Consider the following 115,343-nt stretch of genomic DNA (forward strand, 5'->3'; position numbering starts at 1 on the left):
GTTCCGGCGTGGGATCGAGGCCGCCAACCGTGGTGCGAACCTCGGTGGCAGCCCGAACGTCTCCACCCTGGTGACCGCGCAGTCGACCCTGCAGACCGCGCTGAGCGCGCTGTCCGGCGTCATCCTGAAAGAGGTCTCCAGCCTCCTCGACGACCGCTCGAGCAGCCTGACCTACAAGCGCATCGAGGCGTTCCTGCTCTTCGGCATCGCGATCGTGCTGATCGCCGTGGCCGCCCTGTGGACCCGCGGCCGGGCTCGCCAGGCGCAGACCGGATTCACCGAGCAGCCGGGCGAGGCCAGCCGGGACCTGTCGGTCCAGGTCGGCAACGGCAACCCGTACGGCGGTAGCAACTCGTACGACTCGGTCCCCGGGTACGGCGAGGTCCCGAATTACGGCGGCGGGCGGGAGCGTTCCGGTGCTCTTCGGTAAGTTCCGCATCCTGGGCAAGCTTGCCCTGCTGGTGCTCGTGCCACTGCTGGGTGTTCTCGCCCTGACCGTGCCGATCATCGTGAACCGTGCCCAGGCGGCATCCGAGGCGCAGGACACCTCGGACACCGTCCAGTTGGCCACCCAGGTCAGTTCGGCCATCCTGGAACTCCAGGAGGAACGTCTGCTCTCGGTCGGCTACCTGATGAACCTGGTCGACGAGCCGACCCTGATCGTGCAGAGCGCCGAGGCCGCCGACAAGGTGGCCGGCCTGCTCGACAGCAACATCGCCCTGCCGACCTCGCTGCGCCGGTCGATCATCCTGGCGACCAAGCTGAACAGCACCCGGCAGAACGTGCTGAACGGCCAGATCGCCGCGACGGACATCGTCTCCGACTTCACCAACGTGATCACGCCGCTGATCGACGGCCTGGGCCTGAGCGCCCACGCCGACCTCACCACCGGCGTCGGCCAGCAGGTGTTCGCGCTGGAGCGCTCGATGCGCTCCGACGACCTGATCAGCCAGGCCTCCTGCTACCTCGCCTACAGCGCGGTGCTGAGCCGGTCGAGCAGCAGCGCGACCCGGGCCGCGGCGCCGCTGGTGCTGACCCTGTTCAACCAGACGTTCAGCCAGATCCAGTCGGTCATCACCGAGTCGAAGCCGTACTTCACCGACGCGCAGTACAAGCTCTACCTGAACACCCAGGACGCGTTCCAGTCCCGGGTGGGCGCGACGTTCACCACGCTGCTCGCGTCGAACCCGACCGCGGCACTGCGGAGCCTGAACGTCCGGACGCTGTTCCCGTCCCTGCAGTCCGTCATGGTCCTCGGTGGCTTCGTCGAGAAGCGCGTGGCGAAGGACGTGGACGTCACCGTTACCGACAACCGCTCCAGCGCCATCCAGCAGGCGGTGTACATCGGTGGCGGCGCGCTCGTGCTGCTGATCCTGGTGGTCACGCTGTCGATCTTCATGGCCCGCGCGGTCGCCCGGCCGCTGCGGCGTCTGACCGTCTCCGCGGACCGGATCGCCCGTGCCGCCGAGGCCGAGCTCGAACGAGTGGCCGACGACGAGGCCGAGGCCGCGGTGCGGCCGATCCGACTGGATCCGGTCGACGTCGAGGCCCAGGACGAGATCGGCGACCTGGCCCGGGCGTTCGACCGGGTGCAGACCACCGCCGCCCGGCTGGTGGAACGCCAGGTGCTCGGCCGCCGTAACGTCGCCCAGATGTTCGGCCACGTCGGCCGGCGTACGCAGAACCTGGTCGGCCGTCAGCTCTCCCTGATCGACTCCCTGGAGCGCCGGGAGACCGACAGCGACCGCCTCCGCGAGCTGTACCGACTGGACCACATGTCCAGCCGTCTGCGCCGGAACGCGTCCGCGCTGGTCGTGCTCTCCGGTAGTGCCGGCTCGAACGAGCACATGGCGCCGCTGCCGCTCTCCGACGTCGTCCGGCTCGCCCTCGGTGAGATCGAGGACTACACCCGTGTCGAGGTGGACGTCCCCGAGGAGATCGTCGTCGTGCCGGCCGTCCTGGCCGACCTCACGCTGCTCCTCGCCGAGCTGCTGGAGAACTCGACCACGTTCTCCCCGCCGCACACCAACGTCACGGTCTCCGCGGAGGAGCTGCGCGGCGGCGCCCGCCTGGCGATCATCGACCACGGCCTGGGCCTCGCGCCCGAGCGGCTGGCCGAGGAGAACGCCCGACTGACCCGCCGTGAGCGACTGGACCTGGCCCCCACCGAGGTGCTCGGTCTGTTCGTGGTCGGCCGGCTGGCCCGCCGGCACGGCATCGAGGTCACCCTGACCGACACGCCGGACGGCGGTCTGACCGCCTGGATCGACCTGAGCCCGCAGCACCTGATCACCCGGGTGGAGAGCCTCGCCCCGGCCGGTGCCCCGGTGCCGATGGCCGTTCCGGCGCCGGCCGCCATGCCGGAGATCCCGGCCGGCTACCAGACGGTCGGCCCGCCGATCAGCGGCGCGCTGCGCGGCAACACCGCCGAGGTGGCGATCGCCAGCACGTCGATCCGGACCGTTCCGGGCAGCCAGCAGCCGTTCGACCCGAACGTGCTGAACCGGGCCACCCGGACGCTCGAGTCGGTCCCGTCCTGGAACGCGTTCGGCGGCTCGCTGAACCCGCAGGCCGACGACCCGTACGCCGGTCAGCCGGTCTACGACGCCGAGCCGGTGTACTCGCCGGGCGTGCCCTACCAGGAGCCGGCCGCGCAGTACCAGCAGCCCGCCGGGCAGTACCAGCAGCCGGATCCCGCACACGGTTACAACAGCGGTATCCCGGTCGCCGGGCGTAACCCGTCCGCGATGCCGGAGCTGCCCGCCGCCGGCCGCCCGAACTGGGGCAACGAGCCGGCTCTGCCGGCCGGGCCGGGCTGGAACGCCCCGCAGCCGTCCGAGACCGCCTGGAACGTCCCGCCCCAGGCCGAGGCGAACTGGAACGCCCCGGCGCAGCCCGCGGCCAACTGGAACACCCCGGCGCAGCCGGAGACGAACTGGAACACCCCGGCCCCGGCCGAGGCGAGCTGGAACACCCCGGCCCAGCCGGAGACGAACTGGAACACCCCGGCTCCGGCCGGCCCCAGCTGGAACACGCCGGCCGAGCCGGCCTGGAACACCCCGGCCCCGGCCGTGGAGGCGCCGATGGCTTCGGCCAGCTACTCGGCCCCCGAGCCGGAGCCGATCGCTCCGGAGCCGGTGGCCGCCCCGCAGAACGGCGGCGGCAAGCCGCTGCGCCGCCGGGTACCGGGCAGCCAGCTCCCGGTGGACTCCGGTCCGAAGCAGCACGCCGCGGCGCCGTCGCAGGACGACGCCCTGGCCGCCCGGGCCGCGTTCGACGCGTTCGAGCAGGGGGTCAGCCGGGCGAACGAGACCAGCACCTCGATGCCGGCCCCGGACTACTCGAACGGGCAGTGGGCGATGCCGGCCGCGATGCCGGAGATGCCCGCCCCGCAGTGGAACGTGCCGGCCCCCGTGTCGGCCCAGGCCCCGGCCGCGATGCCCGAGGCCGCCCCGCAGTGGAACATTCCGGCCCAGGCCACCGCGCCGGAAGCCGCACCGCAGTGGAACGAGCCGGCTCGTTCCCCGGCCTGGGACACGCCCGCGCCGGCGGCCGTTCCGGCCGCGCCCCTGTCGTCCGGCAACGGAGGCCTGACCCGCCGCGTGCCAGGGGCCTCACTGCCGAGCGAGCCGCACCAACCGATCCTTCCGCCCGCCCCGACCACGATGGACCCGGAGCAGGCTCGCGCCCTGATGGATCAGTTCGAGTACGGCGTCGCACTCGCTCTGAATGAAACTCAGCCACAACACGAGGGACAACCGCGATGACTTCCCCCTACCCCACCGCGCAAAGTCAGCTAAGTGCCGAAGCCAAAACCTTCAACTGGCTGCTTGACTCCTTCACGTCCGGGACCGCCGGCGTGATCGAGGCCATCGCCGTCTCCTCGGACGGTCTGTTGATGGCCATGTCCGCGATCAAGGACCGGCCGAACGCCGAGCGCCTGGCCGCCGTGGTCTCCGGCCTCACCAGCCTCTCCGGCGGCGCCGCCAGCTGGTACCGGCTGGGCGCCCTGAACCGGGTCATCATCGACATGGCAGACGGGTACCTGCTGGTCACCGCGATCAGCGCCGGCTCGGTGCTCGGCGTCATCGCCGACCGGTCCGCGAACCTGGGCACCCTGGCGTACGAGATGACGCTCTTCGCCACCCGGGCCGGCGGCGCCCTGAGCCCGCGCCTGATCGCCGAGTTGAAGAACGCCGTCCAGCAATGACGTACCCGGACCCCGTCGACGAACCGGTACCTCCGGCGCGCCCCGGAGTCCGGCCCTTCCTGCAATCCGGTCCGAAGCACGCGACCGGTGGCTACACCCCTACCGGGGAACAGTCACCGGTCGAGCAAGGACAGAACAACACTCTGCGCCCGTTCGTCATCACGGCCGGACGCACCGATGGAGGCGACCCCGACATCGGTATGGAGACTCAGGTGACGGTGGTGCACGGTGCGCCGCCGTCCCGGTTCTCGCCGGAAACCAGGGCGATCGTGGCTCTCCTCGAGGAGAGCCCGATCTCGGTGGCCGAGATCTCCGCACGCTTGCGTCTTCACCTGGGCGTCTGCCAAATCCTCGTCGGCGACCTGCGCGCCTCCGGCCAGGTGGACGTCCATGTGATCGACAACGACACCCCTGACCCCGACACCATCATGCGAGTGATCCGTGGACTTCGATCCATCAGCTAACCGCGTTGTCGCGACCGCGCGGATACCGGGCGGACCTGCGCCGAAGAAGGCTCCGGTCCCGGTCAAGATCATCGTGGCCGGCGGCTTCGGGGTGGGCAAGACGACGACCGTCGGTGCCATCTCGGAGATCTCTCCGCTGACCACCGAGGCCGAGATGACCTCGGAGTCGATCGGCATCGACAACGTCGGTCAGGCCACGACGAAGACCACCACGACGATCGCGATGGACTTCGGCGTACTGACCATCGACCAGACGCTGAAGCTCTACATCTTCGGCACGCCGGGCCAGACCCGGTTCGCCTTCATGTGGGACGACCTGGTCAAGGGCGCCCTGGGCGCGCTGGTCGTGGTCGACACCAACCGCATCGACGACTGCTACCCGGCGGTCGACTACTTCGAGCGGGCCGGGCTGCCGTTCGTGGTCGGCGTCAACACGTTCAACGGCAACATGGCCTACAGCCTCGACGAAGTGCGCTGGGCGCTCGCGGTTCGCGAGGACGTTCCGGTCATCTCGTACGACGCCCGCTTCCGCGCCTCTGTTCGGGATGCCCTGCTCGTCGTTCTCGACCAGGCTCTCGACAAGGCGATAAAGATGAAGTCGTAGGGTGTGCGCGGGGTCGTCCGGTTTGCTAAGCATGCCTATGGATACCGGGCGACCGTTGCGAGAAAGAGGACGGTGACGTGCGAGGCGGACTGGACGACGCGCTCGACAAGCTTGCCCGCCGTGACGAGTTGCGGCGGCGCGCCACGACCGGGGAGAACCCTGGCCCGCCTCCGGCGGTGAGTGAGCTGGTCGAGGCCATCGCCGGGGTGCTCACCCGGTACCCGACGCTGGGCATCACCGTCGGGGTCGAGGGGGCCGGCGACCCGGTGCTGCTGCACTTCGGGTTCGCCGACGGCACCGTGCAGGTCCGGGCGGACCACGCGGTGGCGACCCCGCGCCCCGAGGACGAGCCGGCCCGTGCCCACGCGGATTTCGAGATCAACGTCGACGACCCGGAGCCGCCGCCCCGCGGCAGTCACGACGACCAGGATCGGTTCGGGCCGACGGATTATGAGTATGCCGAGCCCCCCACCGCCGAGCGGCCGTTCGTGACCCCGCACGCGCCACCACCGCCACCACCACCGGCCGCCTACGCGCCACCACCGGTGCCGCCGCAGCACCCGCAGCCGCACGCCGAGCCGGCCGCCTTCCAGGAGTCGACGGCCGGGATGCCGCCGCCGCTGGCGAATCCGGTCCCGTTCCAGGCCGAGCGCCCGGAGGAGACCGAGATCGCGGCCCGCCGGCTGGCCGCGATGCTGCGCGACAATCCGAATCTGCTGAACGACTGACCCACCCCGGTCATGGAAGGCGGTCACCTCACGGTGACCGCCTTTTTGGTACGCCCATTGCCCGGTTTCACCAGGTCCGAGACGTCTGAGATGTCTGACATAGGCCATTCGGGCGGTCTGCGCCGTCGCCCGGACCACGACTATTGAGTCACGCTCAGTAGCTCCGTAATGTCCTATTACGTCCAGGAACGGTGACAGGAAACGGGGGCGCTGATGTCCGCATCGGACGGCTGGCTCATCGCGGTCGCGGGCTACGCGATCCTGCTGGCCTGGCCGATCTCCACGGTCATCCTGGTCTGGTTCGCGGTCCACTACCAGGGCACGCACCGCGCCTCGGTGGTCAACAAGGCGCTGGCCAGTGGCGGCGGCAAGCCCGGCTACTTCTGGATCATCGTGCCCGCGCTGAACGAGGAGGCGGTGGTCGCCAACACGGTGAAAGCGGCCCTCGGCCTGCGCGGCCCGGCCGGCACGCTGGCCCGGGTCCTGGTGGTCGACGACGGCTCCGACGACCGTACGCCCGAGGTCCTCGCCGCCATCGACCACCCGCGCCTGCACGTGATGCGGCGCGACCTGCCCGAGGCCCGGCAGGGCAAGGGCGAGGCGCTGAACGCCGCCTACCGGTTCATCGCCCGGCTCACCGCCGACGAGGAGGTTCCCGCCGACCGCGTGGTGCTCGGCATCATCGACGGCGACGGCCAGGGCAGCGAGAACATCCTGAACGAGGTCGGCCGCCTGATGGGCGACAGCCGGGTCGGCGCGGTCCAGGTGCAGGTCCGGATCCGGAACCGCAACCGGCTCCTCGGCGCGGTGCAGGACCTGGAGTTCGGCGCGATCGTCGACGCCAGCCAGAACATGCGCAACGCGCTGGACACCGTCGGCCTCGGCGGCAACGGCCAGTTCAGCCGGCTCTCCACGCTGCTCTCGCTGGGCTCCGCGCCCTGGTCGGACTGCCTGGTCGAGGACATGGAGCTGGGCCTGCGGATGCACCTGCAGGGCGTGTCGATCCGCTACACGTCCCGGTCGTCGGTCACCCAGCAGGCGGTGGTCGACATCAAGCGGCTCACCCGGCAGCGCACCCGCTGGGCACAGGGCAACCTGCAGTGCGCCCGCTACCTCGGCCCGCTCTTCTCGTCCGGCAACATCGCCCGTACGTCATTGGTCGAGATTTTGCATTATCTGGTCTCCCCCTGGGCCAACGCGATCATCGCGGTCCTGCTCTCGCTGAGCGGCACCGCCGGTTTCCTCGGGCTGCTGATCGGCCACCCGGTGCCGTTCCTGCCCACCTGGACCGCGCTCGGCCTCAGCCTCGGCATCTGGCTGGTGGTGACCACCTTCCCGGGCCTGATCTGGGTGCTGGTGCACCGGACCAAGCGCGGCGACGAGTCGCTGACCCGGATGCTGCTCGCCGCGCTGGCCTACCCGGCGTTCCTGCTCCTCGGCCTGACCGCCACCTACCGGGCGCTGGGCCGCCAGCTGACCGGCAAGCAGTCCTGGGCCAAGACCGAGCGCCTCGTCGAGGAACCCCTCGCCCTCCAAGCCGCCTGATCCCGCAGGCGAGCAACACCAGCATCACCTCCCCCTGTAAGTGCAGTGAAGGAAGGCTCCCCCCACCATGTCCCTTCGCGAAGTCCACCTGATCGGCGGCACCCGCCCCGAGGCCGTCAAGCTCGCCCCGGTCGCTCTCGCCTTCCGCGAGGCCGGCCTGCTCACGCCGATCCTGCTGGCCAGCGGCCAGCACCCGACGATGGTCACCCAGGCGCTGACCGCGTTCGACCTCGAGCCGGACATCACGCTCACCGTCGACCGGTCCACCGGCACCCAGGCCGAGCTGCTCACCGCGATGATCCAGCAGCTCGACGAGCTCTGGTCGGTCCGCACCCCGGCCGCCGTGATCGTCCAGGGCGACACCACCACCAGCCTGGCCGGCGCGCTCGCCGCGTTCTGGCGCCGGATCCCGGTCGTGCACCTGGAGGCCGGGCTGCGCTCCGGGGACCTCGAGTCGCCGTTCCCGGAGGAGGGCAACCGCCGGCTGGTCGCCCAGGTCGCCGCGCTGCACCTGGCGCCGACGCCGCTGGCCGCGATGAACCTGCTGGACGAGAAGATCGCCGCCGGCGACGTGCTGATCACCGGCAACACCGTGGTGGACGCGGCCCTCGCGGTGGCGGCCCGGAAGCTGCCGTACGAGAACGCCGCCGTCGCCGCCGCCCGGGCCGAGAGCACCAAGCGCCTGGTCCTGGTCACCGCGCACCGCCGCGAGTCGTGGGGCGAGCCGCTGGACCGGATCCTCGGCGCGGTCCGGACGCTGATCGAGCGGTACCCGGACATCGAGGTGGTGCTGCCCAGCCACCCGAACCCGGCGGTCCGGTCCCAGGTGGACGCCGCGCTGGCCGGGGTGGAGCGGGTCACCGTCACCGACCCGCTGCCGTACCCGGACCTGGCCCGCCTGCTCTCCGAGGCCTACCTGGTGCTGACCGACTCGGGCGGCATCCAGGAGGAGGCGCCGTCGTTCGGCGTGCCGGCCCTGGTGCTGCGCGACGTCACCGAGCGGGTCGAGTCGATCCACGCCGGCTGCGCCAAGCTGGTCGGCTCCGACCCGGAGCTGATCGTCGCCGAGGCGTCCGCCCTGCTGGACAGCCGGGCCCGGCGGGACGCGATGACGGCCGGCGGCAACCCGTACGGCGACGGCCAGGCCGCCCGCCGCACCGCCCAGGCCACCGCGGCGCTCCTCGGGCTCGCCCCCGCGCCCGACGCCATGCCCGTGCAGCAGTCCACCGCCGAAATCGGAGCGAACGCGTGATGAGCAGCTCGAAGGTAACCCGGCGCACCCTGATCGCCGGCGGTGGCGCCGCCGCCGTGGCGGTCGCCGCCGGCATCGGCTTCAACACCGTGCAGGCCGACGCCGCGACCACCACCCCGGCCAACTCCGCCTCCGCGACCAAGACCGGCAAGGGCGGCCCGGGCGCCGGCTCGGCCAAGACCCTGGTCCTCTACGACACCACCGGCGACTACGGCTGGCTCGGCGAGGTCTACGCCACCCAGACCGCGAACCTGAGCTCGCGGTTCGGCGCCTGGACCGCCGCGCCGGTGGCGAAGTACCAGGCCGGCGACATGAGCGCCTACACCGCGGTGATCTATCTGGGCTCGACCTACGACGAGCCGCTGCCGGCCGCGTTCCTCACCGACGTGCTGGCCACCACCAAGCCGGTCACCTGGGTCTACGACAACATCTGGCAGCTGGCCGCGAAGGACGGGTTCGCCGCCAAGTTCGGCTTCGCCAGCGGCACCTTCGACTTCGCCGAGGTGACCGAGGTCGGCTACAAGGGCCGCAAGCTGACCCGGAGCACCGACAACAAGTCCGGGATCATGAACCTGTCGATCAGCGACAGCACCAAGGTCACCACGCTGGCCACCGCGGTCCGCGCGGACGGGACCAGCTTCCCGTGGGCGGTCCGGTCCGGGAACCTGACGTACGTCGGGGAGATCCCGTTCGCCTACGTCACCCACGACGACCGCTACCTGGCCTTCGCCGACCTGCTGTTCGACTCGCTGGGCGGCGGGACCACCGAGCGGCACCGGGCCCTGATCCGGATCGAGGACGTCGGCCCGGATGCCCAGCCGGAGGACCTGCGGGCCGTCGCCGACTACCTGGCCGCGCAGAACGTGCCGTTCAGCGTCGCGGTCTACCCGCGGTTCCGGGACCCGAAGGGCGTCGGCAACGGCAAGGCGCAGGACTACACGCTGCTCAACAAGCCGAAGGTGGTCGCCGCCCTCAAGTACATGCAGGCCAAGGGCGGCACGCTGATCATGCACGGCTACACCCACCAGTACGGCTCGGTGGCGAACCCGTACGACGGGGTCAGCGCGAACGACTTCGAGTTCTACAAGGCGCACGTCGACGCGAGCGACAACGTGATCTACGACGGCCCGGTCGCCGAGGACTCGACCGCGTGGGCCAGCGCCCGGATGCTCGCCTCCGGCGTGGTCTTCACGGCGGCCGGCCTGGGCGCCCCGAAGATCTTCGAGTTCCCGCACTACGCCGCGAGCGCGCCGGACTACGCGGCGGTCAACTCGCTGTTCGGCAAGCGCTACGACCGGGGCCTGTACTTCCCGGGCGTGCTGACCGGCGCCAAGTACGACTACGCGCGCCAGTTCGGGCAGTTCTTCCCGTACCCGGTGCGGGACGTCTACGGCTCGGTGGTCGTCCCGGAGAACGTCGGTAACGTGGAGACCGAGGCGTTCAACAACCACCCGGTCCGGCTGCCCGCCGACATCATCGCGTCGGCCGAGCGCAACCTGGTCGTCCGGGACGGCGTGGCAAGCTGCTTCTACCACGCGTACCTGGGCACCGATCACCTCAAGGACCTGGTGACCGGAGTCAAGGCACTCGGGTACTCGTTCGTCAGCGCCGATGCGGTGCTGAACGGCTGAGCCGGTCGTATCCGACGAGGCCGCCGTCCGGTTTGTCCGGGCGGCGGCCTTCGCCTGTCGGCTCGTCACTGCCAAGGAGACGCATATGGAAGTGGTGGACTTCTGGGTCCGCTCCTGGACCTCGGACGACCTGGTCGCCGCCCGGAAGGTGCTCACCCCGGACGTCGAGGTGGAGTGGAACCTGGACGCCCCGGTCGACGACGAGGAGCTGCTCCAGGTGCTGCACCGGATCGCCGCGTTCGCCGACGGCATCCGGGTCGCCGCGCGGACCGAGGCCCTGGACGGCGCCACCCTGATCTACGACCTCACGGCCCCGTTCGGCACGGCCCGTCTGGTCGAGTTCCTCGGCATCGAGGACAGCCGGATCATCGAGATCCGCCACGTCTACGACGTCGTAGCCATCGACCGATACTTCCCCGACCTCTACAAAAACTAAGAAAAACCACTATTTGGTACGACGTGCGCCGCCGAACCTAGAAGGCCCGGTCGAGCAGGTCGAACAGGGCGGCCCAGTGCCGCTTCTCGCCGGCCTCGTGATACATCGCCGTGTCGCTCATCGTGAAGCCGTGCGGTGCGCCCTCGTACACCTCGGACGTGTACTTCACCCCGCCCGCCTCCAACGCCGCCTCCAGGGCCGCGATGTTGTCCGGCGTCATCGACCCGTCGTTGTCGGCGTGTGCGAGGTAGACCTCGCCGGTGATCGAGCCGACCGCCAGGTGCGCGCTGTTCTCGTCGTCGGTCACCACCCGGCCGGCGTGGAAGCTGCCCAGCACCGCGATCCGGTCCGGCAGCGCGGACATCGCGATCAGCGCGTTCCGCCCGCCCATGCAGTACCCGACGGCCCCGACCGGCCCGGCCGCGACACCCTCCTGCGCGGCGAGGAAGTCCAGGTAGGCGGTGGTGTCGGCGACGACCCGCCCGGCGGTCAGCGTCTGCATCATCGGCATCAGCCGGCCGAACGCCGCGCCGCGCTTGTCCGCGTCGGTCAGCTCGTCCGGCTCGATCAGCGGGCTGGCCTGGCTGCGGTAGAACAGGTTCGGCACCAGCACCGCGTACCCGCGTTCGGCGATCCGGTCGGCCATCTCGCGCAGCCGCGGCCGGACGCCGAAGGCGTCCATGAACAACAGAATCCCGGGGTACGGGCCGGGCCCGTCCGGCTTGACGAAGTACCCGTCGGCCACGCCGTCGGCGGCCGGAATGTCGATCGAAGCCTGATGCATCGTCGCTTCCCTCTTCAACCATCGGTCAAGATCGTGGCGACGGTAGCACCGTCTGGCGGCTTTCCCGCCGGAACGTCGTATTCTGTGGCGCATGGCCACCCGGCTGCGTGCGGATGCCCGCCGAAATCGCGCGGCCCTGCTCTCCGCCGCGCGCGAGGTCTTCGCGGAACAGGGTCTGGACGCCTCGCTGGACGAGATCGCCCGCCGGGCCGGGGTCGGCAACGCCACGCTGTACCGGCGTTTCCCCAGCCGGCGGCACCTGATCGCGGAGGTTTTCGCCAGTCACATGACGGCCGCCGTCCGGCTCGCCGACCAGGCCTGTGAGCATCCGGACCCGTGGGCCGCGTTCGTCGGCTACCTCACCCGGGTCTGCGAGTTGCAGGCCACCGACCGCGGGCTGGCCGAGTTGCTGGTCACCGACGCGTTCGACGACGACGAGCGGCTGTCCGGGCTGCGCGCCGCGGCCCAGCAGCGCGCGGTGGACGTGGTGATCCGGGCGCAGCGGGCCGGCCGGCTGCGCGCCGACTTCACCCGGCACGACCTGTGGCTGGTGATGATGGCGAATGCCGGGGTGAACCGGCACGCCACCGAGCCGAACGCCTGGCGCCGCCAGTTGTCCCTGCTCATCGGCGGCCTGGCGACCCGGTGACGGATCGATCACGGTGCGGCTTTTAAGGATGTTTAAGGCTGTTGCCGGAGAACCTTAAGACGGTCACAGCGAAAGATCAGCTCCGGCACATAGTCCACCGTGATCGGAGCTCGACATGCAACGCAGCCGTCTGCGGCTCGCCATCTACTCATCAGCCGCGTTGCTCGCGGTCGGCGGCGGCATCGGCGCGGCGGTCGCGGCCACCACCGGTTCCGGCACGCTGAGCGCCTCCTTCACCAAGGAGAGCGACTGGGGCACCGGCTACCAGGCGCACTACACGATCGTCAACAACACCGGCGCCGCGGTGAACGGCTGGCAGCTGGTCTTCGGCCTGCCGTCGACGGCCAAGGTCGGCAGCGCCTGGGACGCCGTGGTGAGCGCCAACGGCAACGTCGAGACGGCGAAGAACGCGTCCTACAACGCGACGATCCCGGCCGGCGGCTCGATCTCGTTCGGCTTCGTGGTGGCCGGTAAGGGCGACCCGACCAGCTGCACGATCAACGGCGCGGCCTGCACCACCGGCGGCGCGACCGTGGCCCCGACCGCCACCACGGCGACCGCGACCCCGACCAAGACGGCGACCGTCGCGCCGACCAAGACCGCCACCGTGGCGCCGACCACCGCCGCGCCGACCAAGACCGCGACGGCCACCCCGACCGCGACGTCGACCGGCGGCACGAGCGGCGGCGTGCTGGTCGCCCCGTACGTCGACATGGGTGTGCTCTCCAACGGCGGCACCCTCTCGTCGCTGGCGAGCGGCGGCAACGTCAACTCGTTCAGTCTGGCCTTCGTCACCGCGGCCGGCTGCAAGGCGAGCTGGTTCGGCGCGTTCGACCCGCGGGCCAAGCAGTTCAGCGACCAGATCGGCGCGATCCGCTCGGCGGGCGGCGACGTGAAGGTCTCGTTCGGCGGGGCGACCGGCGTCGAGCTGGCCCAGGCCTGCACCTCGACCAGCGCGCTGCAGGCCGAGTACCAGGCGGTCGTCTCCGCGTACAACCTGAAGTACATCGACCTGGACATCGAGGGCGCGGCCTCGGCCGACACCGCCTCGATCAACCGGCGCTCGACCGCCCTGGCCGGGCTGCAGAAGGCGAACCCGGGCCTGAAGATCTCACTGACCCTGCCGGTGCTGCCGGAGGGCCTGACCGCGGACGGCCTGAACGTGGTCAAGTCGGCCAAGTCGGCCGGCGTCGACCTGGACCTGGTCAACATCATGGCGATGGACTACGGCCGCTCCGCCCAGGACTACGGTGACCTGGCGATCCAGGCGGTCAAGTCGACCAAGGACCAGATCAAGTCGATCTACGGCAACTCGGACGCGGCGGCCTTCAAGATGGTCGGCGTCACCCCGATGATCGGCAAGAACGACGACAGCGGCACGTTCTCCCAGAGCGACGCCAAGGACCTGGTCGCCTTCGCCAACACGAACCACCTCGGGTTCGTCTCCTTCTGGGAGATGCAGCGCGACAAGAACGCCTGCCAGGGCGCCCTGTTCCAGTGCACCAACATCAGCCAGACGGCGTTCGAGTTCTCCAAGATCTTCGCCGGCTTCAAGGGGTAATCCCCCCGCTTACCAGCGCGGCTCCCGGGCAGGGCACCTCCCGGGGGTCGCGCTTTTCCATGCCAAAAACCCGATTTCGACGTACGGCGAAATCGCTGTTGATCTTGATTGCTCAGACGAACCCACGACCGGCGTCGGCCAGCGAGTCCCGGGCGATGTCGAAGAAGTTGACCTCGGGCCGCCGCTCCAGCCACACGTTGATCGACACGCGCAGCACGGCCAGGTAGGTGGCGGCGATCAACTGCGCCCGCACCCCCAGCGGATCGGTGTCACCGAGCCGGAGCGCGACCTCGGCGGCGATCTCCCGCTCCAGCGCGGCGAACGTCTGCACCTGCGCGGCGGCCAGCGACGGGTGCCGGCGGACCATCCGGCTGCGCGCGATCCACTCCGGGTCCAGATCGCCCAGCTGGCGGTAGAAGACCTCGGCAGCGGCGCTCAGCGCCGCCCAGGGCGACAATCCGGCCGGCTGCTCGCGGATGATCCCGGCGAGCTGCCGCATCCGCTGAAGATCGCCGTAGAAGAGCGCCTCGTCCTTGTTGGCGAAGTAGTTCGAGAACGTCCGCCGCGAGACGCCCGCCTCGTCCGCGATCGCCTCGACCGTGATCCGCTCCGGCCCGTGCTCGAACGCCAGCCGCAGCGACGCCTCGTGCAGCGCCTGCCGGGTGGCCGCCTTCTTCCGCTCCCGTAGGCCCGGCGTCTCGCTCATGCCCGGAAGCGTACCGGCGACGAACATCACTTCCCAACGGGAAAGTTTGCCCAGTGCGCAAGCGTTGCCGATAGTTGTACTGAGCAACCATTCCGAACGAAGGGCCGCGACGACATGAGTGCCCCCGAACCGAAGACGATGACTCACCGCGAGATCATGGAGGCCCTCTCCGGCCTGCTCCTCGTGCTGTTCGTCGCGCTGTCCAGCTCCACGATCGTCTCCACCGCGCTGCCGACCATCATCGGGCAGCTGAACGGTTCACAGACCCAGTACACCTGGGTGGTCACCGCCACGCTGCTGACCGCCACCGCCTCCACCCCGCTCTGGGGCAAGCTCGCCGACCTCTACAGCAAGAAACTGCTGGTCCAGGTCGCGATCGTGGTCTACGTGCTCGGCTCGATCATCGCCGGCCTGACCCAGAACACCGAGCAGCTGATCGCCGCCCGCGCGTTCCAGGGCCTCGGCATGGGCGGCGTGCAGGCGCTCGTCCAGGTCGCCATCGCCGCGATGATCCCGCCCCGCGAGCGCGGCCGGTACAACGGCTACCTCGGCGGCGTGATGGGCCTGGCCACCGTCGCCGGCCCGCTGATGGGCGGCCTGATCGTGGACACCTCCTGGCTCGGCTGGCGCTGGTGCTTCTTCATCGGCATCCCGATCGCGATCCTCGCGCTGATCGTGCTCCAGAAGACCCTGCACCTGCCGGTCCTGCGCCGGGAGAACGTGAAGATCGACTACCTGGGTGCGAGCCTGATCGCGGCCGGCGTCAGCGTCATCCTGGTCTGGGTGTCGTTCGTGGACAGCTCGTTCGGCTGGCTCTCCTGGCAGACCTTCGCGATGGTCGGCGCCGGCGTGGTCCTGCTCGCCCTGGCCGCCTTCGTCGAGTCGCGGGCCGCCGAGCCGGTCGTCCCGCTCCCGATCGTCCGGCAGCGCACCACCGCGCTGGCCATCCTCGGCAGCCTCGCGGTCGGCATGGCGATGTTCGGCGGCTCGGTCTTCCTCGGGCAGTACTTCCAGATCGGCCGCGGCTACAGCCCGACCGAGGCCGGCCTGCTCACCATCCCGATGATGTTCGGCCTGGCCGCCGCGTCGACCGTGGCCGGGCGCCTGATCACCCGGACCGGCAACATCAAGCCGTTCGTGGTGGCCGGCACGATCACCCTGGTCGCCGGATTCGCCGGGCTCTCCGTGCTCGACCACGACACCCCGCTCTGGTACGTCGGCATCGCGATGCTCCTGGTCGGCGCGGGCGTCGGCATGTCGATGCAGAACCTGGTCCTGGCCGTGCAGAACACCGTCTCGCTCAAGGACATCGGCGCGGCCAGCTCGACCATCGCGTTCTTCCGCTCGCTCGGCGGCACGATCGGCGTCTCGGTGCTCGGCGCGGTCCTGGCCCGCCGGGTCGCCGACTCGATGACCACCCAGCTGGCCGGGATGGGCGTGCAGTCGTCCGGCGGCGACTCCGGGATCAGCGCGCTCAACCTGGGCAGCCTGCCGCCGGCGATCCAGCACGTGGTGCGGGTGGCCTACGGCGACGCGACCGGGCACATCTTCCTGATCTCGATGTTCATCGCGGTGGTCGGCGTGATCGCGGCCGTCGCGATGAAGCCGAGCAAGCTGCGCAGCACGGTCGACCTGGCCCCGGCGCCGGCCGCCGAGCCGGAGCTGGTCGCGGCCAAGTAGCTGTCCCACCTTTCCGACGCCCGGGCTCCCCGCTTCACGGAGCCCGGGCGTCCCCTTTCCGCCCGCTCGCCGCTCCGCGATCCAGATCACGCCGCCGAATGCGAAACCTTTTGTTGACAGAGAGCTAACCTCGGTTGACGGAGAGCTGATCATCACCACGGATTTCCCGGGTTTTCCTCAGCCCCGGCCCGCGGTTTCCCTCAGCCCGGGCACTCCGTGACCGAATGGTCCGGCTGACCACGGAGAGGAGCACCGGGTTGAACGAGCGCGACATGGACGCCGAGACGCTTTCCGCTGTCCTCCTCACGATCGAGGACCGCCGATCCTGGGATGCCCACGCCGAGCTGGGCCGCCTGATCGAGATCGAGCGGGCCGCGATCGAGCTCGGCGACGAGCTGATCGCCGCGCGCGCCCGCCTCTGCCAGATCAACATGCGGATGCGTACGGGCGATGTGGCCGCCGCCGCCGAGCAGATCTGGCACGTCCACCAGTGGTCCGTCGACCACGACGCCCACCAGCTGATGGCCCGGACCCACCTGGTGTGGTCCGCCATCCACCTGCACCTCGGCGACGCCGAGCAGGGCCTCGAGCACGCGGTCCTCGCGGTCGAGCTGCTCGACGACGACGCGACCGACCACATGAACATCTGGCACCGGACGAAGCTGGCCGACGCCCTCTACTTCGCCGACGACATGGACGCCGCGCGCCAGCGCTACGCCCAGGCCGAGGAGATGGCCGTCAGCCTCGGCTCACCCGCGCTGCTCTGCATGCTCAACAACTATGCGTACGTGGAGTCCTGCACCGGCAACCAGCAACGCGCCGAGGACGTGGCGAACCGGCTCCAGCGCCTCGCCGCCGAGTGGGACCTCCCGCTCGAGCCGGCGTTCCTGGACACCATCGGCTCGATCCAGGCCGCCGGCGGGCACTACGCCGCCGCCGAGGAGAGCATGCGCCTCTGCCTGGAACGCCACGCCGAGGGTCAGTGGGACGACGCCAACGACATGGCGCAGTACCTGGTCACCCTGGCCCAGGCGCAACGCGGCCTCGGGAAGTACCAGCAGGCCCAGGCCAGCCTGGACGAGGCGCTGCGCCAGTGCCTGGAGCGCGACCTCGGCGAGTCCCTGGTCCGCATGCACCAGGAGCAGGCCGAGCTGCACGCCGCCCGCGGTGACTACGCGGCCGCGTTCGCCGCGCACAAGACGTTCTTCGAGGTCTACCACCAGCAGCTGTCGCTGCAGCGGGAGGGCCGGGCCCGCACCCGGCAGGCGATGTTCGAGACCGCGGAGGCCCGGCAGGACGCCGAGCGCTTCCGCGAGCAGGCCCGCCGTGACCCGCTCACCGGGCTGCACAACCGGCGGCACGTGGACGAGCGCCTGCCCGACCTGATCCGGACCGACCCGGCGCTCACCGTCGCGCTCGTCGACCTGGACCACTTCAAGCAGATCAACGACCAGCTCTCGCACGACGTCGGCGACCAGGTCCTGGTCCGGGTCGCCCAGGTGCTGGCCCGCGAGGTCGCCGCGGTCTGCCCGGACGGGTTCGTGGCCCGGATGGGCGGCGAGGAGTTCCTGGTCGTGCTCCCCGGCACCGCCGTGCCCCGGGCCACCGTGTGCCTCGACGGCATCCGCCGCACGATCCGCAACCAGCACTGGTTGCCGGTCACCCGCCACCTGCCCGTCACGGTGAGCATCGGTGTCGCCGGCCTGGCCGACGCCCCCGAGCCCGCCCAGGCACCCCTACTGTCCACTGCGGACAGTCATCTGTACGCTGCCAAGCACGGCGGACGTGACCGCGTGGTGTCAGCGGCGGATCTTCGCGGATTCGCCGGCCACGCGTCGGCTGCCTAGCACCTTCGTACGCTCCGTGACCACCTTCGGATTTCGGGGGTGATATCGGTCAATCGTTGGCGCTAGGCTGAACGAACTGTCGAAGATCGACGGTCGGGGTCGGCGCAAGGAGGCGGTCGTGCACCAAGGCAGTGGCAACTCCGCACAGCACGAGGTCGCGCCACCCGGGGTGAACCCGAACGTCCCGCACTCCGCCCGCATCTACGACTACTGGCTCGGCGGCAAGGACAACTTCGCCGTCGACCGCGCCGTCGGCGAGGCGATGATCCAGGCCATCCCCGGCATGCGCTACATGGCCGGGGAGAATCGGAAGTTCGTCCACCGGGCCGCCCGCGACCTGGTCGAGAAAGAGGGCATCCGCCAGTTCCTGGACGTCGGCACCGGCATCCCGACCTCGCCGAACCTGCACGAGATCGCCCAGCGGATCGCCCCCGAGACCCGGGTGGTCTACGTCGACAACGACCCGATCGTGCTGGTCCACGCGCGCGCCCTGATGCTCAGCCACCCGTCCGGCCGCAGCGAGTACATCAGCGCCGACATCCGTGACCCGCGCTCGATCCTCGACGACGCGATCCTCACCGAGACGCTCGACCTGACCAAGCCGGTCGGCCTCACCCTGATCGCCATCCTGATGCTGCTCGCCGACGAGGACGACCCCTGGTCGAAGGTCGCCGCCCTGCGCGACGCGATGCCGTCCGGCAGTTGCCTGGCCATCACCCACCCGACGGCCGACTTCAACCCGGACGAGGTCCAGCAGGCGGTCAACGCCGCGACCGGCGCCGGGATGACGTTGGTGGCGCGCTCGCGGGAAGCGGTCGCGCGCCTCTTCGGGGACTGGGAGATGCTGGACCCGGGTCTGGTTCCGGTCTCGGCCTGGCGCCCGGACACCGAGGTCGCAGACCCCCAGGCCGCCTATTACTGGTCTGGAGTCGCCCGCAAGCCCTGACCCCACCCTGCCGGCCACCCCGCCTGCCGGCCACCCCGCCTGCCGGCCACCCCGCCTGCCGGCCACCCCGCCTGCCGGCCACCCCGCCTGCCGGCCACCCCGCCTGCCGGCCCTCAGCTCACGCCCGACTCCCCGCCCCGCGCCAGGCCGCCCCGCGACCGGGCCGGACCCCCGACACTTCGCAACTTTGCATGATCTGAGCCCTGCACGCCCCACCTTGCGCCTACAACTCCCGGATCCGCACTCCTGGCAATTCACCTCGCCGGGACCCGTCAGTTTCAGACTCTGCACGACCTCGCATGCCGACCCGGCCCCCATCCGGTCGTCAGCCGAGCCGCAAGCCCAACCTGGTCGCGCCCCTCGTCGACCAGCACAAATCGTGCCCACAGGTTACTTCCACGCATAACACCTGAGGTGCACCCAAGATCGGCCCCGCCCACTGCCCGGGCGGGGCCGATCCCTTTCCCGAAACCCACCAACCACACCACCGTGCGCCAGACCACCACCGCGCGCCCGCCAACGCCGCCCGGCCCGCCAACGCCGCCCGCGCCCTGTCGCCACAGCCCGACCACAACCGCGCGCCCCGCCAACGCCGCCAACGCCGCGCCAACGCCGCCCGGCCAACGCCGCCCGGCCAACGCCGCACGCCCCGCCAACGCCGCCCGCCCGGCCAGCGCCGCGCGGCAGACCACCGCGACCCACGCCGCAGTCCAGGCCCGCGCGTCGCTCGCGGCGCTCGGCTGGTCTTCAGAGTTTGTTTCGGGGCTTCCGAACGACCGTGCGTACCAGCCGGGGGCGGGAGGCGGGGCTGGGCCGGGAGGCGGGGCTGGGCCGGGAGGCGCGACCGGGGCGGGAGGCGCGGCTGGGGCGGGAGGCGCGGCTGGGGCGAGAGGCGCGGCTGGGGCGGGAGCACGGGCCGGGTCGCGTGGGTTCTTTGAAACCGCAACCACCCGCGGACGTCGCCCTGGAGGGCTTTGCGCTTTGGACGCGCCAGCGGCCAGCAAAGACCGGAAGGGTCCCCGCGGGAGCGACGATCAGTTATTGGCCGCAGCCGAGGCAATGAAGAACTTGATCCTCGGGTTTGATCTGAGCCCGGCAGGGACGCTTCGACCACAATGGCCGGCGGAGCAGTCCAGGGACCGCCCGATTTCGGAGGCCGCGCCGCCGGCCGGCTGAGGTACCCGGCGGCGCGGCCTCACCTACTCACACAACACCGCTCGGAGAACCCCACTCCGGCGGCCGAATCGCCCGGTCACCCCCAGGTCGGGGATGGACCGGATGGGTGGCCCAGCACGGGGAACCAGGCCACCCACCCGGCGTCAGACGGGCGTATCTCGCAACACCCGAAGTCGTGGCCGTTTGCAGGCCGGTGGCACCGGGACACGCCCGGCGCGGATCAGAACCTCCCGGACGGTGCCCTCGCGGCCGTCCGGGTCGACCACGATGCCGCGCACGCCGAGCCAGGTCTCGCCCTCGTGCGGGATCGGCTTGTGCCAATCGACCCGGACCACGCGGAGCCGGATCGTGCCGATGCCGTAGCAGTAGTCGGACTCGGCGAACTCGTGCACCGGCCACCGTGGACGGGACGGCCGCAGGCGGTCGTCGCGAACGCGTGGCGCCGAAGCCATCCACCGGGAACGGGCGTGTGGCCCCACGGATCGGTGCCCGTGGCAACCCACGAGATCACTCGCGCGCGTCGGAATCACCCTCCTCTGCCGGTGGCTCGGCAACGGTCACCCCGCCGGGCCTGCTCAACGCGTAACGAACACCGCCGAACCGCTGGCTGACCGCGCTGGCCCGGGTGGACGCGGCGATCACGTCGTCCGTGATCTCCAGGTCCCGGTGGACCGGCGACGGATTGCCCCGGCGCATGCCGATTTCGGCCGCACCGGGGTCACCCGGATCGTGATGTTCCGGGCCGATATTCGGTATCGACATGCTCGTCACCCCTCGCTCGGACGCCCCCGCCAGGGAGCCTTGCGCCGAGGCCGCAGACGTCGCTCCGCGACCGACCCGTTACCCAAAGAGTTCACTCTGTGTGACTCTCCTTGGATGGACTCACGTGCGTTATCATGCTCAGAATCCCGTGACTACGCAAGGCCAGATGCACGTGCATTTGCATCGCCGCCACAAATAGCCATGTGGACACCACATCCCGGGTCGATCGGCGATCCGGGCGAACCAAGGGAGCTTGGAATGACCTACGTGGTCAACGGCATGCCAGCCGGTCAGCTGCAGGGCGTGACCTGGCAGAAGAGCGGCCGCAGCAACCCGAGTGGCAACTGTGTGGAGTGCGCTGTCCTGCCCGGCGGCGACGTCGCCGTGCGCAACTCCCGCGACCCCGAGGGTGCCGCGCTGATCTACACCCGGGCCGAGATCGAGGCGTTCCTCGGTGGCGTCCGGGACGGGGACTTCGACAACCTGCTGGCCTGAAACCAGCTGCGCGGCCGGCTGAGCCGGCGGCGCGAAAACGGGTCCGGCCGACTCGCACCCGGCCGGACCACGACTCAATCCGTAAACACAGCGGGCGGCCTCACGGCCGCCCTTTTTCTGCGCCGATCAGGTCAGATCGGACGCCCGACCTCGTTGAGCAGCTTTCCGAGGATCTCCGGCGTGTGGTTCGGCGGCTCCGCGTCGATACAGACCCGTTCCATGGCCATCGCGTACTGATCCACGTCCTCGCGCTTGTCGAGGTAGATCGCGCTGGTGAGCTGCTCCACGTAGACCACGTCGGGCAGCTCCGGCTCGGGGAACCGCAGGATCGCGAACGGGCCACCGGCCGCCGCGTGCCCGCCCGCGGTGAACGGGATGATCTGCAGCCGCACGCTCGGCAGCTTCGACGCCTCGATCAGCGCCTCGATCTGCGCGCGCATGATGTCGACCCCGCCGATCGGGCGCCGCAGCACCGCCTCGTCGATGACCGCCCACAGTTGGGGGCCACCCGAACGAGTGAGAATCGCCTGCCGCTGGCGGCGCACCTCGACCCGGCGGTTGATCTCCTCGGCGGTCGCGCCGGCGTGCCCGAGCATGATCACGGCGCGCGCGTACTCCGGCGTCTGCAGCAGACCCGGGACGAACTGGATCTCATACGTCCGGATGAGCGTGGCGGCCGCCTCGAGCCCCAGGTACGCCTGGAACCACGACGGGAGCACGTCGTTCAGCTGCTGCCACCAGCCCGGGCTGTTCGCCTGGCGGGCCAGGCTCAGCAGCGACTCGCGCTCCGCGCTGTCGTCCACGCCGTACAAGGTCAACAGGTCCGCGACGTCGCGTTCCTTGAAGCTGACCCGGCCGAGCTCCATCCGGCTGATCTTCGACCCGGAGGCGCGGATCTCGTAGCCCGCCGACTCCCGGGTGATCCCTTTCGACTCACGCAGCTTTCGCAGCTGGGAGCCGAGCAGAATGCGCAGCACGGTTGGGCCGCCGCCCGGCGCCTCCTCCTGCGTACCCGCGCTCACCTGACTCCTCGTCGCCGCGTCGTGACTGCCGGAATGCAGTCGCATGCATCCTAGAGCGGAGATCGTCTACCGCGAAACAGTGTCAAGCCTAGTCCTGCGATGGCTGATGCGCGCTCAGATGCACGTGCAGACGGCCTTGCGGACGCACTTGATGACGAGCATGATAGCTGACAGGAACGTACCGACTGCTAACGCAGCGTGCCGAAAACTTCGGCTGCTCGGCCGTTGCGCGCCGTCGGCGGTCCCTGCAGGCCCCCTGAACGCCGCCTCGAGAGCTTTGGAGGCACCGCGATGTCGAACTGGATGACGTCCACGCCGTTGGTCACCCCGCCGCAGCGGGACCCGGCCGACGTGGCACCGTCCGAGAGCTACCGGCCGGCCGACCCCGTGTGGGTCTACCGGGACGGCTGGCGCGCCGGCGTGATCGAGGCCGCCTCGCCCCGCGCGGTCACGGTGACCTATCACCCCGGCACACATCGCGGCACCGGCGTCGACACCTTCACTGCTCCTTATGTGACCTCACGCGAGGACGACGACCCCATGCTCGACAACCGTGGCCTGCGCCTGGTCCGGCGGAAGCCGCTGGCCTCATGACCGGCGCCGTCACGGTGGCCGCGATCGTCGGCCTGCTGAGCCTCTTCTCCGGCGTCGCGCTGGGGTGGTATCTGCGCCGCACCAACGACTGGTGCCCGACCTGCGGTGAGCAGCTCACCTGCGGCGACTGCAAGATGAGCGTGCACTGGCCGGAGCAGGCCGCCGCGTCACACCGATAAAGACCATTCGGGGGTACGTCGTTGGCCCCGCCCCCGACCGCACGTCCGCCGGCCCGCTGGTTGCTCCCGCACCGTGCGCCTGAGCCCGACGTGCTGCTCGACTCCCGCAAACCGCAGCGCGCCCCGGCCGTGCGTCGTCTCTGGCCGCGCGTCGCCTCCCGCCGCGCGCTACCTCCCGCCGTGCCGTTGCCTCCGGCCGTGCCGTTGCCTCCGGCCGTGCATTGCCCCGGTCATTAGCGTCGGCAAATGCGCGCTTTGGGTCACTATTGAACTTGTTGCGGAAGGCGCGCCGAGCAGGACTCTGATCCGAAACGGCCACCTGCCTTCCTCGTTCAAGTCGCCTGCCGTGGTCAATCTCGGTCACCCCGCCGAGAACGCTTACCGGGACCGAGTGCCCCGGCTGGACGCCACGACCACGCTTCAGTGGGCGTGAGCGGGGCTTACGCCGTACCGAATCAGGGTTTGAAAAAACGGACGGCCCGGCGGTCTGCCGCCGGGCCGTCCGTGGCCTGATGTCCGATTTTTTCCGGTACGTCGTTGCAGCGTGTTAGTTCACGCGTGCGTTGTGTCGATCCCCTCATGCCCGTCTGCCGACAATCGCGGTTGCCCGGCCCCCGGAAGGGGTAGTTTCGAGCCGTCCATCCTCGCAACGGAGGTGACGGGGCGTGCTCGAGCCGCGGGAAAAGCAGGAGTTCGACGGCATGGTGGCCCGGCTGCGGGACACCGACCCAGGCTTCGCTCGCCGGGTCGACCGATTGCGGCTTCGACAACGCCGGCGCTGGCTGATCATGGCGATTCTGCTGTGGACGATTGCCCCGATCTGCCTGATCTACGGCGGCTGGACCGGCGCGCTGGAAGCGGTGCTGGCCGTCGCGTACAGCGCCTGGCTGATGCGCAAGCGCAGCCGCGCCACCGACCAGCCCGCCTGGCCGTCCACCCGCCGCCCGACCGCGGAAGCCTAGGACCAGGTGTCCCCGGTCAAGCGCTCGTAAACCTCGACGTAGCGGGACCGGGTCGCCTCGACCACGTGCTCCGGCAGGTCCGGCCCCGGCTCCGACTTGTCCCAGCCGAACTCGTGGATCGCCCAGTCCCGCAGCACCTGCTTGTCCAGGTAGCGCTGGACATCGCCGGGCGCCCACTCCTCGGTGCGCCAGAAGCGCGACGAGTCCGGCGTGAGCAGCTCGTCGCCGAGCTTCAGCTCGCCGTCCCGCGTGCCCAGCTCGATCTTGGTGTCGGCGATCAGGATCCCCTTCTCCGCGGCGATCTCCGACCCGCGGCGGTAGATCTCCAGCGTGATCCGCCGCAGCTCCTCGGCCTGATCCTTACCCTCCTGCTCGACGACCTCCTCGAAGGTCATCGGCTGGTCGTGCCCGGCCCCGACAGCTTCCTTCGTGCTCGGCGTGAAGATCGCCTCGGGCAGCCGGGACCCCTCGACCAGCCCCGGCGGCAACGACACCCCGGAGACGGCCGCGCCCCGCTGGTAGTCCTTGAGCCCGGAGCCGGCCAGGTAGCCCCGGGCGATGCACTCCACCTTCACCATCTCCAGGCGCTCACACCGGATCGCCCGGCCCGCCCACTCCTCCGGCACGTCGGTGGAGGAGATGACATGGTTCGGCACCACATCACTGAGCTGGTCGAACCACCACAGCGACAGCTGGGTGAGAATCTTCCCTTTGTCCGGGATCGGGGTAGGCAGAATCACGTCAAAGATCGAGATCCGATCCGACGCGACGAGGACAAGATCCCCACGGTCCGCGTAGACGTCCCGAACCTTGCCGGAGTGCAGCAGCTCCACGTGTTCCCCTCAGGTGTGGCAGGTAGGCGTGCGCTTTCACGCTATCGAACCCCTTTCCCCACCAACGGATCGCGCCCAGATTTCCATCGCCCTCGCGTCGATCCGGCAGACTGGCCGGCGTGCCAGACGACCTGACCGCGGGGCTTTACGAAGACATCGTCACGGAATCCTTGCTCACCAAACTCGCCCATCTCGACGACCGCCTAGTCGAACGGCAGGGGATGCGCTCGGCGGAGGCGTCGGACCGATTCGCTCGGCTCCTGGCCCGGCAGATCGAGCGAGCGCTCGACACGGTTCCGGAGCACGAACGGGTCAAGGTCGGGGTCGAGGTGGTCCGGTCGCTCCTCGACGTTTTGCACGAGCATCTACCGCGGGCCGGTTCTACCGCGGAACAGCCGGTGGTGCCGGGCGAGTCGCTTACCGCCGTTGGCGCCTTCGATGTCGCCGGTACCGCGCAGTTTCCACGGCGCCCATTGATTCCCCTGGTCGATACCACCCTGCTGACCAACGCGCCGGGGGAGCCGCGAGTCGGCAATCAGGTGCTGACCGAAATCGAGTCGGCCGACGCGATCGACCTGGTAATGGCGTTCATCCGCCGCAGTGGCTTGCGCCCGCTGATGAGCGCTCTGCGGAAGCACTGCGACCTTGGTAAACCGCTTAGGGTCCTGACCACGACGTACACCGGTTCTACGGAACTGGAAGCGCTCGTCCAACTCGCCGAGTTGGGGGCCGACGTGCGGGTTTCGTACGACCTGACCACCGCTCGGCTACACGCGAAGGCCTGGCTCTTCCACCGCCATTCGGAGTTGAGTACGGCATACGTCGGCTCCTCCAACCTGACCCACTCGGCACAGATCGCCGGCATGGAATGGAACGTTCGGGTATCCGCGGCCCGTAATCCGGACGTGGTGCGCAAGGTTGGCATGGTCTTCGAGGCGTACTGGCAGAGCGGGGACTTCCTGCCCTTTGTCGAGGACCAGTTCCGCGAGGCCCTCAAGATGGGTCGCCAGCGCGGCGAGCGACACCAGACCACGCTGAGCCCAATCGAGATTCGCCTCGAGCCCTTCCAGGAACGCCTGCTGGAGAAGATCGAGGTGTCCCGGCAGGACGGCTGGCATCGCAATCTGTTGGTCTCCGCGACCGGCACCGGAAAGACCGTGATGGCGGCCGTGGACTATGCCCGGCTACGCACTCGGCTCGGGCGTGCCCGGTTGCTTTTCATCGCGCACCGCAGGGAGATCCTGCAGCAGAGCCTGGACACCTTCCGGCACGCAATCCGGGACCCCAGCTTCGGTGACCTCTGGTTGGGTGGCCAGAAACCGGAGGAGTATGAGCACGTCTTCGCGTCGGTCCAAACGCTCGACAGCCACGGTCCGGAGAAATTGGCCGCGGACCACTTCGACATCGTCATCATCGACGAGTTTCACCATGCGGCCGCTCGGTCGTACGAAAAGGTTCTCAACCATCTCAAGCCGACGGAACTGCTCGGCCTGACCGCGACTCCAGAACGCGCCGACGGGCTTCCCATCCTGCACTGGTTCGGTGACCGGATCGCCGCCGAATTGCGGTTGTGGGACGCGATTGAGCAGCACCGACTCGCGCCGTTTGTGTACTACGGCATCTACGACGGCATTGACCTGGGCGAGGTTCCATGGCGTCGCGGGCAGGGCTACGACCTGACCGCACTCACCGAGACGTATGTCGGCAACGACAGTTGGGTGCGGCTCGTCTACGACCAACTCTGGAAGCACGTCGACGACGTCGCCGCCATGCGATGCCTGGGCTTCTGCGTAACCGTCGAACACGCCCGCTACATGGCCGATGAGTTCCGGAAACTGGGGGTGAACGCCGTCGCGGTCTCCGGAACCAGTTCGGATGACGAACGACGTGGCGCGCTTCGCGGCCTGGAGAACGGTGACATCCAGGTCGTCTTCTCGGTCGACCTGTTCAACGAGGGCGTCGACGTCCCAGCCGTGGATACCTTGCTGTTCCTGCGTCCGACCGACAGCGCCACGCTGTTCCTGCAGCAGTTGGGACGTGGGCTGCGCCTCAAAGCGGGCAAGACGGTCTGCACCGTGCTGGACTTCGTCGGCATGCACCGCCGCGAGTTTCGCTTCGATCGGCGCTATCGAGCGCTGCTCGGTGGCAGCCGACGCGATCTGGAAAAGGCGGTCGAAGAAGGATTCCCGTTCCTCCCCGCCGGATGCCACATGGAATTGGACAAAGTCGCGCAGCGAGTGGTCCTGCGCAGCATCCGCGAAGCCGTCCCGACCACCTGGCCGGCTCGGGTCGCCGAACTGCGAGCGCTGGCCAAGGGCCACGACGCCGTCCCGCTGACCACCTTCCTCACCGAGACCGGGCTCGAGGTCGCGGACCTCTACGCCAACAATCGCAGCTGGTCGGACCTGCGAGAGGCGGCCGGCCTGACGGTCGCCGAGCCGGGACCGCACGAGGCCCTGCTCCGCCGGGCGCTGGGGCGGCTGCAGCACATTGACGATCGGCAGCGACTGCTCGCGTACCGCAGGTTCGCCGGCGAGACGCGCCCTGACGCGGAGACTCCGGATGGGACGACTCGGCGGCTGCTTCGCATGCTTGCCGCCTCGGTCGGTGATCAGGTGCTACCCAAGGGGAGTTCACTTCACGACGCGGTCGACCTGATCTGGTCTCACCCGCAAGTTCTGGCCGAGCTCGACGAGCTGATGCTCGCACTGCACGACGCTCCCGACCACGTACAGGCGGAGGCGCTGCCCGGGGTGCCGCTGCAGATTCACGGCCGGTACACCCGGATCGAAATTCTGGCCGCCGTCGGCGAGGGCACGAACGCGAAGACTCCGCCGTGGCGCGAAGGGGTTTACCCCGCCAAACAGGTCGGCGCCGATCTGCTCGCGTTCACGCTGGATAAGACCAGCGGCGACTTCTCGCCGACCACTCGCTATCGGGACTACGCGATCAGCCGGGAGCTGATCCATTGGGAGAGCCAGTCGACGACCACCGCCAACAGCCCCACCGGGCAGCGATATCAGAACCATGTGCGGTTGCGTCAGAGCATTCTGCTGTTCGCGCGGCCGCGGGTCACCGATCGGTCGTTCTGGTTCCTCGGACCGGCCGAGTACGTGATTCACGAGGGCGAACGTCCGATGGCCGTGACCTGGCGGCTCACCACACCGCTCTCGGGGGATCTTTACGCGCAATTCGCCGCGGCGATCGCGTAGGTCAGTGACGCATCGGAAAAGCGGATGGCCCGCCCGCCAGGACGGGCCATCCGGGTCTGCGGGGGTTAGCTGTTCAGGAGTTTGAGCATCTGCTGGACCTGGTCGGCACGGGACTCCTTGACCCGCTCGGCGAACTGTTTGGTTTGGGCGTTGCTGCCCTTGTCCAGTTCCAGCTGGGCCATCTCGACCGCGTTGTGTTGGTGGGCGAGGAAGAGGTTGAGGAAGACGGTCTCGAAGTCGGCCTTCTTGGCGGTCTTCAGGGCGTTGATTTCGGCGTCGGTGGTGCTGGGGAGGCCGCCGTGGTCGGCGTGGACGCTGACTCGTTTGTCGACCGTGGTGGGTTTTTGCCACTCGGTCAGCCAGTTCGTCATCATGGTCAGCTCGTCGGTCTCGGTGAGCTGGACGGCCTTGGCCAGGTCGACCACGTCGGGGCGGGTGGCTCGGGTGGTGGCGATCTCGGCCATCTGCAGGCCCTGCTGCTGGTGGTCGGCGAGCATCTGCAGGAACATCACGTCGCGGTCGTTGAAGGTCGAGCCGGCGGTGATCTCGGCTACGTTCGTGACGGCCGGGGGTGACGAGACCGCGGCCGGCTCCTTGGCCGTGCCGCAGGCCCCGAGCAACAGCACCGGCGCGACCATCACGACGGCGGCCAGGCGGCGGCCCAGCGAGGTGGCACCCGGGCGACGGGCCGGCAAAAACCCGGCGGCCGGCAAAAGCCTGGCGGCCGGCAAAAGCCTGGCGGCCGGCAAAAGCCTGGCGGCCGGCAAAAACCCGGCGCCCGACAAAAGCCTGGCGGCCGGCAGAAACCCGGCGGTCAGGCGGCGGCCCAGCGGGGTGGCAGCGAGCGAGCGGGTCACAGCGGCAGCCACAGCGCGAGCGTGTAGATCGACGGCTCCCAGCTGCGGATCGCGGTGTGCGACTGCCGGCACTGGTAGGAAACGCCCTGGTAGGTCACCACGTCACCGGTCTGGTAGCTGACCCCCGGCGCCCACTCCGCCCCCGTAGAAGCGGCCGAGCTGGTTGCGGTCGCGGTCGGCGCCGCGGTGGTAGCGGTCGCCGTCGGTGCCGCGGTCGGAGCGGCGGTCGTGGGCGCGGTCGTCGGGGCCGCGGTCGGCGTGGACGAGGCGCTGCCACCAATGTTCAGGTCCACGCAGCTGTAGAACGCGTTCGCGGTGTCCCCGATGTTCCAGACCGCGAGGACCGTGTGCTTGCCCGGGAACTTGCTCAGGTCGACGGTGTGGCTGACGGTCGCCTCGGGGATCGCGTTGTTGTCGTTGAACGTGGCGGCCTCGGTACCGTCGACGTAGTAGACCCAGCTCGCCGTCCGGTGCCGGGCGGTCAGCACCCAGTTGAACTTGACCGAGCTGCCGACGGTAGTGGCCGGCCAGCTGCGCGAATTGTCGTTCAAAATCGAGAAGTTGGCGTTTCCACCGTTGCATTGCTTGGAGCCTTTCGGAGCCTCGACACTCTGCGGCTCGAACTGGATCGCGCCGCAGTCGGCGACCGTTCCGGCGGCGCACTGGGCCTGCCGGCTCGGCGGTGACGAGACGTAGCCGTGGGCCAGGGCCGGTGCGGCGATCACCAATGTCGACCCGACCATCCCGAGGGTGGCCAGTGGGTAGGCGATCTTCCTGCGCATGTCAGCTCTCCCGATCTCGTCCTGGCTTCCTTACGAGCCGGAACATTAGGGAGAGCTGCCATAACGGAGCCTTAAGACGACCGAAAACCGGCCTGAAAACGTCGCCCGGGTGGGAGTTCCTCGACCGGTGACGTGAGCAGGAAACCAACCCGGGCCCCACCCAACGGGCTTCGCCCGACAATCAATTCCCCGCGTACGGTGTCCGCCGCCCGCCGAACGATGTCCAACCCGAGCCCGGTGGACCCGGCCCCGCTGAATCCGCGTTGCACGGCCGACGCCGGATCGGCGATCCCCGGCCCGGCGTCGTCCACGAGCAGTCCGGTCGAGGAGACGCTGACCCGGAACGCCACCCCTTCGTCGGTGTGCGAGAAGACGTTCCCGAGCATCGCGTCGACCACCAGGATCACGTCGCTGCGGGACATCGGCACCAGCACCGGCTCGTGCCCGCCGACCACCTCCCAGGGCCGCTCCTGGTCCTCGGCCAGCACGGACCAGAACGCCAGCCGGTCGGCCAGCGTCTCGACCAGGTCGCACTGCTGGTTGCCGCGGTGCTCGACGCCGAGCCGGGCCCCGGTGATGATCGCTTCCAGCTCGGAGTCGAGCAGGTCACAGGCCTGCCGCATGCGGTCCGCGATCGGGCCCGGCGGGATGGCCTCGGCGTCCAGGCGGAGCGCGGTCAACGGCGTACGCAATCGGTGTGAAAGATCTGCGGCCAGCTCGCGCTCGCGATCGAGCAGGCGGCGCAGGTCCCCGGCCATGGTGTTGAAGGCCCGGCCCGCGTCGCGGAGCTCGCGCGGGCCGGACGGCTCGATCCGTTCGTTGAGCTCGCCGCTGCCGAGCTTGCGGGTGGACGCCGCGAGCTGCCGGGTGGCCCGGACCATCCACGCGCCGAGCCGGTCGGCGAGCAGCGTGGAGCCGGCCACCAGCACCACGGCCAGGCCGAGCAGCGAGACCCAGGCCTTGTAGACGCCGCGGCGCATCTCGGCGTCGGTCACGAACACCTCGACGACCACGGTCCGGCCGTCGGTGAGCACGGTCGGCTGCAGGTAGGCGAGCCCGCCGTCGGCGGCCGCGGTGGCCGAGCGGCGCTGTTTCGCGGCGCGCTCGACGGTCGTCGCGGACAGGTGCGAGGTGCCGATCGGGTCGAGGTCGGGCAGGTGTACGGCGAGCAGCCCGGCGCTGCCCGCGGAGGTCGACGCGACGGCGTTGGTGAGCGCGGTCGGGTCGGCGTTCACGCCGAGCACGGTGACGATCGAGGTGGCCTGCTGGCGCGCCTCGGAGATGGCCTTGTCGTGGGCGATCTGCCAGATCGCGACGGCCAGCGGGACCAGGAAGGCGAGCGCGACCATCGAGGTGATCGCGAGGGCCAGCCGGTTGAGCGCCCACCTCATTGCGGATCGACCATCATCACGCCGACACCGCGGACGGTGTGCAGGAATCGCGGTTTGGCGGCGGTCTCCCCGAGCTTGCGGCGCAGCCAGGAGATGTGTACGTCGATGGTCTGCTCCTCACCGATCCGCGCCTGGTTCCACACCTGGTTCATCAGCTCGCGCCGGCTGATCACCTGGCCGACCCGCTCGGCCAGGTAGGCCAGCACGTCGAACTCCCGGCGGGTCAGCTGCAGCGGCTCACCGCGCAGCTCGGCCCGGCGCTGCCGCGGCTTGATCACCAGCTCGCCGACGGTGATCGCGTTCGGCGCCTGCTCGGTGGTGGTCCGGGCCCGGCGCAGCACCGCCGCGATCCGGGCCAGGATGTGCCCGCCGGAGAACGGCTTGGTCACGTAGTCGTCGGCGCCGGCGCTCAGCAGTGCGATGATGTCCGCCTCCGAGCGCCGGGCGGTCGCCACGATCACCGGCACGTCGGAGACCGTGCGCATCATCCGCAGCGCGTCGGTGCCGTCGATGTCGGGCAGCCCGAGGTCGAGGATGACCAGGTCGGGCCGTTCCTGAGTGACGATCTTCAGCGCTTGGGCAGCCTGACCGACGGGCCGGACCACGTGGCCGGCATCGGTCAGCGCACGGGTGAGTGCGGCCGCGATGTTGCGGTCGTCCTCGACCAACAGGATCAACGCCATGGCGTACACCATAGGACCAGGTGAGAGGATGGGCGTCGTGCGATCTTCCCGTTGGGTCCCGGTGGCCGGCTGGTTCGTGGCGACGGCGAGCAGCATCGTGCTCTCCTGGGTGGCGCTGCTGCCGGTGCTGAACGCCGCGCGCACCGACGTCGGGGCGCTGCCGGACATCGACAAGGTGCCGGCCGCGGATGTGGTCGCCCCGGTCTCACTGGCGCCGCCGACCGCGGTCCGCCCGGCGCCGAGTCGCACCGCGGCTCCGCCGGCCGACGCGGCACCCACCTCGAAATCGCCCAAACCGACGCAGAAGCCGACGACCGCGAAGTCGACCACGTCCGGCACCAAGCCGACCACCACCACAGAGGACGGCTGGACGGTCACGACCGGCGGCGACGGGGTGAAGACGTACATCCGCTCCTTCTCGGTCGAGGGCGGGCAGGCGGTCGTGAAGATGACCAGCGACGGGGTTGTTTCCCTGGTCACCGCCACTCCGGCGGACGGGTACGCGGTGGAGAAGACGCAGAGTTCGCCGACCGACATGGCGGTCTACTTCAACGAGACGAACCACAGCTTCATCATCCGTGCGATCTGGTGGAACGACGCGCCGTTCTCCGAGGTCAACGAGATCGGGTCATAGAACTTTCTTAATAGATAGCGCTCTCCGCACTGAACGAGGGTTTTCCCTGATTCGGTGACGTTCGTCGATGCCTAACGTCTCACCTCAAGTCATCCAGGTGTGACCCATCGTCCGACGGACGGTCGTCGAACCCGCCCGCCAACCCCCCGGGCGGGAAAGGAGCAGTGCGTGAAATCCCGTACCCCTGTCGTGGTCGCCGCGGTTGCCGCAACCGCGGTCGCCTCGGTGGCCGTCGCGCTCGCCGGACCGGCGACCGCCACGCCCAGCGTCGCCGCGTCACCCGCCGCGGCCGCCGCTGCTGCCGCCTCGTCCCTGTTCGCCGCCCGTCCGGCGGCTCTCCACGCCGCCGCGGACGAGGTCTTCGTCCAGCACGACGTCATCTCCACCGACAAGCTCCAGTACGTGCCGTACCACAAGACGTACAAGGGCCTCGAGGTCATCGGCGGTGACGGTGTCGTCGTCACCGACCTGGCCGGCCAGGTCAAGTACACGTCGGTGGCTCAGGAGTCCCCGTTGGGCGTGGTCAACACCACCCCGACCCTGAGCGCGGCCGACTCGCTGAAGATCGCCAAGGGCGAGCTGAAGACGGTCACCGGCGCCGAGAGCACCAAGCTGGTCGTCTTCGCCGCCACCGGCACCCCGGCCCTGGCCTGGGAGTCGACCGTCCGTGGCACCAGCGCGGAGGGCCCGAGCCGGCTCACCGTCGACGTGGACGCGGCCACCGGCAAGGTGCTCAAGACCTTCGAGCACGTCACCGAGGTGACCGGCACCGGCACCGGCTGGATCAACGGCTCGGTCAGCCTGGACACCACGCTCTCCGGTTCGACGTACAGCATGACCGACCCGGCCATGACGACGCTGAAGTGCCAGAACGCGACCGGCAACGCCACCTACACGGGCAGTGACAACGTGTGGGGCGACGGGGTCGGCACGAACCGGGAGACCGGTTGCGTGGACGCGCTCTACGTCGCGCAGAAGGAAAAGGCCATGCTGTCCAGCTGGCTGGGCCGCAGCGGCTTCAGCAGCACCGGTGGCGCGTGGCCGATCCGGGTCGGTGACCAGGAGGAGAACGCGTACTACGACGGCACCCAGGTGCAGATCGGCTACAACTCGGTCGGCAAGTGGATCGCTTCCGCCGACGTGGTGGGCCACGAGCTGGGCCACGGCATCGACGACAACACCCCGGGTGGCATCTCGGGCAACGGTACGCAGGAGTTCGTCGCCGACACGTTCGGCGCGGCCACCGAGGCGTACGCCAACAACCCGAACGACCCGCCGGACTACCAGGTCGGCGAGGAGATCAACCTGGTGGGCAGCGGCCCGATCCGGTACATGTACAACCCGTCGCTCGCCGGTGACGACAACTGCTACTCCAGCAGCACCCCCAGCGACGAGGTGCACGCCGCGGCCGGCCCCGGCAACCACTTCTTCTACCTGCTCGCCGAGGGCACCAGCCCGACCAACGGCCAGCCGACCAGCACCCTGTGCTCCGGCTCCGGCTCGATCACCGGCGTCGGCATCCAGAACGCCATCAAGATCATGTACAACGCGATGCTGATGAAGACCAGCAGCTCGTCGTACCTGAAGTACCGCACCTGGACGCTGACCGCGGCCAAGGCCCTGGACAGCACCTGCGCGCTCTTCAACGCCACCAAGGCCGCCTGGACCGGCGTGAGCGTTCCGGCCCAGACCGCCGACCCGACCTGCACCGGCGGCAGCACCAGCTCGCCGACCTCGTCGCCGACGTCCTCGCCGACCTCGAGCACCGGTTGCACCGGCACCAACGCGACCACGGTCGCCATCCCGGACGCCGGCTCGGCCGTCTACAGCAACATCGTGATCAGCGGTTGCGCCAAGACCCCGTCGACCACCGCGTCGATCGCGGTCAACATCACCCACACCTACCGCGGTGACCTGCGCGTCGACCTGGTCGCGCCGGACGGCACGGTTTACAACCTGAAGGCCACGTCGAGCAGCGACAGTGCTGACAACGTGATCGCCACCTACTCGAAGAACCTGTCGAGCGAGGTCGCCAACGGGACCTGGCAGCTCAAGGTCCAGGACATCTACTCCTCCGACACCGGCAACATCAACAGCTGGTCGCTCACCCTCTGACCGGGTAATCGACCATAGAAAGGGCGCTGCCACTCCGGCAGCGCCCTTTCGCTTGCGCTCAAACCATTCTTGGGTACGGCCATAGCCGCGCCCGCTGCCACGGAATGTGGGCTCACGCCGTACCCAATCGGCAGTGGGAATTTGATCTGGTTATTTCTTCTGGGCCCGGAGTTCGACCAGCAGGCCGTCGCGGTCGGTGAGCACCGCGCCCAGAATGCGGCGGCCGGCGGCCAGCAGATCGGCGACGTCCGGGGTGCTCAGGGCATACATCACCAGGGCGCCGTCGCGGAACGACGCCACGATGCCGGCCCGGCGCAGCACCGCGAGCTGCTGCGACAGGTTCGACGCCTCGACGTCGATCTCGGCAAGCAGGTCACGGACCGGCCGCGGACCGTTCTGCAGCAGTTCCAGGACCCGGATCCGGACCGGGTGACCGAGCGTTCGGAACATCTCGGCCTTCGCCTGGTACAGCGGGACTGACACGGCGGCCCCCTCCAGTCATTCACACCGACCAACGCGGGGAAAGCGGCCCGGTTACGTGTCTTTTACGGTTTCTAAGTTGCAGAAATCTTCAACTACCTCGATGTCCTGACCAGCATGCGAGCCGGCCGACTGTCCAAGCCGGACATCGTGTGCGACGGATTCCTCCGTGCGTCGGTGAGAGTCGATGTCGAGCCCGAGCCAGACATCGGAGGAACCGCAATGCCGGACATGGATGTAGCCCTCAAGGACGCGATGCAGATCGACGGCGCCATCGGCGTCGCGCTGGTCGACCGCAGCAGCGGAATGGCCCTCGGCATCGCCGGGGGTGACCGGAACTTCGACCTGAGCGTCGCGGCGGCCGCGAACACCGAGGTGGTCCGCGCCAAGCTGCGGACCATGGAGATGCTCGGCCTGCGCGAGAACATCGAGGACGTGCTGATCACCCTGGACTCGCAGTACCACCTGATCCGGCCGTTGACCGGGCGGTCCGGGCAGGGGCTCTTCCTCTACCTCGCGCTGTACAAGGAGCGGGCCAACCTGGCGCTGGCCCGCCACCAGCTCAAGCGGATCGAAGCGAACCTCGACATCTAGATGTCAGGCCTGCGCCCGCCACTCCTCGGCGAGCATGGCGAAGTCGAGCTCGGTGCTCCACTCGCCCTTGAACAGCTCGTTGTGCACGAGCCGGGCCTCCTGCCGCATGCCGAGGCGGCGCAGCACCCGGGCGGACGGCTCGTTGCGCTCATCGATGCGCCCGACGATCCGATGCAGGCCCAGCTCCTCGAAGCCGACCCGCAGCATGGCCCGGGCCGCCTCGGTCGCGTAGCCCAGGCCGGCGAACTCCGGGTTCACCACATAGCCGACCTCGCCGCCACCGTGCTTGCGGCTGTGCCAGAACAGAATCACGTCACCGACCAGCCGGCCGGTCTCGGCGACCTCGATGCCCAGGGTCAGCGACTGGCCCTCGTCGGTGAGCACCGTGGCGGCCCAGTAGGTGGCGAGCCGATCGGCGATCACCTCGGGGGTCATCGGCTCGAACGGCACGTAACGGCAGACGTCGGGGCGGCTGCGGTAGGCCAGCAGCGCCTCGGCATCGGCTGAGGTGAGCGGGCGCAGCAGCAGGCGCTCGGTCTTGATCGGATAGGCGGGGCGCAGCTCGTTGGGCGACACGCGAACATCCTGCCACCGCGCGCCGCCGTTCGCACACCCGTTCGAGTTATCCACACCCTGTGGGTAGCGGCTGTGGATTCCGCCGGGTGGCCAACGGGGTGAGACAGGGGAACGTGGTGTCGAGCACGCCGGGAAGTGCCTGCAGCTCACTGGCGAGCGGGCCGTTGATGGCCGTCCGGTAGGCGTCGACGTCGGTGACGGTGAGGCGGTAAGCGATCGGCACGCTCCCCAGGTTGGGCGAGAAGTCCGGACCGGGCGACGGATAACGGCTCTGCAGCCGGGCCAGGGACTCGTCCGGGGAGATGTAGTGCAGGTCGCCGGTGCCGGGGACGGCGCTCAGCCGCCCCTCGATCACCGCCTTCTGCTGATCGGTCAGGTCGCGTTCGATGTACACGTAAACGGTCGGCCGACGATCGGCTTCCGGGGCGCCGGAGCAACCGGCCAGGACCGACAGGGTCATTATCAGAGTGAGAACAACTCGGCGCATGGCGGGAAGACTATCAATGTCCCGCCGGGGAGCGGAACCGTGTTTCGCGGTCCCGCTCCGACGAGCTTGTGATCAGCGGCGCAGGTCTGCGTAGCGGAGCAGGGCCGCGATGCCGCCGCGCAGGTGGTGCGGCTCGTCCGGGCCGACCAGCCGGATCGAGCCGTCGGCGGCGGTCAGTGCGCGCAGGATCGCGGCGTCCGCCCGGACCAGCGGCGGGTGCCGGACCCCGGCCCGGTTCAGCACCTCCGGGTCGTCGCTGAGCTGCAACGGGTCCGGGCCGATCCACAGTCGCTCGGTCGAGGACGGGTCGTCGATCAGCAGCAGCGTGTCCACCTCTCCCCGCGACAGGTGGGCCACCACCTCGGCGAGACCCTGGTCGAACTGGTCCGGGGCGGCCTCGTCCTCGCCCTCCCGGGCCAGCTGGACGATCATCGGCATGGCATGCGGCAGCGGCTCGTAGACCGCGATCGACGCCGGCGGACCGGGCAGCGCCTGCCGCAGGATCACCTCGCCGGCCGTGGCGAACAGGGCCAGCCCGTGCCGGCCCGGGCCGTCCGGGTGATGGTCCAGAACCGCGTCGTCCAGCGCGTGCACGGTCAGCGGATCGCAGCCGACGTCGGCGAGGACGTCCCGCGCGGCGTGCCAGCGCGGCTCGAACGTCCGGATCGCGTCATCGGTGTCCCGGGACGTGTCGAGGTACACCGAAGCCCACGGTCCGGGGCGTTCATAGAGTGGGCGGAGCAGATTCAGTCGCATGTCCTGGCCTCCCTGGGTCCTGGTCTCAACCAGGCCAGTTTCCCCCTTCGGGGCGGCTCAGCCAGGACGTTTGCGGTTCAGCAAGTGCCAGGCGCCGGGCAGCACGGCGGCCGCGAGCATGATCTTGAGAACGTCGCCCAGCAGGTACGGCACGACGCCCTTGCCGAACGCCTCGGGCAGGTCCATCGTCGTCATCAGCGCCAGCCACGGCACGCCGATCAGGTAGATCAGCAGGTTGCCGAGGAACATCAGACCGATCGTGTAACCCGGGCGGCGGTCGGCGCCGAGCGCGGCGAGCTGCCCGACCAGCGCGGCGGCCACGATGAAGCCGAGCAGGTAGCCACCGGTCGCGATCGGCCACCCGGACGAGCCGCCGGCGAACCACGGGACGCCCAGGGCGCCGGCCACCGCGTAGAGCAGCATGCCGGCCGCGCCGCGACCCGGGCCGAGCACCGCGCCGGCCAGCACCACGGCGAACGTCTGCCCGGTGATCGGCACCGGCGAACCCGGCACCGGGATCGCGATCTGGGCGGCGAGCCCGACCGCTCCGGCAGCGCCCACGGTCAGGATCACGTCGCGCGCGACGGACCGGCCCCACATGTCGGCGAGCACCCCGGTCGGGCGCCCGGGCACCACGGCCCCGTACACGTCAGTCACCGCGCGACCTCCCGTCCAGCGTTGCCGGAAACGTAAGCGTCGAAGATCACGGTCCGGCGTCACTGTGGCCTGTATCGCACCACATCGGACCAGGGTTTCTTTCAAAAAGCCGAAAACCGACATCTTGTACGAGTTACGCGGCGTTCAGAACGTCCGGACAGTCCTCGCACAGCGTGCGCCCAGCCGATCACCGAAGCATCCGTTCACATGTCGGTAAAGGTTCTGTACATAGCCGGGTGGGGTCGCAGCGGAACGACGATCGTCGACAACATCCTGAACTCGTACGACTCGGTGTTCTCCACCGGAGAGCTCTACTACCTGTGGCGGCGCGGGCTGGTCCAGGGTCGCAAGTGCGGATGTGACCTGCCGGTCGACCGGTGCCGGCTGTGGCGGGAGATCCTCGACCACGCGTACGGCGACGACCGGCCCGACCCGCGGCGGATCAGTGACCTGCAACGACAGGTGGCCCGGGTGCGCAGCACACCGGCGCTGATCGGCGACCCGCTCAGCGCCGGTGCCGAGGAGTACCGGAAGGTGCTGACCCGGCTCTACCACTCGATCGCCGAGGTCACCGGGGCCGCGCTGATCGTCGACTCGTCGAAGGTGCCGTCCGGGGCCGCGCTGCTGCCGCGGATGCGTGGGGTGGAGCCGTACCTGCTGCACATGGTCCGTGACCCGCGCGCGGTCACGCACTCGTGGATGCGGCGCACCGTGCAGCCCGACCGGGCGAAACCGGCCGTGATGCGGCGGCACCAGCCGGCCGAGAGCACCATGCACTGGCTGGTCTGGAACGCGTTCGCGGAGCGGCTGGCGAAGTCGTACCCGCATCGCTACCAGCGGCTGCGCTACGAGGACTTCGCCGCCGCGCCGCGGCACGTGATCGAGGGCCTGCTCGACTTCGCCGGCGTGGACGCCGGGGGCGGGCCGTTCCTGGACGACGCCACCGTGCGACTGGCGCCGAACCACACCGTCTCCGGCAACCCCAGCCGGTTCCGGACCGGCGATGTCACGCTGCGGGCCGACGAGCGGTGGCGGCAGGAGCAGGCGCTCGGTCCCCGACTGGCGGCGACCGCGATGGCGCTGCCCCTGCTGCACCGTTACGGATATTCGATGGTCCCGCGCAGCGCCTGACGCTTCCGCTTCCGCTTCCGCTTCCGCTTCCGCTTCCGCGCAGCGTCCGGCACTTCCGCGCTTCCGCTTCCGCTTCCGCGCAGCGTCCGGCACTTCCGCGCTTCCGCTTCCGCTTTCGCGCAACACCCGGCGCTTCCGCGCAACGCCCCGCGCTTTGGCGCTTTGGCGCTTTCCAGGCGCCGCTTCAGGAGGCACCGTCAGGAGGCACCGTCAGGAGGCACCGTCAGGAGGCACCGTCAGGAGGCACCGTCAGGAGGCACCGTCAGGAGGCGCCGTCAGGAGGCGCTTGAGTTTGCCCACAGGTTGATGCCGGACTCGGTCGCGTACTTGTCGATTTCGGCCAGCTCGTCCGCGGTGAACGCGGTGTTGTTCAGCGCGGCCAGGTTGTTCTCCAGCTGGGTCACGCTGCTCGCGCCGAGCACCACCGACGTCATCCGCGGATCCCGCAGCGACCAGGCGATCGCCAGCTGGGCCAGGCTCTGGCCGCGCCGCTCGGCGATCGCGTTCAGCGCCCGGATCTTGCCCAGGTTCTCGTCGTTCAGCCAGTCCGGGGTGAGCGACTTCTGCTCGCCGGCCCGCGAGCCCTCCGGGATGCCCTTCAGGTAGCGGTCGGTCAGCATGCCCTGGGCCAGCGGGGAGAAGCCGATGCAGCCGGCGCCCTCCTGCTCCAGCACGCCGAGCAGGTCGTCCTCGATCCAGCGGTTCAGCATCGAGTACGACGGCTGGTGGATCAGCAGCGGCGTGCCCAGGTCGCGAAGGATCGCGGCGGCCTCCGCGGTCTTCGCCGGCGAGTAGGACGAGATGCCGACGTAGAGCGCCTTACCGGCCCGCACCGCCGTATCCAGCGCGCCCATGGTCTCCTCGAGCGGAGTCTCCGGGTCGAAGCGGTGCGAGTAGAAGATGTCCACATAGTCCAGACCCATCCGCTGCAGGGACTGGTCGAGGGACGCGGTCAGATACTTCCGGGAGCCGTGGTCACCGTAGGGACCGGGCCACATGTCGTAACCGGCCTTGGTCGAGATGACCAGCTCGTCCCGGTACGGCCGGAGGTCCTCGGCCAGCAACCGACCGAAGTTGACCTCGGCCGAGCCATACGGCGGGCCGTAGTTGTTCGCCAGGTCGAAGTGCGTGACACCGAGGTCGAACGCGCGGCGCAGCACCGCACGCTGAGTCTCGATCGGCTTGTCGTCGCCGAAGTTGTGCCACAGCCCCAGCGAGATCGCGGGCAGTTTCAGGCCGCTGCGCCCGGTGCGGCGGTACTCCATGGCGTCGTAGCGGGTGGACGCGGCTGCATAGGAAGTCACGCTTTGATTCATATCTCACGAGACACCGGATCCACCGCGCTCCGGCCCAAACCCATCCGGGGCCGGACCGAAGCGCGGCTTCGGGCGACTAGACCGCGGCCTCGGCGGCGGCTCGCCGTGGTGGGCCGACCAGCGCGTAAACGATGAGGCCACCAACCGCCAGCACCAGCGCGGCTACCGCGGCCGGGCCGGAATGCGGGTCCTGGGACTGCCAGGTGAGGATCTGCCCGAGCCGACTCTCCGAGCGGGAGTACAGCAATGCGGCGAGGGTCCAGCCCAGCGGCACGAACCAAGCCCGAGCCGGGCTGAGCACCGCGGCTCCGAGCGCGGTCAGCCCCAGCAGCCCCGCCGCGTCCCGCACCACCAGCAGTGCGGGACTGAAGCGGGCCGGAGTGACCAGCGTGACCGCCAGCAGCCCGGTCACGATCAGCATCGCGGCCAGCAGGTGCGCGGCCCGGCGCGGCGCCCAGGGGAGCGCCGCCGTCCGGTCGAGCTCGGCGTCCGGGCTGACCAGCGTCGCGGTCAGTGCGGCCACCATCAGCAGGACGGTCAGGATCACCATCGGGACGCCGACGTCACGGCTGTTGGAGGCGACCGCCCACAGCGCCGACATGAGCACCGCACACCCCGCCGTCAGGGCCAGCGCCGCTGGCGCGCGCCGGGACCGCAGGTAGAGCACGAGCCATCGCATCAGTTGCACCCCAGCGCCGCGTCGCGAACCGCGATGACCTTGGCTTTCGCCTGGTCGGCGGGCAGATTGCGGAGAGCCTGCCAGCGGGCCACGGCGTCGGCGGCGATGTCCGGTTCGTCGGCGACCGGCTCCCGTCCGATCAACCAATACGCCGCCGCGATGGAGTCGGTCCAGTCCGGGCCGGTCTCGCACTCGTAGGGCCGGGCGAACGCGGCGATCACGATCCTCGGCGTCAGGTCGCCGGTCTTCCCGGTGTCGATCGGGACCAGCGCGACGTCGGCCGAGCGCGGCGCCGGGACGAGCGGCAGGTAGGTGCTGTTGTCCTCGTGCACCCGGGTCGGTGTGCCCGGCAGCTTCGCCAGGATCGTCAGCGCCGCCCGGGCCTGCGGCAACACCTCGGGCAGCAGCCCCTCGTGCACCCGGCTGACGCAGACCCGCGGCTCGTCCGGCGCGCAGACCAACTCTTTCGCCGCCAGGTCGACGGAGTCGACGACGAGTCGGTTCTGGTGCGGCATGACGGTGACGGCCAGCGCGGCGCCGAGCGCGATCGGCAGCAGCGCCGCCAGCCTGGTCCGCGGGCCGTCGGCGGCGAACAGCAGCAGCCCGGCGACCGCGAGCGCGGTCATCCAGATCGCCTGCGAGGCGCTGATCTGCACCGGGACGGTCGTGTAGGCGTCCGGCATGTTCATCTCGTCGATCGGCGAGAAGACCATCGACAGCCAGCCCTTCGGCCGGGTGGCCGCGGGGATGGACAGCAGCAGCCCGAGACCGGCCACGGCCAGCAGGGGCGCGGTCACCAGCCACGGCAGCAGGCGGCCGACGGCCAGGCCGACCCAGGCCGCCGCGACCAGCGCGAGCGCGCCGACCGCGGTGACCGTCAGGACGGCCGCCGGCAGGTAGCTGGCGGTGCTGAAGATCCGCACCGCGCCGGCGACGCCCATCAGCAGGTAGCCGCCGACGATGGCCAGGGCCATCGCCCCGAGCGTCGGGACCGCCCGCTGGGCGCGGGGCCGCGGGGTGGTCGCGAACAGCTCCAGCACGTTCGACTGCTTCTCCCGGCGGCCCTGCCAGGCGCCGGCGGCCAGCGCCAGCGGCCACAGCAGCGCCAGGTAGAGCCGCTGGGTCATGACCAGCTGCAGCCAGCCGGTGGACCACTCGGACTCGTCGACCAGGTAGAGCAGCGCGACGCCGACGACCAGCAGGATCAGGGCGGCGCCGAGCGCCGCCGAGCGACGGAGCTCCAGGCCCAGCATCCGGGTCATCGGGCCGCCTCCGCCCGATGGCGGCGCAGCAGCGCGGAGTAGCCCCGCTCGGCGGGACTGTCGCCGGCGTCGGTCTCGCTGCCCTGCGCGATCAGGGTGTCCGGCGTGCCCTGGAAGACCAGCCGGCCCTCGTTGATCATCACCACGTCGGTGCAGGCGGCCACCACGTCCTCGACCAGGTGGGTGGAGACCAGGACGCAGCTGTCGACGCCCAGGTCGCGGAGCAGCTCACGGAAGTCGAGGCGCTGCTCCGGGTCGAGGCCGACGGTCGGCTCGTCCAGCAGCAGCACCGCGGGGTCGTTGACGATCGCCTGGGCGATGCCGGCCCGGCGCAGCATGCCGCCGGACAGCGTCTTCATCCGCGAGCCGGCCCGGTCGGCCAGGCCGACCCGCTCGATCGCCCGCTGGACGGCGCCCGGCACCGCGGATTTCGGCATCTCCTTGAGCCAGGCCATGTACTCCACGAACTCGCGGACCGTGAACCTCGGGTAGAACCCGAACGCCTGCGGCAGATAGCCCAGCCCGCGGCGCACCCGGCGCAGGTCGGCCCGGCCGTCCACCGGCTCGCCGAGCAGGGTCAGCTTGCCGCCGGCCGGCTCCAGCACGGTGGCCAGCGCGCGCATCAGCGTCGTCTTGCCGGCGCCGTTCGGCCCGAGCAGGCCGTGCACGCCGGTGCCGAGCGTCAGGTCGAGCCCGTCGACGGCCAGGTGCCGGCCGGCCCGGACGCGAAGGCCCTCGGCCTGCACCACCCACGGATGGATGGTGGGGGCGGTCTCCGCCGCGCTCACCGTACGCATATGTCATCTCCTCCTGAGAAAGCGGTCGGCGCGGGTCATCGCGAAGGCTGCCGAGGCAACCGCGATGAACGCCCAGACGCCGAGACTGCCCGGCTGAAGCACGACCGGGAGGTGGGCGGTGAACACCGCCGGAAGGGCCACCACGAGCCCCCACGCGGCCGCCAGGCCGAGGGCGGCCAGGCGCACCCCGACGAGCGCGCCCAGGGCGAGGGTGGTGGTGGTGAAGGCCAGGCACGGCAGCAGCGCCAGGGCCAGTGAGACGCCGGTCCGGTCGGTGGCCAGCCCGAGCATCGGGATGACCACCAGGAGCACGGTCACCGTCCGGCGCAGCAGCAGCGGCAGGCCGGCCGTGGGGGTGCTGGCGATCAGCTCCCAGGCCGGGTCGCTGCCCCGGCTCCACGCGACCGCCACCCCGGGCAGCGGCGCCACCGGCGCCAGCAGCAGCACCAGCGACGGCAGGCTGGGCTCCAGCGCCTGCAGCGTCACCGCGACCAGCAGGACCGCGGCCGTCATGGTCAGCCACGGGATCAGTTGCCAGACCAGCCAGCGGTTCCGGGCCGCCGACCAGTGGCGCCGCTCGCGGACCGGCGCGGGACCGGCGGTGACGCCCTGATCCACCCCGTCGCTCACCCGGGCGAGCAGGGTCAGGACCTCCTCCGGCGCGCTGCCGGCCAGCCGGGCGCGACAATCCGCGCACTCCTCGAGGTGCACCTCGACCGACCAGAGGGTGGCCTCGTCGAGCTCGTCGCCGTCGGCATACCGCGAGATCACCGTGGGACTGGGGTGACCGGTCATGACAGCGCCTCCCGGAGAGCGAGCCGGGCCCGCCGCGCCCGGGATTTCACGGTGCCCTCGGGCACACCCAGCAGCAGTGACGTCTCCCGCACGGAGAGGCCGTCAAGAACCATCGCGCGCAGCACCTGCCGCACCTCGGCGGGGAGGGTGAGCAGCGCCTGCTCCAGCTCGTGGCCGACGTGGCCGGCGAGCACCTCGTCCTCCGCGGCGGGGGCGGCGGTCACCGCCAACGTGGCCGGCAACTCGCGCTGCCGGGCCCGCCGGCGGAACGCGTCGACCAGCCGGTTGGCGGCGATCGTCCAGAGCCAGCCGACCGCGCTGCCGGCCGCCGTCGAGCCGGCGAAGTCACCGGCCGCGCGCCAGACGGCCAGATAGGTCTCCTGCATGACGTCGGCGACCACGTCGTCGTCGGTGCATCGCCGCCGCAGCCGGACGGCGAGCCACGGCGAGGTACGCCGATAGAGCTCGTCGAAGGCGCGCCGGTCGCCGGTGGCGGTGCGGCGGACGAGCTCTGCCTCGTCGGCCGCGTCCAGACTTCGTCTCACGTCAGGCAAGACGTTGGCATCTCGCTTACGGTTCTCGAAGCGGAGTGGCGTGCGTCACATCCGGCATTCTGCCGTACGTTTGTCGCATGGCCTTCGACGAGGCGCTCGCGGACCGGATCCGGGACGGATTCCAGGACGTGGACGGCGTGACCGACAAGCGGATGTTCGGCGGGATCACCTTCATGATCCACGGCAACATGGCCGTCGGCGTGATGGGTGACGACCTGATCGTGCGGCTCGGCGCGGAGGCCGGGCTGGCCGCGCTGACCGAGCCGGGCATCCGCGCCTTCGACTTCACCGGCCGCCCGATGAAGAACTGGATCGTCGTCGACGGCGACCGCCTCGACGACGAGGGCCTGGCCCGCTGGCTGCGGGCCGGCCTCGACTTCGCGAGCTCACTCCCCCCGAAATAACCCGGGCGAAGATCAAAGGATCAAAACACGCTTCGGTACGCCGTGAGCGTCGCGTCCAGCACCTCTCGCCCGGGTCGCGCCCACAGGTCGGCGTTCATCACCTCGACCTCGATCGGCCCGGTGTAGCCGGCCTTGTCCACCGCCTCGTGGAAGGCCCGCATGTCCACGCACCCGTCGCCGGGCAGCCCGCGCCCGGTCAGCACCCCGGCCGGCAGCGGCGTGATCCAGTCGGCGAGCTGGTAGATCGCGATCCGCTCCCCGGCCCCGGCGATCTTGTCGAGCACCGTGTCGTCCCACCACAGGTGATAGGTGTCCACGGTGACCCCGACCTGGCCGACCGGGTGCTGCCCGGCGATCGCCATGGCCTGGTCCCAGGTGCTGATCACGCAGCGGTCGGCGGCGTACATCGGGTGCAGCGGCTCGATCGCCAGGGTCACCCCGGCGGCGGCCGCGTACGGCGCCAGCCGCCCGATCGCGTCGGCCACGTGCTGCCGCGCGCCGGCCAGGTCCTTCGAGCCGTCCGGCAGGCCCCCGGAGACCAGGACAAGCACCGGCGTGTTCAGCGCGGCGGCCTCGTCGATCGCCCGGCGGTTGTCGTCGTACCAATCGGGCAGTTGGAAGAAACCGCTGCGGCAGAGCGTGGTCACGGTCAGGCCGGCGTCCCGGACCAGGGCGGCGGAGCGCTCCAGGCCGTACTCGGCGACCGGCTCGCGCCAGAGCGCGACCTGGTCGACCCCGGCCGCGACGCAGCCGGCGACCATCTCCGGCAGATCCCAGAGCTTGGCGGTGATCTGGTTGAAGGAGAAGCGGCTCATCCGGCCATCACCTCGAAGAATCGGTTCGCCCGGTGCGCGGCCAGGTCGGGGTCGGTGAGCAGCCCGGCGGCGTCGGCGAGCTCGATCAGGCGGGCGAAGTGCGGCACCGAGCGGCCCGACTGCAGGCCGCCGACCATGGTGAAGTGCGACTGGTGGCCGGCCAGCCAGGCGAGGAAGACGATGCCGGTCTTGTAGTAGAACGTCGGCTTCTCGAAGATGTGCCGGGACAGCGGGACCGTCGGGGCGAAGATCCGGTCGTAGGACTCCAGGTCACCGGCGTCCAGGGCGGCGAACGCGGCCGCGGCGGCCGGGGCGATCGCGGCGAAGATGCCGAGCAGCGCGTCGGAGTGGCCGTGCTCGTCGCCGCGGATCAGCTGCGGGTAGTTGAAGTCGTCGCCGGTGTAGAGCCGGACGCCGGCCGGGAGGCGGCGGCGCAGGCGGATCTCGTGGTCGGCGTCGAGCAGCGAGACCTTGATGCCGTCGACCTTCGCCGGGTTCGAGTTGATCAGTTCGAGGACCGTCTCGGTCGCCTTGTCCACGTCGGACGAACCCCAGTAGCCCTCGAGTGCGGGGTCGAAGGCGGTGCCGAGCCAGTGCAGCACGACCGGCTTGTCCGAGATTTCCAACAACGAACGGTAAATCGTCAGATAGTCATCCGAGTCCCGCGCTGTCGCGGCGAGGTGCCGGCTGCACATCAGAACCGGCGCGGCGCCCGCGCTCAGGACATCGGCAAGTTGATCACGGTAGGCGGACGCGATCTGGTCGAGTGTGGCCGATCCGGGCGCCAGCTGGTCGGTGGCGACACCGGCCACGATCCGACCGCCGGCCGCCCGCGCCGCGGCCGCGCTGCGCTGGATCAACTCCCTGGTCGCGGTGTAGTCGAGACCCATCCCCCGCTGTGCGGTGTCCATCGCCTCGGCCACCCCGAGCCCGTGTGCCCAGAGATGCTGCCGGAACGCCAGCGTCGCGTCCCAGTCCAGCGCGGCCGGTGCGCCCGGGGCGTTGCCGGCGCGCGGATCGGCGACGACGTGCGCTGCCCCGTACGCAATCCGGCTCTTGATCTGGCCCTTTGGTTTTTGCCATGATCCGCCGCCGGAGAGCGTCAGCGGGCCGGTGGGCAGGTGCACGACGGCCATCAGACGTCGCCCAGCGCGATCCGGCGGCCCTCGCGGGCGGACCGCAGGCCGGCCTCGGCGAGGCGGACGCCGCGGGCACCAGAGGCGAAGTCCCAGTGGAACGACTCGCCGGCGACGACGTGCCGGAGGAACGCCTCCCACTGGACCTTGAAACCGTTGTCGAACTCGTCGTTGTCCGGCACCTCGGTCCACTGGTCGCGGAACGAGAAGGTGACCGGCAGGTCCGGGTTCCAGACCGGCTTGGGCGTGGTGGCCCGGTGCTGGATCTTGCAGCCGCGCAGGCCGGCGACCGCGCTGCCGTGCGTGCCGTCGACCTGGAACTCGACCAGCTCGTCGCGGTTGACCCGGACCGCCCAGGAGGAGTTGATCTGGGCGACGATGCCGCCCTCCAGCTCGAAGATCGCGTAGGCGGCGTCGTCGGCGTCCGCGGTGTACTCCTCGCCGCGCTCGTCGACCCGCTTCTCCACGTGCGTGGCGATCGTCGTCTGCACGCCGCGGACCGCGCCGAACAGCTCCTCCAGCACGTAGTTCCAGTGCGGGAACATGTCCATCACGATGCCGCCGCCGTCGGCGAGCCGATAGTTCCAGCTCGGACGCTGGGCGGCCTGCCAGTCGCCCTCGAAGACCCAGTAGCCGAACTCGCCGCGCACCGACAGGATCCGGCCGAAGAAGCCGCCGTCGATCAGGCGCTTCAGCTTGCGCAGGCCGGGCAGGAACAGCTTGTCCTGCACGACGCCGCTGCGGATGCCGGCCGTGGTGGCCAGCTCGGCCAGTTCCTCGGCCGCCGCCGAGCTCTCGGCCAGCGGCTTCTCGGTGTAGACGTGCTTGCCGGCCGCGATCGCCTGCCGGATCGCCTTCTCCCGCTGCTGGGTGACCTGGGCGTCGAAGTAGATCTCGGTGTCCGGCCGGGCGAGCGCGGCGTCCAGGTCGGTGGTCCACTCGGTGAGGCCGTGCCGGGCGGCGATGCCGGCGAGCTTGTCCGGGTCGCGGCCGACCAGGACGGGCTCGGGCCAGATGTGCCCGCCGCCGGGGAGGGCCACGCCGCCCTGCTCACGGATGGCGAGCAGGGAACGGACCAGGTGCTGCCGGTACCCCATCCGGCCGGTGACTCCGTTGATCACGATGCCGATCGATCTGCGCGCGGCCATGTACGGTTACCTCCAGTTACCTAGGAAAGCGCTTTCCTGCTGATCGCAGCGTAGGGCGAAGACTTTCCTGGAACAAGGGTGAATCCAATTGGCGATTAACCCCGAGCACCACGACCGCTCGGCGATTGGTCACAAACCATGCCTTGCCCATACTTTCCCGACGTCCGGCAGCATGGCAAGGTATGGCCATGACTGTCACGCAGACCGTTTCGGCATCCGGGGTCATCGGCATCGGCTACCAGGGCTGGGACATCAACGGCTTCGTGGCCGAACTGCAGGGCCTCGGGGTGTCCACACTGGTGGACGTCCGACTGACCCCGATCTCCCGGAAACGCGGGTTCAGCAAGACCGCGCTCAGCCTCGCGGTCGGCGCCGCCGGCATCGCCTACGAGCACTACCGGCAGCTGGGGAATCCGAAGACCAACCGGGCCGGGTTCGCCGGCACACCGGCTGAACTCGCGGCGGCGCGCGGAACCTATGCCTCGATCCTGCATGAGCCGGTGGCCGCGGACTGCTTGAGCGACCTGGCCGAGTCCGCGAGACATGAGCGGATCGCCCTGCTCTGCTTCGAGGCGGATCAGGCGCACTGCCACCGCGACGTCGTTCTGCACGAGTTGTCGAGGCGCATGAACTAGCGTCCCGGGTAATAGACGCCCAGCACACTGAAGACGTGCGCGCGTTTCGCCTGGTTACCCACGTAAAAGGCGACATCTCGCGAGGCGTCGCACATCATCGTGAGGAACTTCGACTCCAGTTCGCCGGCAAGTTCGCTGTCCGGCAGGTGCCGCAGCCGTCGTTGCAGCGCGACGAACTCCCAATCGAGTAATCCCTGTTCATGACCCCGGCATTTGGTGTCCTGGCAGAAGTACCGATATGCCACCTTGAAACGAGGGGCCTGCAGCGGAATCCGCTCCTCCTCGCTGAAAAGATCAAGCTGATTGACGTAGCCGTCGATCTTTCGCTGCTCCTCCGGAGTCCAGCCCGGATGCTGCTTGATCCGTATCCCGACCACCTCCCGCGGGCGCACCAGGCCGAGCGACTTCGCGTTGGCATTCTCGATTGCCGCCCGATTGAGCTCACACATGGAATCCACGACGTACGGGTCGACCCAGGCTCTTCGTGGCTTCCACGGCTTGAGATGGCGGACTTTGATCATGGAGGTCATGCGCGGACGCCAGCTCTCTCGCCGCTGGTCCTGCGCCGCCGGCGTGGCGTCGACGGAAATCAGGTCGTACTTCCGGAACGACTCGTCGTCGTCCAGGGCCCGGACATTGATCGGGTACAGCCGCACCCACCCGGGGTTCATCAGATCGGTACTCAGGCCCGCGACGCAGACCGTCTCGCCATATTTCTCCGAAGGGTTGGGCGCCGCTTTCACCGTGACCAGGACCTCCAGCCGCGTCAGTCGATTTCCCGGCGGCTTCGGCGGCGGCCCGTCATCGGCGGGTCCGAAGAGGTCCATTTGTGTCATGGGAGATGCCCCCGATGGTGGATGCGCGGCGACAAAATCCAGCTAAACACAGTGGACGGTGGGTAACCAGACTGGCAACCTGACTAACGGCCGCCTCGAAAGACTGAAGATTCGCTGGACGAACCGGAAAAGTTCATCCAATGCCGACCAGGCCTCCACCTCAAACCGTTTACGTGATCCATTGACACGTTGAACGGCGAGGGAGCATGTGGTGCGGATCGGGCGGCGGGATGACGTGGTCACGGACGGGGCGACCGTGCGTGTCGCGCCCGGGGAGCGTGGCGCCGCGCAGACCATCGCGGCCGCGATCCGGGCCGTCCGGCCGGATCAGGCGATCGTTCTCGCGGCCGGCGTCTATCAGGAGGAGCTCCTGATCGACCGGGACGTCCGGATCGTCGCCGAGCTGGGCCGGGGCACCGTCTGGCTGGCCGGGCACACGATCCGGGTCACCGCCGGCGCGACCCTGGAGGACCTGGTGCTGGCCGGCGCCGACGCGGACGAGCCGCTGCTCCAGGTGGAGTCCGGCACGGCCCGGGTCAACGGCTGCGAGCTGCGCGGCGGGCGGATCGAGGTCACCGGCACGGCCCGGCTCGAGCTGCGCGACAGTCACCTGTCCGGCGCGCGCCTGGCCGGGGTCTACGCGCTCGGCGACAGCCGGGTGATCGTGAAGCGCTCCCGGATCACCGAGGTGGACGGGATCGGCGTGGTGGCCGGCGGCAACGCCCGGGTCACCGTCACCGACACGTGGATCGGCGCGGTCTCCGGGTCCGGCCTGCGGGCCCGCGGCAACGCGCGGATCGAGCTGGACCGTGGCGCGATCAGCCGGCCCGGCCGGCACGGGGTGCTGGCCGAGGAGTCCTCGTCGGTGACCATGCGGGACGGCGCGGTCGAGCGGAGCAGCGCCGACGGGGTGCTCGCGTCCGGCTCCGCGCGGGTCGAGCTGACCGGCTGCCGGGTCACCGACGTGGCCGGGGCCGGCGCGGTCGCGACCGAGACCGCCGAGATCGTGCTGACCAGGTGTGAGGTGGACCGGGCGGCGACCACCGGGGTGGTGTGCCGGGGCGACGCCACGGTCACCGTCACCGGCGGGACGGTGCGTAACTCGGGCGGCAACGGCATCTTCGTCACCGAGCGCGGCACGGTGAAGCTGGACCGGACGTCGGTCGGCGACTCCAAGTTCAGTGCCGTGCACGTCGGCGGGACCGGCACGCTGACCGTGGACGGCGCGTGGCTCGGCCCGTCCGCCGAGCACGGCCTGCACGTGATCGGCGAGAGCCGGGTCGAGGTGACCGGCGCCCGGGTGCACCGCTGCGGGCTGGCCGGGCTCAGCGTCGACGAGCACGCGCGGGTGACGATGACCGGCGTGATCCTGGACGCCAACCGCAACGGCGTGATCACCGGCTCGGATCAGCCCGCCACCGTCACGGATTGCCTGGTCAGCGGTGCCGAGCGGGCCGGGGTGCAGGTCAGCGGCGGCGCGTCGATCACGATCACGGAGACCCGGATCGAGCGGCCGGGGACCGCCGGGATCGTCTTCGAGCAGGACAGTTCGGGCACGGTGGAGAAGTGCTCGGTGCACGGGGCGGGCGGCTCCGGCATCGTGGTCTGGACCGGCGCCAAGCCGACCGTGCGGGACACCACGTGCACCGCGGGCGGCAAGAACGGGCTGTTCGTCGCCGAGCGCGGGGGTGGCGAGTTCACCGACTGCACGTTCACCGGCAGCGCGTTCCCGGCGATCCACATCGGAGCGCAGGCCGACCCGCGGATCATCCGCGCGCGGATCCGGGACACCGAGATCGACGTGGACGTGGACGACGACGCCCGGGCGGTCTTCGAGGACGTGCGGCTGACCGACGTACCGAAATCTCTGCTGCCTGCCGGAACCGTGAAGGCGGTCGCGACCAGCGGCGGGTCTTCGCCGTCCGGCGGCACCTCGACCGACGCGCCGCCGGAGAAGGAAGAGCTTCCCGAACTGCTGGCGGAGCTCAACGCCCTGGTCGGCCTGGACCGGGTCAAGCAGGACGTCGGGGCACAGATCAAACTCATGCAGACGGTACGACGTCGGCAGGACGCCGGCCTGGCCGCGCCGCCGCTGAGCCGCCACCTGGTCTTCGCCGGCAACCCGGGCACCGGCAAGACCACCGTCGCCCGCCTGTACGGCCGGTTGCTGCACGCGATGGGCATGCTGGAGCGCGGCCACCTGATCGAGGCCGACCGCACCGCGATGGTCGGGGAGTACGTCGGGCACACCGGCCCGCGCACCCAGGCCGTCTTCCGCAAGGCGCTCGGCGGGGTGCTCTTCATCGACGAGGCGTATTCGCTGGTCCCGCCCGGGCACACCAACGACTTCGGCCAGGAGGCGATCGCCACCCTGGTCAAGCTGATGGAGGACCACCGCGACGACGTGGTGGTGATCGTCGCCGGGTACACCGAGGAGATGAGCCGGTTCATCGCCTCGAACCCGGGCCTGGCCTCGCGGTTCTCCCGGACGCTGACGTTCGAGGACTACTCGGCGGACGAGCTGACCGGGATCGTCGAGTCGCAGTGCGCGCACCACGAGTACCAGCTCGCCGACGACGCGCGGGAGCTGCTGCAGGCGTACTTCGTCGGCCAGGACCGGGACAAGGGGTTCGGCAACGGGCGCGCCGCGCGGCAGATCTTCCAGCGGATGACCGAGCACCAGGCGCAACGCGTGGCGGATCTCTCCGAGCCGTCCACCGACGACCTGCTCCGATTGACGCTCGATGACGTGCCGGTGGTCGGTTCCGTCGGCTGAATGTTCATCCGGTGAACAACCTAGTTTGTACTGTTATATCGGCATAGCGTGTCCTTTGTGGATGACCCGGTGGTGTGGTTCGAACAGGTGCTGGTGCCGCAGAGCACGCCCACGCTGCGCCGCTACGTGACCCGGCTGATGCCCGGCGACCCGCACCGGGCCGACGACATCGTTCAGGAGACCCTGCTCCGCGCGTGGCGTCACCTGTCCACGGTCAAGGCGGCCCGGTCCCCGCAGGCCTGGCTCACCCGGGTCGCCCGCAACCTGGCCATCGACTGGTCCCGCCGGCACGCCGCCCGGCCCACCGAGGTCGACGACGATCTGAGCACCGCGGTCTGGGCGCCGGCCGACGACCTCTACGAGGCGGTACTGGACCGGGCGGTGCTGATCCGGGCGTTGCGGAAACTCTCGCCGGCGCATCGGGAGGCGCTGATCCTGGTGCACTACCAGGATCAGACCCACGCTGAGGTCGCCACCGCGCTCGGCGTGCCGGCCGGCACGATGAAGTCGCGGGCGCACTACGCCACGCGGGAGCTGCAGCAGGCGCTGGACGCCCAGGGCGTCACCAGCGCCGCCTACGGCGAAGCCGGCGCCGCTTACGGCGAAGCCGGCCCCGGCGCCCGGGAAGCGCTGGAAGGCAGCTGCCCGAAGAGCCGGCCGCTCTAGTTTCCCGGAGCCGGCCGCTCTAGTTTCCCGCCGCCAGCGCGGCGACCATCTCCTCCTGGCTCGCCTTGATGCCGCCGGCCAGCACCTTCGCCACCATCGGGTCGTTCCCGGCGGCCACCAGTTCCCTCGTGCGCAACTCGACGAACCGCGCGCGAACATCCTCAACCGCCGGCTCGGAAACGACCGGCGGCTTGGGATCGGTCGGCAGCTTGGGATCGGTCGGCGCCTCGGCATGCTTGAACAGGCGCGGCTCGACCGGGATGCCGAACTGCGCGGTCATCCGCTCGGCCACGTTCGCCAGCCACCGCTTCACGTCGGCGACCTGCAGGTCCGGCCGGACCTTCCCGCTCATGTACCGCCCCGACTTGTCGTTCACCTCCCAGCGCCCGGTCGCCGGGTTCACCCCCAGCTCCCCGCTGACCCGGGCCTGCCCCGCATACGACTTCCCGTCCCCGTCGAACCGCGCGCCGATCGTCGGATGCCCCTGCTGGTTGATGCTGTCCCGCAACTGGTCCAGGGTCAGGTCCGGGTTCTTCGTCACCATCCCGGCGTGCAGGTCACGCAGCTGCGCGTCGGAGACGACGGTGAGGATCTCCTCGCTGCCGATGTAGATCTCGCCGTCCGGGGTGACCACGTAGTGCCAGTGCGCGTCCGGCCGGCCCTCGAACAGGTTCGGGTGGAAGTCGGCGAGCGGCATCCACGCCGGGTTCAGCCGGACCTCCTGCATCGCGAGATCCGCCCCCTTGGCGCCCTTCTCCGCCGGGCCCTTCGGCGGGTGCAGCTCGAACGGCTTGACCTTCTTCGGCCACACCGGGTCGCCGAACGGCGCGTCGAAGTCCTGCCCGGACCGGCCGGCGTTGTAGTGGTTGCCGATCCGGTGCACCTCGATCAGCGGAGCGCCGGTCCGGCCGACCATGGTCGGCACGCCCGTCGGGTGGATCACCCGGGCCCGGACGTCCAGCGCATCCGCCAGCACCGGCAGGAACGCCTCGCCGAGCGGACCCTTCCAGTGGTCCTCCCAGTGCGTGACCGCGTTCGTCAGCGCGTCGAACTCGGCCTGGCTCAGCGGCCGGTCCGGGTCGACGTGGTGGTTGGTGAGCACGTCGCGCAGCACCGGCTCGGGCAGCGTGTCCACGTCGACGGTGAGCCCGCGACCGGTCAGGTAGTCGAGCATCCCCTGCATGCTGAGCGAGTCGTCGGCGAGGTTCCCGCTCGCGGTGAGCGGCACGTCGTCGAGCGCGGCGCTCCGGGCGAAGTCCGGGTCGAGACCGACATCGAACAGGTGGACGGTCCGCTCCTCCAGGTAGCGGTCGCGCAGCAGCGTCATCGGCAGCAGATGCCCCTGGGTGACCGTGGTCAGGCCGAGCTGATGCAGTTCGGTGACCAGCTGACCCCGGGTCATCGTGGCGGCGCGCGCGCTGACCTGCGGTTCGGTGCTCAGGCGGTACTGGTGGATCGCGGCCGGCGGCACCGAGCCCGGGCCGTTCTGCTCCAGGTGCCGCAGCGCGAGCCGACGCAACTGGTCCGCCGCCGCACCGAGCTCAATGCTCGTCGGCACCAGTCCGTTCCGATCCCGCTGACCGTTCGTGGTCAGGGCGGTGGTCTGCGCCCGGACCGCGTCGGCGTTGCCGAGCCAGGCGGTCAGGTGCTCGGAGGTGTAGCCGATCGCGGTGAGCCGCTCGCTGACCAGGGCCGGCGCGGTGGCCACGAACGAGTAGAGCTGGCAGCGACCGTCGCCGGGCACGTCGAGCACCCGGCTGACCGGCGGCGGGGCCGGCAGCGGCGGCGGCGCGGCGAGCGACGGCGCGGTCTTGACCGAGGGCGCCAGGCCGAGGAAGTCGTTCCGGAACGCGTCCAGCAGCTGGTAGTGCCGCTGCTCCAGGGCCCACCACGTCTCGCCGGCCGCGACCCACTTCGCGTTCAGCCCCGGGAGCTCGGCCGTTTTGAGATCTTTCAAACCCGGTTTCCCGTACGCCTCGAACCGCGCCTGATCCAGCGCATCCGCGGCCTTGATGAACGCCTCGGCCGCCTCGAACACCGTGGCCTCGTGCGCCTCGATCGCGGCGAAGCGCGGCGCCCGATCCCCGGTCAGGTCCAGCGCGATCTTGGCGTCGTGCAGTCCCATCCGCAGCGACACGTTCATCAGGCCGCCCCGCACCGGCGTGCCCTTGCCCTTGAGCGTCACCGTGACCACCACCCGGCTCAGGTAGTCGACCAGCCCGGACGCGCTCTCCGGCTTGACGTTGCCGAGCGCGCCGGTGGACAGGCTCCCGCTCTCCGTCGCGGCCTGCGAGTCGCCGGTCGCGATGCCCGGGCCGCCGGCTTCGAGCGCCTGGTACGGATCGTCGGCGAACCCCCGCCCGATCAGCGGCACCCGCGGCGCCCGCAGGTTCTGCACCATCTTGTTGGTGCCGGCGCTGTACCCCGCGGTCTGCAGCGGCGCGTGCTCGCGGAACACTCCGCTGCTGACCCCGCCGAGCGACGCGCCCTCCGGCAGCAGCTTGATGTTGATCTTCGCGTGCTGGCCGAAGATCTGTGCGCTGGTCACCTCGGGCAGGTCCAGGCCGTGCGTGGTGAGCATCTGCGGGACGTTCGGCAGCAGCAGCTCCGGGGTCAGGCTCTGGTGGATCTGGTGCGCGCCGGCGTAGCCCGGGGTCTTCAGTCGCCTGGCGGCGTCGGCGAGCTGCGTCTCGACGAGTTTCTGCAGCTGGGCGATCTGGGTGAGGTCCTCGGCGCTGTAGCGGGGCGGCATCGGCAGACCATTGGCCTCGCTCCAGCCCGTACCCTCAATCGCCTGGTTTTTGATCTCATAGGTTTTCGGCGGAGCCGGCGGAGCGGAGATGCGCGGCAGGCGCAGGTCGTCGGCCCAGCGATTCTGCTCGACGAAGTCGTGTGCGGTGAGCAGGCTGGAGCCGATCCGCTCCCCCTTGTCGAACACCACCAGGGAGAACTTGACCGGGAACCGCATCCGCGCCTTGATCCCCCGCCCGGAGCTGAGCTGGGTGTCGACCGACGCCTGCCCGCTGCCCTGCGAGTTCGACACCTGCGACGACTTGCCGACGGTGTCGCCGAGGCCCATCGCCAGGTTCTCGCCGTGATGGTTGGAGACGCCGGTGCCGGCCGCCCCGGCGACCACGGTGTGCCCGTGCGTGCGCTGGACCGTGGTCCCGCTGTCGCTGACGCCGGTGGTCTTGATGTCCAGGTCGTTGTGGTCGGCGACGAAGCCCTGGAACTCCGGCTCGCCGGTGAGCTCGGCGATCAGCCGGATGTCGCGGGAGTGCTGGGTCATCCGCCCGGGCTTGAGGTGCAGCACCGACATGCCACCGTCCAGCATGGACGGGAAGTGCTGGGCGACGCCCTCCGGCGTGAACAGGTAGAGCAGCCGGCGCCGGTTCAGCATCGGGTCGCCGAGGCCCGGTTCGGACAGCGACTTCCAGATCCGGGCCAGCGACTCCTGCCCGGCGGCGGCCTTCTGCAGGCCGGTGGTCATCTCGCCGGTGAGCGAGGGCGTGTGGTGGAACGTGTAGAGGCCGAGGCCGGCGGTGTGTCCCGGCGCCAGCCGCAGCAGCGTCGCCGGCGACGGCAGCCAGGGCATTCCGGTGTACGCGAGGTCCCCCGGAAGCTTCGGCAGCAGTCCCAGCGTCTCCACGACCTCGGCGGAGAGCCGCAGGTAGACCGCGTTGGTGACGGTCCCGTCGGTCTGGATCGACTTGAAGTGGTGCAGCCAGTCCCCGGTGCGCAGGGCCTGCGGGATCACCGCGAACCGGTCCGGATCCGTGGTGATCTCGGCGCCCACCGACACCTTCAGGTCGAACTTCACCAGGTACGACCGGGTCTTGCCCTTCCGGTTGTTGGCGTTCCGCTCGATCGCGCCGGACAGGCCGCTGCTGTCCCTCTTCGCGGTCGCGTAGATCAGCCGCTCGTAGCCGGCGTTCAGCAGGCCACCGCCGCCGCTGGTGTCCTTGCTGGTCCCGGTCTTGCGGATGTTCGTGGAGAAGTTGCCACGCGCGGCGAGCTGCCACTCCTGGGTCTTGGCGCCGTCCACCTCGACACCGCCGATCGACGCGGTCTCGGTGGTGATCACGCTGTGCGCCGGCAGGATCTCCGGGTTGGTCAGCGTGGCCGAGACGGCCAGGTCGACCGAGGCGCCGTTCTCGTCGGTGCTCACCCGGTCCACGTGCCAGCGGCCGCCGAGCATCGAGCGCAGCGCGCTGACCTGGTCGGCCTCGGTGAACCGGCCGAGCAGGGCGGCCCACAGCGGCATGCCTTCGAGCAGGCCGTCGATGCCGCGCAGCCCGGCGATCCTGGTGCGGGAGATCGAGGTGACGTAGTCCTGGGCGGCCCGGAGTGCGTCGGTGGCCAGTTGCAACACGTACGTGCTGGCCGGCATCGCCTCCACCGACAGCCAGTCCCGGACCGGGCTGGACGGCCCCGCGTCCACCCAGTCGCGCAGCGTGGTCAGGTCGAACTTGGTGGCCCGTCGCAACGCCAGCGGATCGGCCCGCGCGGTGAACACCGGCGGATGGCTGATCGCCCGCGGGACCACGCTCGCCTCGTCGAACAGCACGGTCACCGGCTTGACCGAGGTCAACCGGTACCGGGTGATGGTCGTCCCGCCGATGTGCGGGACCTGCTCGGCGGGGAACCGCTCGGCCTGCCGCGGCATCCGCTCGCGGACCACCCGGCCCACCTGGACCCGGGAGCGTGGGTCGTGGCCGAGCCGCTCGGTGAACGCGTAGACCTTCACCGTGATCTCGAGGTTGTTGCCGAACGCCTGGGAGTTCGGGGTGCCGCCGTTGAGCCGCGTCTCGGAGCCGCTGAGCTGCGCGCCGCTCTGCCGGCCGGTCCGCCCGCGCACCTCGATCGCGCCGGACGGGACCAGTGCCGTGGACGCCTTGCCGGAGAACCGGAAGACGCCGCCGCCCTCGACCGTGCCGCCGTACCGCCACTGGCCGCTCGCCACGATCCGCTGCTGGGTGCCGTCGGCCCGGGCGTTGCGGACCGCGGTGCCCTTCTCGGTGCCCAGATGCGTGAAGCCGTCCGTGTAGCGGCCGGTCACGTGCACGACCAGGTGCCGGACGCCGATCTTCTTGGTCCGGGTCAGCTCGGCGATCAGGCCGAACTTGAGCAGGCTCGGGTTGCCCTGACGCAGGCCGGCGGCGGACAGCACCCGGTCCAGCTCGGCCTGGTTGTGCCCGCGTTCCAGGGCGGACTTGCTGGTCGCCATGAACTTGGTGCGGCCGGGCGCGGCGAACTTCGGCAGGAAGCCGCCCTCGAACGACCGGACCAGCTCGGTCACCTCGGTCTGCAGGTCCTGGAACGCGCTCAGGCCGTTGGTCACCGAACGGCCGCCGGTCAGCGCGTACGGCGGCACGTGCCAGTTCCCGATCGGCCCGTCGAAGCGGGTGGCCCCGTCGGTCAGCTCGGTCAGCCGGCTCATCGGCAGCCGGCCGAGCACGACCAGGTCGATCGTCACCGCGTCGACCGCGCCGCTGGTGAACGGCAGCCGACTGCCCAGGTACTCGCGCAGCGCCGGGGTGAGCACGAGCCGGAAGCGCGCCTCCACGGCGACGTTGCCGATGTCCTTGAACTCGGTGCCGATCCGCGAGACGGCGTTGTCCGCGCTGGACGCGGTGGCCGAGCGGATGAAGCCGCCGAAGAGCCGGAACTGCACGTACGCCGGCCCGAACGCCCACCGGATCGGCACCACCGACAGCGCGCCGCCGACCCGGCTGGTCTGGGTCACCTTCGCGCCGGTGCTCAGGCCCGGCTGCCAGCGGAACGACGTCTTGGCGACATCCCCGATCGCCTCCATCTGCGGCAGCGTCGCCGACATCTGCAGGGACAGCGCGTGCGCGCCGCGCGAGCTGGTCAGCAGCGGCGGATGCACCGGGCTGTCCAGCGCCGGCATCAGGTTCGCCAGCATCGACGACTCGCTGAACAGGGCGCGGGCGTCCCGGGCGCCGGCCGTGCCGGGGTCAACGGCCTTGGTCGGCGCGAGCAGCGTGAGGATCTCCTCGGCCACCTGGTTCCAGGTCCCGGACGGCACGTCCGCGTCGCCCAGGTTCAGGCCGGCGTGCAGGATCCGGACCGGGGTGAGGTTCTCCACCCGCATCGGCGTGTGCTCGGGCCCCAGGTCGATCATGTCGGTGGCCGAGCTCGGGGTGGCCTTCTGGAAGTCGTCGACGATCCGGAACTTCGCGCCCGACTTGACCAGCTGCGCCGGGGCGTCCGCGGCCGGCATCGGGCCGCGCGCCTCGGACACCGTGACCTTGAAGGTGACCTGGCTGTCGACCAGGTGCGAGATGCCGCCGCTGCGCACGTTGTGCGAGTCGGTCAGCTTGGCGCTGAGCTCGCTCGACTCCAGCGGGCGGGACAGGGCCAGCTCGCCGCCGACCCCACCGCCCGGGCCCATCCGCTGCGGGATGATCACGTTGGCGCCGATCGCGCCGGTGCCGCCGCTGGTGTTCGCCTCCTTGGAGGTGATCGCCTGGTCGGTGCGGGTGTCGAACTTGGCCTTGTCGGTCTTCTGCTCGATCAGCTTGGCGTCATTCATCGAGTACGTCGGTTCGACCGTCACCCGGTGCCAGCCACCCAGCCCGTCCCCGACGTCGAAGCTGCGCCCACCGGTCACGAAGAACGACTGCGCGTCCTCCAGCAGCGCCCGCTTGATCTCCGCGGTGTCCGCCGCGCCGCCCGGCAGCCAGCCCTTCCAGGACTCGGCGACCTTGGCCCGCACCGCGGTGTCCACCGCGCCGGCCAGGTCGTCGGCCAGCTTCGCGGTGTCGCCGAGGTTGTCCAGCTCGTAGACCAGCTCCGGGCGGCGCTGGTAGAGGCCGCTCAACGGGTTGCCGTTGACGTTCGGCGGCGTGTCCAGGCCGGCCGTCCAGAACGGCTCGGCCAGGTGCTCCGGGTTCAGCACGGCCGGCGGGCGCGGGGCGGTCGACAGCGAGAAGTGCGGGGCCAGGACGTCCGCGATCTGCTGGCGGGCGGCGTCGCTGAGGACGTACGGCCCGTCGTGCTGATGCTGGTGCCCCATCAGGCTGTGCGGGGTGTCGTCGGTCGCGCCGTGCAGCACCGCGCCGGGCGGCGGGGTGCTGTCCTTGACGCCCAGGTAGTGCACGACCTCGTGGGCGAACGCGGCCGGGGACGCCTTCGGACTCCAGACGCCCTGGTTCATCCCGGGCGCGTCCTTCGCCACCGTGATGTGCGCGTGCGCCTGCGCCGGGTCATCGACGAACTGGACCGACACGTGCATCGGCAGGTTCGTGCCGGGCAACGTGTGGCCGGGCTCGTTCAGGTACTTCTCGACGCCGAGGGCGGTCTTCGTCCGTACCTCGGAAAAGCCCGCGGCCTCGCCGGAGAGATGAACCTTGAGCTGGAAGCGCAGGTCGCGGTCGGTCGCCGTGAGCTGGTAGTGGACGCCGACCCGCTCGCCGCTGCCCGGCGAGCGGACCGCGCGGGTGGTCCCGTCCGGCCGGGTCTCGAACCGGATCGCGGCGTCCAGCGCGGTCCACCGCTCCGCGTCGATCTCCACGATCCGCGCCGGGACCTGCGAGATCCCGGCGTTGTAGTGGTTGCCGACCCGGTGCACCTCGATCAGCGGCGCGCCCTCGCGCCCGACCGTGACCGGCGCGACGCCCGGCTGGATCACCCGCATCTCGGCGTCCAGCGCGGACGCCAGCGACGGCAGGAACGCCTCGCCGAGCGGGTTCTGCCAGTGCCGCTCCCAGGTGCCGACCGCCCGCACCAGCGCGTCGAACTCGGTCTGGGTGAACGGGCGCTCCGGGCTGATGTGGTGACTGATCAGCAGGTCACGCAGCTTCTGCTCACCCAGGTTGTTCAGGTCGAGCCGGGTGTTGCGGGTGTGCAGGTAGTCGAGCATCTGCTGCATGCTCAGCGACTCGTCGGCCAGGTTGACGCCGTCCTTGAGCGGCACCTCCAGCGCGGCGGTGGCCCGGGCGGCGTCCTCGGTCAGACCGTCGGCCATCAGGTGCTCGGCGCGGGCCGACAGGTAGGCGCCGCGCAGCACCGGGACCGGCAGCAGCTCGCCCGTCGGGATCCGGTCGATGCCGAGATCGTTCAGCTCCGTGGTGACCTGGGCCCGGTCCATCCCGGCGGTGCGGGCGCGGACCTGCGGCTCGGTGCTCAGGCGGTACTGGTGGACGGCCTCGTAGGGGACGCCGCCCGGACCGGCCTGGCGTAGGTGGTGCACGGTCAGCTGCCGGAGTTGCTCGGCGGCCTGGCCCAGCTCGGTGGTGACCGGGACCAGGTGGTTGCCGTCCCGGACGCCGTTGGTGACGAAGTCGGTGGTCTGCTCGCGGACCAGGTCCGGGGTGTTCAGCCAGGCGTGCAGGTGGTCGGAGCCGAGGTTGGCGGCGGCCAGGCGCTGGCTGACCCGGACCGGGTCGGTGGCGATCACCGAGTAGAGCTGGCATCGGCCGTCGCCGGGCACGTCGAGCCGCTGGCTGGTCGGCAGCTGCGGCGGCGCCTTGACCTCCGGCGCCTTGACCTCCACCTTGGGCGGCGCGGGCGGCTCTTCCACCTTCGTCTCGATCTTGGGCGGGGCCGGCGGCTCCTCGACCTTGGCCTCGGTTTTCGGCGGCGCCGGCGGCTCCTCAACCTTCGGCGGCGCAGGCGGCTCTTCCAGGGCCTTCGGCGCAGGGGGCGGCTCCACGCTGTCAACCAGCTGCTGGAAGACGTGCTGGCTCAGCGGCCCCGCGTCAGCCACCTCCGGCGAGACCCCGAGATGCTCGGCCCGGAAGTCGTCAAGCTGCTGGTAGTGCTGCTGCTCAAGCTGCCACCAGTCCTTCCCGGCCTGCTCCCACTTCTCGATCAGCCCCGGAATCTCCGCCTCTTTCAAGACCTTCAAATCCGGTTTCCCGTACGCGTCGAACCGCGCCTGATCAAGCGCATCGGCCGCGTCCACGAACTTCCCGGCCGCCTTCGCCAGTTTCGCCTCGTGCGCCACGATCCGGTCGAACGCCACCCCCCGCGCCGACGTGTCCGACGCCAGGTCAAGCGCCGTCCGCATGTCGTGCAGCCCCATCCGCAGCGACACGTTGACCAGGTCCCCGGTGATCGCCACCGGCTTGCCACCATTGATCTTGACGGTGACGACCACCTCGCTCAGGTAGTCGGCGAGCCCGGACGCGCTCTCCGGCTTCACGTTGCCCAGCGACCCGGTCGACAGGTTGCCGCTCTCCAGCGCGTTCTGCGCGTCCCCGGCCGACATGCCCGGCCCGCCGGACTCCAGCGCCTGGTACGGATCGTCCGCGTACCCCCGCGCGAACAGCGGCAGCCGCGGCATCCGCAGCTGCTGCGTCATCGCGTTGGTGCCGGCGCTGTACCCGCTGGTCGTCTGCGGCGCGTGCTCCCGGAACACCCCGCTGCTGACGCCGTGCACCGACGCGCCCTGCGGCACCAGCTTGATGTTGATCTCGGCCTTCTGCCCGAAGATCTGCGCGCTGGTGACGTCCGGCAGGTTCAGCCCGGTCTCGGTCATCATCTGCGGGACGCCCGGCAGCAGGATCTCCGGCGTGAGGCTCTGATGGATCTGGTGCGCGCCCGCGTACCCGGGGGTCTTCAGCCGTTTCGCGGCGTCCCCGAGCTGCCCGGCGACCAGGTCCTGGAGCTGTTTGATCTGGGTGAGGTCCTCGGCGCTGAACCGGGGGGGCATCGGCAGCCCGTTCAGCTCCCGCCAGCCCGGCCCCATCTCGGCCGGCTTGCCGATCGGATAAGTGGCCGGCCCCGCCTCGGGTGACGAGGTGCGGGGCAGCCGCAGGTCGTCGGCCCAGCGGTTCTGCTCGACGAAGTCGTGCACGGTCATCAGGTCGGCGCCGGTCGGCCGGCCCTTGTCGAACACCACGAGGGAGAACTTGACCGGGAACTTCATCCGCGCCTTGACGCCGCGGCCCGAGCTGAGCTGGGTGTCGACCGACGTGCTGCCGCTGCCCTGCGAGTTCGACACCTGCGACGACTTGCCGACGGTGTCGCCGAGGCCGGTTGCCAGGTTCTCGCCCTGGTGGTTGGAGACGCCGGTGCCGGCCACGCCGAGCGTCTGGGTGCTGCCGTGGGTGCGCTGCACCGTGGTGCCGGAATCGGACGTGTGGGTGGTCTTGATGTCCAGGTCGTCGTGGTCGGCGACGAAGCCCTTGAACTCCGGCTCACCGGTGATCTCGGCGATCAGCCGGACGTCGCGGGAGTGCTGGGTGAGCTTGCCCGGCTTCATGTGCAGCACCGACACGCCACCGTCGAGCATGGACGGGAAGTGCTGGGCGACGCCCTCCGGCGTGAACAGGTAGAGCAGCCGGCGCCGGTTGAGCATCGGGTCGCCGAGGCCGGGATCGGTCACCGTCTTGAAGATCTTGGTGAGCGTCTTGTTGTCCGGCGCGGCCTCGCCGAGCGCGGTCTTCATCTCCGCGGTCAGCGTCGGCGTCTCGTGGAACGTGTAGAGGCCGAGGCCCGGCTGGTGCCCGGCCGGCATCCGCAGCGTGGTGTCCGGCGCCGGCGTCCACGGCTTGCCGATCGCCCCGGTGTCGCCCTTGAGCTTGGGCAGCAGGCCGAGCTGGTCCACCACGTCGGCGGAGAGCCGCAGGTAGACGGCGTTGGAGATGGTCCCGTCGGTCTGGATCGACTTGAAGTGGTGCAGCCAGTCGCCGGTGCGCAGGGCCTGCGGGATCATCGCGTACCGGGCCGGGTCGGTGGTGATCTCGGCCGCCACCGACACCTTGAGGTCGAACTTCACCAGGTACGACCGGGTCTTGCCCTTGCGGTTGTTGGCGTTCCGCTCGATCACGCCGGACAGGCTCTCGCTCTTGCGCTCCTGCTGGGCGTAGAGCAGCCGCTCGTACCCGGCGTTGAGCACCCCACCGCCGCCGCTGGTGTCCTTGGTCGTGCCCGGCTTGCGGATGTTCGCGGAGAAGTTGCCGCGCGCCGCGAGCTGCCACTCCTTGACCTTCGCCCCGTCCACCTCGACGCCGCCGGTGGTGGCGTTCTCCGTGGTGATCAGGCCATGCGCGGGCAGGACCTGCGGGTTGGTCAGCGACGCGGAGACGGCCAGGTCGACCGCGGCGCCGTCCTCGTCGGTCATCAGCTTGTCGACGTGCCACTGCCCGTTGAGCATCTCGCGCAGCGCGCCGACCTGGTCCGCCTCGGTGAACTTGCCGTGCGCGGCGGCCCAGACCGGCATGCCCTCGAGCAGGCCGTCGACGCCGCGCAGCCCGCCCAGCTTGGTGCGGGAGATCTTCTCGGCGTACTCCTGGGCGCCGCGCAGCGCGTCCATGGCGAGCTGCAGCACGAACGGGCTGCCGGGCATCCCCTCGACCGACAGCCAGTCCTTGATCTTGACGGTGCCGGCCTGGTCGACCCAGCCGCGGATGCCGGCCAGGTCGAACTTGGTGGCCCGGTTGAGCCCCAGCGGATCGGTGCGCGGCGTGAACACCGGCGGCTGGTCGAGCTTGACGCCCAGGATCGTGGCCTCGTCGAACAGCACGGTCACCGGCTCGACCTGGGTCAGCGAGTAGCGCGTCATGGTCTGGCCGCCGAAGTGCGGGACCTGCTCGCGGGTCAGCGTCTCGGTGGCCGGGCTCGGGAAGCGCTGCTTGATGATCCGGCCGACCCCGACCCGGGAGCCCGAGTCGATGCCGGTCCGCGCGGTGTACGAGTACACGTGCACGGTGATCTGCAGATTGTTCGTGAACGCGGCCGAGTTCGGGGTGCCGCCGTTGAGCCGGGTCTCGCCGCCGGTCAGCTGCGCGCCGCTCTGCTTGCCGATCCGGAAACGTCCCTCGATCGCCCCGGACGGGACGAGCGCGGTCGCCGCGTCCCCGGTGAACCGGAAGACGCCGCCACCCTCGAACGCGGCGCCGCCCCGCCACTGCCCGGCGGCCACGATCTTCTGCTGGAGCGCGTCGATCCGGGCGTTGCGGACCGCCGCGCCCGGGTCGGTCCCGGCGTAGGTGAAGTCGTCGGTGTACTCGGCGGTCACGTGCACGATCAGGTGCCGGGTGCCGATCTTCTTGGTCCGGGTCAGCTCGGCGATCAGGCCGGTCTTGAGCAGCGTCGGGTTGCCCTGGCGCAGACCGGCCGCGGAGAGCACCCGGTCCAGCTCGGCCTGGTTGTGCTGGCGTTCCAGCGCGGACTTGCTGGTCACCATGAACTTGGTGGTGTTCGGCTCGGTGAACTTGGGCAGGAAGCCGCCCTCGAAGCGCCGGATCAGCGTGGTGACGTCGCCGTGCAGCTGCTTGAACGCGGTCAGGCCGTAGGTCACCGAACGGCCGCCGGTCAGCGCGTACGGCGGCACGAACTTCATCCCGGTCGGCGCCTTGAGCCCGCTGACGCCGGTGACCAGTTCGTCGAAGCGGGTCTTCGGGATCCGCCCGAGGACAACCAGGTCGAGGACCATCGGGGCGGTCGCGCCGCTGGTGAACGGCAGCCGGCTGGCGACGTACTCGCGCAGCGCCGGGGTCAGCGTGACCTTGAAGTGCGCCTCGACCGCGACGTTCTTGATGTCCTTGAACTCGGTGCCGATCCGGCTGGTGGAGCCGTGCGAGAGCGACGCGGTGGCCGAGCGGTAGAAGCCGCCGAACATCCGGAACTGCACGTACGCCGGGCCGAAGCCCCACCGGATCGGGATCACCGAGAGCGAGCCACCGACCCGGCTGGTCTGCGACACCTTCGAGCCGGCGCTGACCCCGGGCTGCCAGCGGAACGAGGTCTTGGCCACGTCGGCGAGCGCGACCAGGTCCGGCATGGTCGCCTCGACCTGCAGGGTGAGCGCGTGCGCGCCGCGCCCGGAGCTGATGATCGGCGGGTGCACCGCGCTGTCCAGCGCCGGGATCAGGTTCGCCACGATCGACGACTCGGCGAGCAGGCCGCGGGCGTCGCTCGCGCCCCGGGTGCCCGGGCCGACGGTCTTGGTCGGAGCAAGCAGCGTGAGGATCTGCTCGGCCACCTCGTTCCAGGTCGCGGTCGGCACCGCGTCGTCGGCCAGGTTCAGGCCGGCGCTCAGGATCCGGACCGGGGTGAGGTGCTCGACCAGCATCGAGAGGTTGCCGGGCGTGACGTCGATCTTGGTGGCCGCGGTCGGCTTGGCGGTCTGGAAGTCGTCGACGACCCGGAACGTCACGTCCGCGCCGACGAGCTTGCCGGGGGCGGTCGGCGCGGGCATCGGACCGCGTACGTCAGAGACCGTGATCTTGAAGTTGACCCTGGTGTCGACCAGGTGTGAGATGCCGCCGCTGCGCACGTTGTGCGAGTCGGTCAGCTTGGCGGTGTCCTCGATCGTCTCCATCGGGCGGGAGAGCGCCACCTCGCCGGCGAAACCGCCGCCCGGGCCGATCCGCTGCGGCAGCACGACGCCGGCCCCGAGCGAGCCGGCCGCGCCGGACGTGGTGGCCTGCTTGGTGCCACCGGAGTGGTCCGCGCGGGTGTCGAACTTCGCCTTGTCGACCGTCTGGTCCTGGAACTTCGCGCCGTCCATCGACCAGTTCGCCTCGAGCGTGACGCGGTGCCAGCCGCCCACGCCGTCCTTGACGTCGAAGCTGCGGCCGCCGGTGGCGAAGAACGACTGCGGGTCGTCCTGGAACGCCTGCTTGATCTCGGCGGCGTCGACCTTCCCGCCCGGCAGCACGTCCTTCCAGGTCTCCGCGACCTTGGCCTTGACCGCCGCGTCGACCCCGGCGCCCAGGTCGTCGACCAGCCTGGTCAGGTCGCCGAACGAGTCGACCTCGTAGACCAGCTCGGGCTTGCTCAGGTAGAGGCCCTTGAGCGGGCTGCCCGGCTTGGGCACCTCGATCAGGTCCTGGACCGGCGGGGTGATCTTGACGGTCGGGATCGGGACCATCGGGATCGACTCGACCGGCGGCGTCACGGTCGGCGTGGCCAACTGCTCGGTCACGTTCGGCGGGGTGTCCACGCCGTCGTTCCAGAACTGCTCGGCCAGGTGCCCGGGCTGGACGGCCGGGGCGTGCGGGCGCGGCGCGAGCGAGCCGGAGAAGTGCGGGGCCAGCACCGCCGCGATCTGGTCCAGCGAACTCGGGGCCAGCACGAACCCGTCGTCGTGACCGTGGATGCCCATCAGGTCGTGCGGAATGTTCTCGCCCGGCCCGTGCAGCAGCGCTCCGGGCGGCGCCTGCCCGTCCTTGACGCCCAGGTAGTGCACGATCTCGTGGGCGAACGCGGCCGGGGACGCGCCCGGCGCCCAGGTGCGCTGGTTCATCCCGGGCACGTCGTGGGCCACCGTGATCTGCGCGTGCGCCTGCGCCGGATCGTCGACGAACTGCACCTTGACCTGCATCGGCACGTTCGAGCCGGGCACCTGGTAACCGGGCGCGTTCAGGTAGGTGTCGACCCCCTCCAGGGTCTTCGCCTCGACGCCCGCGAATCCGGTCGCGTCGCCGGTCAGGTGCACCTTGAGGGTGAAGGTCCACTGGTCGTCACCGGCGTCCAGCTGGTAGCGCACGCCGACCCGCTCGCCGCTCGCCTCCGGCCGGCTGATCGTCGGCGGCGCGCCGTCCGTGCCACGCTCGAACTTGAACGCGTCGTCGAGCGGCGTCCAGCGCTCCGAGTCGACCTCGATCGTCCGCCCGCCGCCGAACAGGTCGCGCGGCGGCAGCGTCGCCGTGTCGTCGGCCACCTTCGGGGGCGCGAGCTGCAGGGTCTCGTCGCCCAGCGACGCCTTCGGCGTCTCGATCGGCGGTGGTCCATCACCCTTGACCGGCGCCGGCTTCAGATCAACCGACTTGGGTACGTCCGCGGCCGACGTCCCGCCGAGCCCGGAATCCGGCCCCTTCGGCAGGTCCTTGGGCGTGCTCGGCAGGTCTTTCGGCGTGCTCGGCAGGTCCTTGGGGGTGGTCGGGAGATCCTTCGGGACCTCGGGGAAGACCAGCGCGTCGTCGGTGTGCGTGAACCCGCCGCCGGCCGGGGCGTCCAGCACCGGCGCGTCGTCCGAGCCACGCAGCTTGACGAGCCGGTCGGAGAACGTGCTGAAGTCGGCGAGGTTCCGGTCCCGCAGATCCCGGGACAGCCCGGACAACCCCTGATCGAGCCGCTTGTCGATCGGCTTGAGGTGATCCGGGGCGGACAGCGCCGCGTTGATGTCCGCGCCGGTCTGCGCCCGGTACTGGTCCAGCCGCAGGTCGTAGCGCTCCGCGATCCGGTTCACCGCGGCGCCGTTGTCACCGGCCTTGACCAGCGCGTCCTGCCAGGTCTTCAGCTCGTCGGCGGGCAGCGGGCCGGAACCGTCCCGGATCTCGCCGAGCTTCGCCTCCCGGTCCAGCTGGGCGATCCGGTCGTGGAACTGGTTCAGCAGGGTCGCGTGCTCGGACTCGGAGCCGGCGTTGGCGAGTTTCGTGGTCCAGTCGGCGGCTTCGCCCGTACCGAAGCCGGGGTGATCGGCACGCAGGGCGGTGAGTCGCTCCAGCAAGGCCGCGTCGCCGGGGTCATGCGTCGGGACCGGCGGCAGATCGTCAAGGCTCGGCGGGGGCGCGTCGTCGGCCCCACCGGCGCGGATCTCCTCCAGGCGCACCGGTTCCGGCGTCGGCGCGCCCTCCTTGAGCTTGGCGAGCCGCAGCTCCAGGTCGTCGATGGGGGCGCCGGCCTGGTCCGCGCTGTGCGCCGGCAGCGTGTCCGGCACGCTCGGCAGGTCGTGCAGCTTCTGCACGGCCAGGTGCCCGGACAGATCCTTCTCGAACGCGTTGAGCAGCTGGTTCAGCTCGTCGGTCTTCCCGGCGGCGGCCGCCTTCTCGACCCCGACCGCGTGCTCCAGCCAGGCCACCTTGTCCATGCCGAGCTGGGCGGCCTTCCCGTGGCCGGCGTCCACGTGCGCCCGGAACTCGCCGAGCCGCTTGTCCAGCAGGTGCTTGTCGAGCCGCTCGTTGAGGTTGTTCATCCCCTTCGCGGCGTCGCCGGCCCGCCCGTCGGTCAGCGCCTTGCGGATGTCGTCGGTGAGCGCCTTGACCTCGTTGCCGGCCAGGTGTGCCGACTTGACGTCCCGGCCGAGCTGGTCGAACCGCACCTTGAGCTCGGCGGCGCCGGGCAGCGGGGCCGGGTCGTGGTGCGGGACGGTCGGCAGGTCGTCGCCGCGCAGCTGGTCCAGCCGGGCCTGCAGGGCGGCGTCGTCGAAGTGCGCCGCCGGGGTCGCCGGGACGTGCTCGGCCTTCGCGATGGTCAGGTCGTTGGTCAGGTGCGTGAGCCGGTCGGCGGCGACCGAGCGGGAGATCGCCTCGGCCGGCGACAGCGTCGGCACGCTGGGGAACTCGACCAGGTCGAGGTTCGTGTCGGTGAAGTGCGGCGTCCCGCCGTCGTGCGGGAGCAGCGTCGGGGCGTCGCCGCCACGCAGCTGGTCCAGGCGCAGCTGCAGCTCGCCGAGGCTCTCGCCCGGGTTGTGGGTCGGCACGCTCGGCATGTCGGCCAGCAGGGTGTCGATCCGGACGCTCTCCGAGGTGTGCTTGACCAGGGACTCCGCGACGCGCAGGTCCTTCTGCGCGCGAGCGATCGAGAGCGCGTCGCCGGACGCCCCGGCCAGCGCGTCCTGCGCGTTCTTGAGCTGGGACAACGCCTGCTCGTGGGAGAGCTGGACGCCGGCCTGGTCCGGGCGCGGCGCCTGGTGCGGCAGGCCGGCCAGGTCCTTGCCGACCGTGGGCGTCGCGGAGTGCGCGATCGACAGGTCGTGGGTGAGGCCGGTGCCGAGGTTCGGGGTGTGCGCGGTGGCCGGCGTGTGCGGCGGCGTCGCGTGGGTGGTGACCGGCTTGATCCCGATCGTCTTCGGGTCGGCCAGCAGGTCCATCGCCTGGTGCAGGGTGACCTCGGGGTTGATCTTCACGACCGAGCCGTCGATCTTGCCGAGGTTCCCGGCGTCGATCTTGCCGAGGTTGCCGGTCAGGTTCCCGAGACTGCCCACGTCCAGCTTGCCGACGTTGGCGGCGTTCAGGTCGCCGGTGTGCAGGTGGCTCAGCGAGCCGGCGTCGATCGGGCCGGCGGTGAACGCCTTCTCCGGCGCGCCCAGGTTGAACGACACCCCGGTGTCGGAGATCTTGAACGCGCTGATCTCGCCGCCCTGCAGGGCCTTGATCTCGTGACCGCCGAAGCTCGACAGGCCGTCGATCCCGTGCGTCACCTTGTTCAGCCCGGCGCTCAGGTTGCCGAGCTGCATGTTCGGCAGCGTCACCGAGTTGCTCAGGCCGCCCATCGACGGGAGGTTGACCTGGGAGATCGCGCCGTCCAGCCCCTGCACGCCGCCCACGTCGAGCTTGCCCAGGTTGCCGAGACCGCTGAGGTCGACGCCGCCCGGCACGCCGTGCACGTTCATGTTCAGGTGGCCCAGGTTGCCGAGGTCGACGCCCGGGAAGCCGTGCAGGCCGGTCATCCCGTTGACGCCGGGCAGGCCGTTGAGCCCGTCCAGGCCCTTGACGCCGGCGACGTCGGTCCCGCTGATCGACTTCAGGCCGGAAAGATCGATGCTCTGCGCGGAGAAGCTCACGTTCGTACCGTGGAAGTCCCCGAACTTCGGCTCGGCGAAGTCGGGCAGGTGCAGACCCGCGGGGCTGAAGTTCAGCCCACCGCCCTTCGGCGTGTCCCCGGGCTTGACGATGTTGACCGAGTGGATGCCCTCGGCCAGGTGCACGCCGCCACTGATCGCGGAGAGGCCCTTGTACGTCGAGATGTTCAGGCCCCGGCCCAGCACGCCGACCTTGAACGCCCCGCCGACGCCCAGCTTGCCGATCTCCGCGCCGTTCAGCGGGGTGAAGATCCGCAGCCACTTCCAGCCGCCGAACTCCTGAACGGTGAAGTTCTTCACCGCGATCGCGCCGTTCTTGAACATCCGGCCCAGGTCGACCGCGAGCCCCGGGACCGCGCCCAGCCCCTTGCCGATCATGCCGCCCAGCGCACCGAGGCCCTTGGGCAGCGTGGTCAGCGTGAACTTCTCCAGCGTGACGAAGCCGTGCACGGCCAGGCTGCCGAGCGAGCTGATCGCCTTCGGGAGGGAGAGCACGCCGATCTTCACGGTGTTGGCCATCACCGCGCCGAGGTCGCCGACCCCCTTGATCACGGTGAGGAAGCTGAACGTGGTGACCGCGTGCCAGAAGTCACCCAACCCCTTGCTGAGCGCGCCGAACCCCTGCGCGCTGAACTTGGTGATGCTCTTCCAGGCGGTGGCGGCCAGCTTGGTCAGGTCGGCCAGCGTGATCAGCGGCTTGGTGCTCGGCCCGAGCAGGCCCAGCAGCCCGATCACCAGGCCGGCGATGTTGGTCTTGCCGGTGGCGAAGTCCACGATCGACTTGATCGCCAGCGCCGCGTTCATGGCGAACGCGATCAGGCCGAGCGGGCCGCCGATGAAGATCGCGACGATCGTGATGATCAGGGTCAGCCAGCCGAAGATCTCCCAGAAGATGTCGCAGGCCGACTTCGGCGTGGTGGGCGACGTGATCCGGGAGGCGGCGTCGTTGATCGTGCCCCGCGCGGTGTTCGCCGCGGTCTGCAGATCGCTCTTGGCCGTCTCGGCGTCCGACTTCAGGGTGGCCAGGCGGGCCTCGTCGGCGCCGGCCGCGTCGGCCAGCGCCTTGTCCGCCCGGGTCTGCGCGTCCTTCAGCGTGGTGACGTAGGTCCGGATCGCCGGCCCGGCGGCGGTGAACGCCTCCTTGACGTGGGCGATGAACCCCTTCATCTCGGTGCTGATCTGCTCCCGCAGGTAGTCCGCGGTCTTGCCGACGAAGACGCCCTCGCCGCTCTTGTTCAGCACGGTCTGCAGGCCGGTGTCGGCGGTCTGCGCGTTGGCGGCCATCGCGTCCATGTAGTCGGCGACCGACAACAGGACGTCCGGGTCCCCCGGCGTCGGGTCGCCACCCAGCTTCAACGGCGACCAGTCGCCCGGGCGATTCCCCACGGTTACCTCCCACGCGCGCGTCCCTCGATTGGTCTGACGCACGCCCGCCGGAGAGAGGTTCATGAACCGTTTCCGGGGCGCGGTGCGTCGAACCTTGCGGAGAGGCTTTGTGCGGGGAGGGACGTCGTGGCGGATCTGGTGCTCGACTACGCGCTGCTGCACTCGCTCGCGGGCAGCATGCGAGAGCTGAAGTCGAAGATCAAAACGGATGTGGACGCCGGCTCACGGCGGTCGATCGTCAGCAAGAACGGCACCGTGGTCAGTTCGGCCGAGATCGGCAACACCACGCTGTACGGGTCGTTGAGCGCGTTCTTCGCCGCCTGCCACAGCCCGTTCAACGACTCGATGGAGCTGCTCGACAAGCTGGCCGACACGTTCGACGGGATCGCGAAGGCGTTCTTCGACGTGGACGCGGACGTCGCCGGCAAGGTCGACACCGGGCGCCTGCAGGCACACATCGCGCAGTGGCAGTCGGACACCGCGGCGTACCAGCACTACCTCGACATCAAGGACAAGTCGGTCAAGTTCCAGTACTACGACGAGCACGGGAACCTGGTGTGGGGCGAGATCCCGCTGTGGAGCGGGCCGGCGCCCGACCAGCCCGGGGCGATGCCGACCTCGATCGACGGCACCTCGACGGTCGGCACCAACCACACCACCGCGACGACCGACGCGAACGGCAACATCACCTCCGAGACGACCACGGTGGACACCGGGGACGGGCTCAAATACACGGAGACGACGAACTACACGTACAAGGACACCAACGGGGACGGGAAGCCGGACGTCGTCGACTACACCTCGACGATCACCCACTCCGACGGCAGCACCGAGACGATCACCAAGGCCACCCAGGACAACGGTACGTACGTGGTCACCTCGAAGACCAGCGACGGCACCACCACCAGCACGGTCACCCCGGGCGCGAACGGTGGCACGCACGACGTCACGGTCGATCACGACGGCGAGACCACGACCACCGACATCGTGGTCAACGACAACAAGACCAGCGGCACCAAGACGGTGGTCGGCCCGGACGGCACCGACGTCTACACCGGCAACCCGCAGACCGGCCAGTGGACGCTGTCGTCCCACGAGGACCCGGAACCGGAGTACGAGTACTACCCGCCAACCTTCTGATCCTGGGGAGCTCGCATGCCCAACATCACCGTCGACTACGAGAAGGTGAACACCGTCTCGACCGCGCTGAACACCGCGGTCACCACCACCGTGCCCCGCCTGACGTCGTTGCAGAACGCCGTCACCCAGCTGCTGACCAGCGACGGCGGCCTCTGGCTGCAGAAGTCCAGCCCGACGCTGAGCACCCAGTACACCGAGTTCAACAGCTCGGTGACCGCGGCGGTCAACAACATCACCAGCTTCGCCCAGCAGTTCCAGAACATCGTGGCGCAGCTCCGGGCGATGGACGACGCGATCACCTCCAGCTCCGGTAAGTGAGCTTTCCCCGGAAGGGAAAATCCGATGGCTGAAGTAAATGTCGATTACACCGCGGTCAACACCGTCGCCACCCGGCTCACCACCGAGGGCGGCGAGATCGCGGCCGAGCTGGGCCGCCTGCAGACCCAGGTCACCGAGCTGCTGACCAGCCAGGGCGGTCTGTGGCTGCAGCAGTCCAGCCCGGTGATGGCCACCCAGTACACCGAGTTCAACACGTCGCTGACCAAGGCGATCAACGAGCTCAACACGTTCGCGCAGAGCTTCAACATGATCGCCAAGAACCTGTCCGACATGGACACCAGCCTGTCCAAGCCGAGTTCCTGACCGGTGTCGCCCCCGCCCGGCCCGGGGCGGGGGCACCCCGGCGGCTCAGCCCCGGGCCGTTTCTCCGGCCGGGTTCAGCGGCCGCAGGCGGTCGACCTTCGCCGCCTCGCCCAGCAACAGCAGCACGCCGAACAGCGTCAGGCCGATGATCGCCGGCGCCAGCGGGTTCGCGAGCTGGTTGCCCAGCGGATACATCAGGTCCGAGCCGAGCAGCACCGACGCCGTGCCCGGACCCGGCACCATGCTCGCCACGCAGTCGAGGCTGTTCACCGCGCAGGCGATCAGGGCCGGCAGGCCGAGCAGCAGCAGCCGGCGGCGGGTCGCCGGCGCGGTCCGGGCGATCCGGCGGGTCAGCCAGGTCATCGCGGACCAGGCCAGCAGCCCGCCGGCCAGGAACCCGGTGATCGCGCCGAGCAGCAGACCGGGTGGCTCGACCGGGTACCAGCTGAGGTTGACCCCGGTCCGGTCATAAGTCCCGGCGACCCGGATCAGCGCGCCGTCCCGCTCGGCCCAGAACACGCCGTCCGCGGCGTTGTCGCTGCCCGGCAGCAGGGTGCCCATCGTCCAGCCGTCCCGCTGCAACCGCTGGTAGGCGGCGTTCACCACGGCCGCCACGTCCGGCACCCGGTCGTAGCCGCGGCTCTGCTCGTCCGGCACCGGAAGCCGGCCGGTCCAGCCCTCGGCGCCGAAGGTCTGCAGGTCACCGCCGGCGACCACGGTGCGGTAGGCCATCGTTCCGGGCGACAGGCCGGACGCGTCGGACGAGTTCGCCGCCGGCTGCCCGGCCAGCTCGTCGCTGAGCGCGCCGAGAGCGGGCGCGGCCGGGCGCTGGGCAGCGAAGACCGCGGCAGTGCCGGCGCCGCCGAGGACCAGGGCGACCCAGAGCGTCACCAGGGCGGCCGCGAGCCCGGCGATCCGGCCCGGCGGCACGAACCGGTAGCGCAGCCCGGCCAGCAGCAGCCAGCGCGCCTCGTCCCGGGACGGCCGGGTCTGGCCCGGCTCGGCCGCGTCCATCAGCGTGGTCAGGATCTCCAGGCCGCGCTCGCGGCGGTAGGAGCGCGGGTACGCCAGCAGCAGGCGACGGTACGAAAGCTCCAGCTCAGGCATGCTGAACTCCCCCGATGAAGCCGAACGCCTCGCGCAGCCGGGTCGCGGCCACCTTCGCGTTCGACTGGAGCCTCGCCACCGCCTCCTCGAGCGCCGCGCGCCCGTCGTCGGAGAGCAGGTAGTACCGGCGCAGCCGGCCACCCACCGCCTCCTCGCGGTCCACGACGATCAGGCCGTCCGAGCTCAGCCGGTCCAGCGCGGCGTAGAGCGTGCCGGCCTTGAGTTGCACGCGGCCGTCGGACAGCTCGGCGACCGCCTGCATGATCCCGTAACCGTGCAGGGGCGTACGCACCAGCGCGGTGAGGATGAAGAACGTCGGTTCCTGCATCGTCATGCGTCGGAACTATAGACGATCGCTATATACAGTCAATCTGCATATGGGTTCGGACAGCCGTGCTCACCCGCCCGCGCGCGCCGCGCGGCACCGCCCGGAGCAGCGCGGACGTCGCGGCGGGCGGGCCACGGGCGTGGGCTCACGTCGTACCGAATTTTATTTGAGCACCGTGTGCGGGATGGCGATCGAACTCAGCGAACCGGCCGCCGGGTCCGGGATGTGGCCGCGGCCCGGCCGGCTGCCGGAGCGCAGCAGTGCCGGGGGCACCCGCATGCCGACCAGGTCACCCTCGATCGACGTCTGCGGGGCCAGCAGCACACCCTGCCGGGAGCGGCGCGCCTCGGCGACCCAGCCGCCCAGCGCCTGACTCAGCGTCTCCGCGGTGCCGGCGTAGGCGAGGCCGATGCCGCGGTCCCGGCCGGTCGCGACGATCTGCCGCAGGGCCGGGTCGATCGGGTTCGCGAAGCCGAACAGGTCCACGTCGTCGACCAGCACCACCACCGGGCCGCCGGCCCGCTCGACCGCCGCGGTGAACTGGGCCGGGTCCGGGTTGGCGCCGTCGAAGACGGTCACGTTGCCGTGCACGGCGAGCTTGCGCAGCGGCGACTCGCGCGGGGTGAGCACGACCAGCGCGGTGCCGGCGGCCAGCAGCGAGATCGCGAACGTGGCGAGCGTGTTGCTCCGGCCCGAGCCGGGCGGGCCGGCCACCAGGAACGTGTTCTGCTGGCCGGCGAAGTCGACCGTGATCGGCGCGCCGGCGTCGCCACCGAGACCGAGCAGGGCCCGCAGTGGGCGCCGGTCGGACTCCGGCATCAGGGCGATCGCGTCGGCGAAGGTGACCGTGCTGGGCAGCATCGCGACCGGGAACGGGCGCAGGCCGGCCGGCACGGACGAGTCGCGGTGCGCGGTCCGGACCGCGATCTTGCGCATCGCCTCGGCCTGGGCCTGCCCGGACGGGTCCGCGGTGAGCAGCGCGACCTGGACCTCGGCGCGGTCCAGCGAGCTCCAGCCCCGGCCGGCCGGGACCACCTCGGGCACCCGGCGCGGGCTGACCCCGATGCTCGAATAGTCGGTCCGGTCGGTCATCCGCAGCATGATCTTGTAGTCGTTCAGGCCCGCCGCCCGGCCGGAGAGCAGGCCGCGCTCGGACGACATCACCAGGTGCAGACCGGCCGCCGGACCCTCCCGGAGCAGGCCGAGCATCAGCTCGTAGAGCCGGCCGCCGTCGTGCTCGGTGAGCACCGCGGCGAGCGAGTCCCACCCGTCGACGAACATCACCAGGTGGGCCGGCCGGTCCGCCTCGGGCAGCGCCGCGCGCAGCTCGTCGAGGCCGGCGCAGGAGTGCTTGGCGAGCAGCTCGTGCCGCCGGGTCACCTCGGCCCGGATCCGGCTGAACAGGCGTTCCACCCGTTCCATGTCGGTCCGCGGGACCACCGCCCCGGTGTGCGGGAACTCGGTCAGCGCGGCCATCGCGCCGCCGGCCGCGTCGATCGCGTAGAAGTGCACGTCGGCGCAGGAGTACGTACGCACCAGCGACGCCCCCAGCGTCCGCAGCAGCTGCGAGCGGCCGGAGCGGGACGCGCCCAGCACGTAGAGGTGGCCCATCGCGGACAGATCGCAGCCCAGCACCCGCTGCGCCTGCTGCTCGGGGATGTCGGCCAGCGCGAACGGCGCGATCCGGCGCCCGGTGGTGAGGTCGTCCAGCAGCACCGTCGGGGCGAGCGGCGGCAGCCACGGGCTCGGCTGCGGCTCCACCTCCAGGTCGTGGGCGGCCTCGACGAGCGCGTCGACCAGCACGTCCAGCTCGGTGGCGGCCAGCTCGTCGGCCTCCTCCAGCTCGATCGGCCGGGCCGGCGGCGGGAGCACCCGGCCCAGCTTCGTCCAGGGCAGCTCCACCCCCTCGACCGGGGCGGCGACCTTGACCACCTCGCCGTGGACGGCGCCCGCGTACGCGGTCTGGAACGGCACCGTCGACCGGTGTGCCAGCCGCACCAGCGCCCGCCCGGGCACCGCGCCCGGGATCATCGCGGCGTCCGGCACGTCGATCACGTCGGAGCTCTCCTGCGGGTCGGTGACCCGCAGCGCGATCCGCAGGTTGGTGTTCGCCCGGATGTCCGAGGTGACCACGCCGGCCGGCCGCTGGGTGGCCAGGATCAGGTGGATGCCCAGCGAACGGCCCCGCTGCGCGATGCTGACCAGGCCCGGGATGAACTCCGGCACCTCCCGGGCCAGCGTCGCGAACTCGTCGATGACCAGCACCAGCCGGGGCACCGCGGGCAGCGACGGGTCCCGCTGGCGCATCAGCCGGTACCGCGGCAGGTCCTTGGCGGCGGCCCGGGCCAGGATCTCCTCGCGGCGGCGCAGCTCGGCGGCGAGCGAGTCGAGGGCCCGGGTGACCAGCGCGCTGTCCAGGTCGGTGACCATGCCCAGGGTGTGCGGCAGCCGGACACAGCTGTGGAAGGCGCTGCCGCCCTTGTAGTCGACCAGCACGAAGGTCAGCTCGTCCGGCCGGTTCGCCGCGGCCAGCCCGGCCACCAGGGTCTGCAGCAGCTCCGACTTGCCGGCGCCGGTGGTGCCCGCGATCAGCGCGTGCGGCCCGTCCCGGACCAGGTCCAGGGTGACCGGGCCGTCGAAGCCGGCGCCGATCAGGAACGAGGTCGAGGCCGGCTGCCGGGTCCACCGGGCGGCCAGGTCGTCGGCCCGCGGCGGGTCGGCGTCGAGCAGGTCCAGCAGGCGGGCGGTGTTCGGCAGGCCGGCGGTCTCGTCCGGGGTGACGTCGCGCAGCGGGGCCATCGCCCGGGCCACCCGGTCGCACCAGTACGGCGTCACCGCGTCCGGCCGTACCGCGGTCGCCTCCGGCACCCCGGTCTGGCGGCAGGTCAGGCCGTCCTCGTCGGCCCGGACGACCGCCATGCACTCCTCCGGGAGCAGGCGTTCCTCGGCGTCGATGCAGATCGCGAAGACCCGGACGGCCGGCCCCTCGGTGAGCACCTGGACCATGCCGGGCACCTCGCGCAGCCGGCGGGCGCCGTCCATGATCAGCAGCACGTCCGGCTCGGTGAACATCACCTGGCCGAGCTGCGAGCCGCGGGCCTTCTGCCGCGCGGTGATCAGGGACACCAGCTCGGCGACGCGGTTCGCCACCGTCTCCGGATCATTTCCGATCATCGTGTACGGGCGTCCGACCGGCTCGTCCGGCGGTCGGGTGTGCGGCAGCCAGCGCACCCACGCCCAGCGGTCCTGCCCGGCCGCCTCGGTGAGCACGTGCACGCGCAGGTCGCGGGGGCTGTGCAGGGCGGCGGACTGCATCACCAGCCAGCGGGCCACGGCGTACCGGGTGTCCTCGGCGCCGGCCAGGCCGATCACCCCGCGGTCGACCATGTCCAGGGTGACCGGGACGTCGGCGACCGTCCAGCGGATCTGGCGCTCCCCCTCCGGGCGGGCCGGGTCCTCGATCTCGATCAGCGACGGCTGGTCCATCGTGCCGACCCGCAGCACCAGGTGGTCCGGGTCGCGGCGACGGCGCTCCCAGAGCCGGCGGCCGGGGCCGACCACGGTCAGGAAGACAGTCGCCGGGTCCGGCGAGGCCTCGCACCGGGCGGCCCGCTCGTGGTCGACCGAGCCGGTCAGGGCGGCGATCGCCTCGGCCCGCTTGATCGTGTACTCGGCCATGTCGGCCCGGTACTTCTTGCGGCCGCTGCGCCGGTCCGACCACCAGTTGGCGACCGCCAGGATCGGGCTGAACGCCATGATGATCAGGTAGAACAGCGAGTGGAAGACCAGCACGAACGCCAGGCCCATCACCATCGGCGCGAGCGCGACGAGCACCGGGATCGGCCGGCGGGACGGCTTCGCCGGCGGCGTCGGCAGCCGCTTGCGGGAGAACAGCAGCGGCGGCACGATCCGCGGCGGCCGGTTGAAGTCGAGCACCGGCACGTCCGTCGCCGGGGTCACCGCGGCGTCCGGCGCGGACCGCTCCACCAGGCGCAGCAGCGTCTCGCCGACGGCCAGGTCGACACCGGGCAGCCAGCGCCGGGCCCCGTCCCGGCGATGTCCCGCGGGCACCGCCACGTCCGCCTCGTCCGGCGGGCGGGCGATGGTCAGCCGGGCGCTGCCGTCCCGGGCCGCGGTCACCCAGGCGTGCCCGCGCTCGTCGACGGTCAGCCGGGCGCCGTGCGAGGGCAGGCCGGGGCCGCCCGGGTCGATCGCCGAGCCGGGGGCGCCGCCGATGTCGTGGGTGCCGAGTCCGACCGGCCAGATCCGGCCGGCGGCCGGGCCACCGACGGCGTGCACCTCCAGCCAGTGGACCCGGGCATCGCCGGGGAGGTCCCGGACCGGCTTGGCCGGGACCGGGTGACCGAGACCGACGCGTACGCCGGTGAACAGGCCGGCCTCGCTGACGGTGTCGGTGGGGCGCAGCCGTTTGCCGTCCAGGTACCAGTCGGGGGTGTCGCCGAACTTCTCGGTGAGCGCCGCGACCTGGGTGTCCACCTGCACGTCCAGGGCGTGGTCGCGGCCGGCGAGGGTGAGGAGGGTGCGCATGGTCAGTCTCCGGAGCGGGCGGTGACGGCGTCGGTCGTGGTGGTGGTCGCGGGCTCGACCAGATCGGTGGGGGCCGATTTCGGCGGCTTGACCGGCTTCGGCGGCTCTGGGAGGCGCGGCGCCGGCGCGGCGATGGGCGGCGGCTTGGCGGCGCCGACCTTAACGGAAATGTCGGGTTTGGGAGCGCCGGGCGGCTTCGGCGGCATCTCCCACCGCTTCGGCTGCGGCGGGGTCTCCCGCCAGGTCCGGGCGAGATCGAGCCCCTGCCCCAACGGCGCCGAGTCCGCCTCGATCCCCAGCTCCGGCGAGATCACCCACCCGCTGACGTTCACCCGCAGCCGCCACCGCGACCCCGGCACATACCCCGCCACCAGCACCAGCAGCCCCGGATCCCGGGCGCACAGCTTGCCGATCAGCGCGGCCGCCCGCTCCTTGGGCCGGTCGCAGACCAGTACCGTCCGCCCGGTCCCGGGCGGCTGCTGACGCAGCTCCTCGAGGGCCTCACCGAGTCCCGGCCCGTCGGCCTTGTGCACCAGCAGGCGGTCGATCAGCCCGGTCCGCAGCGCCTCGCCGAGCTGTTTGGCCAGCGCCGCGACGAGCCGGTCCATCGGTCCGGGCGCGCCGTGCACCGACACGATGCCCGGCGAGCGGGCCAGGTCGAGCAGCACCAGGTCGTCCCCGGCGACACCGACGGTGACCGGCAGCGGGCCGGGCCGGGCCACGGTGGCGTCGGGCCGGGCCGGCAGCGGCCGGGCGGCGGTCCACCGGTGCCCGTCGGTCCGCCACGGCGTGACCTTCGGGTCCGGCTCGGGCAGGCGGCCGTGCCCGGCGAGGCCGACGACGACCCGCTCGGGGCCGGCGAGCACCAGGTACGGCCAGCAGTCGTCCCGGTCACCCAGCACGGCCCGGGCCGATTCCAGCGCCTCGCGGGCGTCCGCCACCGGGTCGGAGCCGGCATAGCGCCCGGCGATCAGCTGCACGCCGCGACGGAAGCGCAGCGCCCGGCGGATCGGCGCGATCGCGTCCCGCCCGACGGCGGCGAGGAAGCGGCCGAGGCGCCGGAACTGGCGGCGCAGCCCGTACTTCCGGTTGAACCAGCGAAGCACGACGATCAGGATGATCAGCAGTTCCACGGCCGCGAGCCCGGCCAGCAGGGGCTGGCGATGACTCTCGAGGAAGTTGCCGAGATCAGTCCAGGACGGTAGTTGCACCCGTGATCTCCTCTTCGCTGACCTGGGGGCGGCATCGCGATGCTAAGCCGCCACCCAGACTGCCGAGGTCGGCATAACCGCAGTTCAGCGACGTACACCGGGCATGTTGGACAGTTCTGACCTAACCATGAACTTTCCGTGAAGGATCAACAATCAAGGTCGTTCACCAAGGCTTCACGCCGTCCCGGTGACCGCGTTCAGCAGCGCGCACCTACCGTCCACTTCGCACCTTTCCGGGAAAATGAGAGGACGACGCGTGGTCGTCACCCTGCTGCTGCTCGTCGTGCTGGCGGCGGTCGTTGCCGTGCTGCTCCTCCTGCGCAAGCGCCGCCGCGAACGCTGGCAGCGCAACGCCGCCACCAACCTGCACGACGACCCGTTCCGCAACCGCCCCGGCGGCACCGGCCCGGCCACGGCCGAGGCGGCCAAGCCGGTCAGCGCCGCCGTCGAGCGCTTCGCCCAGATGCCGCTCGCCGCGCCCCGCCGGATCCGGGTGTCCCGCCCGATGCTGATCGCGGTGGTGGTGCTGCTGCTCCTGGCCGGTGCCGGGATCTTCTGGGCACAGCGGGATCCGGCCGCGCCCACCCCCGAGCCGGTCGCCGCGCCCGCCTGTGACGTGCGGCTGCGGGTCGCCGCCGCCCCGGAGATCGCCCCGGTCGTCCAGGCCGCCGCGAAGGCCGCGAACGGCGGCTCCGACTGCGGCCCGATCCAGGTCACCGCCGAGCAGCCGGCGGTCACCGAGACCGCCAAGAGCCGCCCGGACGTGTGGATCCCGTCCAGCACGCTCTGGCTGCGGATCGCCGCCGGCGACGGGCTCACCTACACCGCCGACGGTCCGCCGCTGGCCCGCTCGCCGATCGTGGTGGCCGGCCCGCAACCGGTCGTCGACCAGCTCGCCAAGGACGGCAAAACCGCGTGGGCGCTGATCGCCAAGGCCGCGACCGAGCACCGGCTGCCGTCGGTCACGATGGCCGACCCGATGCACGACACCGTCGGGATGCTCTCGGTCTACGCGATCCACCAGGCGATGAACCGGACCACGCCGGACCAGGGCATCGCCCAGCTGCGGGCGCTGACGTTGCGCAGCCGGCTGACCGACGCCGCGACCGACCCGGCCACGCTGCTGGCGAAGGCCGCCGGGGGCAGCGCCGACGTGGGTGTGTTCGCGGTGACCGAGCAGCAGCTCGGGGCGTACCAGAAGGGCGGGCACGCGGTCCCGCTCGGCGGGGCGGCTCCGGTCGACGGACTGGTGGCGGCGGATTATCCGTACGCCGTCAGCCCGGCAGCGGACCGGGACCTGACCGCCAAGCTCCGCGCCGCGCTCACCCCGGCCGTGCTGACCGCGGCCGGTTTCCGCACCGACGAGCCGGCCGGGCTACTGCCGATGCCGGCGAAGCCGGATCAGATCATGACCCTGGCCCTGCAGTGGTCCCAGTACAAGACGCTGGACTTCCAGGTGCTGCTGCTGATCGACGGCTCCGGCTCGATGAACGAGAAGATCAGCGACAAGGGCGGTAAGGCCACCACCAAGGCCGGGCTGCTGCGTACCACCGGCCTGAACGCCAGCCAGCTGTTCGGCGAGGAGACCGACATCGGGCTGTGGTACTTCGCCACCCCGAAGGCGACCAGCCCGGCGCACTCCGAGGCGCTGACGTTCGGCCCGATCAACGGCAAGATCGGCGCCAAGACGCGCCGGGAGGTGCTCGGCGCGCGGATCAGTCAGTACAGCGCGATCGGCAACGCCGGCACGCCGCTCTACCAGACCGTGCTGGACGGGCTGGACGCGATGCGGGCCAAGGCCAAGCCGGGCACGGTCACCCTGGTCGTGGTGCTCACCGACGGGATGGACCAGGGCTCCCGCTTCGCCATGACCAACCAGGAGTTCCAGGGCAAGCTGGCCGCCGAGCGGGACCCGGCGCGCCCGGTGCCGATCATCGCGGTCGGCTACGGCGCGAACGCCGACATGTCCGCGCTCAACGGCATGGCCAAGGCGACCGGCGGCGTGGCGGTGGCCGCCAACGACCCGGCCGACGTGGCGTCCGCGATGGCCAAGGCGTTCCTCGCGGCGCACGCGCCCAGTTAGCGTCCCCGGGCCGCGCGGGCCTCGACCGCGTCGAGGACCAGGTTGAGCGCGAGCTCGAACTGGTCCTCCCGGTCGACCTCGCTCAGGTGTTCCGCGACCGCGCGGATGTGCGGGTAGCGGTCGGCCGGCAGCACCACGTACTCCCTGGTCCAGGCGAGGCCGTCGCGGTGCATCACGTCCAGGCCGACGGCGTGCACGGTGGCCTCGAAGGCGGTCCACGCCAGGATGGTGTCGGCGACCACCCGGTACATGCTGGCGGCCTCCCGGCCGCTCAACCCGGCCTGCGCCAGGGCGCCGAGAATCAATTCGACGGTACGGAACTCCGCCTCCTGCCGCAGCGTCCGCGTCGCCACCAGCGCGGCCACCCGCGGGTGTGCCACGAACGCCCGGCGGCTCGCCCGGGCCAGCGACAGCAGCCGCTCCCGCCAGCTCGGCTCGGCCAGGTCCACCTCGGCCAGCGCGTTCTCCAGCAGCTGCGCGCCGATCGCCAGCAGCAGCTCGTCCTTGTCCCGGAAGTGCCGCAGCACCGCCGTCGGGGCGACCCCGAGCGCGGGCCCGAGCCGCCGGAACGTCAGCGCGTCCGCGCCGTCCGCCTCGGCCACCTCCAGGGCGACCTTGACGATCTCGGCCCGGCTCAGTGATCCCCGCTCGCGCTTCGCCATGACCACATCCTAATGAAACAACGTTGTGAACGCTGTTGACATCACTGTTCAGATGACGTTGCATCTGTGGCCAGGGTCACGCGAGCAGGGAGTCCCATGAGCTCAGCCATGCCGAAATCACTCGGCGTCATAGACGGCGTCGTCATCGCCGCGTCCAGCACCGCCGCCACCACCAGCATCGCGATCGGCACCGGCGTGCTCGCCGCGACCGTCGGCCGGCAGGTCCCGATCCTGCTGGTGCTGGCGTTCCTGCCGATGCTCGGCATCGCCGGCGCCTACGCCCGGCTGAACCGCTCCGAGCCGAACTGCGGCGCCGGCTACACCTGGGTGGGCAGCACGCTCGGCCCGTGGCTCGGCTTCCTGGCCGGCTGGATCCCGGTGGCCGGCACCGTGATCTTCCTGGCCTACACCACCGCGATCTGCGGTTCGCTGCTCATCCAGACCGCCGACAAGCTCGGCCTGCACGGCCTCGACCCGAACTCCACCGCGCAGTGCACCCTGATCGGCCTGGTCGTGCTGGCCGCGGTCACCTGGACCGCGATCCGCGGCGTCGAGCACGCCGCGAGCTTCCAGAAATACCTGCTGATCTTCGAGTACGCCGTGCTGATCGTCTTCTGCGGCTGGGGCCTGATCGTCGGTGACCAGCCGTTCTCGCTCTCCTGGCTGAACCCGTTCGCCTTCGACTCGTTCAGCGGGCTGGCCCAGGGCCTGGTACTGGCGGTCTTCTTCTACTGGGGCTGGGACGCCGCGTTCAGCGTCACCGAGGAGACCCGGAACCCGGAGGACGCCGCCCGCGGCGGGTACATCGCGCTCTTCACCATGCTCGGCCTGTTCGTGCTCGGCTCGATCGCGTTCCAGCGCGTCCTGCCCACCGAGGAGCTGGCCGCGAACGGCGCGCAGGGCCTCAGCTACTACGCCGCGAAGCTGGCCGGCGAGCCGTGGGCGTCGCTGCCGCTGCTCGCGCTGATGTTCTCGGCGATCGCGTCGGTGCAGTCCGGGGTGATCCCGACCGCGCGGCTCACCCTGGCGATGAGCCGGGACCGGACGCTCGGCCCGTTCTGGGCCCGGCTCAACGAGCGTGGCGCGCCCGCCGCCGGGACCGTCGTGATCGCCGTCGTGGCCGGCTTCGTGGCCTTGCTGGAGTTCGCGATCCCCACGCTCAACCAGGCGATCCTGGCCGCGGTGAACACCATCGGCCTGCTCGTGGCGGTCTACTACGGACTCACCGCGATCGCCGCCGCGGTCCGCTTCCGCGGCGAGGGCCTGCGCGCCACCTGGATCCCGCTGCTCTCCGGTACGGCGTTGCTCGCCCTCGGTGGCTATCTCGCCGTCTACTACGCCACGCTCAGCGACGGCTTCGCGATCAGCGTGGAGAACGGCTGGTTCAACCTGGCCGCACCCGTGATCATCGTGGTGATCGGCCTGGTCGCCGCCGCGAGTGCCAAGTGGCGCCGCCGTTCGCCGTACTTCCGCAAAGCTCGTCTCGAGGAGACCGTATGACCGCCGCTGACCTGCTCTTCACCGGTGGCCCGGTGTTCACCGCCGACGCGGCCCGATCCCGGGCGACCGCGGTGGCCGTCCGGGACGGGCGGATCGTCGCGGTCGGGCACGACCTGGACGAGCTGCGCGGGCCGGCCACCGAGGTGGTCGACCTGGCCGGTCGGCTGCTGATCCCCGGCTTCCAGGACGCGCACGTGCACGCCGTCTTCGGCGGGGTGGAGATGGGGCAGTGCGACCTGACCGGGACGACCGACCTGGACGAGTACCTGTCCCGGATCGCCGCCTACGCGGCCGCCCACCCGGACCGGGAATGGATCACCGGCAGCGGCTGGTCGATGGAGAGCTTCCCGGGCGGCGTGCCGACCGCGGACCTGCTCGACCGGGTCGTCCCGGACCGCCCGGTCTACCTGACCAACCGGGACCACCACGGCGCCTGGGTCAACTCGGTGGCCCTGGACCGCGCCGGGATCACCCGGGATACCCCGGATCCGGCCGACGGCGTGCTCAACCGGGACGGCGCCGGCCACCCGGTCGGCGCGCTGCAGGAGGGCGCGATGTCGCTGGTCAGTGCGCTGATCCCGGCGACCACCCCGGCCGAGCTGGTGGCCGGGCTGCGGCGGGCCCAGACGCTGCTGCACTCGCTGGGCATCACCGGCTGGCAGGACGCGATGCTGCGCGGCTCGAACGGCTACCCGGATCCGGCCGACGCCTACCGCGCCGCGGCCGCCGAGGGCTGGCTGACCGCGGCGGTGACCGGCGCGCTGTGGTGGGACCGGGATCGCGGCGCGGACCAGATCGCCGAGCTCGTCGCGCACCGCGAGCAGCTCACCCTCGGGCGGCTGACCTGCTCGACCGTGAAGATCATGCAGGACGGCGTGGCGGAGAACTTCACCGCCGCGATGACCGCGCCCTACCTGGACGCGTGCGGCTGCCCGACGCCGAACAGCGGGCTGAGCTTCGTCGACCCGGCGCTGCTGAACAGCTACGTCACCGAACTGGACGCGCTCGGCTTCCAGGTGCACTTCCACGCGCTCGGCGACCGGGCGGTCCGCGAGGCCCTGGACGCGATCGAGACGGCCCGGGCGAAGAACGGCTTCCGGGACACCCGGCCGCACCTGGCGCACCTGCAGGTCGTCGACCCGGCCGACATCCCGCGGTTCCGGCGGCTCGGGGCGACCGCGAACCTGCAGCCGCTGTGGGCCGCGCACGAGCCGCAGATGGACGAGCTGACCATCCCGTTCCTCGCGCCGGGACTGGCCGAGCGGCAGTACCCGTTCGGCGACCTGCTGCGCGCCGGGGTGACCCTGGCGGCCGGCTCGGACTGGCCGGTGAGCAGCCCGAACCCGATCGAGGGCATCCACGTGGCGGTGAACCGGACGGCTCCGGGCGCGGACGACGGGCGGGTGTTCCTGCCCGGGCAGCGGCTGGATCTGGGGACGGCGCTGGCGGCGTACACGGCCGGGAGCGGGTACCTGAATCACCGCGATGACAGTGGCAGCGTCCGTACCGGAAATGTCGCGGACCTCGTGGTGCTGGACCGCGACCCGTTCGACGAACCCGCCGCGGAGATTTTCCGGGCGAAGGTCGACGAGACCTTCGTCTCCGGCCGGCGCGTCTATTCGGCCTGAGCACCGATCGACGGTTGCTCTCAGTAGTGTTTCACGTGAAACATAGTGTACAAATTGGACACTCGGGCATCAATGACGGCGTTGCCGTGGCCACCCAGGCACCCACCGCTACCCCCGCGGTCCTAAAACCCGGGACGCGCCCTGATTCAGCCCGGCCCCACCGGGCAGGATCAGGGCATGCCTCTGCTCTTCTCGTACGGCACTCTGCAGGATCCCGCTGTCCAGCGGGCCAATTTCGGACGGGACCTGGAGGGCCGGGCGGACGCGCTGCCCGGTTACGCGGAGCGGCTCCTCGAGATCACCGACCCGGACGTCGCCGCGACCAGCGGAAAGACGCACCACCCGATCGTCGTGGAGACCGGTGCCGACACCGACCGGGTGCCGGGGACGGTCTTCGAGGTGACCGAGGAGGAGCTTTCCGCCGCCGATAAGTACGAAGTGGACGATTACCACCGGGTGCTGCTGTCGCTCGACTCCGGCGTCCGCGCCTGGGTCTACGTGAGCGCCGCCGCCTACTGACGGACCGCCACCGCGTGGAACCGGTGCGGCGAGTCGTCGTAACCGGTCAGGGCCCACCCGGCCCGCGCCGACGACTCACGCAGCACGTCCTCCGCCAACGGTTCGTCCGGCCGCAGCTCACGGCCGTGCCGCGCGGCCAGCGCGGCCCGGCCGGACGGGTGGAAGAGCACCAGCTTGCCGCCCGGCCGGGTGATCCGGGCCAGCTCGGCCAGCCCGGAGACCGGGTCCGGCAGGTGGTTGACCAGCCCGGCGGCGAACACCGCGTCCACCCGGGCACGCGCCACCGGCAGCCGCCGCGCATCGGCGAGCAGCAGGTCCGCCGCGCACTCGCGAGCGCGGGGTCGCGCCTCGGCAAGCATCTGCGGGGTCAGATCAAGACCCAGAATTTTCCCGTACGGCCCGATCGCGTCCCGGATCGCCGGAAACGCCCGCCCGGTCCCGCAGCCGACATCCGCCACCACCCCACCGGTGACCAGCCCGGCCTCCCGGATCGCGGCCGCATAGGCGGGCATGTCGGCACCGAACTTGGTGTCCCAGGTCGCCGCCCGCGCGGCGAAGAACGCCTGCGACTCGCTCCGGTACCACCAGTCCCCGGGCAGCAGCCACGGCTCGATGTGCCGCAGCACCGGCCAGCCCGGGTCGTGCAGGTCGATCACCGCGCCCGCGCCGTCCCCGCGATAGCCGTGGTGCCCGTTCTTCCGGGCCGGCGGGGTGCGCACCCAGATGCTCAGCTGCCAGGGCACCGGCTCGGCCCGCCAGTGCGGCCCGTCCACGATCACCAGCGTCCCGTTCGCCCGGGCCGGCCAGCCGTCCCGGTCGCTGACGCAGGACGAGCCGGGCAGCCGCACGCACGGCCGCCCCAGCTCCCGCAACCGCCCGGCCAGCCGGTCGGCGAGCAGACCCGCCCGCTCGTCGGTCCCGTCCACCAGCACCAGCCGGCTCGCGACCCCGGGCGGCGAGTCCAGCGCACTCCCCAGATGATCCAGCACCGTGATCCACCGCGCACGCTGCTCGGCGCTCAACCCGTCCCAGCCCATCACGCCATCATGCAACTGCTCCGGCATTCTCGCCATAACGACCGCATCTGCTGGCCTATCCGCACGGAAAGGCCAGCAGATGCGGTAAGCCGTCAGTGGCGGTAGGTACGGACCGTCGAGTAGCGGACGTTGCCCGCCTTGTCGTAGGCGCGCAGCCGCAGCGTGAACTTCTTCCCGTACTTCTTCGGGTTGACCGTGAACGCCCAGCCGGCCTTGGTGTCGGTGCCGACCACCTTGCCGTTGATCAGCAGCTGGACCTTGGCCACGCCGTTCTTGTCACCGGCCTTCGCCACCACGCCGAACTTGCCGCTGACCTTGGCCTTGTTCTTCGGCGCCTTGGTGATCGACAGCGACGGCAGCGTGTTGTCGACGTAGACCGTGCGCTCGGCGTAGACCGCGTTGCCGGCCTTGTCGCTGACCGCGAAGAAGATGCCGTGCTTGCCGTCGGTCACCTTGCGGGTGTCGAGCGGGATCGACCAGGGCGCCTTGCGGGTCCGCACGTTCGGCGCGCCGCCGACGATCGCCGACTCCAGCTTGCCGAGGCCGGTCTGGTCCCGCACCGAGGTCACCGCGGCGCTGACCACGCCGCGGACCAGCTTGCCGTTGGCCGGAGCGAGCCCGACGACCGGCTGGTCGCTGTCGACGACGATGTTGCGGGTGTACTCCGAGGTGTGGCCGGCTCGGTCGTACGCCCGGATGGTCATGGTCGCCGGCCCGTTCGGGGTGTCCAGCGGCCAGAGCGGGCCGAAGTCGGCGAACTTGGTCACCAGCTCGCCGTTGAGCAGCAGCTCGCCGTAGCTGACCCCGTCCGGGTCGGACAGGTAGACCGAGGGCTGGTGCCAGACGCTGACGTAGTTCTCGGCCTCTTCGTAGTAGACCGAGATCGTCGGTCCGGTGGTGTCGGCTGCTCGCGCCGGTGACGCGAACACCCCGGTGAACATGGTGGCGGCCAGGCCGGCCCCCAGAACTGCGCGAATCTTGTTCATCGCCGCGGAGCGTATCCAGACCGGTCGCTCCACTGTGGTCCCCTGTCACAGGATCTCCACATGTTCGTGTCCTAATAGACATCCCGCACATAGCGCTTGTCGGCGGCGAGCTGCTTCAGGTAGGCCGTGGCGGCCTCCGGCGACAACCGGCCGTGGTTGACCGCGATCTCGTGCAGCGCCCGGTCGACGTCCTTGGCCATCCGGCTGGCGTCGCCGCACACGTAGAAGTGGGCGCCGTCCTGCAGCCAGGCCCACAGGTGCGCGCCCTGCTCCCGCATCCGGTCCTGGACGTAGACCTTGGCCCGCTGGTCCCGGGAGAACGCCAGGTCGAGCCGGGTCAGGGTGCCCGCCGCGGAGAGCGCCGCGAGCTCCTCCTGGTAATAGAAATCGGTCGCCCGCCGCTGCTCGCCGAAGAACAGCCAGTTCCCGCCGGACGCGCCGGTCGCCTGCCGCTCCTGCAGGAAGCCCAGGAACGGCGCCACCCCGGTCCCCGGCCCCACCATGATCATCGAGGTGGCCGGGTCGGCCGGCGGACGGAAGTGCGGCGCCTTCTGCACGAACAGCGGCACCTCCGGATCGTCCAGCGCGTCGGCCAGGTGCGTCGAGCAGACGCCCTTGCGCGAGCGTCCGAGCAGGCTGTCGAAGCGGACCACCGACACGGTCAGGCTGACCTGGTCCGGGTCGACGAGCGGCGTCGAGCTGATCGAATACAGTCGCGGCTGGAGTCGCTTGAGCACGCCGGCCCACTCCTGCGCGGACGCCCGCACGCCCTGCTCGGCGATCAGGTCGACGGCCTGCCGGCCCCACGCCCACTTGGCCAGCTCACCCTTGTTGTCCGGCCGCAGCAGCGTCTTGAGCTGCACGTCCCCGCTCTGCTCGACGGTGAACCGGAGCAGGTCGGTGGTGATCTTCGTGATGTCCAGGTGCCGGCCGAGCGCCTCGTCGAACGGGATCATGCCGATCCGGTCCAGCTCGACCGCGGTGTCCGGGGTGAGGCCGGTGACGGACAGCCACTCGCTGACCAGCTCCGGGTCGTTGACCGGCCAGACGCCGAGCGCGTCACCGGCCTGGTAGTCCAGCAGCCCGCCGGTGTCGAACGTGAACCGGCGCACCTCCTTCGCCGAGCCCGGCCCGCTGAGCAGGCGGTTCCCGATCAGGGTGGACTTCAGCGGGGCGGCCTTGGTCGGCGCCGGGACCGGCTTGGTGGTCAGCGCCGTGACGACCGACTCCAGCCAGCCGGCGGCGGTGTCCTCGAAGTCCGGCTCGCAGTCGGCGCGCGGCGCCAGCCGGACGGCGCCGAGCTCGGCCAGGCGCTCGTCCAGACGGCGGCCGTGCCCGCAGAAGTCGTCGTAGCTGGAGTCGCCGAACGCCAGCACCGCGAACCGGCGCCCGTCCAGCCGCGGCGCGCCGTCACCGGTGATCGAATGCCAGAACGCGGCGCCGTTGTCGGGCGCGTCACCATCGCCGAACGTGCTGGTCACGACGATGAGATCGGCGCCCGGGTCGAGCAGTTCGGCGGCGGCCGCGTCCATCCCCCGTACCGAAATCTGGTGTCCGGTCGTGGAAAGCCGTTCCGACAGACCGCGGGCGAAATCCTCGGCGTTGCCGGTCTGCGACGCCCACAGGATCTGCAGCCGTGGGCCAGCCGGCTTTTCCAGATCAAGAGCCTTCTCCGGTACGGCGATGAACACGCCCGCGAGCAGCCCGTTCACCCACATCGTCGCGTCCGGGTCGAACGGCGCGTTGGCCGGCAGCACCGGCGCGTCCGGCCGCCCCGGCGGCAGCCCGGCGAGGAAGCCGGCCAGGTAGCGGCGCTGACCGTCGGTGAGCACCGGCGGCGCCGGATCCAGCCCGAGCATCTCGTGGATCGAGCCGCTCGGCGCCGGCTCCTTCTGCACGTGCACCTTGGACAGCTGGACGGCACACACCTTGAGTTCCGGCTGGAAGCTCAGCGGATCGACCGCGTCGCTGGTCACCGCGTTGACGCTGACGTACTCGCCGAACAGGTCGTTCCAGTGGAACGGGGCGAAGCAGGCGCCCGGCATCACCCGGTCGGTGATCACCGCGGGCAGCACCGCCCGGCCCCGACGCGACTCGATCTCCACCTGGTCACCCTCGGTGATGTCACGAGCCGCCGCGTCCGCCGGGTTGATCTCCACGAACGGGCCCGGGTTGAGCTTGTTGAGCTTGGCGATCTTGCCGGTCTTGGTCATCGTGTGCCACTGGTGCTGCAGGCGCCCGGTGTTCAGCACGAACGGGTAGTCGTCGTCGGGCAGCTCGGCCGCGTCCAGGTGCGGGCGGGCGTGGAAGACCGCCTTGCCACTCGCGGTCGCGAAGCGGAAGCCGCCGTCGCCGGTGCGGTAGCGGATCGGGTTCCGGCTCGGCCCGCCGACCGCGGCCGGCCACTGCACCGACCCCTCGGCCAGTCGCTCGTAGGAGACTCCGCGCAGGTCGTAGCCGGTCTGCGGGTTCGCGAACTGCTTGATCTCGTCGAGGATCTGCGCCGCGTCGTCGTACTCGAAAGCGTCCTTGAAACCCATCTCGGCCGCGACCCGAGCGATCAACAGCCAGTCCGGAATCGCCTCGCCGGGCGCGTCCACCACGGGATGCACCAGCGTCAGGTTGCGCTCCGAATTGATCATGATGCCGTCGGTCTCGGACCACATCGCGGCCGGCAACGCGATGTCCGCGTACGCGTTCGTCTCGGTCTCCGCGAACGCGTCCTGGGTGATCACCAGCTCGGCGGCCTCCAGCCCGGCGATCACCGTCTTCCGGTTGCCGACCGACGCGACCGGATTCGTGCAGATGATCCAGCAGGCCTTGATCCGACCGGCGGCCATCTGCTCGAACATGTCGACGGTGCCCTTACCCACCTCGGTGCGGAGCGTGCCGCCGGGCAGCCCCCAGATCCCCTCGGTCAGCTCCCGATCCGCCGGCACCAGCACCGAACGCTGTCCGGGCAGGCCCGGGCCCATGTAGCCCATCTCCCGGCCGCCCATCGCGTTCGGCTGGCCGGTCAGCGAGAACGGGCCGCTCCCGGTCCGGCAGATCGCGCCGGTCGCCAGGTGCAGGTTGCAGATCGCGTTGGTGTTCCAGGTGCCGTGGGTGCTCTGGTTCAGGCCCATCGTCCACAGGGTGACCCAGTTCGCGCTCCCGTCGATCCACTCGGCGGCGGTGCGGATGTCCGCCTCCGGGATGCCGGTCAGCTCGGCCACCCGCTCCGGCGGATAGTCGGCGAGCAACTCCGGCATCGCCGCCCAACCCTCGGTGTGCTTCGCGATGAACTCCTCGTCCTTCTCGACGAGGTGCAGCAGGCCGTTGAGCAGGGCCAGGTCGGTGCCCGGGCGGATCTGCAGGAACAGGTCGGCCTTGTCGGCGGTGGCGGTGCGGCGCGGGTCGACGACGATCAGCTTCGCGCCGGCCTTGACCCGCTCCATCATCCGCAGGAACAGGATCGGGTGGCAGTCCGCCATGTTCGCGCCGATCACGAAGAAGACGTCGGCGTGGTCCAGGTCGTCGTAGGAGCCGGGCGGCCCGTCCGCACCCAGCGACAACTTGTAGCCGGTGCCCGCGCTGGCCATGCACAGCCGCGAGTTCGACTCGATGTTGTTCGTCCCGATGAAGCCCTTGACCAGCTTGTTCGCGAGGTACTGCGCCTCCAGCGTCATCTGACCGGAGACGTACATGGCGAACGCGTCCGGGCCGTGCTCGTCGATGACCTGTTTCAGTCGGCGCGCGGTCTCCGCGATCGCCTCGTCCAGCGGCTGCTCCCGCGGCTCGGCGCCCCGCTCGTCCCGGACCAGCGCGTGCCCCAGCCGGCCCTCGGCCGCGAGCAGGTCCGCGCTGGTCGCGCCCTTGGTGCAGAGGCGACCGCCGTTTGCCGGATGCGCCTTGTCGCCGACCACCTTGAGCGCCCGGCGATGCCCGGCGGCATCCCGGGCGACGTCCAGCACCATCCCGCAACCGACGCCGCAATACCCGCAGACGGTACGCACCTGAGTGACATCGGCGGCCACAGGCAGATCCTTCCGTCCGACGCGTCGTCCTCGAACGGTCACGCTAGGCAGCCGCGATTACCACCGGGTCTCCCCGACATACGCCACCCGTTACCCGATCCTCACCAAGCGCCGACCACCGTTGTGACCTCGCCCGCTGCGGCGCCCCCTGGGTGGCAGTTCCGCGGCTGGGCCTTCCCGGCGGCTGCGTCGCGTGGGTTCTTTGAGACCGCGACCACCCACCGGATCTGAGACAGCGTCGGTGGCCGTTCCGGGTTTTTGGGACCGCAACCACCCGCGGACGTCGCCCTGGAGGGCCTCGCGTTCTGGGCGCCCCGCGCCCTGCGAGGACCGGAAGGGTCCCCGCGGGAGCGACGATCAGTTATTGGCCGCAGCCGAGGCAATGAAGAATTTGATCTTGATCTGAGGTCGGAAATAGATCGTGCGTGATACTCGGCGCGGCCCCGGCCCGGTCAGTAGTTCGTGGCGCCGTGCAAGGCGCTGCGTAAGGCCGCGTAGGCCGGTTTCGGGGTGCCGTCGGCGCGGCGTAGGCCGAAGAAGTTCTCGCTGGTCGAGGTGTCCGTGCCGAGGTCCCGGTCGGAGTACCAGAACAGCGCGTCGACCAGCGGCGTAGTAGCCGCCGTGGTGACCAGGTCACGCGCGATGGTGGCCTGCCGCGCCTCGGTCACGTGGGTGACGTCGAGCCCGCCGGCCCCGTCCGAGGCGCTGCCCGGCCCGCCGGTCGGCGCGCCCGTCTCGGTCAGCCAGATCGGCATCCGCGGGTGCCCGGCGCTGGTCAGCACGGCACGCAGCCCGGCGATCCGGTCCCAGGACGTGCCGAACAGGGTGTGCTCGCCGGCCAGGTGCGGATACGTGTACGGGTGATAGGCGACCGCGTCCACCGCGTCCGGCGCCACCCGCAGCACGGCGCGGGCGAAGTCCTCCGGGCTGATCTTGCCGGTCCCGGTGCCGGTCGCGGCCAGCCCGCCCATCACCAGCGTGGTGGCCGGGTCGACGGCCCGGATCGCGCGGCTGGTCGCCTGGAGCAGCGCGGCGTACGCGTCCGGGTCGGGCTCCGGTTTCCAGAAGCCCAGGTTCTCCTCGTTCCAGATCTCCCACACGCGCACGCCGCGGGGCGCGTAGCGGCGGGCCGCGGCGTCGGCGAACCGGGCGAACGCCGCCGGGTCGGCCGGGGCGCAGGTCGCCTCGGTGCAGCCGGCCGCGCGCGCCCAGGCCGGGGTGTAGGCGAGCACCGGCAGCACCTGCAGGCCACGCTCCTGGGCGGCCGCGAGCACCCGGTCGAAGAGCTGCCAGTGGTACGTACCCGAGTCCTCGTTCTGGATGTCGTCCCAGGAGAGGTCGTTCCGGATCCACTTGGCGCCGAGGTCTACCGCGTCGTCCAGGGCCTGGCCGAGTTGCTGGTCGGACATCCAGACGAGCGTGTCGCCGTACGAGATCCCGGTCTTCATGCCGTGCAACGCTTTCGGCTCGCCCGACCGGGTGGACACCACGATCAGGGTGGTGACCAGGATCAGCGCGGCCACGAGCAGCACGCGCCGGATCTTGATCATGATGGTCCAGCTTACAAACGCCGGGACAGGGCCATGCTCGCCAGACCGCAGCAGACGGTCAGCCAGGTCGCCGGGAGCAGCAGGTAGACCGTGTCCCGGGTGGTTCCGCCGAGAAGACCGCTAAGGATCAGCAGGGCGGCGCCGATGAAGACGATCGCGGCGAGGGCCACCGTGCGGCGGACGGTGATGGCGGGCATGCGGACTCCCGGGCTCGGTAGCAAGGGGTGAGCTGGAAGCCTCCCCGACGGCCGATGATCACGACAGCCGTCGTTTGGCCCATCTTTGTCCGCCGAGTGCGCAGTGTGACGAGCGCCACAGCAAGGGTCGGCAACGAATCACGGCCGGTGGGACCACACCCGTTCGTAGGTCCCCCGCCCGAGAGGAACACCATGAAGAGCGCCGAAGAGATCCCCGGTCGACGAAAGCGGAAGCTCGTTCTGGCCGGCGGCATGGCCGCGATCGTGGCCGGCCTCGGCACCGTGGCCGGCGTCTCCTTCGCCGAGACCGGCGACGAGAGCACCACCACCGCGGCCGCCACCGGCACCGCCGCGTTCTCCGACGACTTCGAGGACGGCGACACCGCCGGCTGGACCAAGTCGGGCGGCACCTGGTCGGTCGTCGCCGACAGCACCAAGGTGCTCAAGCAGGCCAAGACCGGCGCGACCCTGGCCCGGCAGTTCGCCGGCGACACCACCTGGACCGACTACACCGTGCAGGCCAAGGTCTCCCCGCTCGCGGTGGCGACCGGCGGTTACGCCGGGATCGTCGCCCGGGCGACCAGCTCGACCAGCTTCTACCGGCTCGCGCTGACCGGCGGCAACCAGGTCCGGCTGGAGTCGGTGAAGTCCGGCGCGACGACCGTGCTCGACGAGGCGACCGTGACGGTGAGCGCCGGCACGGCCTACACCCTCGGGCTCACGGTCAGCGGCAGCACGCTGAGCGGCTCGGTCAACGGCGCCTCGGTGGTGTCCGGCACCGCGACCGCGTCCACGAAGGGCCGGATCGGCCTGCAGACCTACGACGCGACCGCCGAGTTCGACGACGTGGTGGTGACCACGAGCGGGTCCGCCGCCGCCACCACCGCGCCGGCCGCGACCGCTTCGGCCACCGCGACCGCCTCGGCCACCGCGACCGCGACCCCCACCGCGACCGCCACCGCGACCCCGACCGCGACCGCGACCAGCAGCGGCAAGTTCGAGACCAGCCCGATCGGCTTCGGCGCGGGCACCACCGGCGGCGCCGGCGGCACGACCGTCGCGATCACCTCGCTGAGCCAGCTGATCACCGAGGCCGCCTCGGACGGCCCGAAGATCCTGCAGCTCTCCAGCGTGCTCAAGGGCAGCGGCTCGGACGAGGTTGTCGTCTCCTCGGACAAGACCATCGTGGGTGTCGGCGCGAACGCCGGCCTGACCGGCGCGGGCATCTTCGTCAAGAAGGCCAGCAACGTCATCATCCGCAACCTGAAGATCTCGTTCGCGCTGGCGCCGGTCGACCTGATCGCCGTGCAGAAGTCCGACCACATCTGGATCGACCACAACGAGCTGTTCAACGACACCTCGCACGGCAAGGACTTCTACGACGGCATGGTCGACCTGACCCACGCCACCGACTTCGTCACGGTCTCCTGGAACTACCTGCACGACCACTTCAAGGGCTCGCTGGTCGGCCACTCGGACAGCAACGCCGCCGAGGACACCGGCCACCTGCGGATCACCTACAGCCACAACTGGTTCGACAACGTCGGCTCGCGCCTGCCGCGCCTGCGCTTCGGCACCGTGCACGCCTACGACAACCTGTTCAGCAACGCCTCCACCAGCGGCATCCACTGCCTGATGGACGCGCAGTGCCTGATCCAGAACAACGTCTTCGTCAACGTCAAGCTCCCGGTCTGGACGACCGAGGACTCCGACAAGGACGGCTTCGCGGTCATCTCCGGCAACGACTTCGGCGGTGAGGCGCCGGTGATCACCCAGACCGGCACGTTCACCACCGCGCCGTACGCGGTCACCCTGGAGCCCGCTTCCGCGGTCTCCGCCCTGGTCAAGGCCGGTGCGGGCACCGGCAAGATCTAAATTCAAGAGCATTTGCGCGTACGGGCGGAGCATCGCCCGTACGCGCGAATCTCGTTTGGTACAGCTAGCACTACCCCGAAGACTCACGCTGTCCATATCGGAATCGCCGGGTGGATCGAGAAAGCTCATCGATGTCAGAAACGTCGATGAGGAGTCCCCGATGCTGAAGCGTCTCGCGTTCGTCTCCGCGGCTCTCGCCGCCACCATTTTCGCCGCTCAGCCCGCCGTCGCCGCCACCCAGGACCCGGTCCGGAAGGATCTGGCGCAGCTGGTCGACGCCGGTTTCCCGGGCGCGCTGGCCGTGGTGCGGGACGAGCACGGGCGGGTCCGCAAGCTCACCGCCGGGGTCGGCGACATCGCCACCGGGCGGCCGGTGCCCGCCGACGGTCAGGTCCGGCTCGGCAGCAACACCAAGACGTTCGTCGCGGTGGTCATGCTGCAACTGGTCGCCGAGCACCGGGTGCGGCTGGACGACCCGGTGGAGAAGTATCTGCCGGGCATCCTGCACGGGCAGCAGATCACCGTCCGGCAGATCCTGCAGCACACCAGCGGCCTGCCGAATTACACCGAGTTCCTGGCGCTGGACGACCTCTCGCTGCGGTACAAGCACTTCGAGCCGCAGGACCTGCTCGACGTCGCGCTGGCCCACCCGAACAATTTCCCGGCCGGCACCAGCTGGGCGTACAGCAACACCAACTACATCGTCGCCGGGCTGCTGGTGGAGCGGGTCACCGGGCACACCCTGGAGTCACAGATCCAGAAGCGGGTGATCCAGAAGGCCGGGCTGCGGCACACGTACTTCCCGGTCGACGGCGAGACCGGGATCCGCGAGCGCCACCCGCAGGGCTACCTGCCGCTGCCGACCGGTGAGCTGCTCGACATCACCGACCTCGACCCGTCCTGGGGCTGGGCGGCCGGCCAGATGATCGGCACCCCGTCCGACCTGAACACCTTCTTCAGCGCCCTGATCCACGGGAAGCTGCTGCCCAAGGCCCAGCTCGCCGAGATGGAGAAGACCGTCCCCGCCGACCTGTTCCCCGGCGCCGCGTACGGTCTGGGCCTGATCCGCTTCCCGCTCAGCTGCGGCGGCGTGGCGTGGGGCCACGGCGGCGACATCCCCGGCTACGAGACCCGCACCGAGGTCACCGCGGACGGGCGGGCCGCGTCGGTCGCCGTCACCTCCCTGCCGCAGAGCGAGGAGGCCGCCACCCAGGTCCTGGCCACCGTCGACGACGCGCTCTGCGACTGACCGCCGACCCGGAAACCGGGCTGCCGGCGTCCCGGCCCCGCCGAACTTCGGGGGACAGTGCCCGCGCGGGCACTGTCCCCCACTCCCGGTCCGTCACCCCTGGCGGGAGGCCTCGGTCCGGGAGACGGTGCGGCCGCCGGCCATCGCGCGCTGGAAGACGGCGACGTGCCGGTCGGACTGGTGCTGCCAGGACAGGTTCGCCGCGACGAAGTCGGCGCCGGTCGCGCCGAGGCGGGCCGCCAGGTCGTAATCGGTGAGCACGGTCCGCAGCGAGCCGGTGAGCGCGTCGATGTCGCCCGGCTCGTTCAGCAGCCCGCTGCCGCCCTCGCTGACGAACATCGGGATCGCGCCGACCCGGGTGGCGACGATCGGGCGGCCGGTCGCCATCGCCTCGACGATCACGGTGGGGTAGTTGTCGAAGTGCGTCGGCAGGCAGAGCACCCGGGCCCGCCGGTACGCCTCGGCCAGCCGTTCCCCGCTCAGATAGCCGGCGAAGGTGACCCGCTCGCTGATCCCCAGCCGCCGCGCCAGCTCGTGGTAGTCCTGCTCGGCGGTGCCGCTGCCGGCCACTTCGAGGTGCACGTCCGGCAGGCTCGGGGCGAGCCGCGCCACGGCGTGCAGCAGGTCGGCCAGCCCCTTGTACGCGGTCGCCTTCTCCAGCGAGGCGGAGAACACGATCCGCTGCTCCGGCGGCACCGGGGTGCGCCGGAACAGGTCCAGGTCGGCCCCGGGCTCGATCACCGTCTGCCGCCCGGAGAAGAGTTTCGGCAGGTCATCGCCGACGTGCTCGGAGGCGCAGATCAGCTCCTGCGACCGCCGGACGGTGCTGGCCAGCAGCATGCCCTCGTAGGTCGCGAGGACCAGGTCGGGCGCGAGGCTGCCCTTGCGCATCCGCCCGGCGTGATAGGTCAGCACGAACGGCACGTCGCCGGCCGCCCGCCGGGCCAGGTCGGCGAAGAGCGGGACCGGCCCGTGCGCGTTGACCAGGTCGATCTTCTCGTCCCGGATGATCCGGCGGATCGCGCCGGTCCAGCCGGTGCCGACCGGGGTGTTCGAGATCCGCCGCAGCGACGGCAACCGGTGCACGGTCACCCCGTCCGCGTCGACCTCCCGGCGGTAGGCGACGCCGGGCTCCGCGGTGGTCACCACGACGACCCGCCAGTCGTGCCGTTTGCGCAGCTGGCGGGCGAGGTTCCAGACGTACTGCTGGACCCCGCCCAGGTTCGGCGGGTAGTACGGGGTGGCCAGAAGGATCGCGGTCACGCGCATACCTCTTCGTAGTGGTGTTCCAGGAGATCGAGGAAGGTGTCCGCGTCGTACCGGGCGGCGCGCGCGGCCGACCCGGCGCCCAGCCCGGCCAGCACCTCGGGCCGCCCGAGCAGCATGTTCAGCGCCGTGGCCAGCGCGTCGGGGTCGCCCGGCGGGACCAGCAGGCCGTTGTCCGGGCCGATCAGCTCGGGCAGCCCGCCGACCCGGGAGGCGACCAGCGCGCGGCCGGCCTGCAGGGCTTCCAGCGCCACGGTCGGGAAGTTCTCCGGCCAGAGCGACGGCAGCACCACCACCGAGCTCGCGGCGACCCGCTCGGCGACGCCCTCGGCGGGGAGCCAGCCGGTGAAGGTCACGCCCAGGTCGGCGTTCTCGGCCTCCAGCCGGGCCCGGTCGGCGCCGTCGCCGACCACGGTCAGCCGGGCCGCCGGATGCTCGGCGACGACCTGGCGGAACGCGCGGAGCAGCACGTCGACGCCCTTGACGTGTTCGAGGCGGCCGACGAACAGGACGTGCGTGCTGTCCCGGACGGGCGTCGGGGACGCCGTACGCGGAATGCCGTTGGGAAGAACGTGGGTGCGGGCGGTGCCGACGTCGTCGGCCACGCTGTCGGCGAAGAACCGGCTCGGGGTGAGGATCCGGTCGACGTGCCGCAGCCGGGCCCGGTAGGCCGGGCGCTGGACGAACCGGAGGTACGCGTACCGGGCCCGGTCCCCGGCGGAGAGCCCGCCCCGCCCGGTGGCGCTGGCCAGGTTCCAGCGCAGCAGGTTCAGCGTCCAGTCCTCCGGGCCGTGCACGGTGAGCAGGCGGGGCCGACCGGCCGTCGCGGGCAGCACGGCCGGGCTGAACTCGCCGTGCGTGTGCAGGTGGACGCAGTCCGGCCGGAACCGGTCGACGATCTCGCGGACCTGCCGGTACGCCGTACCGTGCCAGAAGTAACCGGCGAACCGCCGGGGCGCCGAGCCGCTGATCGACGGCACCAGGTGATCGGCGAAGATCTCGTGCCCGTCGGCCAGCATGTCGGTCGCGACCACCTCGACCTGGTGCCCGCGGGCGCGCAGCCCGTCGGTGATCAGGCGGACGCTCTTCTCCGCGCCGCCGGCCTCGAAGCCGATGTTGACGACCTGCAGGATCCGCATCTCACTCGTCCCAGTTGACGTTGCCGAACGGCGGGCCCATCAGGGCGATCGCGGCCACCAGGCCGCTGACCAGGTTGCCGGCGCCCCAGGCGATGGCCGCCCAGTTCAGTCCCTGCGGCACCATCCAGACGGCGAGGCCGAGCACCGTGATCAGGTACGCGATGTTCGCCACCAGCAGGGACTGCAGTTGATTGGTCACCCGGAGCAGGAAGCTGGTCCAGGTGTTGAACGCGACGGCCAGCGACGCCACGGTGAACATGATCAGCGTGGTGGTGCCGGTGTCGGCGTACTCCGCGCCGAACAGCCGCAGGATCGGCTCGGCCAGCGCCGTCACGAGCAGAACGGCGGTGACGGTGACCGCCGCCATCAGCCCGGCCGAGCGTTTGGCCAGGGCCCGCAGCGAGCGGCTCTCGTGCGCGCCCTCGGCGAACGTCGACTCGCCGATCGCGTACGACGCCGAGCTGACCAGGTTCGAGATCTGGAACGCCACGAAGTAGACCGCCGCGATCACCGGCCCCAGCTGGTGCAACACGATGATCGGCAGGGCGATCTGCGGGATCAGGTTCAGCGCGCCGGAGAGGTAGCTGCTCAGCGAGTAGTTGAGCATGGTCCGCAGCGCGGTCCAGGAGATGTGCGCGCGGACCCGGATGCGCAGGTGCCGGCGGATCACCACGATGCTGACGACCGCGGCGAGCGTGGAGGCGACGCCGCTGGCCGCGAAGATCCCGAAGGCGCCGAAGGAGACCGCCACGGCCGGCAGGGCCAGCTTGGCGACGCTCATCAGGACGCCGTTGATCAGCAGGTTCGCCTTGGTGGCCCGGGCCGCCACGAAGATCGAGTCGGTCAGCAGGTTGACCGCGGCGCCCCCGGCGAGCAGCACGAAGAGCAGCACGTGCGTGATCGAGTCGTGGATGAAGCCCAGGTCGTGGGCCAGCCAGGGGCCGATCACCACGTACCCGAAATTGATCACGACGCTGCAGACGGTGACCGCGGAGATCGAGGTGCTGGTGTCCTCGGCGGGGTTCCGGCTGGTCGGCAGGAACCGGATCACCGAGGTGCTGAAGCCGAACAGGCTGAAGTAGGAGAGCAGCGCGACGCTGGAGAGCAGCGACGACGCCTGCCCGACCTGCGCGGTGGGGTAGAGCCGGGCCACGATCAGCCAGAAGACGAAGCCGGAGCCCGCGCCGAGCGCGGTGATCAGCATCAGGAAGACCGAGTTCTGCACCAGCGGGTCGTGGCGCAGCTCGCCGATCCGGTCGCGCAGTCCGACCCGCTCCATGACCTGGGCGTGGCTCATCCCCGCCCCACCACCTCGCGGGTGGCCGGGTACCGGTCCAGCAGCACGCCGACGTGCGCCGGCCAGGAGAAGTTGCCGGTCGCGTACGAGTGCGACCACCGGCCCATCCGGTCCCGGAGCGCCGGATCGCCGGCCAGCTCGGCGAGCGTCGCCCGGAGCACGGCGGCGTCCCGGGGCAGCAGGCGGACCCGCTCCCGGTCGAGCCGGTAGGAGGCGTACCCCGGATCGTCGGTGGTGACCACGGGCAGGCCGCACGCCATTGCCTCCTGAACCGTCAGCGGAAAGCCCTCGGAGGTCGAGGGAAGAGCGAAGACATCACTTGCCCGGTACGCCTCGGCGAGCCGGACCGGGTCGAGCCGCCCGAGGTGGTGCACCCCGGGTCCGGAGGCCGGCACCCCGTCGTGCCCCTCGCCGGCGAAGACCAGGTCGTACTCCGGGCCGGCGGCCGCGGTGAGCAGGTCGTACCCCTTCTTGGGCACCAGCCGCCCGGCGAAGAGCACCAGCACCCGGTCCGCCGGGAGACCCAGCCGCTTCCGGGCCAGGTCTTTGTCACCGAGCGGCGTGAACAGGGTGGTGTCGACGCCGTTCGGCAGGTGCTCGACGCGGCCGCCGTAACTCTCGACAAAAGCCGCGACCGAGTCATTGAGGACGAAGACCCGCTCGGCGCGGCGCAGCATCAGCCGCCCGGCGGTGCCCCACACCGCCTGCTGGACCAGCCGCACCACGGTCGCCGGGTGGTCGACGATCGCCACGTGCTGGTGCATCACCATCGGGGTGCGGGTCACCGCGGCCGCGAGCCCGGCCGCCCACGAGGTCAGGTAGGCGCCGTCGTGCACGTGGACCACGTCGGCCCAGCGCGCCCAGCGCAGCGCCGAGGTCAGCAGCCGCGGACCCGGCACCGGGAACGGGATCCCGGCCCGCTGCTGCAGGCCGTCCCAGGCCGGCACCCGGAGCACCCGGACGCCGTCGCTGAGCCGCTCGATGCCGCCCGGCCGTCCGGTGGTCAGCACGACCACCTCGGCGCCGGCCGCGGCCAGGTGCCGGGCCTGTTCGGCGACCACGTTCTCGATGCCGCCGAGGTGCGGCGGGAAGTAGTGGCTGACCAGCAGAACCTTCACCGGTACACCTCCGAGCCCTCGCTGCTGTAGACCTTGTTCTTGGTGGCGTCCAGGAGCCCGATCGGATACTGGTAGGTGACCAGGTCACCGCGGTAGAACACGGTCGACTCGTCCTTGCGGACGGTGGTGAAGCCGAGGAAGACGTAGGTGTCCGCGCCGATCAGGGTGGGATAGATGTCGTGGTCGGCCCGGCCCGGCAGCAGGCTCTCCGCCCGGCCGAAGGTGTACCGGTCGGTCTGGACCTCGGACTGCACCTGCTCGCGCTCCACCTCGGAGGCGTGGTCGTGGATCCAGGTGATCGCGGCCCGTTCCTCCGGGTGCAGGTAGTAGATGTCGTAGTACTGCCCGGCGTTGGCCAGGTGCAGCTGCGGCGGATACCCGCCGAGCAGCTTGGGCACCACGCCGACCAGGTCGAGGAAGAGCACCAGGGCCATCCCGAAGGCCAGCCCGGTGGCCCGTTTCCCGGCCCAGCGGAAGGCCCAGACGGACGCCGCCGCGATGAACGGCGCGAAGAAGAACAGGCCCTGCTGGAAGGCGCGCAGCACGCCGTAGTCGACGGAGAGCTCGGGCAGCACGGTGAGGATCGCGATCAGGCCCAGCGAGCCGAGACTCATCAACACCTGATCGGAGCTCGGCCGGAACACCGGGCGCCGGGCGAAAACGGTCACGATCACGCCGAGCAGCAACAGCACCTGCAGCAGCCGGGCCACCGACAGCCGGATCAGGGTGTTCAGCCCGACGACGTCCAGACCGGTTCCGGCCAGCATCCGCCCGATCGCGGTGAGCGGCATGTTCGCCTGCTCAGCGGCGGTGATCGGGAACTTGTCGATGGCGCTCAACGGCAGATAGTCGCCCTCGGAGCGGGCCTTCTCGGTCCGCGCCTCGGTCGTCGCCGCGTAATCGGTGAGCCGATCCGCCGTGGTGATCTTCTCACCGCCGAAGAGGCTGTAACCGGTGTCCGAGGACCCGGTCGCCGACTTCTTGCCGAACAGCTCCAGCACGGTCGCGGTGGCGGTGATCCGGGCCTGCTGACCGGTGTCGGTGGCCGGGCCGGTCCAGAGGACGGCGGCGACCGCGCCGACGACGATCATCCACCAGGTGATCAGCTTGGGCGCGGAGAACCGGCCGAAGCCGCCCCGGCGCCGCGCGACCAGCCGCCAGACCAGACCCAAAGACCAGGCCAAACCAAAAATGCCGAGGATTACGTACGTCGTGGAGTAGTGCGACAGCACGATGCCGACCAGGAGCACGGTGCTCGCGATCCGCCGGTCCCGCAACGGCCGCCCGGTGTCCGCGAGCAGCAACAGCAGGCAGCCGAGCAGCAGGAACGCGATCTCCTGCCGGCCCAGGAAGGCCATGTCGGTGAAGAACGTCGGGAAGGCCACGAAGTAGACCGCCGACAGCACCGCGATCGACTGCGGGGCGGTGTGCCGGACGGTCCGGTAGAGCGCCACCGGAGCGACCGCGAACAGCACCGGGATGACGACCTTGAAGACGTAGACCCCGGAGATGCCGGTGAGCTGCGCGACCGAGGTGGGGAACAGGTTGATGCTCAGGCAGGCGTTGTACGCGTCCCGGAAGGCCGCGATGTTCCAGTGCCCGGCGTCGAAGGTGAGCTGGAAGACCCCGTACTCGCGCTGGATGTCGTGCCCGGTGATGTACCAGCCGCGCAGCGAGGTGATCAGCACCAGGGACAGCGCGACGAAGAAGATCCCGGCGCCGGTGACCGCGGGCAGATGCTTGCGGCGGCGCACGAACAGGAACGTGATCAACCCGGCGACGGCCAGCAGCGCGGCGATCGCGACCCCGCTGCCCAGCCCGTTGTTGAGCCGGATCGGCGCGGCGATCGAGAGCACCAGGGCCAGCCCGCCCAGGTAGAGGACCGGTGGCAGGCCCGGCATCATCCGCGGGCGGACCCAGCGCGCCGGGGCCGGCGACAGCACCGCGAGCACGACGATGAACAGCACCGATGCCAACGTCAGCGGGATCCGGGTGAGCGGCCGCACCACGCCGGCCCACGGCAGCACCGTGTTGACCAGCAGCGCCACCACGATGTCGCCGAGCACCGCGCCGCCGATCGCCAGGATCAGCCGGCCCTCCCGGGTCGACAGCACCCGGTCGGCCAGCGGGTAGCCGAGCACGATCGGCGCGCCGAACAGCAGCCAGAGCCCGGCCACCGCGTGCACCACGACCGGCACCGGCAGCATCTCGAGCAGCGCCGCGACCAGCGTGATCAGCAGCAGCGGCCACTGCCGGCCGAGCCGCCGGGCCTGCCGCCCGAGGAGTTCCTGGGTCGACGACCGGTGCCGGCTCGGGTGGATGATCCGGGTCCGCTCGCCCACCAGGGTGCTGGTCATGCCAGCGCCTTGGCGTAGGCGGCCTTCACCCGTTCGACCACCACCGACCAGGTGTACGACGCGGCCACCTCGGCACTGCGGGCCGCGAGGCGCTCGAACAGCACGGGGTCGGCGGCGACCGAGTCCAGCCCGGCGGCGAGCGCCACCGGGTCCGGCTCGGTGAGCACCGCGACGCCGCTGAGCAGCTCGATGTTGCCGGGCACCGCGGTCGCCACGATCGGCAGACCGGAGGCCATCGCCTCGAGCGCGACCAGCGGCATGCCCTCCCGGTCGGACGGGAGCACGAACGCGTCGGCCGCGGCGTACGCGTCGCGCAGCTCGGCCCCGAGCCGCGACCCGGCGAACGTGACGTCGCGCAGGCCCAGCGCCGCCGCGTGCGCGGTCAGCAGCTCGCGCTGCTCGCCGTCGCCGATCACGGTCAGCTGGATCGGCTGCGTGCAGCGGGCCAGCGCGTCGAGCAGGCGGGTGACGTTCTTCTGCGGGCTGAGCCGGCCGACGTACAGCAGGCGCAGCGGCTCACCGGCGGCGCGGGCCCGGCGCGGCGGCCGGAAGTGCTCCTCGCCGACGCCGTTCGGGATCACGTGGATCCGCTCGCGCGGCACCCGGTACGCGGTGGCCACGAAGTCGGCCTGGCTGTCGGTGAGCACCAGGACGCCGGCGGCGGCCCGCATCACCCGGCCGAAGAAGTGCTTCTTGTAGTACGGCAGCAGCCGGCCCAGCGGCCCGGACGAGTCCACGTCCAGGTGGAAGTGCAGCAGGAACCGCTGGCCGCGGAGCCGGGCCAGGATCGCCAGCGCCTCCGGGATCAGGGCGTGCGCGCTGTGCAGGTGCAGCACCGTGTCCCGGGGCGTGCGCAGCAGACCGAGCAGCAGACCGGGCGAGATCGGGGTGTGCGCGAACTCCCACGAGCGGTGCCGGCGCACCCGCAGCCGGCCGTCGGCCGAGCGGCGCGGGGCGCCGTCCGCACCGAGCGTGGTGGTCAGCACGGTGACGTCGTGGTCCCGGCCGAGGCGGACGGCGAGGTTCTCCACCACCCGCTCCATCCCGCCCAGGTGCGGCGGGTAGTACGGCGAGATCTGCGTGATGCTGCTGCTCATCGGCTCAGTTCTCGCTGGGGATCAGCGCGGCGTTGGCGACGTACTCGACGCCGGGCCGGCGGCTGATGTGGTCGAGGACGCGCTCCAGCCGCTGCCAGTCGCCGCGGGCCTCGACCTCCCAGCTGTGTCCCCACAGGTGGTAGACGCCGCCCTCGCGCAGGCACTTCTCGAACCACGCGATGGCGAAGTCGTCCCAGTTCAGGAACAGCTTGCCGGCGGTGAACGGGTTGAACTCGGCCATCTGCAGCACCTGCGGGACGTCGACCCGGTGCGCGTACGCGTTCACCGTGGTCACCGCCTCGAACGGGTCGCCGATCCCGAGCGAGTGCCGGCGCACGGTCCGGGCCAGGCCGAAGCCGGCGTCCTTGACCTGCTGGACGTGCGTCGCGTGGTACTCGCCGCGCGGGTAGCAGAACGTCCGCACCGGGGCGCCGATGATCTGCTCGACCTCGTCCTTGCCGGCCCGGATCTCCTCCTCCGCCGCGGCGTCGGTGATCAACGGGAGCCGCTGGTGGGAGAGGGTGTGGCCGCCGATCTCGTGCCGTTCGCCGAGCTCCCGGACGCCCTGGTGGCTGAGGTGGTCACCGGGGGCGAACTCGATGTTGCGCGGGGAGATGTAGAACGTGCCGACGACGCCGTACCGGTCCAGCAGCTCCGCCAGCTTCGGGTCCAGCCGGTGCCCGTCGTCCCAGCTCGTGGTCACCACGACGCGAGGCGGGTTCGAGGAGTTGGTCACGGGGCTGTCCTTAGCTCTTGAGCTGGTAGTGCAAGGTCTGTGCGTGGCCCGGCAGGGTCACGTTCACGTCGTACGCGGTGGCCGCCGCGGGCACCGTGACGGTCAGCACGGTCGCCTCGGGGCTCTCCGGCGCGGCGGTCACGCTCGCCTCGGCGGCCGGTCCGGCCTTACCGTCCGCGATGGACACCTGCGCCCGGACCACGAACGTGGCGCCGGCCGCGCCGTGGTGCAGCAGCCCCACCGGGACGGCGATCCGGGCCTTCGCGCCGGTCCCGCTGAGACTCGGCGTGGCGCTGAAGTACAGCTCGGTGTACTCGGCCGGCATCCGGGTGAACGACTCGCGCAGCACGGTCCGGACGCCCGGCGAGACCAGCGCGGCGATCAGCGCCAGCACGACCACCAGGGCCGGGGTGAACCGCGCCAGGTGCCGGGGCCGCGGCGCCGCCCGCTTCGGCGCGGGCGGCGGGGTCCCGTAGGTCGTCACACGGCGCCCAGGCGCCCGGCCGACGCGTCCTCGTGCTGCGGCCGCTGGTGGTGTCCCACCACCGGGACGCCCAGGGTCTTGCGGAACCGGTGCTCGAACAGCTGGCGCAGGTTGGCCACCCCGTCCGGCAGCGCGTTCAGCTTGACCTCGCCGCCGCGCGGGCGGTACTCGATCGGCATCTCGGAGTAGCGGAAGCCCGCGGTGATCGCCGCGTTCTTGATCTCCTGGGAGAACGCCATGCCGCCGGACTTCACGTTCAGCCGCTCCCAGACGTACCGCCGGAAGATCCACATGCCGGACTGCGAGTCCCGCACGTCGTTGCGGAACAGCGTGCGGCTGATCCCGCTGAGGAAGTGGTTGGCGACGGTGTGCGAGACCTTCATCGCCTGCCGGTTGCTGGGCAGCAGCCGGTTCGTCGTCATGAACTCCAGCTCGTGCTTGTGGAATTCGGTGAGCAGGCCGGGCAGGGCGTCGAACGGGTAGGTGCAGTCGGCGTCCCCGGTGGCGATCACGTCACCGGAGGCGGCGTTCAGACCGGCGTGGTACGCGTTCCCGTAGCCACGTTCGGGCTGGTGGACGACCCGGGCACCGAGGCGCTGGGCCAGCTCGCCGGTGCCGTCGGTGGAGTTGTTGTCCACCACCACGATCTCGGTCCGCCAGCCGGCGGCCTCGAGCTCGCGCAGCGGAATGGTCGACATCAACGGGGGTAGGTTCTCCGCCTCGTTGAAGGCAGGGATGACAATCGAAAGCGTTCTCATCGCGAGTTCCTTCGTCGGGGCGCACTGGTGGCGCGGTGGTGTTGGCGGGGTTCGGATCGCTCGTCAGTTCTGGACCGGGACGAGCACGTGGTGTTTGCCGGCCTCGCTCGCGGCCCACTCCAGGGCCGAGCGGATGCCGTCGGGCAGGGTCAGGGTGGGGTGCCAGCCGAGCAGCTCGGTGGCCTTGTCGGTGCGGGCGTAAGCGCCCGGCACGTCCCCGGCACGCGGGCCCACCTGCTGCACCCGGACGCGCCGGCCGACCACGCTCTCGAACGCCGCGACCAGCTCACGCACTGTCGCGCCGTTGCCGCTGCCCAGGTTGATCGCCTCGTAGCGGTGCTCGCCGTGCGGCGGCAGCAGGGTGTCGAACCGGCGCAGCGCCGCGACGTGGCCGAGCGCCAGGTCCCAGACGTGGACGTAGTCGCGGAGTCCGGTGCCGTCCCGGGTCTCGTACCGGTCCCCGAGGATCTTGAACGGAGCACCGTGCTGGTACGCCTGGATCAGCAGACCCAGGGCGTGCGTGCTGCGGCCGCCCGGCCGTCCGCTGCGCATCCGCGGGTCCGCCCCGATCGGGTTGAAGTAGCGCAGCGAGATCACCCGAAGCGGGCTGGACGCGCTGACGTCGGCGAACATCTGCTCGGCCATTACCTTGGTGCGCCCGTACGGACTGGTCGCCCCGATCGCCGCCGACTCGCTGATGGCCGGCTGCCCGTCGGCCCGGTAGATCGCCGCCGAGGAGCTGAAGATCAGCCGGTGGCAGCCGTACGCCAGCAGCGCTTCCAGCAGCGTGGTCGTCTTGGCCACGTTCTCGCGGTAGTAGGCGAGCGGGTCGCGGACCGAGTCCTCCACCGAGGCCAGCGCGGCACAGTGGATCGTCGCCTCGATGTCCGGGTGGTCGGCGAAGATCTGCGCCAGCAGCCGGGACGAGCCGACGTCGCCCTGGTAGAAGATCCGGTCCTGCACGAAGTCGGCGCTGCCGGTGGAGAGATTGTCCAGAATGACCGGCGTGATGCCGGCGTCGATACAGGCCGACGCCACCGTGCTGCCGATGTAGCCGGCCCCGCCTGTGACGAGCACCTTCATGGTCTGCTCCCGGGATACCGCGACATCCCGCCGGCCGACCGTCCGTCAATCGCCTCGGCACCGTGGCGGACCACCGTCGGCGCATTGTCGAACGCCTTCCGGCCGGACCGTTTTCCACGCATGAAAGAACTCCGAAGAATTAACGAAAATGGATTCCCCCGGATCACCGGCGGGCCGTCGGGGAGCGAGCCGAACGACTCGCGATCCACACATTACGAGCTGATTTGTCGAAGTCCAGACACAGAAAGTCAACCCACTGCGCACTACCCACAGCCATCCCTCCGGCCCCCTGGACCTGGGACGATCGACCGAGAACGAAACGGGCATTTACTTTCGTTTCCACAGGTGGTGGGTGCCGATTGGTCGCGCTGTCCAGCCATTACGGCAACCCGGCCGGTCATTGATCGCGGGGCAATGGCCTTTTCGTCTCGTACTGGATCGCGAGATTCGGACACCAGGGCACGACCGGGAACGGCTTTCCCTTAATGGACCCCGAAAATGTCTGACCGGTTAACTCGAACTGTGTATCGGTCAATGGCGTTCACCGAGCGCCGACCACCGGCGATCGCAGAGTGAGCAATGCAGCGCTGAACCGGGGTGAACTCCACCACGTTGAGTATTCGCAGGCAGGTCACAGGCCCGGCACAGATCACTCTGCGTAATCTTCGACCGGCCGGCCGAGGGCCGAGACCTGCGCTACATCTGCTGGTGGCAGGCTTCCCGGTCATGGACCTGACCGTGATCCTCGGCCCGATGAAGGGCGGCAAGTCGCTCGAGATGATCAGCTTGCTGTCACCGCTGCAGCACACCGGCATCCCGCACCGGATCTACCAGTCCGCCCGGCACGGCCGGGACACCGCGGTGACCTCGCGATCCGGCGGCAGCCTGGAGACGGTGAAGGTGCACACGCTGGCCGGCGCGGCCGACGGCGCCATCGAGGTGATCGGCGTCGACGAGATCCACATGTTCACCGTGGACGACATCGCCGAGCTGGGCGTGGCGGTCCGCAACGGGGTCAAGGTGGTCGTCGCCGGGATCGACCTGGACCACCGGGGGCAGCTGTTCGCGCCGGTCCGGGCGCTGTTCGAGCTGGCGCCGGAGAAGGTGATCTACCGCCGGGCGGTCTGTGACGTCTGCCGGTCGCTGGACGCGACGCACACCCAGGTGCTGGAGCACGGCAAGCCGTTCATCCGGGAGCTGGCCCCGTCGACCGCACTGCCGGACGACGGGACGTACACCTACGAGGCCCGCTGCCGCCGCTGCGTCGTCCTCCCCTGAGAACCCCACAGAATGGACTGAGCCGACTACGCTGTCGCCCATAAAAGCGGCATCCGGACACACCCGGGCATGGCGCTACCCACGAAGACCCGTTACGTTCCAAAACTGACAGTGACGGCGGGGCTCACGGGAGGCAATGGCGCGTGGACGAAACCCCCGTAAACCCAGACGAGCGCGTGGACGGAAGCCCGGTAGACCAAGACGGGTCGGCCGGTGAGCCGGAAGACGCCGATCCGGACCCGCTGCTCGGCCGCCTGGAGCGGGTCGAGGCGCAGCTGGCCGAGTTCCACCGGCGCTCGGCCCACCGCGAGTCGATCATCGACCGGCTGCACGAGGAGAACCAGCAGTTCCGCGACGGCCTGCGCCGGGTGATCCTGGAGCCGGTCGTCTCCGATCTGCTGCGGCTGCACGACGCGATGGCCCGCGAGGCCCAGCGCCTGAGCGCCGACGACCCGCGCGCCGCCAAACTGATGGCCGGCTTCGCCGACGACGTCGCGCTCGCCGTCGACCGCTGCGGCTACGAGTTGTTCCCGGCGGTCGCCGGCGAGCCGTTCACCACCGGGCGGCACGCGCCGGCCGGTGCCGTGCCGACCGCGGATCCGAGCCTCGACGCCACCGTCGCCGAGCCGCTCTCCGCCGGCCTGCTGGAGATCGAGACTGGCAAGGTGCGCCGCGCCGCCCGCGCCCGCATCCACCGCTACCAGGCGCCCCCTGCCCCGGACGACGCGATCGATCTGGCGTTGGCCGATGACCATCCTGACCCCGTCGGAAGCGAGTGACCCATGGCCACCTTCGGCATCGACCTGGGTACGACGTATTCCTGCGTCGCCCACATCGACGACACCGGCCGCCCGGCGATCATCAAGAACCGGCCCGGCGACGACACCACGCCGTCGGTCGTCTACTTCGAGAGCCCGGACAACGTGGTCGTCGGCAAGGAGGCGAAGGCGGTCGCCAAGATCCAGCCGGACCTGGTGGTCTCGCTGATCAAGCGGCAGATGGGCAAGTCGTTCGAGATCACCGTGCACGGGCAGACGCACACCCCGGAGTCGATCTCCGCGCTGATCCTCCGCGAGCTGGCCGACGCCGCCGGGGAGAATCTCGGCGAGCCGGTGCACGACGTGGTGATCACCGTCCCGGCCTACTTCGGGGTCGCCGAGCGCAACGCCACCCGCAAGGCCGGTGAGATCGCCGGGCTGAACGTGCTGAGCATCGTGGACGAGCCGGTCGCGGCGGCGCTGCACTACGACGCGATCAACACCGGAGGAACAAAAACCCTGTTTGTGTACGACCTGGGCGGCGGAACCTTCGACACCACCGTCATCAAGATCTCGCCCGACGAGATCCAGGTCGTCTGCACCGACGGTGACCACCACCTCGGCGGCGCCGACTGGGACGACCGGCTGGCCGAGTTCCTGCTGGAGCAGTTCCAGGCCGAGCACCCGGAGACCCAGGCCGCCGACGACGAGGAGTTCCTGCAGGAGCTCGCGGCCGGCGCCGAGGACATCAAGAAGCAGCTGAGCCGGATGCAGAGCCGCCGGTTCAACGCCCGCTTCGGCGGCGACACCTCGCAGATCGAGGTCACCCGGGAGAAGTTCGACGAGCTCACCTCGGAGCTGCTGGCCCGCACGGTCACGATCACCGAGCGGACCCTGCGGACCGCCGCCGAGCGGGGCATCACCGAGTTCGACGACGTGCTGCTGGTCGGCGGTTCGAGCCGGATGCCGGCGGTCACCACGGCGCTGGAGTCGCTCGGCCTCAAACCGCGGATGCACGACCCGGACCTGGCCGTCGCCAAGGGCGCGGCCCGGTACGCCCTGATCGAGTCGCTCAAGGTGCACCTGCCCGAGGGCGGCGGCGAGGCCCCGGCCGCGCTCGTCGAGGAGGTCGCCGAGCAGCTCAACATCCCGGTGGAGAAGGTGCGGGCGCTGGCCGGCAAGCGGGTCGCCACGGTGGTCCCGCGGGCGTTCGGCGTCAAGGTCGTCAACCAGGCCGGCGGCCGGGACGAGCACTACACGGTCGAGCACGTGCTGCGGGCGAACACGCCGTTGCCGGCCGAGACCGAGCCGCAGCGTTTCGGCACGGCGTACCCGAATCAGGTCGAGGTCTCGATCGAGATCTGGGAGCAGTCCGGCTCGGTCGAGTCGGAGGCGCTGGCCGACAACGAGCACATCGCCGAGGGCCTGATCAGCGGTCTGCCGCCGCTGCCGGCGAACTCGCCGATCGACATCACCTTCCAGATGGCCGCCGACGGTCTGCTGAAGGTGCACGCGGTCGAGCTGAAGACCCGTCGGGACCTGCACATCGAGGTGCAGATCAAGGGCGGGCTGACCGACGACCAGGTGGACGCGGCGCGGTCCGCGGTGGCCCGCTACCACGTCTCGGCGTGACGGCGGCGGCCGATGTTCGATGCTGAGCGGTACCGCGAGGAGGTGCTGGATCCGGCCCGGCGCAACGGGAACACCCCACCGGCGGATCTCCTCCTGCGGTACGCCATCGACCCCGGCCGGCCACCCCGCGGCGACGACGCCTTCGACGCGCACGTCACCGCGGTCGTCAAGTACTGGCAGCAGCTGGGCACCCAGCGGCGGGTCTACCAGAAGATCATCGAGGCGCTGAACGCCGCGCACCAGAAGCTCCGGGAGGGCGACCGGCTCTCCGCCGAGCACTTCCTGGAGGAGCGCAAACGGGTCGTCCAGGAGACCGGCCGGGCGCTCGACGAGATCGTCAAGGAGCTGGCCGGCGACCCGGTGGTGGCGGCGAGCACGCTGACCGCGCTGGCCGCGCCGCTGGGTGGCGCGCCGGTCGAGGCGAAGCTGCGCGAGCTGCTGGCCCGGCGCCGGGTCCGGGTGATCGACGAGCTGTGGCCGCTGCCGGAGAGCCCGCCGGCCAAGGGCCGCGCGGTCCAGCGCAGTGTCCGGACCCTCGGCCTGCCGCTCTCCCTGCACGTGCTGGGCGACGAGCGGCCGGATCTGAGCTTCACCCTGCGCGACGGCCTGCGGGTCGCCGGGCGGCCGCTGACCGTCGCCGACTTCGACCGGGTGCGCGCCCGCGTCGAGCGGCGCAAGCAGGACGACCGCAAGACCGCCACCGACGACCTGCTGACCAACCTCAGCGGCGCGCTGCGCGACGGCAGCCTGGCCCAGCTGCTGCTCTGGGAGCTGACCGAGGCGGTCCGCCCGGCCGCCGGGCTGGGCCGGGTGCGGGTGGTGGCCCGGGAGGCGACCCGGCTGGGCATGCAGCGCGAGGAGGCCGAGGACTTCGCGCTCGCCGTGCTGAACCGGGGCGCGATCACGCCGCAGCAGCGCGACGTGGCCGGCGAGATCGAGGAGCTGCTGGTCGCCGGCGCCCTGCGCGCGGCCGAGCGGCTGCTGCTCAGCGTGCCCGCCGGGGAGGGCGCGGAGGTCCGCGACCGGGTCCGGGAGGCGGCCCGCCGGGTGGACGACCTGGCCGCGCTGGCCCAGCACGAGCTCGCCGAGGGCCGCCCGGAACACGCCGCCGAGCTGCTCACCACCGCGGTCCGGGAGGCCGACGACGACACCGACCTGGCCGGTCGGCTGCGCACGCTGGCGCCGCCACCGGTCCCGGCGGTGCGGGCCGGCACCGCGGCCGGCGACCGGGTCACGGTCAGCTGGACGGCCAGCCCGGCGCGCACCGGCGGCGTCTCCTACCAGGTGGTCCGCACCCGGCAGCGGCCCGCCGGCTCGGCCGGCGACGGCACGGTGGTCGGCCGGACGGACGGCAACGAGCTCGCCGACCCCGGCGCCCCGGCCGGCACCGACCTGCACTACACGGTCTTCGCGACCCGCTCGGCGGGCGTCTGGTCGCCGGGCGCCACGGCCGGGCCGGTGGCGCTGCTGCCCGAGGTCACCGGCGTCAGCGCGGTGGCCGACGAGTCGAGTGTCCGGGTCACCTGGACGGCCCGGCCGGACGCGACCGGCTTCACCGTGCTGCGCGAGCCGGGCGGGGTGCCGGTCAAGGCCGGGCGCAACGGGTTCGCCGACGAGGAGCTGCCACCGGGGGTCGAGTACCACTACCTGATCCGGGCCGGCTACCCCGAGCTGTCGGCCGGCGTCACCGTGACCGCGACGCCGCAGGCCGCCCCGACCGAGGTGCCCGACCTGGCCGTGGAGCCGCTGCCCGGGCAGGATTCCGGCCGGCTGCGGCTGGCCTGGACGCTCCCGGCGAGCGGGGACGTGACGTTGCGCTCGGCGGCCCATCGTCCGCGGTGGGGCCGGGGCGTGCAGATCACCCAGGCGGAGCTCACGTCGTACGGGAAAGAGGTCTTGGGTCGAACCGATCCGGCGCTGAACCGGCGCGCCGCGC

The 115,343-nt window shown here is 70.7% G+C and carries 87 protein-coding genes (2 of these 87 cut by a window edge); 41 read left to right on the forward strand and 46 right to left on the reverse strand.

Annotated features, from left to right (window positions below):
* From L3i22_RS51980 to L3i22_RS52025, 10 genes are all read left to right on the forward strand, one after another.
* Positions 1–430, forward strand: the 3' end of a protein-coding gene (locus L3i22_RS51980; RefSeq protein WP_255657793.1) for a hypothetical protein. The gene continues 677 nt to the left of window position 1, outside the view; only the last 430 of its 1,107 coding nucleotides appear in the window; its start codon lies beyond the left edge, outside the window; its stop codon occupies positions 428–430.
* Positions 417–3,767 (forward strand): ATP-binding protein, encoded by a 3,351-nt coding sequence (locus tag L3i22_RS51985; RefSeq protein ID WP_221324739.1) that lies wholly within the window; start codon positions 417–419, stop codon positions 3,765–3,767. Before L3i22_RS51980 ends, L3i22_RS51985 begins: the two co-directional genes overlap by 14 nt.
* The gene (locus L3i22_RS51990) at positions 3,764–4,210 is read left to right on the forward strand and encodes a roadblock/LC7 domain-containing protein (RefSeq protein ID WP_189332222.1); all 447 of its coding nucleotides are present in this window, start codon (positions 3,764–3,766) and stop codon (positions 4,208–4,210) included. The genes L3i22_RS51985 and L3i22_RS51990 overlap by 4 nt, the downstream gene beginning before the upstream one ends.
* On the forward strand, positions 4,207–4,674 hold the full coding sequence (locus L3i22_RS51995) for a DUF742 domain-containing protein (RefSeq protein ID WP_221324740.1): 468 nt from the start codon (positions 4,207–4,209) through the stop codon (positions 4,672–4,674). The genes L3i22_RS51990 and L3i22_RS51995 overlap by 4 nt, the downstream gene beginning before the upstream one ends.
* Positions 4,652–5,278, forward strand: a complete 627-nt coding sequence (locus L3i22_RS52000) for an ATP/GTP-binding protein (protein ID WP_221324741.1) — start codon at positions 4,652–4,654, stop codon at positions 5,276–5,278. The genes L3i22_RS51995 and L3i22_RS52000 overlap by 23 nt, the downstream gene beginning before the upstream one ends.
* A gap of 77 nt (positions 5,279–5,355) precedes the next feature.
* Positions 5,356–6,006 (forward strand): hypothetical protein, encoded by a 651-nt coding sequence (locus tag L3i22_RS52005; RefSeq protein ID WP_221324742.1) that lies wholly within the window; start codon positions 5,356–5,358, stop codon positions 6,004–6,006.
* Between the two features lie 213 nt (positions 6,007–6,219).
* Positions 6,220–7,551, forward strand: coding sequence for a glycosyltransferase (locus L3i22_RS52010; RefSeq protein WP_221324743.1), 1,332 nt, complete (start codon positions 6,220–6,222; stop codon positions 7,549–7,551).
* Positions 7,552–7,618: 67 nt separating this feature from the next.
* Positions 7,619–8,803 (forward strand): non-hydrolyzing UDP-N-acetylglucosamine 2-epimerase, encoded by a 1,185-nt coding sequence (wecB, locus tag L3i22_RS52015; RefSeq protein ID WP_221324744.1) that lies wholly within the window; start codon positions 7,619–7,621, stop codon positions 8,801–8,803.
* On the forward strand, positions 8,803–10,434 hold the full coding sequence (locus L3i22_RS52020) for a DUF2334 domain-containing protein (protein WP_221324745.1): 1,632 nt from the start codon (positions 8,803–8,805) through the stop codon (positions 10,432–10,434). Before wecB ends, L3i22_RS52020 begins: the two co-directional genes overlap by 1 nt.
* An 85-nt stretch (positions 10,435–10,519) precedes the next feature.
* A complete protein-coding gene (locus tag L3i22_RS52025) occupies positions 10,520–10,870 on the forward strand; it encodes an ester cyclase (protein WP_221324746.1) in 351 nt (116 codons plus the stop codon).
* 37 nt (positions 10,871–10,907) lie between these two features.
* Here L3i22_RS52025 and L3i22_RS52030 read toward each other — a convergent pair whose 3' ends face one another.
* Positions 10,908–11,654, reverse strand: coding sequence for a dienelactone hydrolase family protein (locus L3i22_RS52030; protein ID WP_221324747.1), 747 nt, complete (start codon positions 11,652–11,654; stop codon positions 10,908–10,910).
* 91 nt (positions 11,655–11,745) lie between these two features.
* Between L3i22_RS52030 and L3i22_RS52035 the strand changes: the two genes are divergently transcribed.
* Positions 11,746–12,303 carry a TetR/AcrR family transcriptional regulator gene (locus tag L3i22_RS52035; RefSeq protein ID WP_221324748.1) on the forward strand — a complete coding sequence of 186 codons (558 nt, stop codon included), beginning with the start codon at positions 11,746–11,748 and terminating at the stop codon, positions 12,301–12,303.
* A gap of 115 nt (positions 12,304–12,418) precedes the next feature.
* Positions 12,419–13,864 carry a cellulose binding domain-containing protein gene (locus tag L3i22_RS52040; protein WP_221324749.1) on the forward strand — a complete coding sequence of 482 codons (1,446 nt, stop codon included), beginning with the start codon at positions 12,419–12,421 and terminating at the stop codon, positions 13,862–13,864.
* A gap of 112 nt (positions 13,865–13,976) precedes the next feature.
* Here L3i22_RS52040 and L3i22_RS52045 read toward each other — a convergent pair whose 3' ends face one another.
* Positions 13,977–14,570: a TetR/AcrR family transcriptional regulator gene (locus L3i22_RS52045; RefSeq protein ID WP_221324750.1), complete on the reverse strand. Its 594-nt coding sequence runs from the start codon at positions 14,568–14,570 to the stop codon at positions 13,977–13,979.
* A 114-nt stretch (positions 14,571–14,684) separates the two neighbouring features.
* On the opposite strand from L3i22_RS52045, the gene L3i22_RS52050 reads away from it, so the two are divergent.
* From L3i22_RS52050 to L3i22_RS52060, 3 genes are all read left to right on the forward strand, one after another.
* Positions 14,685–16,250 (forward strand): MDR family MFS transporter, encoded by a 1,566-nt coding sequence (locus L3i22_RS52050; protein ID WP_221324751.1) that lies wholly within the window; start codon positions 14,685–14,687, stop codon positions 16,248–16,250.
* Between the two features lie 257 nt (positions 16,251–16,507).
* Positions 16,508–18,097 carry a diguanylate cyclase gene (locus L3i22_RS52055; protein ID WP_255657794.1) on the forward strand — a complete coding sequence of 530 codons (1,590 nt, stop codon included), beginning with the start codon at positions 16,508–16,510 and terminating at the stop codon, positions 18,095–18,097.
* A gap of 169 nt (positions 18,098–18,266) precedes the next feature.
* Complete coding sequence (locus L3i22_RS52060) at positions 18,267–19,043, forward strand: SAM-dependent methyltransferase (RefSeq protein WP_221330587.1); 777 nt, start codon at positions 18,267–18,269, stop codon at positions 19,041–19,043.
* A 1,319-nt stretch (positions 19,044–20,362) separates the two neighbouring features.
* On the opposite strand, the gene L3i22_RS52065 is transcribed toward L3i22_RS52060, so the two are convergent.
* Together L3i22_RS52065 and L3i22_RS52070 are read right to left on the reverse strand one after the other, a co-directional pair.
* A complete protein-coding gene (locus L3i22_RS52065) occupies positions 20,363–20,611 on the reverse strand; it encodes a hypothetical protein (RefSeq protein ID WP_255657795.1) in 249 nt (82 codons plus the stop codon).
* A gap of 115 nt (positions 20,612–20,726) precedes the next feature.
* Positions 20,727–20,981 carry a hypothetical protein gene (locus L3i22_RS52070; RefSeq protein ID WP_221324753.1) on the reverse strand — a complete coding sequence of 85 codons (255 nt, stop codon included), beginning with the start codon at positions 20,979–20,981 and terminating at the stop codon, positions 20,727–20,729.
* 258 nt (positions 20,982–21,239) lie between these two features.
* On the opposite strand from L3i22_RS52070, the gene L3i22_RS52075 reads away from it, so the two are divergent.
* Positions 21,240–21,476, forward strand: a complete 237-nt coding sequence (locus tag L3i22_RS52075; RefSeq protein ID WP_221324754.1) for a DUF397 domain-containing protein — start codon at positions 21,240–21,242, stop codon at positions 21,474–21,476.
* A gap of 131 nt (positions 21,477–21,607) precedes the next feature.
* On the opposite strand, the gene L3i22_RS52080 is transcribed toward L3i22_RS52075, so the two are convergent.
* Entirely contained in the window at positions 21,608–22,498 is an 891-nt protein-coding gene (locus L3i22_RS52080) for a helix-turn-helix transcriptional regulator (RefSeq protein ID WP_221330588.1), read from the reverse strand.
* 291 nt (positions 22,499–22,789) lie between these two features.
* Between L3i22_RS52080 and L3i22_RS52085 the strand changes: the two genes are divergently transcribed.
* From L3i22_RS52085 to L3i22_RS52095, 3 genes are all read left to right on the forward strand, one after another.
* The gene (locus L3i22_RS52085) at positions 22,790–23,092 is read left to right on the forward strand and encodes a hypothetical protein (protein WP_221324755.1); all 303 of its coding nucleotides are present in this window, start codon (positions 22,790–22,792) and stop codon (positions 23,090–23,092) included.
* On the forward strand, positions 23,089–23,271 hold the full coding sequence (locus L3i22_RS52090; RefSeq protein WP_221324756.1) for a hypothetical protein: 183 nt from the start codon (positions 23,089–23,091) through the stop codon (positions 23,269–23,271). The genes L3i22_RS52085 and L3i22_RS52090 overlap by 4 nt, the downstream gene beginning before the upstream one ends.
* Positions 23,272–23,936: 665 nt before the next feature.
* Positions 23,937–24,233, forward strand: a complete 297-nt coding sequence (locus L3i22_RS52095) for a DUF3040 domain-containing protein (protein ID WP_221324757.1) — start codon at positions 23,937–23,939, stop codon at positions 24,231–24,233.
* On the opposite strand, the gene L3i22_RS52100 is transcribed toward L3i22_RS52095, so the two are convergent.
* Positions 24,230–25,066, reverse strand: a complete 837-nt coding sequence (locus L3i22_RS52100) for a phosphoribosylaminoimidazolesuccinocarboxamide synthase (protein ID WP_221324758.1) — start codon at positions 25,064–25,066, stop codon at positions 24,230–24,232. The genes L3i22_RS52095 and L3i22_RS52100 overlap by 4 nt on opposite strands.
* Positions 25,067–25,185: 119 nt before the next feature.
* Between L3i22_RS52100 and L3i22_RS52105 the strand changes: the two genes are divergently transcribed.
* Complete coding sequence (locus L3i22_RS52105; RefSeq protein WP_221324759.1) at positions 25,186–28,278, forward strand: DUF3427 domain-containing protein; 3,093 nt, start codon at positions 25,186–25,188, stop codon at positions 28,276–28,278.
* Positions 28,279–28,343: 65 nt separating this feature from the next.
* Here L3i22_RS52105 and L3i22_RS52110 read toward each other — a convergent pair whose 3' ends face one another.
* The 4 genes from L3i22_RS52110 to L3i22_RS52125 all read right to left on the reverse strand — a co-directional run bounded on the left by L3i22_RS52110 (position 28,344) and on the right by L3i22_RS52125 (position 31,991).
* Positions 28,344–29,147 (reverse strand): DUF305 domain-containing protein, encoded by an 804-nt coding sequence (locus L3i22_RS52110; RefSeq protein ID WP_255657796.1) that lies wholly within the window; start codon positions 29,145–29,147, stop codon positions 28,344–28,346.
* Positions 29,132–29,917 carry a lytic polysaccharide monooxygenase gene (locus L3i22_RS52115; protein ID WP_221324760.1) on the reverse strand — a complete coding sequence of 262 codons (786 nt, stop codon included), beginning with the start codon at positions 29,915–29,917 and terminating at the stop codon, positions 29,132–29,134. The genes L3i22_RS52110 and L3i22_RS52115 overlap by 16 nt, the downstream gene beginning before the upstream one ends.
* A gap of 71 nt (positions 29,918–29,988) precedes the next feature.
* Positions 29,989–31,308, reverse strand: a complete 1,320-nt coding sequence (locus L3i22_RS52120) for a HAMP domain-containing protein (RefSeq protein WP_221324761.1) — start codon at positions 31,306–31,308, stop codon at positions 29,989–29,991.
* The gene (locus tag L3i22_RS52125) at positions 31,305–31,991 is read right to left on the reverse strand and encodes a response regulator transcription factor (RefSeq protein WP_221324762.1); all 687 of its coding nucleotides are present in this window, start codon (positions 31,989–31,991) and stop codon (positions 31,305–31,307) included. The genes L3i22_RS52120 and L3i22_RS52125 overlap by 4 nt, the downstream gene beginning before the upstream one ends.
* A 28-nt stretch (positions 31,992–32,019) precedes the next feature.
* On the opposite strand from L3i22_RS52125, the gene L3i22_RS54550 reads away from it, so the two are divergent.
* Positions 32,020–32,625: a DNA mismatch repair protein MutL gene (locus L3i22_RS54550; protein ID WP_221324763.1), complete on the forward strand. Its 606-nt coding sequence runs from the start codon at positions 32,020–32,022 to the stop codon at positions 32,623–32,625.
* Between the two features lie 168 nt (positions 32,626–32,793).
* Positions 32,794–34,740: a M4 family metallopeptidase gene (locus L3i22_RS52135; protein ID WP_221324764.1), complete on the forward strand. Its 1,947-nt coding sequence runs from the start codon at positions 32,794–32,796 to the stop codon at positions 34,738–34,740.
* A gap of 150 nt (positions 34,741–34,890) precedes the next feature.
* Here the strand turns inward: L3i22_RS52135 and L3i22_RS52140 are convergent, their stop codons facing one another.
* Entirely contained in the window at positions 34,891–35,223 is a 333-nt protein-coding gene (locus tag L3i22_RS52140; RefSeq protein WP_221324765.1) for a helix-turn-helix transcriptional regulator, read from the reverse strand.
* 219 nt (positions 35,224–35,442) lie between these two features.
* Here L3i22_RS52140 and L3i22_RS52145 point away from each other — a divergent pair, with 219 nt between their 5' ends.
* Positions 35,443–35,814: a hypothetical protein gene (locus L3i22_RS52145; RefSeq protein WP_221324766.1), complete on the forward strand. Its 372-nt coding sequence runs from the start codon at positions 35,443–35,445 to the stop codon at positions 35,812–35,814.
* A gap of 3 nt (positions 35,815–35,817) precedes the next feature.
* Here the strand turns inward: L3i22_RS52145 and L3i22_RS52150 are convergent, their stop codons facing one another.
* The 4 genes from L3i22_RS52150 to L3i22_RS52165 form a co-directional block, all read right to left on the reverse strand.
* Positions 35,818–36,390 carry a GNAT family N-acetyltransferase gene (locus L3i22_RS52150; protein WP_221324767.1) on the reverse strand — a complete coding sequence of 191 codons (573 nt, stop codon included), beginning with the start codon at positions 36,388–36,390 and terminating at the stop codon, positions 35,818–35,820.
* Between the two features lie 46 nt (positions 36,391–36,436).
* A complete protein-coding gene (locus tag L3i22_RS52155; protein ID WP_221324768.1) occupies positions 36,437–36,850 on the reverse strand; it encodes a permease-like cell division protein FtsX in 414 nt (137 codons plus the stop codon).
* 99 nt (positions 36,851–36,949) lie between these two features.
* Positions 36,950–37,633 (reverse strand): hypothetical protein, encoded by a 684-nt coding sequence (locus L3i22_RS52160; RefSeq protein WP_221324769.1) that lies wholly within the window; start codon positions 37,631–37,633, stop codon positions 36,950–36,952.
* A gap of 57 nt (positions 37,634–37,690) precedes the next feature.
* A complete protein-coding gene (locus tag L3i22_RS52165; protein WP_255658804.1) occupies positions 37,691–38,233 on the reverse strand; it encodes a biotin transporter BioY in 543 nt (180 codons plus the stop codon).
* A 264-nt stretch (positions 38,234–38,497) separates the two neighbouring features.
* On the opposite strand from L3i22_RS52165, the gene L3i22_RS52170 reads away from it, so the two are divergent.
* Positions 38,498–39,421 carry a sulfotransferase gene (locus L3i22_RS52170; RefSeq protein WP_221324771.1) on the forward strand — a complete coding sequence of 308 codons (924 nt, stop codon included), beginning with the start codon at positions 38,498–38,500 and terminating at the stop codon, positions 39,419–39,421.
* Between the two features lie 275 nt (positions 39,422–39,696).
* Here the strand turns inward: L3i22_RS52170 and mgrA are convergent, their stop codons facing one another.
* From mgrA to L3i22_RS52200, 6 genes are all read right to left on the reverse strand, one after another.
* Complete coding sequence (mgrA, locus tag L3i22_RS52175; RefSeq protein ID WP_370644591.1) at positions 39,697–40,686, reverse strand: L-glyceraldehyde 3-phosphate reductase; 990 nt, start codon at positions 40,684–40,686, stop codon at positions 39,697–39,699.
* A gap of 127 nt (positions 40,687–40,813) precedes the next feature.
* Entirely contained in the window at positions 40,814–41,416 is a 603-nt protein-coding gene (locus tag L3i22_RS52180; protein ID WP_221324773.1) for a hypothetical protein, read from the reverse strand.
* Complete coding sequence (locus L3i22_RS52185; protein ID WP_221324774.1) at positions 41,416–42,678, reverse strand: hypothetical protein; 1,263 nt, start codon at positions 42,676–42,678, stop codon at positions 41,416–41,418. Before L3i22_RS52185 ends, L3i22_RS52180 begins: the two co-directional genes overlap by 1 nt.
* Positions 42,675–43,475 carry an ABC transporter ATP-binding protein gene (locus tag L3i22_RS52190; protein ID WP_221324775.1) on the reverse strand — a complete coding sequence of 267 codons (801 nt, stop codon included), beginning with the start codon at positions 43,473–43,475 and terminating at the stop codon, positions 42,675–42,677. Before L3i22_RS52190 ends, L3i22_RS52185 begins: the two co-directional genes overlap by 4 nt.
* 3 nt (positions 43,476–43,478) lie before the next feature.
* Positions 43,479–44,270 carry a zf-HC2 domain-containing protein gene (locus tag L3i22_RS52195; RefSeq protein ID WP_221324776.1) on the reverse strand — a complete coding sequence of 264 codons (792 nt, stop codon included), beginning with the start codon at positions 44,268–44,270 and terminating at the stop codon, positions 43,479–43,481.
* Positions 44,267–44,815 carry an RNA polymerase sigma factor gene (locus L3i22_RS52200; RefSeq protein WP_221324777.1) on the reverse strand — a complete coding sequence of 183 codons (549 nt, stop codon included), beginning with the start codon at positions 44,813–44,815 and terminating at the stop codon, positions 44,267–44,269. Before L3i22_RS52200 ends, L3i22_RS52195 begins: the two co-directional genes overlap by 4 nt.
* Before the next feature lie 86 nt (positions 44,816–44,901).
* On the opposite strand from L3i22_RS52200, the gene L3i22_RS52205 reads away from it, so the two are divergent.
* Positions 44,902–45,228, forward strand: a complete 327-nt coding sequence (locus L3i22_RS52205; RefSeq protein WP_221324778.1) for a TfoX/Sxy family protein — start codon at positions 44,902–44,904, stop codon at positions 45,226–45,228.
* Between the two features lie 20 nt (positions 45,229–45,248).
* Here L3i22_RS52205 and L3i22_RS52210 read toward each other — a convergent pair whose 3' ends face one another.
* Genes L3i22_RS52210 through L3i22_RS52220 form a run of 3 tightly spaced genes read right to left on the reverse strand, consistent with a single transcriptional unit; the run spans position 45,249 to position 48,327 of the window.
* Positions 45,249–46,043 carry a sugar phosphate isomerase/epimerase gene (locus L3i22_RS52210; protein ID WP_221324779.1) on the reverse strand — a complete coding sequence of 265 codons (795 nt, stop codon included), beginning with the start codon at positions 46,041–46,043 and terminating at the stop codon, positions 45,249–45,251.
* A complete protein-coding gene (locus L3i22_RS52215) occupies positions 46,040–47,179 on the reverse strand; it encodes a dihydrodipicolinate synthase family protein (RefSeq protein ID WP_221324780.1) in 1,140 nt (379 codons plus the stop codon). The genes L3i22_RS52210 and L3i22_RS52215 overlap by 4 nt, the downstream gene beginning before the upstream one ends.
* On the reverse strand, positions 47,179–48,327 hold the full coding sequence (locus L3i22_RS52220; RefSeq protein ID WP_221324781.1) for a Gfo/Idh/MocA family protein: 1,149 nt from the start codon (positions 48,325–48,327) through the stop codon (positions 47,179–47,181). The genes L3i22_RS52215 and L3i22_RS52220 overlap by 1 nt, the downstream gene beginning before the upstream one ends.
* A 188-nt stretch (positions 48,328–48,515) precedes the next feature.
* On the opposite strand from L3i22_RS52220, the gene L3i22_RS52225 reads away from it, so the two are divergent.
* Positions 48,516–48,962, forward strand: a complete 447-nt coding sequence (locus L3i22_RS52225) for a DUF488 family protein (RefSeq protein ID WP_221324782.1) — start codon at positions 48,516–48,518, stop codon at positions 48,960–48,962.
* Here L3i22_RS52225 and L3i22_RS52230 read toward each other — a convergent pair.
* Entirely contained in the window at positions 48,959–49,789 is an 831-nt protein-coding gene (locus L3i22_RS52230) for a hypothetical protein (protein WP_255657800.1), read from the reverse strand. The genes L3i22_RS52225 and L3i22_RS52230 overlap by 4 nt on opposite strands.
* A 220-nt stretch (positions 49,790–50,009) precedes the next feature.
* Between L3i22_RS52230 and L3i22_RS52235 the strand changes: the two genes are divergently transcribed.
* Together L3i22_RS52235 and L3i22_RS52240 are read left to right on the forward strand one after the other, a co-directional pair.
* Positions 50,010–52,574: a right-handed parallel beta-helix repeat-containing protein gene (locus L3i22_RS52235; protein ID WP_221324784.1), complete on the forward strand. Its 2,565-nt coding sequence runs from the start codon at positions 50,010–50,012 to the stop codon at positions 52,572–52,574.
* 57 nt (positions 52,575–52,631) lie between these two features.
* Complete coding sequence (locus L3i22_RS52240) at positions 52,632–53,240, forward strand: sigma-70 family RNA polymerase sigma factor (protein WP_255657801.1); 609 nt, start codon at positions 52,632–52,634, stop codon at positions 53,238–53,240.
* Between the two features lie 19 nt (positions 53,241–53,259).
* Here L3i22_RS52240 and L3i22_RS52245 read toward each other — a convergent pair whose 3' ends face one another.
* Positions 53,260–72,126, reverse strand: a complete 18,867-nt coding sequence (locus L3i22_RS52245; protein WP_221324785.1) for a hypothetical protein — start codon at positions 72,124–72,126, stop codon at positions 53,260–53,262.
* A gap of 126 nt (positions 72,127–72,252) precedes the next feature.
* Here L3i22_RS52245 and L3i22_RS52250 point away from each other — a divergent pair, with 126 nt between their 5' ends.
* Genes L3i22_RS52250 through L3i22_RS52260 form a run of 3 tightly spaced genes read left to right on the forward strand, consistent with a single transcriptional unit; the run spans position 72,253 to position 73,908 of the window.
* Positions 72,253–73,266, forward strand: a complete 1,014-nt coding sequence (locus L3i22_RS52250; protein ID WP_221324786.1) for a hypothetical protein — start codon at positions 72,253–72,255, stop codon at positions 73,264–73,266.
* A gap of 15 nt (positions 73,267–73,281) precedes the next feature.
* A complete protein-coding gene (locus tag L3i22_RS52255) occupies positions 73,282–73,584 on the forward strand; it encodes a hypothetical protein (protein WP_221324787.1) in 303 nt (100 codons plus the stop codon).
* 24 nt (positions 73,585–73,608) lie between these two features.
* A complete protein-coding gene (locus L3i22_RS52260) occupies positions 73,609–73,908 on the forward strand; it encodes a WXG100 family type VII secretion target (protein ID WP_221324788.1) in 300 nt (99 codons plus the stop codon).
* A gap of 45 nt (positions 73,909–73,953) precedes the next feature.
* On the opposite strand, the gene L3i22_RS52265 is transcribed toward L3i22_RS52260, so the two are convergent.
* From L3i22_RS52265 to L3i22_RS52280, 4 genes are all read right to left on the reverse strand, one after another.
* Complete coding sequence (locus L3i22_RS52265) at positions 73,954–75,015, reverse strand: hypothetical protein (protein WP_221324789.1); 1,062 nt, start codon at positions 75,013–75,015, stop codon at positions 73,954–73,956.
* Positions 75,008–75,349 (reverse strand): PadR family transcriptional regulator, encoded by a 342-nt coding sequence (locus L3i22_RS52270; RefSeq protein WP_370644331.1) that lies wholly within the window; start codon positions 75,347–75,349, stop codon positions 75,008–75,010. Before L3i22_RS52270 ends, L3i22_RS52265 begins: the two co-directional genes overlap by 8 nt.
* Before the next feature lie 156 nt (positions 75,350–75,505).
* Entirely contained in the window at positions 75,506–79,891 is a 4,386-nt protein-coding gene (locus tag L3i22_RS52275) for an FtsK/SpoIIIE domain-containing protein (protein WP_221324790.1), read from the reverse strand.
* Between the two features lie 2 nt (positions 79,892–79,893).
* Positions 79,894–81,102: a hypothetical protein gene (locus L3i22_RS52280; protein ID WP_221324791.1), complete on the reverse strand. Its 1,209-nt coding sequence runs from the start codon at positions 81,100–81,102 to the stop codon at positions 79,894–79,896.
* 256 nt (positions 81,103–81,358) lie between these two features.
* On the opposite strand from L3i22_RS52280, the gene L3i22_RS52285 reads away from it, so the two are divergent.
* A complete protein-coding gene (locus tag L3i22_RS52285) occupies positions 81,359–83,185 on the forward strand; it encodes a substrate-binding domain-containing protein (RefSeq protein WP_221324792.1) in 1,827 nt (608 codons plus the stop codon).
* Here the strand turns inward: L3i22_RS52285 and L3i22_RS52290 are convergent.
* Complete coding sequence (locus L3i22_RS52290) at positions 83,182–83,847, reverse strand: TetR/AcrR family transcriptional regulator C-terminal domain-containing protein (RefSeq protein ID WP_221324793.1); 666 nt, start codon at positions 83,845–83,847, stop codon at positions 83,182–83,184. The two genes, L3i22_RS52285 and L3i22_RS52290, sit on opposite strands and share 4 nt — an antisense overlap.
* Before the next feature lie 108 nt (positions 83,848–83,955).
* Here L3i22_RS52290 and L3i22_RS52295 point away from each other — a divergent pair, with 108 nt between their 5' ends.
* The 3 genes from L3i22_RS52295 to L3i22_RS52305 all read left to right on the forward strand — a co-directional run bounded on the left by L3i22_RS52295 (position 83,956) and on the right by L3i22_RS52305 (position 87,494).
* Entirely contained in the window at positions 83,956–85,347 is a 1,392-nt protein-coding gene (locus tag L3i22_RS52295) for an APC family permease (protein ID WP_221324794.1), read from the forward strand.
* Positions 85,344–86,975 carry an amidohydrolase gene (locus tag L3i22_RS52300; RefSeq protein ID WP_221324795.1) on the forward strand — a complete coding sequence of 544 codons (1,632 nt, stop codon included), beginning with the start codon at positions 85,344–85,346 and terminating at the stop codon, positions 86,973–86,975. Before L3i22_RS52295 ends, L3i22_RS52300 begins: the two co-directional genes overlap by 4 nt.
* A gap of 177 nt (positions 86,976–87,152) precedes the next feature.
* Positions 87,153–87,494, forward strand: a complete 342-nt coding sequence (locus L3i22_RS52305) for a gamma-glutamylcyclotransferase family protein (protein WP_221324796.1) — start codon at positions 87,153–87,155, stop codon at positions 87,492–87,494.
* Here L3i22_RS52305 and L3i22_RS52310 read toward each other — a convergent pair.
* The 5 genes from L3i22_RS52310 to L3i22_RS52330 all read right to left on the reverse strand — a co-directional run bounded on the left by L3i22_RS52310 (position 87,488) and on the right by L3i22_RS52330 (position 95,280).
* Positions 87,488–88,567 carry a class I SAM-dependent methyltransferase gene (locus L3i22_RS52310; protein WP_255657806.1) on the reverse strand — a complete coding sequence of 360 codons (1,080 nt, stop codon included), beginning with the start codon at positions 88,565–88,567 and terminating at the stop codon, positions 87,488–87,490. The two genes, L3i22_RS52305 and L3i22_RS52310, sit on opposite strands and share 7 nt — an antisense overlap.
* A 56-nt stretch (positions 88,568–88,623) precedes the next feature.
* On the reverse strand, positions 88,624–89,517 hold the full coding sequence (locus L3i22_RS52315) for an Ig-like domain-containing protein (RefSeq protein ID WP_221324797.1): 894 nt from the start codon (positions 89,515–89,517) through the stop codon (positions 88,624–88,626).
* Between the two features lie 71 nt (positions 89,518–89,588).
* Positions 89,589–93,533, reverse strand: a complete 3,945-nt coding sequence (locus tag L3i22_RS52320) for a bifunctional nitrate reductase/sulfite reductase flavoprotein subunit alpha (protein WP_221324798.1) — start codon at positions 93,531–93,533, stop codon at positions 89,589–89,591.
* 452 nt (positions 93,534–93,985) lie between these two features.
* On the reverse strand, positions 93,986–95,083 hold the full coding sequence (locus tag L3i22_RS52325; RefSeq protein WP_221324799.1) for a cellulase family glycosylhydrolase: 1,098 nt from the start codon (positions 95,081–95,083) through the stop codon (positions 93,986–93,988).
* Positions 95,084–95,094: 11 nt separating this feature from the next.
* Entirely contained in the window at positions 95,095–95,280 is a 186-nt protein-coding gene (locus L3i22_RS52330) for a hypothetical protein (protein ID WP_221324800.1), read from the reverse strand.
* Between the two features lie 192 nt (positions 95,281–95,472).
* On the opposite strand from L3i22_RS52330, the gene L3i22_RS52335 reads away from it, so the two are divergent.
* Together L3i22_RS52335 and L3i22_RS52340 are read left to right on the forward strand one after the other, a co-directional pair.
* Positions 95,473–97,155: a polysaccharide lyase family 1 protein gene (locus tag L3i22_RS52335; protein ID WP_221324801.1), complete on the forward strand. Its 1,683-nt coding sequence runs from the start codon at positions 95,473–95,475 to the stop codon at positions 97,153–97,155.
* 160 nt (positions 97,156–97,315) lie between these two features.
* Positions 97,316–98,404, forward strand: coding sequence for a serine hydrolase (locus tag L3i22_RS52340; RefSeq protein ID WP_221324802.1), 1,089 nt, complete (start codon positions 97,316–97,318; stop codon positions 98,402–98,404).
* Between the two features lie 93 nt (positions 98,405–98,497).
* Here L3i22_RS52340 and L3i22_RS52345 read toward each other — a convergent pair whose 3' ends face one another.
* The 10 genes from L3i22_RS52345 to galE all read right to left on the reverse strand — a co-directional run bounded on the left by L3i22_RS52345 (position 98,498) and on the right by galE (position 109,739).
* Entirely contained in the window at positions 98,498–99,667 is a 1,170-nt protein-coding gene (locus L3i22_RS52345; RefSeq protein WP_221324803.1) for a glycosyltransferase family 4 protein, read from the reverse strand.
* The gene (locus L3i22_RS52350; RefSeq protein ID WP_221324804.1) at positions 99,664–100,809 is read right to left on the reverse strand and encodes a glycosyltransferase family 4 protein; all 1,146 of its coding nucleotides are present in this window, start codon (positions 100,807–100,809) and stop codon (positions 99,664–99,666) included. The genes L3i22_RS52345 and L3i22_RS52350 overlap by 4 nt, the downstream gene beginning before the upstream one ends.
* Before the next feature lies 1 nt (position 100,810).
* Positions 100,811–102,106 (reverse strand): lipopolysaccharide biosynthesis protein, encoded by a 1,296-nt coding sequence (locus tag L3i22_RS52355; RefSeq protein ID WP_221324805.1) that lies wholly within the window; start codon positions 102,104–102,106, stop codon positions 100,811–100,813.
* Positions 102,103–103,224 carry a glycosyltransferase family 4 protein gene (locus L3i22_RS52360; protein ID WP_221324806.1) on the reverse strand — a complete coding sequence of 374 codons (1,122 nt, stop codon included), beginning with the start codon at positions 103,222–103,224 and terminating at the stop codon, positions 102,103–102,105. Before L3i22_RS52360 ends, L3i22_RS52355 begins: the two co-directional genes overlap by 4 nt.
* Positions 103,221–105,581, reverse strand: coding sequence for a DUF2206 domain-containing protein (locus L3i22_RS52365; protein WP_221324807.1), 2,361 nt, complete (start codon positions 105,579–105,581; stop codon positions 103,221–103,223). The genes L3i22_RS52360 and L3i22_RS52365 overlap by 4 nt, the downstream gene beginning before the upstream one ends.
* On the reverse strand, positions 105,578–106,678 hold the full coding sequence (locus tag L3i22_RS52370; protein WP_221324808.1) for a glycosyltransferase family 4 protein: 1,101 nt from the start codon (positions 106,676–106,678) through the stop codon (positions 105,578–105,580). The genes L3i22_RS52365 and L3i22_RS52370 overlap by 4 nt, the downstream gene beginning before the upstream one ends.
* A gap of 4 nt (positions 106,679–106,682) precedes the next feature.
* Positions 106,683–107,414 (reverse strand): polysaccharide deacetylase family protein, encoded by a 732-nt coding sequence (locus L3i22_RS52375; RefSeq protein WP_221324809.1) that lies wholly within the window; start codon positions 107,412–107,414, stop codon positions 106,683–106,685.
* 10 nt (positions 107,415–107,424) lie between these two features.
* Positions 107,425–107,898, reverse strand: coding sequence for a hypothetical protein (locus L3i22_RS52380; protein ID WP_221324810.1), 474 nt, complete (start codon positions 107,896–107,898; stop codon positions 107,425–107,427).
* Complete coding sequence (locus L3i22_RS52385) at positions 107,895–108,656, reverse strand: glycosyltransferase family 2 protein (protein WP_221324811.1); 762 nt, start codon at positions 108,654–108,656, stop codon at positions 107,895–107,897. The genes L3i22_RS52380 and L3i22_RS52385 overlap by 4 nt, the downstream gene beginning before the upstream one ends.
* Before the next feature lie 63 nt (positions 108,657–108,719).
* On the reverse strand, positions 108,720–109,739 hold the full coding sequence (gene galE, locus L3i22_RS52390; RefSeq protein WP_221324812.1) for a UDP-glucose 4-epimerase GalE: 1,020 nt from the start codon (positions 109,737–109,739) through the stop codon (positions 108,720–108,722).
* Between the two features lie 726 nt (positions 109,740–110,465).
* Between galE and L3i22_RS52395 the strand changes: the two genes are divergently transcribed.
* The 4 genes from L3i22_RS52395 to L3i22_RS52410 form a co-directional block, all read left to right on the forward strand.
* Positions 110,466–111,017 carry a thymidine kinase gene (locus tag L3i22_RS52395; RefSeq protein WP_221324813.1) on the forward strand — a complete coding sequence of 184 codons (552 nt, stop codon included), beginning with the start codon at positions 110,466–110,468 and terminating at the stop codon, positions 111,015–111,017.
* Between the two features lie 176 nt (positions 111,018–111,193).
* Complete coding sequence (locus L3i22_RS52400; RefSeq protein WP_221324814.1) at positions 111,194–111,796, forward strand: molecular chaperone GrpE; 603 nt, start codon at positions 111,194–111,196, stop codon at positions 111,794–111,796.
* 3 nt (positions 111,797–111,799) lie between these two features.
* Positions 111,800–113,407 carry an Hsp70 family protein gene (locus tag L3i22_RS52405; RefSeq protein ID WP_221324815.1) on the forward strand — a complete coding sequence of 536 codons (1,608 nt, stop codon included), beginning with the start codon at positions 111,800–111,802 and terminating at the stop codon, positions 113,405–113,407.
* Between the two features lie 12 nt (positions 113,408–113,419).
* A protein-coding gene (locus L3i22_RS52410) for a hypothetical protein (RefSeq protein WP_221324816.1) crosses the window boundary here: on the forward strand, positions 113,420–115,343 show its 5' portion. The gene runs 698 nt beyond the window's last position; the window shows 1,924 of its 2,622 coding nt (coding positions 1–1,924); its start codon is at positions 113,420–113,422; the stop codon falls past the right edge of the window.

It is taken from the genome of Actinoplanes sp. L3-i22, from assembly GCF_019704555.1.
Lineage (GTDB): Bacteria > Actinomycetota > Actinomycetes > Mycobacteriales > Micromonosporaceae > Actinoplanes.

What these genes read in the sequence shown, in the direction of transcription:
- L3i22_RS51990 (WP_189332222.1), top strand. Translation starts at nt 3,764, where the DNA reads ATGACTTCCCCCTACCCCACCGCGCAAAGTCAGCTAAGTGCCGAAGCC.
- L3i22_RS51995 (WP_221324740.1), top strand. Translation starts at nt 4,207, where the DNA reads ATGACGTACCCGGACCCCGTCGACGAACCGGTACCTCCGGCGCGCCCC.
- L3i22_RS52010 (WP_221324743.1), top strand. Translation starts at nt 6,220, where the DNA reads ATGTCCGCATCGGACGGCTGGCTCATCGCGGTCGCGGGCTACGCGATC.
- wecB (WP_221324744.1), top strand. Translation starts at nt 7,619, where the DNA reads ATGTCCCTTCGCGAAGTCCACCTGATCGGCGGCACCCGCCCCGAGGCC.
- L3i22_RS52020 (WP_221324745.1), top strand. Translation starts at nt 8,803, where the DNA reads ATGAGCAGCTCGAAGGTAACCCGGCGCACCCTGATCGCCGGCGGTGGC.
- L3i22_RS52025 (WP_221324746.1), top strand. Translation starts at nt 10,520, where the DNA reads ATGGAAGTGGTGGACTTCTGGGTCCGCTCCTGGACCTCGGACGACCTG.
- L3i22_RS52030 (WP_221324747.1), bottom strand. Translation starts at nt 11,654, where the DNA reads ATGCATCAGGCTTCGATCGACATTCCGGCCGCCGACGGCGTGGCCGAC.
- L3i22_RS52035 (WP_221324748.1), top strand. Translation starts at nt 11,746, where the DNA reads ATGGCCACCCGGCTGCGTGCGGATGCCCGCCGAAATCGCGCGGCCCTG.
- L3i22_RS52040 (WP_221324749.1), top strand. Translation starts at nt 12,419, where the DNA reads ATGCAACGCAGCCGTCTGCGGCTCGCCATCTACTCATCAGCCGCGTTG.
- L3i22_RS52045 (WP_221324750.1), bottom strand. Translation starts at nt 14,570, where the DNA reads ATGAGCGAGACGCCGGGCCTACGGGAGCGGAAGAAGGCGGCCACCCGG.
- L3i22_RS52050 (WP_221324751.1), top strand. Translation starts at nt 14,685, where the DNA reads ATGAGTGCCCCCGAACCGAAGACGATGACTCACCGCGAGATCATGGAG.
- L3i22_RS52070 (WP_221324753.1), bottom strand. Translation starts at nt 20,981, where the DNA reads ATGTCGATACCGAATATCGGCCCGGAACATCACGATCCGGGTGACCCC.
- L3i22_RS52075 (WP_221324754.1), top strand. Translation starts at nt 21,240, where the DNA reads ATGACCTACGTGGTCAACGGCATGCCAGCCGGTCAGCTGCAGGGCGTG.
- L3i22_RS52085 (WP_221324755.1), top strand. Translation starts at nt 22,790, where the DNA reads ATGTCGAACTGGATGACGTCCACGCCGTTGGTCACCCCGCCGCAGCGG.
- L3i22_RS52090 (WP_221324756.1), top strand. Translation starts at nt 23,089, where the DNA reads ATGACCGGCGCCGTCACGGTGGCCGCGATCGTCGGCCTGCTGAGCCTC.
- L3i22_RS52115 (WP_221324760.1), bottom strand. Translation starts at nt 29,917, where the DNA reads ATGCGCAGGAAGATCGCCTACCCACTGGCCACCCTCGGGATGGTCGGG.
- L3i22_RS52120 (WP_221324761.1), bottom strand. Translation starts at nt 31,308, where the DNA reads ATGAGGTGGGCGCTCAACCGGCTGGCCCTCGCGATCACCTCGATGGTC.
- L3i22_RS52125 (WP_221324762.1), bottom strand. Translation starts at nt 31,991, where the DNA reads ATGGCGTTGATCCTGTTGGTCGAGGACGACCGCAACATCGCGGCCGCA.
- L3i22_RS54550 (WP_221324763.1), top strand. Translation starts at nt 32,020, where the DNA reads ATGGGCGTCGTGCGATCTTCCCGTTGGGTCCCGGTGGCCGGCTGGTTC.
- L3i22_RS52145 (WP_221324766.1), top strand. Translation starts at nt 35,443, where the DNA reads ATGCCGGACATGGATGTAGCCCTCAAGGACGCGATGCAGATCGACGGC.
- L3i22_RS52155 (WP_221324768.1), bottom strand. Translation starts at nt 36,850, where the DNA reads ATGACCCTGTCGGTCCTGGCCGGTTGCTCCGGCGCCCCGGAAGCCGAT.
- L3i22_RS52160 (WP_221324769.1), bottom strand. Translation starts at nt 37,633, where the DNA reads ATGCGACTGAATCTGCTCCGCCCACTCTATGAACGCCCCGGACCGTGG.
- L3i22_RS52165 (WP_255658804.1), bottom strand. Translation starts at nt 38,233, where the DNA reads ATGTGGGGCCGGTCCGTCGCGCGCGACGTGATCCTGACCGTGGGCGCT.
- L3i22_RS52170 (WP_221324771.1), top strand. Translation starts at nt 38,498, where the DNA reads ATGTCGGTAAAGGTTCTGTACATAGCCGGGTGGGGTCGCAGCGGAACG.
- mgrA (WP_370644591.1), bottom strand. Translation starts at nt 40,686, where the DNA reads ATGGAGTACCGCCGCACCGGGCGCAGCGGCCTGAAACTGCCCGCGATC.
- L3i22_RS52180 (WP_221324773.1), bottom strand. Translation starts at nt 41,416, where the DNA reads ATGCGATGGCTCGTGCTCTACCTGCGGTCCCGGCGCGCGCCAGCGGCG.
- L3i22_RS52185 (WP_221324774.1), bottom strand. Translation starts at nt 42,678, where the DNA reads ATGACCCGGATGCTGGGCCTGGAGCTCCGTCGCTCGGCGGCGCTCGGC.
- L3i22_RS52190 (WP_221324775.1), bottom strand. Translation starts at nt 43,475, where the DNA reads ATGCGTACGGTGAGCGCGGCGGAGACCGCCCCCACCATCCATCCGTGG.
- L3i22_RS52195 (WP_221324776.1), bottom strand. Translation starts at nt 44,270, where the DNA reads ATGACCGGTCACCCCAGTCCCACGGTGATCTCGCGGTATGCCGACGGC.
- L3i22_RS52205 (WP_221324778.1), top strand. Translation starts at nt 44,902, where the DNA reads ATGGCCTTCGACGAGGCGCTCGCGGACCGGATCCGGGACGGATTCCAG.
- L3i22_RS52210 (WP_221324779.1), bottom strand. Translation starts at nt 46,043, where the DNA reads ATGAGCCGCTTCTCCTTCAACCAGATCACCGCCAAGCTCTGGGATCTG.
- L3i22_RS52215 (WP_221324780.1), bottom strand. Translation starts at nt 47,179, where the DNA reads ATGGCCGTCGTGCACCTGCCCACCGGCCCGCTGACGCTCTCCGGCGGC.
- L3i22_RS52220 (WP_221324781.1), bottom strand. Translation starts at nt 48,327, where the DNA reads ATGGCCGCGCGCAGATCGATCGGCATCGTGATCAACGGAGTCACCGGC.
- L3i22_RS52225 (WP_221324782.1), top strand. Translation starts at nt 48,516, where the DNA reads ATGACTGTCACGCAGACCGTTTCGGCATCCGGGGTCATCGGCATCGGC.
- L3i22_RS52230 (WP_255657800.1), bottom strand. Translation starts at nt 49,789, where the DNA reads ATGGACCTCTTCGGACCCGCCGATGACGGGCCGCCGCCGAAGCCGCCG.
- L3i22_RS52255 (WP_221324787.1), top strand. Translation starts at nt 73,282, where the DNA reads ATGCCCAACATCACCGTCGACTACGAGAAGGTGAACACCGTCTCGACC.
- L3i22_RS52260 (WP_221324788.1), top strand. Translation starts at nt 73,609, where the DNA reads ATGGCTGAAGTAAATGTCGATTACACCGCGGTCAACACCGTCGCCACC.
- L3i22_RS52265 (WP_221324789.1), bottom strand. Translation starts at nt 75,015, where the DNA reads ATGCCTGAGCTGGAGCTTTCGTACCGTCGCCTGCTGCTGGCGTACCCG.
- L3i22_RS52270 (WP_370644331.1), bottom strand. Translation starts at nt 75,349, where the DNA reads ATGACGATGCAGGAACCGACGTTCTTCATCCTCACCGCGCTGGTGCGT.
- L3i22_RS52275 (WP_221324790.1), bottom strand. Translation starts at nt 79,891, where the DNA reads ATGCGCACCCTCCTCACCCTCGCCGGCCGCGACCACGCCCTGGACGTG.
- L3i22_RS52290 (WP_221324793.1), bottom strand. Translation starts at nt 83,847, where the DNA reads ATGGCGAAGCGCGAGCGGGGATCACTGAGCCGGGCCGAGATCGTCAAG.
- L3i22_RS52295 (WP_221324794.1), top strand. Translation starts at nt 83,956, where the DNA reads ATGCCGAAATCACTCGGCGTCATAGACGGCGTCGTCATCGCCGCGTCC.
- L3i22_RS52300 (WP_221324795.1), top strand. Translation starts at nt 85,344, where the DNA reads ATGACCGCCGCTGACCTGCTCTTCACCGGTGGCCCGGTGTTCACCGCC.
- L3i22_RS52305 (WP_221324796.1), top strand. Translation starts at nt 87,153, where the DNA reads ATGCCTCTGCTCTTCTCGTACGGCACTCTGCAGGATCCCGCTGTCCAG.
- L3i22_RS52310 (WP_255657806.1), bottom strand. Translation starts at nt 88,567, where the DNA reads ATGGCGAGAATGCCGGAGCAGTTGCATGATGGCGTGATGGGCTGGGAC.
- L3i22_RS52315 (WP_221324797.1), bottom strand. Translation starts at nt 89,517, where the DNA reads ATGAACAAGATTCGCGCAGTTCTGGGGGCCGGCCTGGCCGCCACCATG.
- L3i22_RS52325 (WP_221324799.1), bottom strand. Translation starts at nt 95,083, where the DNA reads ATGATCAAGATCCGGCGCGTGCTGCTCGTGGCCGCGCTGATCCTGGTC.
- L3i22_RS52330 (WP_221324800.1), bottom strand. Translation starts at nt 95,280, where the DNA reads ATGCCCGCCATCACCGTCCGCCGCACGGTGGCCCTCGCCGCGATCGTC.
- L3i22_RS52335 (WP_221324801.1), top strand. Translation starts at nt 95,473, where the DNA reads ATGAAGAGCGCCGAAGAGATCCCCGGTCGACGAAAGCGGAAGCTCGTT.
- L3i22_RS52340 (WP_221324802.1), top strand. Translation starts at nt 97,316, where the DNA reads ATGCTGAAGCGTCTCGCGTTCGTCTCCGCGGCTCTCGCCGCCACCATT.
- L3i22_RS52350 (WP_221324804.1), bottom strand. Translation starts at nt 100,809, where the DNA reads ATGCGGATCCTGCAGGTCGTCAACATCGGCTTCGAGGCCGGCGGCGCG.
- L3i22_RS52355 (WP_221324805.1), bottom strand. Translation starts at nt 102,106, where the DNA reads ATGAGCCACGCCCAGGTCATGGAGCGGGTCGGACTGCGCGACCGGATC.
- L3i22_RS52365 (WP_221324807.1), bottom strand. Translation starts at nt 105,581, where the DNA reads ATGACCAGCACCCTGGTGGGCGAGCGGACCCGGATCATCCACCCGAGC.
- L3i22_RS52370 (WP_221324808.1), bottom strand. Translation starts at nt 106,678, where the DNA reads ATGAGCAGCAGCATCACGCAGATCTCGCCGTACTACCCGCCGCACCTG.
- L3i22_RS52385 (WP_221324811.1), bottom strand. Translation starts at nt 108,656, where the DNA reads ATGAGAACGCTTTCGATTGTCATCCCTGCCTTCAACGAGGCGGAGAAC.
- galE (WP_221324812.1), bottom strand. Translation starts at nt 109,739, where the DNA reads ATGAAGGTGCTCGTCACAGGCGGGGCCGGCTACATCGGCAGCACGGTG.
- L3i22_RS52395 (WP_221324813.1), top strand. Translation starts at nt 110,466, where the DNA reads ATGGACCTGACCGTGATCCTCGGCCCGATGAAGGGCGGCAAGTCGCTC.
- L3i22_RS52405 (WP_221324815.1), top strand. Translation starts at nt 111,800, where the DNA reads ATGGCCACCTTCGGCATCGACCTGGGTACGACGTATTCCTGCGTCGCC.